The following is a 112,959-nucleotide window of genomic DNA, read 5'->3' as shown; positions in this document are numbered from 1 at the left end:
TACGTTCCCCCGGGCTTCCTTGGTGCCGGTACGCTCCTGGCTTCAGCACGGGAAACTCGCTGGGGCGGTACGGTCGGCGCCGGCGTTGAATTCGGCTTTGCTCCGAATTGGTCGGTTGGCTTCGAGTATGACCATATCTTCCTGGACCACCATGACACTGTTTTCACGACACCGGCTGGCGCTACTTTCGGGACTGCTCGTATTGGACAAGATGTCGACTTGGCCCTGGTTCGGGTAAACTACCGTTTTGGTGGTTTTGGCGCTCCGGTCGCCGCCCGGTACTGAGCAGCTTCACTACGAGAACAAGGGCCGGCTCGTTTGAGCCGGCCTTCTTTTTTTGGGAGGCTCTAATGACGAAGACTTACCCGCCAGTCATGCGCTCGCAGCTCGCCGACGAGCTGAACCAGGCATTCGCTTCAGCCGAGCCTCACCAGATTTGCAGCGCGATCGGACAAGCGCTCAAAGATTTCAACGTTTCAGAAATTGAAACGGATTCCGAAGTTTTCGACCGTCTTGGCCGTGCTGACCGCAATCGACCTAGAGCTCAGGGTTGCTCCACGCGCTGGCGCCGAGACTAGCCGCCTAAGCAGCCAAAACCCGCCTAGTCAGTAAACGAGCGCGCTCCACCCCCGCACACGGGGCTTGGCCTACTCTATGCCCAAGCTGCCAGGTTTGAACGTGATCAAGAACGAGACGCCGCAGTCGGTAGGCCCCAGTTGCTCAAGCGCATTTTCCGGCCGTCCGTCAACGGCACAATTCCTCCGCATGCTTCTAGCCTGGGCGGGATTTATCCTGTGAGGCTCTTTAGGCCCGCCGCCTGGATGCCCGCCACCGCGCAAGCCTCGTCATTGTCGGACGTGTCGCCGGAGACGCCGACCGCGCCGAGCAAGGTCGCGCCGTCCATGATCAGCACGCCGCCGGGGACCGGCACCAATGCGCCCTTGGCAATCGTGTTCACGGCATCGATGAAATAGGCCTGCTCCTGCGCGCGCTGGAACAAAGCGCGCGAGCCCATGCCCATGGCGAGCGCGCCATAGGCCTTGCCATGCGCGATCTCGGCGCGCATCAGGCTGGTCCCGTCCTGCGCGGCCCCGAGCTTGAGCACGCCGCGCGCGTCCAGGATGGTGACGACCAGCGGCTTCAGCTTCAGCTCGCCGGCCTTCGCGAAGGCGGCGTCAAGGATTGTTCGGGCGGTGTCGAGGGTGAGATCAGCCATGGCTGGTTTCCTTTGCAGCTGGAGAAGGGGTGTTGGACTTGGCGCGATCGAGGCTCATGGCCAGCACGCGCGCGACGTGGAGCGCTTCGCGCTTCGTGCCGTCGTGGATCTGGTGCCGGCACGAGGTGCCATCGGCGACGACGAGCGTATTCCGGTCAGCCTTCCGCACAGCGGGCAGCAGCGACAGCTCGGCCATCTCGATCGAGGCATCGTAGGTATCCGCACCATAGCCGAACGCGCCGGCCATGCCGCAGCAGCTCGACTCGATGGTCTCAATCTTGAGACCCGGGACGAGGCGCAGCACCTGCTCGACCGGCTTGAAGGCGCCGAAGGATTTTTGATGGCAATGGCCGTGCACCACGGCCTTGTCCGCGACAATGCCGAGCGGCAATTGCAGCCTTCCGGCCTCGGCCTCGCGCACCAGAAACTCCTCGAAGGTCAGCGCATGAGCGCCGACCGCCTTGGCATCGTTGTCCTTGCGCAGCGAAGCGAGCTCGTCGCGCAGCGTCAACAGGCAGCTCGGCTCGAGGCCGATGATCGGGACGCCACGCGCCGCGTATGGCGCGAAAGTCGAGACCAGCCGGTCGAGCTCGGCTTTGGCTTCGTCGACGAGACCGGCCGAGAGGAACGTGCGGCCGCAGCACAGTGGATGGCTGCCGCTTGCAGGTTTGGGCAGATGCACGCGATAGCCGCCGGCCGCGAGCACGCGCAGCGCGGCGTCCAGGTTCTCGCGCTCATAGATGCGATTGAATGTATCGGCGAACAGCACGACCTCGCGGCCGGTCTCCGGTCCAACGCTTTCGGCCGGCGGCACGAACACATCGCTGCGGAAGGCGGGGAGCGCCCGGCGTGCGCTGATGCCGGCAAAGCGCTCGAACAGTCTTCGCAGCAGCGGGCTGCTGTTGCGCAAATTCGCCAGCGGCGCGAAGCGCGAAGCAAGGCCGGCATAGCGCGGTAGATATCCGACCAGCCGGTCGCGCAGCGTCAAGCCGCGGCTGGCGGCGCGCGCCGCGAGCACCTCGATCTTCATCTTGGCCATGTCGACACCGGTCGGGCATTCATGGCGGCACGCCTTGCAGGAGACGCAGAGTTTCATCGTCTCCATCATCTCGTCCGACGACAAAGCATCGGGCCCGAGCTGGCCTGAGATCGCAAGGCGCAGCGTGTTGGCGCGGCCCCGCGTGACATCCTTCTCGTTGCGCGTTGCGCGGTAGGACGGACACATCACGCCGCCCTCGAGCTTGCGGCAAGCGCCGTTGTTGTTGCACATCTCGACCGCGCCATGGAATCCGCCGCCGGCGCCGGGATAAGCCGACCAGTCGAGTTTTGTCTTGAGCTCCGCGACGCGATAATCAGGCTTGAAGCGGAACAGCGAGCGGTCGTCCATTTTGGGCGCATCGACGATCTTGCCGGGATTGAGCACGCCGGCGGGATCGAAGCGATGCTTCACCTCCCTGAAGTCGGCGACGAGACGCTCGCCGAACATCGTTGCGTGGAACTCGGAGCGCACCAGGCCGTCGCCATGCTCGCCGGAATGCGAGCCCTTGTACTCGCGCACCAGCGCGAAAGCCTCCTCGGCGATGGCGCGCATCGCCTTGACGTCTTTCTCCAGCTTCAGGTTCAGAACGGGGCGCACATGCAGGCAGCCCTCCGAAGCGTGCGCGTACATCGTGCCGCTGGTGCCGTGCCTGGCGAAGACTTCGTTCAGCCGCGCGGTGTAGTCGGCGAGGTGCGGCAGCGGCACGGCACAGTCCTCGACGAAGGAGACCGGCTTGCCCTCCTGCTTCATCGACATCATGACGTTGAGGCCGGCGGCACGGAAGTCGGCAATGCCGCTCTGCAGCGCGGGCTCGGTAATCTCCACCACGCCGCCCCATTTGCGCGTGTCGTTGTTCCAGCCGAAGCCGAGATCGCCCATCAGCTCCGTAAGCTGCTTGAGGCGCACCAGATTGTCGGCTTGGTCCTCTTCGGCGAATTCGACCACCAGCACGGCATCCGGATCGCCCTTGATTGCCGCGGAGATGACGGGTGCGAACATCGCGATGTCGCGGCCGAGCGCGATCATGGTGCGGTCGACCAGCTCGACCGCGATCGGCTTCAGCTTGACCAGATGCTGGGCCGCGTCCATCGCCTCGTAGAAGCTGCCGAAATGGCAGACGCCGAGCGCCTTGTTGCGGATCACGGGCCAGAGCTTCAGCTCGACCTTGGTGGTGAAGGCGAGGGTGCCTTCCGAGCCGACCAGAAGATGCGCCATGTTGTTCGGCGCATTGCGCGGCACCAGCGCATCGAGATTGTAGCCGCCGACGCGGCGCTGCACCTTCGGGAAGCGCGCCGCGATCTCGTCGGCCTCGCGGGTGCCGAGGTCGAGCATATTGCGGAACAGCGCGCGGATGCTGTCGTCGGCCGCGACGTCCGAGAGATCGCCCGAGACCTCGCCAAAACGGCCCAGCGTGCCGTCGGCGAGCGATGCCTCCATCGACAGCGTGTTGTCGCGCATGGTGCCGTAGCGCAGCGAGCGTCCGCCGCAGGAATTGTTGCCGGCCATGCCGCCGATGGTGGCGCGGGAGGCCGTGGAGACGTCGACCGGAAACCACAGACCGTGCTTCCTAAGCTGCCGGTTGAGGTCGTCGAGCACGATGCCGGGCTCGACCACGCAGGTGCGGCCTTCGACATCGAGCGACAGGATCTGGTTGAGGTGCTTGGAGAGATCGACCACCAGGCCGTCATTGACGGTCTGGCCGCATTGCGAGGTGCCGCCGCCGCGCGGGGTGACCTTCAGTCCCTCGTCGCGCGCGATCGCCAGCGCTCGCAAGGCCTCGTCCATGGTCTTGGGCACCACCACGCCTGATGGCATGATCTGGTAGAACGAGGCGTCGGTGGCGTAGCGGCCTCGGCTGAAGCCGTCGAACAGGACGTCGCCGGTCAATTCCGACCGCAGGCGCCGTTCGAGCGAGGAGGCGTTCGTCATCCCTGATCCCGGACTGACCCGGCGAGGCTCAGCCTTGCTGGGATATTCATTATGGTTCCTGACCGATTATATTGTGAATGCAAAATGAGCAAGCCGGGCGCCCTCAAGGCAGTGCCGGCGCGCCCTCTTGAGGCTCGGTCAAGTGCTCGATCGCGGCCGTCCGCTTGTTGCGCAGATGCTGGAACAGGATGTCGCTGAGCTCGCTACCGGCGCGCCGGCGCAGTGCATCGAGGATGGCCTCGTGCTCGCGCATGGCTTCCGCCCAGCGCTGCCGCTTGCGGGCGAAATTGGCGGAGTAGCGGACGCGTCGGATCCGGCCGGCGAAATTGGCGTAGGCAATCTTCAGCGTCTCGTTGCGCGCGGCCGCGACAATGCTCTCGTGGATGCGCTGGTTGGCCTGGAAATAGCCGTGCATGTCGCGATGCAGATAATGGCCATACATCTCGTAGTGCAGCTGCTCGATCGCCGTGATTTCCGCATCCGTGATGGCTTCGCAGGCGAGGCGCCCAGCCAGGCTTTCCAGTCCCGCCATGACGTCGAACAGTTCTTCCAGGTCGCGCTGGCTGAGCTGGCGCACCCGTGCGCCGCGGTTGGGTAGTAGCTCGATCAGGCCCTCGGCGGCGAGCACCTTGAGCGCCTCGCGCAACGGCGTGCGGGAGATGCCGAGCATCTGGCAGAGCTGCCGCTCGGGAACGCGCGCGCCTTCGGGAATATTGCCTTCGACCACGTAGTCGCGCAGCCGCAGCAGGATCTCGCCATGCAGCGAGGCCTCGTGACGGTTTTCCTGGCGCCCGCCATTGCCGGAGGTCGGGGTGATCGGAACCCCGGTGTCGGGAATCGTGGATTTCATCTGCAGCACAGTAGTTTGCCCGATGGGTCGCGTCGACGCTCCGCAATCGAATACCAGATTTCGATTGAATGGACAAAAAATGAATGCAAAATAGTTTGACAGAGCCGGCCATAACCCGCCGAAAGGGAGCTTTTTCATGCCTCAGGGACGCCATTTCCTGCAGATTCCGGGCCCGAGCCCGGTCCCCGAGCGCGTCCTGCGCGCGATGGACATGCCCGTCATCGACCACCGCAGCGCCGAATTCGGCGAGCTCGGCCGGACCGTGCTCGAAGGCAGCCAGAAGATCTTTCAGACCAAGGGGCCGGTGGTGATCTTCCCTTCGTCAGGGACCGGCGCCTGGGAGGCTGCGATCGTCAACACGCTGTCGCCAGGCGACAAGGTGCTGATGGTCGAGACCGGCCACTTCGCCACGATGTGGCGGCAGATGGCCGGCCGCTTCGGCATCGAGGTCGATTTCGTCCCGGGCGACTGGCGCCGCGGCGCCGATCCGGCGGTGATCGAGGCCAAGCTCTCCGAGGACACCGCGCGCACCATCAAGGCCGTCATGGTCGTGCACAACGAGACCTCGACCGGCGCGACCAGCCGCATCGCCGAGATCCGCGCCGCTATCGACCGCGCGTCGCATCCGGCGCTCTTGATGGTCGACACCATCTCCTCGCTCGGCTCGGTCGACTATCGTCATGACGAGTGGAAGGTCGATGTCAGCGTCAGCTGCTCGCAAAAGGGTTTCATGCTGCCGCCCGGCCTCGGCTTCAACGCGATCTCGGAGAAGGCGCTGGCTGCATCCAAGACCAACAAGATGCCGCGCTCCTATTTCGACTGGGAGGAGATGCTCAAGCCCAACGCCAAGGGCTTCTTCCCCTATACACCCGCGACCAATCTGCTCTACGGCCTGCGCGAGGCGATCGCGATGCTGCTCGAGGAGGGGCTCGACAACGTCTTTGCGCGGCATCAGCGCCTCGCCGCCGCGACGCGCGCCGCCGTCAATCATTGGGGCCTCGAAGTGCTCTGCCAGGAGCCATCGGAGTTCTCGCCGGTGCTCACGGCCGTGCTGATGCCGCCGGGCCATGACGCCGATCAGTTCCGGAAAGTCGTGCTCGACAATTACAACATGTCGCTCGGCTCGGGCCTGTCGAAAGTTGCCGGAAAAGTCTTCCGCATCGGCCATCTCGGCGAATGCAATGCGCTGACGCTGCTCGGCGCGCTCACCGGTGTCGAGATGGGCCTGTCGGTGGCCGGCGTGCCGCACCGCTCCGGCGGCGTCGATGTCGCCATGAAGCTGCTGGAGCAGCGCCCGCAGGGCAATGCCGGCCCGCACCTGAAGATCGTCGGCACCTAAAGGTGGTCCGCCATCCCCGAACGGCCCTTTGGAGGAGGGGACAAGCCGGTCAAATGGTGCTATTCGGCGCCCATCAAATCTAGGGCAAGACCGGGAAGGACGCCGATGACTGTGCATACTGGAAGGCATTTCTTACAGATTCCAGGACCGACCAACGTGCCCGATCGGGTGCTGCGGGCGATGGACATGCCGACTTTGGACCATCGCGGTCCGGAGTTCGCCGAGCTCGGCTTTGCCGTGCTTGCCGCGATGCAGCGCGTGTTCCGCACCAAGCAGCCCGTGATCATCTTCCCCTCGTCCGGTACCGGCGCCTGGGAAGCGGCGATGGTCAACGTGTTTGCGCCCGGCGACAAGGTCCTGATGTGCGAGACCGGCCAGTTCGCCGTGCTCTGGCGCGGCATCGCCGACAAGTTCAAGCTCGACGTCGACTTCATCCCGAGCGACTGGCGCCATGGCGCCGACCTCGCCGAGATCGAGAAGCGCCTTGCCGCCGACAAGCAGCACGCGATCAAGGCGGTCTGCGTCGTGCACAACGAGACCTCGACCGGCTGCGTGACTCCTCCCTTGGAGGTGCGCAAGATCCTCGACCGTGTCAAACATCCGGCGCTGTTGATGGTCGACACCATCTCCGGCCTCGGCTCGATGGAATATGAGCACGATGCCTGGGGCATCGACGTTTCGGTCGCGGGCTCGCAGAAGGGCCTGATGCTGCCGCCGGGCCTCGGCTTCAACGCCGTCTCGGAGAAGGCGCTCGCGGTCGCCAGGGCCAATCCGGGCATGCGCTCCTACTGGGACTGGCAGGAGGTCATCAGCTTCAACAAGCTCGGCACCTTCCCCTACACGCCCGCGACGAACCTGCTCTACGGCCTGCGCGAGGCGGTGAAGATGCTGGAGGAGGAGGGGCTGGAGAATGTCTGGTCTCGCCACAAGCGCCACAGCGCCGCGACGCGCGCTGCGGTCAAGGTTTGGGGCCTGGAGACGCAATGTGCCGATCCCGCCGCGCATTCTCCGGCGCTGACCGGCGTTCGCGTGCCTGAGGGCTTTGATGCCGACGCCTTCCGCAAGGTTGTGCTGGAAAACTTCGACATGTCGCTCGGCACCGGCCTGAACAAGGTGAAGGGCAAGGTGTTCCGCATCGGCCATATCGGCCATTTCAACGATCTGATGCTGATGGGCACGCTCGCAGGCGTCGAGATGGGCCTCGACCTTGCAAAGATCCCGCACCGAAGCGGCGGCGTGCTTGCGGCCATGGACGTCCTGAAGCGACGCGACGTGGTGCCGATGACCAAGGCTCAGGTTGCCTAAAGGCAGCCTGACTGAACTAGGGAAGAAAGTGAGCGCGCGATGAACGCACCGACGACGACCAACGAAGACCTGCTCTACTCCGTCACGGACGGCATCGCGCGGATCACCTTCAACCGCCCGCAGGCGCGCAACGCCATGACCTTCGCCATGTATGACCGCATGGCGGAGATCTGCGAGGAGATCAACGCCGACCGTTCGATCAAGGCGCTGATCCTGACCGGCGCGGGCGACAAGGCGTTCGCCTCCGGCACCGACATTTCGCAATTCCGCGCCTTCAAGACCGCGCAGGATGCGCTCGACTACGAGGCGCGCATCGACCGCGTGCTCGGCACGCTGGAGCAGTGCCGCGTGCCGGTGATCGCGGCGATCGCCGGCGCCTGCACCGGCGGCGGCGCGGGCATTGCGGCCTGCTGCGATCTTCGCATCGGCACCGAGACGACGCGGATCGGTTTTCCGATCGCGCGCACGCTCGGCAATTGCCTGTCGATGTCGAACGTCAGCCGCGTGGTCGCGCTGGTCGGTCCTGCCCGCACCAAGGACCTGATCTTCAAGGCGCGCCTGGTCGAGGCGCCGGAGGCTCTGGCGCTCGGCCTGCTCAATGAGGTCGTGCCTGACGTGGAGACGCTGCAGCGCCGTGCCGACGAGACTGCAAAGCTCGTCGCCAGCCACGCGCCGCTGACGCTGGAGGCGACCAAGGAAGCCGTGCGCCGCATCCGCCGCACGCTGTCGCGCGAGGAAGGCGAGGACCTGATCCTGAAAGCCTATATGAGCGAAGATTTCCGCGAGGGCATGGACGCCTTTCTCAAGAAGCGGGCGCCGGTCTGGAAGGGCAAGTAGCCCCGCCTCAGTCCGACCTGCGCCCTGTCAAAGGCATAGTTGCGACGAGCTAACGCGAAATCAAACTTCAGCCTGCGCGAATTCAATTCAGGTTGGAGATGCGCGCACGCGACCGCGTCAGCGTGATCCTGGGCGTCTCCGGCCAGCGGCATGCGGGGAAAAAGACGGCCCGGTCGAGCTCACCTGCTGATCATCGATTGGCTTGGCAACCAATTTGACGCCGATCGAGTTCATGAGCTTTCGGACCGTCTCGAATTCAGGTTTTGCGGTCGCTTTGAACGTCTTGTAGAGACTCTCACGAGAGAGGCCGGCCGCTATCGAGATGTCACCCATCCCCTTGGCGCGCGCTGCGGTGTCGAGTGCGTTACAAATGTAAGCGTGGTCATTCGTCTCGAAGGCTTCAGTCAGATAAGCGGCAATCGCTGTCGGCGTCTTCAGATAGTCCGCAGCATCGAATGTAGTCACCCTTACATTCGCTCTCTGCTCAGAGCCGCGCTGCTGCGATCGCTTTGGCATGTCTGATGTTCCGATCTTGGCTTGACCTATCACAAGCGGTCAATGCGACTCCGTTGGAGACTTGCTCATGGTACACGCGCTGACCTGGTCAGTGATCAAGCGCACTTCGCTAGTCTCTGCCCCTAAGGTTCTCAAATGGCCGGCGTTACACATGCTCCTCGCGCGTCTACGCTTCGCGTGTTTCGTGATAGCCCGTAGCTTCGTCGATGATACGCATCGCACCTGAGCCTTCGAGGTGCTCGGCGATAATTCCGGCGCGGTGAGCAATATTGCGTTGGGTTGTCTTTAAGACTCCGGCTCGTTGGGCGCGCGCAAAGACATCGCAGACCTCCGACAGGAAGTCGGCCGCGTACCCGAACGCCTTGAGGCCCTGTTTGGTACGGAATTCGATCTGGTTAGCGACCCGAATCAACTCTTCGCCGATAAACGGCTTTAGGTTCTGGACTGTCAAAAAAGCAGGGAGATTGGCGCCGCTCCTGTAATACTGACGTCCCTTGGGGGGGCGAATGCGACCTAGGCCCACCATGAAGCCACTCTGGGTCACCAGGCGCCGTCCGTCATCGAGAACGGCAACCTCAATCTCGATGCCGCCAAACCGGATGACGCCTTCATGCGTCGCCCGCGGCAAGTGTCTCGCCCAACGGGCCTTGGCGGCCTTCCGCGCAATTTCGCGTCGCTCGTCACCGGATAGCGCGGCAGCTCTAGCTGTGCCGCCAGCGGCTCGGGCGGGAACTCCCCACTTCACTTTCCACCGCGTTCTCTTCCGCGCGTGGCCGGGGTTCAAACTCAGTTTTCTACTGGTACTCATATTTTCAGGAATAGGGTTGGAAAACAAAATTGCAAGCACAGACGAAGCAAATATGGCCCTGTCAGGAGCCGTGCTTGCAGCTAGCAATGTTACCCTTCGAGCAAAGCCGGGTCATTCAGAACGTCCTTAACGCGTGCGGGTGAAGAGCTGTGCCAGACCGCTGTGCAGAATGCCTTGAGGATCACGTCTCGGCACTGAATTTGTGGAACCGGCCGAAACGTCGCGGCGAGGGCTTGAGCCACACTGAGTGCGCGGTAGACATCCCGCTCCCGATAGAGCTTCAGACCAAGCAGGCTTCCCAACAATCCACCCCAGAAGCTGTGCTTGTGGGAGCGTACCAAGACGCCCCGGCTGCCAACGGAGACCCAACAGGCGTCCCCGCTGTCGAGGATGATCGTTGCGTCGTGGCCAAATTTCTCGTTGATGTAGAGCAGGCGCGGCATCACGTCAGCACTTCAAAATACATTTCGCTAACTCAGAAAACGTCGGAGGCTTGATAAGTCAAGCCTGAGGCCGGGCCACTGATCTTTTTCGCTCGTCCAAAGGACCAACGGGCTCTTTGTAGCTCCTATCCCGCGAGACTTGTCTCATTCCAAAGTCATAAGGGGGATGACTTTGGATAGCTTGAACTCGGCTGGATTCGCCAGCACAATGGGCCTGAATTCATCGCCGAATTTCCAATGCAAACAAGAAGATAGGGAAGACGCACGTGGGACATGGAATGAAGGCCGCAATTGCGCTCGCAATGGCGCTTTGTGGCACGCCGGCTGTTGCGGGCTGGGAGCCGACGAAACCGGTGGAGATCGTGGTGGCGGCGGGCGCGGGTGGCGCCTCCGACCAGATGGCGCGGATGATGCAGGCCGCGATCCAGAAGAACAATCTGATGAAGCAGCCGATCGTGGTCTCGCTCAAGGGCGGCGCCTCGGGTGCGGAAGCGCTGATGTACATGAAGTCCAGCGAGGGCGATCCGAACAAGGTGCTGATCGCCTATTCGCTGATCTACATGCTGCCGCTGTCGGCGAAGATCCCGTTCAACTGGCGCGATCTGACGCCGGTCTCCGTGGTCGCGCTTGACCAGTTCGTACTGTGGGACAACAGCGCGGGCCCCAAGACGGTGAAGGACTTCGTCGCGGCGGCGAAGGCGGCGAGCGCGCCGTTCAAGATGGGCGGCACCGGCTCCAAGCGCGAGGACCACGTGCTCACCGTGTTCCTGGAGCAGAAGACCGGCGCGAAATTCTCCTATCTGCCCTACAAGTCCGGCGGCGAGGCCGCGACCCAGCTGGTCGGCAACCACACCGAGGCCAACGTCAACAACCCGTCCGAAAATCTCGAAGTCTGGCGCGCCGGCCAGGTGCGGCCGCTCTGCGTGTTCGACAGGGAGCGTATTTCCTACACCACCAAGGTGACCGACACGCAGTCCTGGGCCGACATCCCGACCTGCAAGGAGGAGGGCGTCGACGTCCAATATCTGATGCTGCGCGCGATGTTCCTGCCCGGCAAGGTCACGCCGGAGCAGCAGGCGTTCTACGTCGATCTGTTCCACAAGGTGACGCAGACCGCGGAGTACAAGGAGTACATGGAGAAGCAGGCCTTGAAGCCGATCTTCCTCACCGGCAAGGACATGGTGCAGTTCCTCGAGGAGGACGATGCGCTGAACAAGTCGCTGATGACGGAAGCCGGTTTCGTCGCGAAGTAGCCGGTTTCCTTCACCTCGCCCCGCTTGCGGGGAAAGGTCGGATCGTATCGAAGATGCGATCCGGGTGAGGGGACTCTCCTCGAGTCCGACTTTCACCGTCTGCGCGGAGACTCCCCCTCACCCCAACCCTCTCAGCGCGAGCGAAGCTCGTCGCAGCCCCGCAAGCGGGAGAGGGGATTGGCCACAGCGTTGTTGTTTCAGCATGTCCCAAACCGATATCGAAATCGTCGTCGAGGATCCCACCGCGCCCGAAGACGATTCCCCTTCCGTCGTCTCGTCCGGCACGATCGAGATTGTCGTCTGCCTCTTGCTGCTCGCGCTCGCGGTCACGCTCGGCTACGACAATTGGTGCACCGGCGCATCCTGGGATGCGACCGGGCCCGAGCCCGGCTATTTCCCGTTCTATCTGTCCGTCATTCTCGCCGGCGGCAGCCTCTACGGGCTGATCGCGGCGCTGCTGGCGCGGCGCGCCTCGTCGGGGACTTTCGTCACGCGCGCGCAAGGCCGCCGCGTGCTGGCGGTGTTCGTGCCGACGCTGCTGTTCTGCCTGGCGACCCAGTTCCTCGGCCTCTATGTCGCGAGCTTTCTCCTGATCGCAGGCTTCATGCGGCTCGTCGGAAAGATCGCGCTGTGGAAGGCGCTGCTCACCGCGTTCGCGTTCACGGCGCTCATGTTCGTCACCTTCGACGTCGCCTTCGACGTCATCATGCCGAAGGGGCCGCTCGAAGCGGCCCTCGGCCGCTAGGGGCGCCGCGCGATGGAAGCTCTCGGTCTCCTGCTCCACGGCTTTGCAGTCCTGCTGACGTGGAAGACGCTCGTGCTGATGATGGTCGGGCTGGTGCTCGGCATCTTCGTCGGCGTGCTGCCCGGGCTCGGCGGCCCCAACGGCGTTGCGATCCTGTTGCCGCTCACCTTCACGATGGACCCGACCTCGGCCATCGTGATGCTGTCCTGCATCTATTGGGGCGCCTTGTTCGGCGGCGCGATCACCTCGATCCTGTTCAACATCCCGGGCGAAGCCTGGTCGGTCGCGACCACTTTCGACGGCTATCCGATGGCGCAGCAGGGCAGGGCGGCGGAGGCGCTGACAGCGGCGTTCACCTCCTCCTTCGTCGGCTCGCTGGTCGCGGTGCTGCTGATCACCTTCCTCGCGCCGATGATCTCGTCCTTTGCGCTGAAATTCGGCCCGCCCGAGTTCTTCGCGGTCTATCTCCTGACCTTCTGCTCCTTCGTCGGCCTCGGGCGCGAGGCCAAGCACAAGACCGTCATCTCGATGTCGCTGGGGCTGCTGCTCGCCGGCATCGGCATGGATACGGTCTCCGGCAGTCTGCGCATGACCTTCGGCTCGCCGGAACTCTTGCGCGGCATCAACTTCCTGGTCGCCGTCATCGGCCTGTTTGGCATCAGCGAGATCCTGCTGACGATGGAGGAGCGCCTTGCGCTGCGCGGACATGCAGCTAGCATCTCGCTGCGCGTGGTGCTCGGCGTCTGGAAGGACCTGCCGCAATACTGGGTGACGCTGCTGCGCTCCTCCTTCATCGGCTGCTGGCTCGGCATCACCCCGGGCGGTGCGATCGCGGCCTCCTTCATGGGCTACAATCTGGCAAAACGCTTCGCCAAGGAGCCCGAGGGTTTTGGCAAGGGACGCATCGAGGGCGTGTTCGCGCCGGAGACGGCGGCGCATGCCTCCGGCACCTCGGCGCTGCTGCCGATGCTGGCGCTCGGCATTCCCGGCTCGGGCACCGCCGCGATTCTGCTCGGCGGATTGATGGTGTGGGGGCTCAATCCGGGGCCGCTGCTGTTCGTCGAGCACAAGGACTTCGTCTGGGGGCTGATCGCCTCGATGTATCTCGGCAACGTCGTCGGCCTCGTGCTGGTGCTGACGACGGTTCCGATCTTCGCCTCGATCCTGCGCGTGCCGTTCGCGGCGGTGGCGCCGATGATCGTGGTGTCCTGCGCGATCGGCGCCTATGCCATCCAGAACGCGATGTTCGACATCTGGCTGATGCTCGGCTTCGGCGTGGTCGGCTACGTCTTCAAGAAGATCGGCATTCCGCTGGCGCCGTTCACCCTGGCGCTCGTGCTCGGCAACCGTGCCGAGGATGCCTTCCGCCTGTCGATGATCGGCTCGGGTGGAAACCTTGGGGTCTTTTGGTCGAACGGCCTCGTTGGCTCCATCACGACGCTGGCGATTCTGCTGCTGTTCTGGCCGGTGATCGACGGGCTTCTCAAGCGCTCAAGATGAAGGAAACGGCGCTAAGGCCACCAAGTCTTAGGCAATAACATTCGCGATTGTCTCGGGCTGGCGTCGAAGTTGGTTTGCGAAAGGTTGAGCGCGAGATATCGTCGGCCTTCGATGCATGTCCGGGTTATGCTGCCGGATTCAATGGATGCTTCTTGCGAGTACGGCAACGGTTCCGGCGAATGCGAGTTGCGAGCCCACGCCAAATAGTCCTGTCAGCGCGCGCTTAGAGTGTATCCACCAATGAAAGCGTTGGAGGATGTGAAGCAAGCCCCGCGGGTAAAGGGTGTGAACGAATTGCAACGCGTCTGGCAACATCGCGGTTGAGGCGCCGATCGCAATTATCCAAATTGATCCTTCCGCTGCAAACATCCAGAGCGCAAGGCCAAGTCCGGCGCAAGCATCAATTCCGATGATTGCAAAATCCCTCAGTGTCGCACGGCTGAAGGACAGGCGGCGATTGTTGGCGCCTTTGCCCAGACTTATTGAGCGAAGCGGATAGTCCCAATGCGGAATTGCATCAATTGCAAAATGACTTGCGAATCCCGCGATGGCCGCGGCTGCCGGGTGCAATTGAAACAGGCTGGCGATCGCGCCACCGACGATCGCATGCGTACTCAAAATCATCTGATTTCCTATTTACTGCACGGATGGTTGGCATCGCGAACCATAGCATTGACTACCTTAGTCATATCGTTGTCCTCCGGGATTGCTGAGCAATGGGAATTATCTCGGGCTCACCGTTGGGAAAGGAGAATGTCGGGATTGGCGGGCGATCGGCCGTCGGATCAGAACTGGCCTCGTTTTCACGGGCAGCTATTTGAGTCCCGAAGGTGCGCGACCGGAAGCAGCGAAGCGGGATCCTCGCTCCCTTAGTCTGCAGCAGATACTATCAACAAGGACAGCAGCCAATAAGCAGGCGACAACCATCAAGCCAGTAAACAGGGCAAGAAGCCAATTTTGCATCATCTTCTTCACCATGTCCTTCGACGCTGAGTCTCTAAGAGCAGCGACAGCTTGAACCGTCAAGTCGGACGGGCGCTGCGAATGGCGTTCGTTGCATCTGCCGCCGCTCCCGATGCCGCGCGCTCGCGAGATCAAGCTGCTGCATTCCGCTGGCGCGGTTCACCCTTCCGGTCGTGCTCGGCAACCAAGCCGAGGATGCCTTCCGCCTTCTCGATGGATCGGTTCCGGGGGCACTTTGAAGGTTGTTCTGGTCGAACGGCCTGGTCGGCTCGATCACAACCTTGGGGATTCTGCTGCTGTTCTGGCCGGTGATCGACAATCTCTTCGCCCGTGTCGGGTTGACGCATGGGACCAGGACGACATCGCCCCTAGGACGCGGCAGCTATTCGCTTAAAATCAATAGCTTAGACGAAAGCAGCATACGACCGCGATTTCGATTGTTTCCGAATGTTGCCGCTGCGACACAGCCCTTGGGCGAGCATGCGGGTATGTTCGATCACAAGATCGTGCAAGGGGGAATTCTCCATGAAGCGGATAGTGATTGGAATGGCGGCCGCGATGTCGCTGTTTGCGACCGGCGCGCTGGCCGCCGATCTCGCGGCAAAGCCCTATGTCAAGGCGCCGATCGTCGATCCGGTCTGGAGCTGGACGGGCTTCTATGTCGGCGTCAACGGCGGCTACAGCTGGGGACGTTCTCGCACCGACGTCACCTATTTTAACACGCCGACTGGCATACCGATCGCGCCTCCGGCCGGCTCCATCACCAGTGGGGCGTTCGACATGAACGGCGGTATCGCGGGCGGCCAAGCCGGCTACAATTGGCAAAATGCAAACTGGGTCTATGGCATCGAGGGCGACCTCCAGTGGTCGGGCGAGAAGGGCAGCGCCGGCTTCAGCTGCGTCGGTACTGCCGTCGCGCCGGTCGCCGGACCCTGTCTTCCCGGTCTGACGTTCTTGCCGCCCGGCGGTCTGGCTGGCACGACCCTGACGGTCGACCAGAAGCTCCAGTGGTTCGGCACGGTTCGGGGCCGCGTTGGCATCCTGGCGACTCCGAAGGTGCTGTTCTACGGCACCGGCGGTCTGGCCTTCGGCGAAATCAAGACCACAGGCACGATGACCAGCTTCAGCGGCATTGCGCCCTTTGGCGCTCCGATTACGTCGGTCGGCTCCAACTCGACCACGCGCGTGGGCTGGACTGCCGGCGTGGGCGTCGAGGGCAAGATCACCCGGAACTGGAGTGCCAAGCTCGAATATCTCTACATGGATCTCGGGCGCTTCTCGTCCGGCCCGTTCACGCTGTCGCCCGCCTTGCCGATCAGCGCCAATGTCTCGTCGCGCTTCACCGACCACATCCTGCGCGCCGGCATCAACTACCAGTTCGACGGCCCGGTCGTCGCCAAGTACTAAGCGAAGTACTGAGATCAACCAAGGCGTCAACAACAAGCAAAGCCCGGCCTCGCGCCGGGCTTTGTCGTTGCAGACGGGGCGCGTGAGGTCACACCACCTTGGCGTCGCGGAGCCTTGCGATCTCGTCGGCCCCGAAGCCGAATTCCTTCAGCACCTCGTCGGTCTGCTCACCCAATTCCGGCGCCCGCGCCACCATCCTGCTCGGCGTGCAGGAAGGCACAGCTAGAGGGCTATCGGGGAACTCTTCGTTCGAGCAGGTTCGATTGTCCTGTTGCTCCAAGTGGTTGCCGGACAGCCCCTGACTCGCTGATCCTGCACCATTCTGCTAGTTTAGCTTTACCGATTCAGCCGGGTGCTTGTGATGCAGGAAGCTCCAACTCGATCGAGCCGTTCGGTGTTGACCTCCAGTATGAAGATGGTGGGGGCCGCTGCTGCAGTGAGCGCAAGTTTTCTGATTTCTTCCTGTGTCAGCTCTGACGAAACGTCTTCAAGGTCAAGAGCCGTAACAGGTGCTCCTTGGGCGCGAGATTTGAACGAACCGCCGCCCGGCCGGCCGCCAGCACGTAAGCCTGATTTCTAGCTTAACGTCGCGATTTTTACGGCCAATCTGTTCACGTTCGTCGGTGTCTAGGCCACCCGTAAGACGGTCATCGCTGGGGCGCTGCTCGCCGGCATTGGCATGGACACCGTTCGGGCAATCTGCGCACGATCTACGGCTCGCCGGGCTGCGAGAGCTTCGGCAAGGGCCGTATCGAGGCGTGTTCGTGCCGGAGACGGCGGCGCATGCCTCTTCTGCCGATGCCGCCCGTGCTCGGCAACCGTGCCTCGGATGCCTTCCGCCTGCGAGATCGGCTCCGGAGGCACTTTGAAGGGTTCTGGTCGAGCGGCCTGGCCGGCTCGATCACAACAGTGGCCATCGTGCTGCTGTCCAACGCGAGCCGCCTTCGATGCCCGGGGTCCCGCCGGGCATTGTCGTTTCCAACCGGGGTCACACCACCTTGGCGTCCCTGAGCCTCGCAATCTCCTCAGAGCCGAAACCGAATTCTTTCAAGACCTCGTCGGTCTGCTCGCCGAATTCCGGCGGCCGTGCCACCATACTGCTCGGCGTGCGCGACAGCGTCACGGGCTGGCCGACCAGACGGATAGGCCGGCCTTCGTCGTTCGGCACGTCCTGCGCAATGCCGAGATGCTTGACCTGCGCGTCCTCGAACATCTGGTCGATGGCGTAGATCGGCCCGCAGGGCACGCCGGCCTCGTTGAGCTCGCGGACCCAGGTCTCGGTCGACTTCGTCACCGTGCGCTTCTCGATCTCGGCGTTGAGCGCGTCGCGGTTCTTGGAGCGGGCAGGGGCGGTCGCATAGTCGGGATGGGCATAGAGCTCCGGTGCACCGATCGCCTGCGCGCAGCGCTCCCAGATCCGCCCGCCCGTGGTGGCGATGTTGATGTAGCCGTCGGAGGTCTTGAACACGCCGGTCGGAATGCTGGTCGGATGGTTGTTGCCGGCCTGCTTGGCGACCTCCTTCTCCATCAGCCAGCGCGCGGCCTGGAAGTCGAGCATGAAGATCTGAGCCTGCAGCAGCGAGGTCTGCACCCACTGTCCTTTGCCCGAAACCTCGCGCTCGAGCAGCGCGGTGAGGATGCCCATGGCGCAGAACAGGCCGGCCGTCAGGTCGGCGACGGGAATGCCGACCCGCATCGGCCCCTCGCCCGGCGCGCCGGTGATCGACATCAGCCCGCCCATGCCTTGCGCGATCTGATCGAAACCCGGCCGCTTGTGGTAGGGGCCGTCCTGGCCGAAGCCGGAGATGCTGCCATAGACGATGCGCGGGTTGATCGCGGCGAGGCTGTCGTAGTCGATGCCGAGCTTCTTCTTCACGTCGGGCCGGAAGTTCTCGACCACGACGTCGGCCCTGGCGGCGAGGCGCTTGAACAAGGCGAGCCCGCGCTCGTCCTTCAGGTTTAGCGTCATCGCCCGCTTGTTGCGGTGCAAATTCTGGAAGTCGGAACCGCGTCGCGGCCCGCCCGGCTGCTCGCCGCCGGCATCCTCGGTCAGTGCATCGATCTTGACGACGTTGGCGCCCCAATCGGCGAGCTGGCGTACGCAGGTCGGCCCGGAGCGGACGCGGGTCAGATCGAGCACGGTGAAGCGCGACAAGGCTTCCGAGGCATGCGGGAAGGGCATCGTGAAAGGCTCCAGGACAGTTGCGGGCCTACCATAGTGCCCAGAGATCACGCGACAAGCCGGGCCGGCGCCGATGCCGCCTGCCGAAATGCCTTGCCTGAGGGCTGCGAGATCAGCGCGACAGGCGCTTCAATTCGGCGCGCGCCTGCGCGGCGAGGGGATCATCGCCGTGGCGCGCAATGAAGAGCTCAAGGGCCTCCCGCGTTCCCTTCCGGCGGGCAGCTTCATATTCCTCTGCCACCGCAGCGGCAGGATCGCGCGCCATCGGCATGGAGGGCGCGCGCCTTGCCTTGCTGCTGTCCTCTGCTTTGGCCTTCTCCACCATCACAGGCAGTCCTCCGAGACGTTGATGGGACAGTCCGGCTAGCGCAATCAAGGCGCCAAACAGGCCGGCCGGGAGTGTGCGTCGTTTCATGAAACCCTGCAAATTACGGGCGTTCCGGGAACAAACTCTATGCTCGCGTTCCGTATCTCTACGGTATTTAATGGCTAACACAGCCTTATGGGAGCAGCGCAAACGCCGCTGCCCCATTTAAACCAAACGTTTAACTCTCTAGCTAGAATCATGTGCCCCCGCGGCGAATCACACGACGCGTTGCTTTGGAGATTCAATTGGCTACCGCTGTAAATGTTAGTGCCACCAACAACGCCGAGATTGACGGCCTGTTGTCGGGCGTCAAATGGTCGGGCACGATCACCTACAGCTTTCCTGACGCGCCGAGCGACTATTCCAATCCCTATTACGGCGGCGGCAGCGAGCCGACTACGTCGGGTTTTGCCTCGGCACCCACGCAGATCCAGACCGCGATCAACTACGCGATCGGATTGATCCTCGGCTATACCAACGCCGACATCCAATATGCGGGCACGAACGGCGCCGACATCATGGTTGCGCAGTCGCCGGCCGCCAATCCGACCGCCTACGCCTACTACCCGGGCAATTATTCGTCCGGCGGCGACGTCTGGTTCGGCACGCAATACAATTTCTCGCTGGCCAAGCTCGGTAATTACTACTTCACCACCGCGCTGCACGAGCTCGGCCACGCCTTCGGCCTCAAGCACAGCCAGGAGGCCGGCGGCCCCGCCAACGTCGCGGTGCCGAGCGCGCACGACGACAGCGAATACACCGTCATGAGCTATCGCAGCTATGTCGGCGCCTCGACGACAGGCGGCTACACCAACGAAGCGTACGGATATTCGCAGACCTACATGGCCAACGATATCCTCGCGCTCCAGACCATGTACGGTGCGGACTACACGACCCAGAGCAGCAACACCGTCTACACCTGGAATCCGACCACGGGGCAGGAGTTCATCAACGGCGTCGGCCAGCTCGCACCCGGCGGCGGCGCCGGCGGCTCGGCCAACCGCATCTACGAGACGGTTTGGGACGGCGGCGGCATCGATACCTACGACCTGTCGAACTACACGACGAACCTGAGCATCAATCTCAATCCCGGCGCCTCCTCGGTGTTCTCCTCCGTGCAGCTGGCCTATCTCGGCAACGGCCACTACGCCTCGGGCAACGTCTACAACGCCTACCTCTACAACAACGACGCGCGCTCCTACATCGACAACGCCACCGGCGGATCCGGCAACGACACAATCGTCGGCAACGCCATCGCCAACACGTTGAACGGCGCCGGCGGCAACGACAAGATCATCGGCGGTGCGGACAACGACACCATCATCGGGGGGGCGGGCACCGATACCGCGGTGTATTCGGGTAACCGGGCCAACTATGCCGTTACGTACAATTCGGCGACGCAAACCTTCACCATCGCCGATCTGCGATCCGGTTCACCTGACGCCACCGACACCGTCACGAACGTCGAGTATTTCCAGTTTGCCGATGGTGCCGTCTCGAGCAGCTCTCTCGCCAACCCACCCGTCTCGATCGAGGCGATCGGCGCCACAAGGCTTTTTCAGAGTGGCAGCAACTTCTACATGGCCCCGGTTGGCGGCGGTGCGCACGTAGACCTGAAATTCAGCGGTTCACTGGTGACAGCCGGTCAGTTCAATGTCTGGACGCCGATTGGCGCGGAGCAGAGCGCAAGCGGATATGACATTGCGTGGCAAGTGCCCGGTACCAGTCAGTTCATCATCTGGCACACCGACAGCAATGGTAATTATCTGAGCTGCACCGATGTGCTTTCGGGCGGCAGCACCGCGCTCAAGCAAGCGGAGAGCACCTTCCATCAGGATCTGAACGGAGATGGAACGATCGGCGTCCCGGTCGCGCCGACGACGATCGAGTCGGCTAGCAGCACGAGCCTGATCCAGACGGGTGGCAATTTTTTCATGAACCCCGTTGGCGGCGGCTCTGGTGTGGAGCTGAAATACGCCGGATCGCCCGTGGTGGTGGGGCAGTTCGGAGCCTGGACGCCTATCGGCGCCGAACATATCGCGTCCGGCTACGAGGTTGCCTGGCAGATCCCCGGCACGGACCAATTCACCGTCTGGACGACCGACAGCAACGGCAACTTTACAAGTAATACCGGAGCCGTCGCCGGCTCCAGCACGACACTGCAGCAAGCCGAGACCGTTCTTCAACAGGATCTGAACGGCGACGAAAGGATAGGCATCCCGGTCCAGACGATTGAGGTCGCCGGTTCGACCAGCCTGGTTCAGAACAGCAACAACTTTTACATGAACCCCATTGGCGGCGGCTCTGGTGTGGAGCTGAAATACGCCGGATCGCCAGTGGTGGCGGGACAGTTCGGGGCCTGGACGCCGATCGCCGCGGAGCAGACTTCATCCGGCTTCGAGGTTGCCTGGCAAATCCCCGGCACGAACCAATTCACCGTCTGGACCACCGATAGCAACGGAAACTTTACGAGCAATACCGGAGCCATCGCTGGTTCGAGCACGACGCTTGAGCAGGCCGAGATCATTCTTCATCAGGATCTCAATGGCGACGGGACGACGGGCATTCCGTCGTTAACGATTGAGGCGGTCGGTTCGACCAGCCTGGTCGAGAGCAACAGCTCCAACTTTTACCTGAACCCGGTTGCGGGTGGAACGGGGCCCGAGTTGAAATACGCTGGATCGCCGGCGGTGGCAGGGCAGTTCGGCGCCTGGGCTCCGATCGCCGCCGAGCAGGTATCATCCGGCTATGAGGTGGCCTGGCGGATTCCGGGCACCGACCAATTCACTATCTGGACCACCGACAACAACGGCAACTTTGCCAGCAACACGGGAGCGATTGCCGGCACCAGTGCAACGTTGCAGCAGGCTGAGACTGTCTTTCATCAGGATCTGAATGGCGACGGGACGATAGGCGTTCATGCTGCGTCCACGCTGGACCATTTCATCATAAGTTGAGCGTCGAGGCTTCTCTCGCGGGTTGGACTGCGAATTTTTGCTCGCGTCCGAACGTGAATTTTCGATGTGCATACTGGTTCAGCGGCTTTTCCAAGAAGCTGTAGCTGATTGCGCAGAGCGTGAAGGTTGTCACGAACGCCAGTCCGGTCGCTGCGATTCCTGACAGAGTCGTCACGGTTCTCGTCACGCCAAGTTGTGAGAAAACCAGATACGCGACCCAGTGATGAATCATGTACGACGTGTAGGACCAGCGTGCAAAGCGCGCGCCGGTCTCGCTACGAAGTGGGGCCAGGTAGGATGCCCCCTGATTTTCGAGGACCATGAAGACGACCGCGCCGAAGAAGATCGCGGCCAGCGTATGCTGCCAGGCCGCCGCATGGAACGTCGCGCTCCCCGAGATCATGATCACGGGGACGAAACAGGACGCTCCCAGCAGAACGCGCTTGACCTGCCGTGTCACAGCGACGCTTCGTGCTCGGCTCAGCCGATAGCAGGCGATGAGTGCCCCGATCGCGATGACGTCTGCCCTGAATTGCGGCAATACGTAATAGCCATAGGTGTCGGGTGTAAAGCTGTCGATCAGTCGACCGATCGGGCAGACGAGGATGACGGCGATGAGCACCCGGGGAAGGATGTCGGGCGGGACCAACCGCACCACGAGAGGAAATACCAGATAGAATTGCTCTTCGATTGCGAGCGACCAGGTGCCCCCGAGCCAATAGACGCCGGTGGTCTGAAGTTTGGCCATCCAGAAATTCTGGATGCCGAAGAGGTATGTCCATCCCGGGACATCACCGTTGAAGAGCACAGGATTTGTACCACTGAGCCATCCGAAGAAGCAGATAGCGACCATCAGATAGTAAATCGGCCAAATGCGAAAGGCGCGTCTCCCGTAGAACGATGAAAAGAAAGACGGCGCATCGCGGTTTTCAAGCAAGATCGTCGTGATGAGAAATCCGGAGAGCACAAAGAAAAGGTCGACGCCGAAATGACCTATATAGAGGACGTTCCAGAGCCAAAAGTTTGGCCCATCGGCGGCTCCTATGTAGTGCCACGCGATAACAAGCAGAGCAGCAATGGCCCTCAGCCCGTCGAGTTCCCGGATTTTTTCCATCACGACATATATTCCCAGGAGCAGGGCCCCGACAACTGCCGTCACGAACGGCTGGTTCAGGGCGCAGGGCGCCCGTTGATGGTCGTGATGTTCAGCACCTTGCAATCCCGGTTTGTAGATTCGCGCTCGTCGACGTGAACGAGGATGCACCCTCGTGCGGCCAGCGCTGTCCGCATCTCGGGCGGCAGCGGGGTCCCGCCGAGCTTGATCGACGTCTTGCTGTAATATGGCGCATTCGAGGATGGCTCGTTCGGGTCGAAGTACACGACCATGTCCGGCATTTTTCGCTTCAAGAACAGGATGAGAGAAAGCTTCGGCTCCCATTCAATGGCAGGACCCGTCGCAATCAGCACCGGATCCTTGTTCTCCTTGCGCGCTTCATAAATCAGCCTCGCCGCTTCGCTCACGGTCGTGTTCGCATCCGTGTTAAACTGGAGCCACCAGTCCCGCGTCTTGAACGTGTAAGGCGAGAAGAAGCCTCGGTTGAGAACAAGCACCGCAAAAAAACAGGCGATCGCTGCGGCTCCCGAGAGTGAGGCGACGATGCGATCGTCGTCCTTCGCAAGCCGGCCGAACACCAACGCTGCGACCATGGCTTGCATCAAAGCCAGTGGATACCCGTATCGCATGCCGATGGCGTCGTTCACCCCGCCATATGTCATCGAGAAGCTGATGTAGTAGAGCGTCAATCTGAGGATTTCGACCGAAGCCGCCGCGAGCATGAGCGCGGCAAGTTCGCCCCAGCTCATCTTGAGCCAGCCATAGCGACGAGCGATCGCAGCGGCCGCCAGAATGGGGATCGGGAGAAGGGCGAGCCAGGCGAGCTCATCCCTGCTGTGATGATGCCGGTAGGACCACAATGGACCCCACGGCGCCACCAGTCCGGTCCCTGCCGTCGCAGTGATACGCAACATAATCGCGAACACGATCGCGCCTGTGACGATCAGGACGACGCCGGCGGATATCATTCGCCTGGTGCCGCTCAGGTAGCCGCAAACCAGCAGCAAGCCACCGACCGCAATCAACAAGGGTGAATCGGCTTCTTTCGTTGCCCCGAACAGCAGGGCCGTCGGTATCGCGAGCCAAAGCGCGGAGGCCCTTCCGGTTTCGATCCACCACCAGAGCAGCCAGATCAGAACCGTTCCGACCAGGATGCATTCAATTTCCACCGGACCAAGCCGGGGAAAGATATCGGCCCACGATTTGTGGCCCAGATAGAGTACGGCGAAGACCAGTGCGCTTGGAATGCCGAAAGTCCGAAGAACGAGAGAAAAGAGCAGTGTCGTGGTGCCGAGGTACAGCAGAAAATTGGCAATGTACCACAGCCGAATGTTGCTTCCCCACAGATAGGTCTGGATCGACTTCAGAGGGTAGAAGGCAGGGCGAAATCTCGTCGCCTTTCCGGTGTTCGCCAGTTCCTGGTATTCGTCGGTGTTTTTCAGGTCGGTCCAGACCTCGTGCAGCGTGGCGGTCGGGTTCTCACCCAGCGGACGGAGGATATCGTGATCGTCGATCAGCGCTGGGCTGGCGCGGTCGATGAAGGTTCCGAATTGCAAGATGAACAGACCGGCAAGGACGGTCGCAAAAAGGATGGTGAGCGCGCGAGTGGGCTGCTTTTGCATGAACTGGGTCTGTAGCTGGCGATCAAGGTTGGTCGTCGAGTCGGACCATAGCGGTGTTGGCCGCCAGATGTCGACATCGCCGCCACGGACGTGCGTTCGCTGGGAGGCAGCCGGTGGGGCCTGGCGCTCGCTCGCGCCCCAATTGACGGCCTAAAATGCCTGAAGTAACCAGTGCTCAATTGGACGTAATTTCCCGATCTCGGCAGGGTTTCCATGAAAGTCGTCATTCTCGCGGGAGGCCTCGGCACTCGCATCGCCGAGGAGACCAGCACGCGGCCGAAGCCGATGGTCGAGATCGGCGGACGGCCCATCCTCTGGCACATCATGAAGACCTACAGCCATTACGGCTTCAACGACTTCGTGATCTGCCTTGGCTACAAGGGCTACATGATAAAGGAGTACTTCGCGAACTACTTCCTGCACATGTCCGACGTGACCTTCCATCTCGCCGAGAACCGGATGGAAGTGCATCGCGAGACCGCCGAGCCCTGGCGGGTCACGCTGGTCGACACCGGTGAGGAGACGCAGACCGGCGGTCGATTGAAGCGGGTGCTGCCTTATGTCGCCGACGAACCGTTCTTTGCGCTGACCTATGGCGACGGCGTCGCCGACATCGATCTCGCTGCCGAGATCGCGTTCCACAAGGCGCATGGGCGCCGGGCAACCGTCTCGGTGGTGCGGCCGGCCAAGCGCTTCGGCGCGGTCGCAATCGAGGGCGACCGAGTGGTCAATTTCGAGGAGAAGCCGAACGACGACGGCGGCTGGATCAACGGCGGCTTTTTCCTGTTGTCACCGTCGGTCGGCGATCTCATCGCAGGCGATAAGACGATCTGGGAGCGCGAGCCGATGGAGCAGCTCGCCCGCGGCGACGATCTGCGCGCCTTTGTGCATCCGGGCTTCTGGCATCCGATGGATTCGCTGCGCGATCGCAACTTCCTCGAGAACGAGTGGGCGAGCAAGCGCGCCAAATGGAGGGTCTGGTGACGGATCCGGCGTTCTGGCGCGGCAAGAAGGTCTTTCTGACCGGCCACACCGGATTCAAGGGTGCATGGGCCTCGCTGCTGCTGCGCCGCCTCGGCGCCGAGGTCTACGGCTATGCGCTGGCGCCGACGCACGCATCCTCGCTGTTCGTCACCGCCCGCGTCGCTGACGACATCAGGCACCGCATCGCCGACATCCGCGATCTCGCCACCTTGCGCGCCGCGATGGCGGAGGCTGCGCCCGACATCGTCATCCACATGGCCGCGCAGGCCCTGGTGCGGCCCTCTTATGAAGAGCCGGTCGAGACCTTTGCGACCAACGTGATGGGCACGGTTCACGTGCTGGAGGCGGCACGGCAACTCCGCACAGTGCGGGTGATCCTGAATGTCACTAGCGACAAGTGTTACGAGAACAACGGCGCCGGCACGGCCTTCCGCGAGGGCGATCGTCTCGGCGGCGATGATCCCTACAGCAACAGCAAGGCCTGCGCCGAGCTCGTGACGCAGTCCTATCGCCACAGCTTCTACAATGCCGAGGGAGCGGCGCGCGTCGCGACCGCACGCGCCGGCAACGTGTTCGGCGGTGGCGACTGGGCGCGCGACCGCCTAGTGCCCGACGCGATGCAGGCGTTCCTCGACGGGCAGGCGCTGCGCCTCCGCAATCCCAATTCGGTGCGGCCCTGGCAGCATGCGCTCGATCCCGTGCTCGGCTATCTCACGCTGGTCGAGCGGCTCGCCGGTGACGCACGCTTCATCGGCGGCTGGAATTTCGGGCCCGAGGCGGCGAGCGAGGTGCCGGTCGGAACGGTGGTCGAGCGTCTGATCGCGCTATGGGGTGAGGGCGCGCGCTGGACGGCCGATGCCGGTCCGCATCCGCACGAAGCGGCCTATCTCAAGCTGGATTGCACCAAGGCGCGCAGCGAGCTCGGCTGGACCCCGCGGCTGGATTTGGCACAGGGCCTGCGGCTGACCGTCGACTGGTACAAGGCGCTGCGCGAGGGCAGGGACCTGCGCACATTCTCGCTCGACCAGCTCGAACAGGTCGTCGGCGCCGCGCAACCGGTCTGATCAGCGTAGCTCCAAAATCTCGGCGATGCGCGCGTGCGGCGCGACCGCGTGCTTCAGATATGCCCCCGAGCAGACCGCAAGATATGATTTGAGCAGAACGACGAGCGCGAGGATCGCGCGCTCGATCTCGCGCGAAAGCCCGGTCCGACCGAACGCGGCCGTTTGCAGGAACGGCCGGTTCTCCATGAAGGTCAGCCAGTAGAGATAGTCGTAGCCGGCGATGCCGAGGAAGGCGTCTTCCCAGTCGATGAGGCGCGGCTCAGTGCCATCGAGCATGATGTTTTTCGGCCCGAAATCGCCGTGACAGAGCGCCTCGGGCAGGACGCCGAGACGATCTGCCAGCAGCGCGACGAGCCGGCGCGTCTCGGCCGCGGTCGCCGGCGCGAGCAGGTCACGATCCGTAAGCATGTCCAGCGCGCGAGCGGCCGACGCCAGATATTGCGCAAACGAAGGGAGATTGTCCGGTCGCCAATCGCCGAGGTGTCGGCTGCACGCATCAGCCATCGCAGCCGCCTGCGCGGGCTGCATCGGGCCGGCGGGCGGGACGAGCGCGGGCATCAGGACGCACAGACGCGTGGTTCCATCCGCCGGCAAGGCCTCGAAGCGATCAAGCAAGATCCGTCCGTCGTAGAGCCGGGCGAGGATGTCGGCTTCCCTGGCAAGGCTGGCGCGAGCTTCTGTGCCCGGAAGATGGGTCTTCAGAAATCGCTTCTCGCCGGAAATCTCCGCATCGAAGCAGAGGCCGAGCGTGCCGCCGAGCGCCGGCGTCACGCTGATGTCGCGGCTGGATGATTGCAGATGCCGCTGCAGCGCGGGCAGGATGCGCGCCCGATCGGCGATGATGTCGGGGCGGTCGTCGCTTTCGAAGTACGCGATCTTACCCAGCACGATAGAGCGGGCTCAGATAGTCGATCTGGTCGTAGCCGAAATGACGGGCCAGCGCCGCGCTGCCCTGTGCGATCTGCTTGCGCTCGTCATCCGAGAGCTCGTCGATGACGGCCTTGTTGTAGTCCTTGGTGCTCTTGAGCACGGTGCCCCAGGGCGCGATCGAATCCTTGATCTCGACGCCGTTCCAGCTCGGATAGAGCATGCTGTCGGCAAAGGGCACGCCGATGAAGCCGGCCGCCTCGGTCATGAACTTGCGCTTGTCCTCGACGAGGTCCTCGTAGCGGAAGATCCGCACGTTCCGCGGATACATCTTGGCGAACATCTCGACCGTCGAGTGATAGATGTTCCAGGTGATCAGGTACTTGGTCAGCGGCTGCGGGAACGGGCGGCGCTTGGTGTCGCGATAGGCCGAGAACGGATTGCGCACAATGTGTAGGATACGGATGTTCGGGAAGTCGCGCACCATGCGGTCGGCGTCAATGCCGATGGCCGGCGAGTAGCCGACATGGACCATGCCCTCGCGCGGCTTGGTGTAATAGTTCTCCCAGGCCGTGAAGGTCGAACGGAAGAAGGCCTCGATGACCTTGCGGCGGGGGATCGGGGCCTCGCCGCACAGCCGGACGAATTCGGCGACGCGGTTCTTCTCGTCCAGCACGCAGTCGGCGTCGCGGAACTTGGAGCCGTTGCGCTTGCGCAGGAACGTCTTCAGCTCCTCGTCGATCATCTGCTCATAGAGCTCGATCGCGGTCAGGCCTTCTGGGAATTCGGGATAGCGGTACTGAACGCGCTCGACCGAGGCGAGGAAGTCGTTGAAGTTGCGGTTCCCGAGCTGCGACTCGAAGGGGTAGACGAGCAGGTCGGGGTGGCCGTCGAAGTGACGGTGGGTGACGTTGCCGCCGTGCTCGAAGCCCGCGGAGACCATGGCCAGCCTGAAGTCGCTCATTCACCTACCCTGTATCGTCGAAGTCAATTCTGGCCCCCGTTTAGCTGCATGGGCCGGATAATCAAGCTCAGATGGTGCCCTGGAAGCCCGTCCCCAGCCCCAACCCGGCACCCCCGGCACTTCCGATACGGACATTGACGGGCCTCTGCGGCTGATCTACCCGGGGCGCCATGCGTATTTTCGTGACCGGCGCGAGCGGGTTCCTGGGCTCCTATCTCGTTGCGGACCTGCTGGAGCGGGGGCACGAGGTGGCGGTCCTGCTGCGCCCCGACAGGGCTCCCTGGCGCCTTCAAGAGGCCATTGGCCGCCTGAATGTGATTCCGGGCGCCCTAGAGCATCTGGACGGGCTGCGCCGGCCTCTTGAGGCGTTCGCGCCCGAGGCGGTAGTTCATATGGCCTGGCGCGGCGTCGCCGGCAGCGACCGCAACGGCCCTGACCAGGCCGTCAATGTCGCTGATACGGTCCGGTTGGCCGAGCTCGCTGCCAGCCTCGGCGCCAAAATCTTCGTGGGGGCCGGATCGCAGGCCGAGTACGGCCCCTATGATCGCGCGATTCGCGAGGACGATATCGCCCGGCCGACGACGCTGTACGGCATGGCCAAGCTCGGGGCGGGATCAATGGTGCTACGCCTTTGCGAGGAGCGTGAGCTGCGCGCGGCGTGGCTGCGGATCTTCTCGACCTACGGTCCGAAGGATGCCGATTATTGGTTGATCCCCAGCATGATCCGGAACCTGCGCTCCGGACAGCACATGGCGCTGACGGTTTGCGAGCAGCGCTGGGGCTTTTTGCACGCACGCGACGCGGCCGCGGCCTTCCGGATTGCGGCCACGCACGACGCTGCGCGGGGAATCTTCAACGTTGGTAGTCCGGATGCGCCGCCACTGCGCGAGACGGTGACGAAGCTGCGCGATCTCGTCGATCCCCGCGCAAGCCTCGGCTTCGGCGAGTTGGCCTACCGGCCCGATCAGGTTATGGTCCTGGCGGCGGACGTTTCGCGCATGCTCGCATTGGGCTGGAAGCCCGAAGTGCCGTTGGATGAGGGATTACGCGAAACGGTTGACTGGCATGACGCGACCAAATCTTCCTGAGCCGACAGAGTTTGCCCGGCGCATTCGCGCGCATGCGCTGCGGATGGTGCATGCCGCCAAGGCCTCGCATATCGGCGGATGCCTCTCGATGGCGGATATCCTGGCCGTGCTCTACACGCGGATCCTGCGCATTGATCCTGCCGAGCCGCAATTCGCAAACCGCGATCGCTTCGTGCTCAGCAAGGGCCACGCCACGGCGATCATGTACGCCACGCTCGCCGAATCTGGCTTCTTCCCGCTGGCCGAGCTCGACACCTATTGCCGCGACGGATCGATCTTCACCGGTCATGTCAGCCATGCCGTGCCCGGCGTCGAGGTCTCGACCGGTTCGCTCGGCCACGGCTTGCCGATCGCGATCGGCATGGCGCTCGCCGCGCGTTCAGCCAGCCACGGCAGCCGCGTGTTCTGTTTGCTCAGCGATGGCGAATGCGACGAGGGTTCCAATTGGGAAGGCATCCTGTTTGCACCCCATCACAAGCTCGACAATCTCTGCGTCATCGTCGACTTCAACAAGATCCAGAGCTTTGGCTCGGTCGATGAGGTGCTGAACCTCAATCCATTCGCCGAGAAGTGGAAGGCGTTCGGCTGGCATGTCGAGGAGATCGACGGTCATGATGTCATCGCGCTCGAGCGGGTGCTCGGCGGCGTGCCGTCGCCATCGGGCCGGCCGACCGTCGTGATCGCCCACACCGTGAAGGGCAAAGGCGTGAGCTTCATGGAGAACAAGCTCGAATGGCACTACCGTTCGCCCTCGGATGAACTGCTGGCGCAGGCGCTCGCGGAGGTCGGCGCATGAGGATGACGTTCATCGAAAGCCTCTCGCAGGCGGCGAGCGAAAACCCTAATATCTGGCTGCTCTGCGGCGATCTCGGCTATTCCGTGCTGGAGCCGTTCGCGGCGAAATTCCCCGAGCGCTATCTCAACGTCGGCGTCGCCGAGCAGAACATGGCGGGCATCGCCGCCGGCATCGCGCTGTCGGGCAAGACCGTCTTCATCTATTCGATCGGCAACTTCCCGACCTTGCGCTGTCTCGAGCAGCTCCGCAACGACGTCTGCTATCACGGCGCGGACGTCAAGGTCGTGGCAGTGGGCGCCGGCTATGCCTATGGCAGCCAGGGCTACACGCACCATGCGTTGGAAGACGCGGGCATTATGTCGATGCTGCCTGGCATCGAGATGTTCGTGCCCTGCGATCCCATGGAGGTCCGTGCTGCGACGCGCCTGATCGCGGGCAGCGGCAAGCCGTCTTACTTGCGGCTCAGCCGGCAAGGGGAGCCGAATCTCGGCGCAGCCGTGACTGACCTGCGCAAGCCGCGGATCCTGCGTGAGGGACGGGATGTCGTCATCCTTGCGTCGGGACCGATCGCTTCGCGTGCGGTAGAGGCCGCCGGCGAGCTTGCCGGGCGTGGCCGGGATGTCGGCGTGGTCAGCGTGTCCTGCCTGAAGCCGCTTGACGAGGCCGCGATCCGTGATGCGGTGCACGGCGCATCGCTCGTCGTGACGCTCGAAGAGCATATCCTGCGCGGCGGCCTGTTCAGCCTGGTGGCCTGCGCGTTTGCCGGTGATGCCAAGCGGCCACAGGTCACCGGCATCGGCATTCCCGAGCAGGGCGGCAAGACCTCCAGTGCAGGTTCGCGCGAGGCACTGCTCGATGGCGCCGGCCTATCGGTTCAGGCGATCGTCGCGCGGATCGAGCAATCGCTGCCGACGCGCTGAGGCGTCACGTTCCTGACGGCGGCGGGCCGAAATTGACGCGCTCGCGCTCGAACACCACGGGCTTTTCGCGCACCTGACCGTAGATCGCGAGCACGTATTCGCCAATCATGCCCATGAAGAACAGCTGCACGCCGCCGAAGAAGAACATGGCGACGATCAGCGTGAGGATGCCCGGCTCGGCGAGCTTCTGATAGAGCACGAGGCCGATGATGAAGTTGACGATCGCGTAAGCGATGCTCATGGCCGAGATCAGGAAGCCTGCGAACAAGCCGAAGCGCACCGGTGCCGTGGTGAAGGACACCAGCCCGTTGAGCCCCTGATCGATCAGCGCGCTGGCGCGGTTCTTCGAAAAGCCCTTCTTGCGCTCGCGCCAGGTGTAGGGCACGCCGACCATGCGACCGCCGCACTCGAACGTCATCATGCGCATGAACGGATAGGCGTCGCGGACGTGCCGCATCGCCTCGACGACGCGCCTGTCGACGAGCTGGAAGTCACCGACCCCCGGTGGCACCTTGAGCTCGGAGAATCGGGTCAGCACGCGGTAATAGGCGTCACGGAGGGAGCGCATCAGGCGGCCTTCCTCCCGGACGGCGCGGATGCCGTAGACGATCTCGTTGCCGGCTTCCCACAGCTTGACGAATTGCGGGAGCAGCTCGGGCGGGTCCTGGAGATCCGCCGGCATGAACAGCAGCACGGCATCGCCCGTGCTCGCCATCACCCCATTATAGGTATTGCGCAGCGGTCCGAAGTTGCGCGCGTTGACGATGACCTTGACCGCCGGGTCCTGCGCGGCGATCTCGCGCAGGATTTCGACGGTGCGATCATCGGAGGCGTTGTCGCAGAAGATGTGTTCGCGCTGATAGCCTTTGAGGTCGTTGTCGAAGATCCGCCGGATTGCCTCGTAGCAATCCCGCACGTTCAGCTCTTCGTTGTAGCAGGGCGTGATAACGCTGATTGTTTTCACAATCGTCTTCCTCGACGAATGGCGGGCGATGGCCAGGCCTGCCGGACGGCAGACGGGGAGCTTCTAGCGGATGTGTATGACGCGTGCCAGTTTTGCTACCGCAATGCGAAGTCCGAAGCAAACGGGCAGAGGACTGCCGCCACGTTGAAGGGATGTCCGGAAGCCATCGAACAATCCGAATTGTCAGGATTTTGTCGACATCGCAGGGGCTGCCTGATAGCTCACGATCTGCACCAAGGCCCCCAAGCTGCTACCGCCAGAAATGTCAGCCTCAGTTCGCCAATTCGTAATCTCCACGCTGCGGCACGCCCTGGGCCGCGAGGATCTGCGGTCTTATCTCCGGCTGCGCCGGCTTGCGCTCGATAAGCGCTTCTTCAAGGATCCGATTTCGGTTCCCGAGTTGCGCTTGGCATTCGAGAGGCTGGGCATCAAGACCGGCAGGACCGTATGGGTCCAGTCGTCCTGGAATGAATTCTACAATTTCCCGGGCAAGCCGTCATCGGTGATCGATTTGCTTCTCGACCTGATCGGTTCCGAGGGCACGCTGGTCATGTCCGCGATTCCCCTCGTGGTCGACGATCGGAAGATTCTGGAAATCCATCGGGAGCCGGTGTCTACAGGCCTGATCGCCGAGACATTCAGGCGCTATCGAGGCGTCAAACGCAGCATTCACAATTCGTCCTCGGTGATCGCGTTGGGGCCGCAGGCCGAGTTTCTCGTCAAGGACCACCAGACCACGGAAACGCCCTGGGATCCCGATTCTCCTTATCAAAGGCTGATGGAGCTCGATGCTCTCTGCGTCGGCCTGGGGGTCGGGAGGTTTCTGGCAACCCTGACGCCACTGCACGCCGTGGAAAGCATCCTTCGGCACGAGAATCCAGATTTTGCAGCCATTTTTCACGGCTCGACCACATATCGCTGGCGGACCCGCGATGGGGATGAGGGGACGCACACCTACCTCAACCGAAACGGCGCTTTCGACGCGGCCTGGCTCGGCCGGCATTATCCCCGCGACCAATACGTCGAGTTTCGCCTGTCGAACCTGTGGATGTGGTCAATTCCGGCGCGCGACGCGATCATGACGGGTGTTTCCCTCGGTCGGCGTGGTATCAGCATGTATCGGATGCCGTGGCACAGGCGCTTTCTGGCCTGATGCTATTGCCTTGAAATCAAAAGGGAAAACTCCGGTTGAAGCGATGCAGGCCGGAGTATATGAAGGCGTTTCTCAACCACGAAGGGCTCGATCAGTGGATAAGCAGGCAGACGTCATTGGCCGATTGCAGGCAATTTTCCGGGAGGAACTCGATCTCCCGAATTTGCAGATTTCGCCGCAGTCAACCCCTGACGATGTGGATGGATGGGATAGCCTCGCGACGATCCGCATCGTCGCTGCGGTCGAAAGAGAGTTCGATCGCGAGTTCGAAGCTGCGCAGATCGAGAGCATTCGCTCAGTGAGCGATTTGATCTCGATGATCGCCGCGTGACGTTGGCCAGTTCTTCTCGGTACGAGCGAGCCTGTTGTGATCAAGCCGATGATGAGGTGGTTGCCACAGCCGACGGCAAGTGACGTCGAGCGAACCCGCAGCCTCGGCGGAAGCAATGTCGCGGACCTGGTTCGCCTGGCGCAGTATGAATGGGATGCAGGCGGCCTGCGCCGCCTCGCGGCGGGCCTCGTCGAGATTCAAGACTCGACGGGACAGGCCGGCCTGCAGGCGGTTCGCGTGCTGCTGCTCTCGAACTCGACGGCGCGACATCTGAAGGAGACGCTGATCGGTACCGGGCTCCGGCATGGCCTGCGGGTCGACGTCATGATCTCGGAATACGAAGATCCCGAGGTCTTGCTGGAGCGCGATCGCGATGGCATTGCCGCTTTCGGTCCCGATATTGTCGTTCTCGCGATGGACGTGCATGCCTTCGGCTTGCGGCCGGCCCCCGGGAATCCCGAGGTTGCGGCGGCAATCGCGGAGCGGGCGATCGATCGCCTGCGTGTCATCCGCGAGAGCATCGCTTCATCGCTCAAGAAGCCCGTCGTTTTCCAGACCTTGACGCCGGATCCCGCGCACGTCCGCTTGCACGTCGACCGGTTGATACCGGGCTCGCACGCCGACCTCGTCGGCCGGTTCAACGCGGGACTGTCCGAATTTGTGAAGTCCAGCGGCGACCTGGTGCTGGACGTGGCGATGCTGTCCGAAAGGATCGGCCAGGAGGTCTGGTACTCCGCGCGGCACTGGGCCTTGGCCAAGTATCCGTTCGCGCCGGAGAATGCGCCGCTCTATGCGGAGCACCTCGTCAGACTGGTCGCGCTGAAGTTCGGCAAGTCGCGCCGGGTTCTGGTGCTCGACCTCGACAACACCATGTGGGGTGGGATCGTCGGCGACGACGGCAAGGAGAATCTGCTGCTCGGCCCCGGAAGTCCGGTTGGGGAGGCTCACTGCGCGCTCCAGGCCATGGCGAAGGAATTGCGCGACCGCGGCATCGTGCTCTGCGTCTCCTCCAAGAATGAGGAGAGCGTTGCCCTGGACGCGTTTCGCACGCACCCCGAGATGGTTCTGGTCGAGGAGGACATCGCCGCCTTCCAGATCAACTGGACCGACAAGGCGGCCAACCTGCAGGCGCTGTCTGAGATTCTCAGCCTTGGTCTCGATAGCTTCGTCTTTCTGGACGACAACCCTGCGGAACGCGCGCAGATCCGCTTTGCGCTGCCCCAGGTTGCCGTGCCCGAGCTTCCCAAGGATGTGACGGAGTGGATCCCGGTCTTCCAATCCGCCTGCTACTTCGAGGCCACCGGATTCACGGCAGAGGATCGCGACCGGGCGTCCTACTATCGGGCCGATGCCCGGCGGACGGCCCAGCTGAAGTCGTTCGCGCGGCAGGAGGACTATCTCCAGTCGCTCGATATGGAATTGCAGGTTAATCCGTTCGATGCGGTCGGGCGCAAGCGGATCGCGCAATTGATCTCGAAATCCAACCAGTTCAATTTGACGACCAGACGCTATTCCGAAGCTGATGTGGCGTCGGCCGAGGCCGATCCGCGCCGCATCACCATGCAGATGCGCCTCACCGACACCTTTGGCGACAACGGCATGATTGGCGTCGTCATTGCTGACATCGGCACGGATGCACTCGAGATCGACACGTGGCTGATGTCGTGCCGCGTCCTTGGACGCGGCGTTCCCGAGGCGACACTGGATTTGCTCGTTGCTCGCGCGCGGGAGCTGGGCAAGGGGTTCGTGCGCGGCGTCTACATCCCGACCAAGAAGAACATGATGGTCGCAGATCACTATCGTAATCTCGGGTTCGAATTGACCGGCAAGCGTCCCGGCGGCGAGACCGCCTGGGAGCTCTCCGTGCACGGCTATCAGGACAAGAAGCCGCCCATCCGCATTCGCGATGCCGTTGGCGCGCATTGAGGGAGACAGACTTTGAGCACGGCATCAAGCCTGATCGATGAACAGCGTTTTCCGCAGCTCGCTGCGCTGATGCGCACCCAGTATGAACGGACGCCGGCACATCGTGGCTATCTCGAGACCCGGTTCTCTCACGCATCCGCCGAAGATTTCGCAACGCTCGAGGAGCTGGCCAGCCAGATTCGCCAGATCGCCGGTCCACGCCTCGACGAAATTTGCGACGGCTACGATTTCATCTGCAAGATCGTGCGCGAGGAAGAGATCTTCTTCCGACGGAAAGGGCGATACAGGCTCCAGACTTTCGAGGAGGCCAATCGTCTCGTCTACAGCAATCCCGAATATATGGGCCACTACATGGATGGCCTGCTTCTGACCCAGATCTACTGGTCGAACCACACGGCCTGCTATCAGTTCTACCGCAACGTGTTCCTGAAGCAGGCGCCGGCTGGTTATGACTATCTGGAAATCGGTCCGGGACACGGACTGCTGATCTATCAGGCTCTCAAGGACGAGAGATCGGGCAGCGTGAAGGGCTGGGACGTCAGCAAGGCGAGCATCGGCCAAACATGGGACGCATTAACGGTCATGGGCATGTCGGGCAAGAAGCCCGAGCTCGTCCTGCAGGATCTGTACGCTGTCCCGGATGACAGCGCGAAGTTCGATTGCCTCACTTTCTCGGAGGTCCTCGAGCATCTGGAAGATCCGAAGGGGGCCCTCGTCAAGTTGCGCTCGCTGCTCAAGCCGACTGGCCGGCTGTTCGTGAACGTCCCGATCAACAGCCCTGCGCCGGATCATCTCTATCTATTGCGCTCGCCGGAAGAGGCGGTTGAGGCGGTCCGTGCGGCCGGCTTCGAGATCGAACGGGCGGAGTTCTTCCCCATGACCAACCACACGATGGAGCAGGCGCGGAAGCACAAGCTCACGATTTCCGCCTGCATCGTCGCAAGACTGAACTGATGTCGACCCCCGCGCGCCCCGAGTTGATCTTCGACCATGTCGGCCTAGTCGTGCGGGACCTGAAGTCCGGCCTCACCAATGTCTGCTCTCTGCTGCCGATCGTTTCGGCCACACGGGTCTATGACGATCAGGTGCTTGGCGTCTCGGTCCAGTTTCTGCGCGATGCGGGCGGCGTGATGTTTGAACTCATCGCGCCGCTCGGGGACAATTCTCCGGTTGCAAAGATCGCGGTGTCCGGGAAGGGCGTGATTAATCAGGTCGCCTATCGGGTCGAGAATTTGGCAGAGGCCGCGAAATATTTCCGCGCGCGCGGCGCCACTCCGACGGGAGCGGCGAAGTCGGCGGTCGCCTTCGATGGCGCGCCGGTGCAGTTCTTTCTCACCAGGGAATTCGTCGTCATCGAGCTGATCGAGAGCGAAGGCGCCTCGCGCGAATTTGTGCCGGTCTAAGGGCGCATCCGTCAGTTGGAGCGCTGAAGGCTTGCACGAGCTGCTTCGAATGCGCGCTGCACGCAGGACAATACCGCGGGGCCGATCTGGCCGGCATCGAACTGGCCGGCAAATCCAAACAGGGATTGAAAGCCCTCGACCTCATATCCGCCTTCGGGAACCTGTGCTTTCGTGGGCAGGTATCCGCAAAGCGATCCTAGATATCCGGCGTGAAGTCGGATGCATCCCAGCGGCTTGGGCACGGCTTGCCCGATCTCGCTTTCCCATTCGACTGACGGTTCTGCCGAGATGGCGACGATCTCGAGCGCATCATCGAAGCCGAGAACCTGCACGCACAGGGGCTTTTGGGGCGCTGTGCCGTGAAAGAAACTGCTCAGCGGGACGCTGGCCGAACCGATCCGCAGTTCCTGCGGGCTGAAGTTTTTCGCCGCGGGCCGCTGTGTGGTCGCGTCCAGTTCGCTCGCGAGGCTATCGCTCCAGCGCTGCCAGTCCTCCGCAGACAGCGATGGAAAGAGATTGCCGAAGAACACAATTCGCACCAGCCGTTGGAACCGCTCGCGAAGCGGGACGGGCCGCCGTGCCGGCACGATATGCGGCCTGATGTTGCCGCAGAAGCCGTTCAGGAACACACACGGAATCGGACCGAACCGCTGGCGAAGCCGTTCGCGGATCTTGCCCGGATAGTCGGCGCTAATCGCATCGGTCGGAATGGCGGCGGTCGGGTGGCAGGTGTAGTGCCACAGCACCGCAACGGGCCGATCGTTGCGGACATCGCGCAGGAGCAGAACGGTCGCCAACTCGTTCTTCGGACCCTTCGGGTTCGGCGAGAAGGCGACGCTTGTCAAGTTGAAACCGTGCATCCTGCCGATCGTCGGAAACGCCCAGTAGCGCCGGCGATTGATCGCGTGCCGGAGTTGCCCTTCGAATATCTGGAAGACGACTTCCGCTGGTTCCTGCTCCTGGACGTGTCCAACAAGCTCGTCGACGGCATCGCCAAGCTCGGCCACATAGCGCTCGTCCGGAATGCCGAGCGGTGCGCAGGCCTTGTCGGTCGCCGGAGCCCCGTGCGTGTGGGTGGCCTGCAAAAAGATTTCGTTGCGACGGAAGCCCCGTTTCTCCAGCTTGCCGACGACCAGATCCTGCAGTTCCGAACCGACCTGCAGCAGGTCAAAAGAAAGAAGAAGGACTCGACCGCCAAGGCCCTCGAACAAAATTGCTCCGACTTCGATGGGATCGAGGATATTGCGGCAGGGGGCGGTCCTCGATGGGTAGCCAGCGAGCCGGACGGGGCGGTCGCGCGGCGTGATATCCCGGTGGCCCACTCGCGCAACGACCTTCGACACGTTCAGCCCTCTTACCCGTTTAGAGCGGATGTCACTACCCAATTACACTTGGTCGTCCAAGCTGGAATCAGCACCTCGCCGCTTGTGTGGGGACAATCGTAATACTAAGGCTTAAGCGGCGATGGAACAACAGCACATTCGGAGCGGGACAATGATTGGCCAAATTTATCGCTTCCAGCGGATCGCATTATCCCACTCGTGCGCGACGTGACGGTAATAGGTCTAAACCGCGTTCGCCGCATCCTTGGTGGGTGGTCGGCGAATTCGATGATCGTTCTGCTTGCGCTCACGCAGCAGGTCGTTCTCATTCCGTTCTTCTTGAGATATTTGGGACATGAAACGCTCTCGGCGTGGCTCACCATCTTCGCAGCCGGGAGTCTGGTGCAGGCTGCCGATCCCGGCCTCCATGCATGGAGCCTAAACCGATTTCTCTCGTTCAAGTCCCGAGCAGACTCGGATCGTCGTACGCGTCGGTACTTCGCCGGCAGTCTCCTACTTTTCATCGCTGTCGTTGCTGGTCTGATCGCCATCATCGGGATCCTGCTGATGCTGGTGGATCCGGCCAGTGTCCTCGGTTTTCGCGAAGAGCCTGGGTTCGACCTGACGTTCGCGATTGTGACGCTCGGCCTTGCGACCACCCTGCCGGTGAACCTCGCTAGCTCCCTCTTTCGCGCACGCGGCCTGTACGGTCGCATCGTCGCTGTGCAAGCATGGGGGACGGGTCTTGGCCAGCTTGCACAGGTGATTGCGGTTTTCCTCACCAGTAACTTGCTGGTCGTGGCATTGGCGTACGTTGCCGGGCAGGTTGGAGTCTCCGCGTACATCCTGTTTTCCGACTTGAAACGGCAATTCCCGTTTATCAGCGGCCTCCCGCGCCGCGTTTCCTGGCGGTGGGCCAGGGCTCAACTCGCGGGCGCATTTCCGTTCGGCGTGATGAATTTCGCCGAAGTCGGAATGTCGTATCTTTCGGTTCTGCTGGTCGGAGCCCTCGTGTCTGATCGGGCCGCGATCGCCCAATGGGTGCTCACCAGAACCGTCGCCAATTTTCTGCGCGGCCTCTGCTATCAATTCTCGTTGCCGATCGCAGCGGAGCTCGGCCATGATCACGCCGTGGGTGCGCGGGACAGCCTGCGGACCCTATATGCGAGGGGACTGTTCATCGTGACCTTTACGGTCAGCTTGATCACGGGCGGCCTACTGTCGTTCTGGCGGGAATTCTTTGAGCTCTGGACTGCAGGAGCTATTCCATATGACGCGACGCTTGCAATCGTGCTGATCGGCGGAACTTGTCTCGTGACGCCGGCAACGTTTGCTATGAGTTACGCAAGCTACAGCGATAGGGGCACGCTGCTGCTTTGGACCAAGTCGCTGCAAATTGCGATCTTCTTTGGCCTCGCGATGTTCCTGATCCCGGCTCTCGGTCCGCTAGGCGCCGCGATCAGCCTAACGTCCGGTGATACGGTGGGGCAACTCGGGGTCCTTTTCTCGCTGCTGCTGATCCAGACGCTGCAGCAGCCGCTTCGACATGCGATGCTTCTGTTCGGAATGATGCTAGCAGTTGTCACTACCGGGTTGGGGATGGGGATGCTCGCGCGCTATGCGGTGCCTATAACTGGCTTTGTCGGTCTCGTCCTGCAATGCAGCGTCTGGCTCGCCAGCATGACGCTAATCTGCTCTCCGTTGGCAAGCAGCGGCATACGGAACAAGCTCATTGCGAGCATTCCGCATTGACGTCTACCAACGCGGCATCAGGGCAGCGCGATGCTTCATTTGCCCCCGATCTGCTGCTCGAGACGCGTCGTCCGACCTCGGTTTCTCTGGCGAGCTGCCGCATTGCTGGACGTTTGCCCCGCTTATTCCAGGAGTTGCCTATATAGCCATGGTCGCAGCCGTCATGATAGTATTATCCAAATGGGGAATCTGCCTCCGCTTGGTGCTGGTGAACCGCGCTATCAAGTGGCACTCAAGTGCTTACTGTGGACTGCCGTTGCGGTGGCAAGTTTGCTGCTCCACCGAGAGAACGGACTTGCGCGCACCATGAGACTGGACTGATCATCGTGAGAATCTTCCAAAATAACCGCTACTACCCAGCGTTGCGCCGGCGCTTGCGTGACTTCACCTCTCACCGTTCAGGCTTCGAAGGAATGATGGATGCTTTTCTTTCTTTTCGGGAATCAGCAGCTCACGTTCTCTTGCCGGTTGATCAAAGGCTAGAATGTGCATTTTTCGCCAACGGTACTGATGCTGAGGCTCAGCGGGTCTGGGCGGTTGAACATGGCTTGAGTTCACGAACGCCTCTAAGCGAGATTTTGAGATCGCAGATTGAAGAACACTGTACAGAGGTATTCTACAATCTCGACGTAACAAGTTGGGAGGCAGATTTCGCTAAGCGACTGCCCGGATGCGTAAAGAAGCGTGTCGCTTGGCACGCTGCCCCATTCAAGGGTATTTCGTTCTTAGGCTATGATCTTGTGGTGTGCAATTTTCCGTCAATTCTCGCACAGCTAAGTAACCAAGGATATCGGACAGAATATTTCACGCCAGCGCACGATCCGAAACTTGCCTCGTTCGCCGCGCGCCAGGATCGGCCCATCGACGTGCTGTTCGTGGGCGGGTATTCGCGCCATCATGCGCGCCGCGCCAAGATGCTCGAAGCCGTTGCGGCCTTGTCTGGTGAATACAATATCGTTTATCACCTCGATCGCTCTCGCCTATGTCGATTGGCGGAATCCCCACTAGGCTATCTTCTACCCCTCGGAAAGCACCGAAGGCCGACTAAGGTGGCGGCAATCGCTCGCCCACCTGCATTCGGCCTCGATCTCTATGATCTGATGTCTAAAGCCAAGATTGTGCTAAACGGTGCCATCGATATGGCGGGGCCTGACCGTGGGAACATGCGGTGCTTTGAGGCCTTGGGGAGCTCGGCGTTGCTCCTTTCGGACGACGGAGTATATCCTGAAGGAATGCGTGATGGAGAGACAATTGTCACTTACAAGTCACCAGGCGAAGCCGTAGAACGAATCAGAGATGCGTTGGAAGGGGCGCCGCAGACTAGGCTGACGATCGCTGCTGCCGGCTACCACATGGTGTCGACCCGTTATTCAAAAAGCGAGCAGTGGCAACGCTTCGAGGCGCTTGTTGCCGCGATTTAGAGGACAACATGATAGAAAACTTCATTCCAATTTCGAGGCCATCTATCGGGCAGCGCGAAGAGGAGCTCATCATGGATGCTGTTCGCTCCGGATGGGTCTCTTCAATGGGCCGGTACATCGATGAGTTCGAGGCGGTCTTCGCTCGCTATTGTGGAACAGAATTTGCAATCGCGGTCAGCAATGGGACGACAGGACTTCACCTTGCCCTTGCGACGCTGGACCTCGGTCCGGGAGACGAGGTGATCATTCCCGACCTGACGTTCGTTGCGACTGCCAACGCAGTTGCCTACACGGGCGCAAAGCCGGTGCTCGCTGACATCGATCCAGTTACGTTGTGCATCGATCCATCCTCCGTCAATTCATTGATCACGAAACGCACGAAGGCGGTCATTGCGGTCCACCTCTATGGGCATCCTGCGGACATGGATTCGCTCGCTGCAATTGCCGACGCAAACGGAATCTCGTTGATTGAGGATGCCGCTGAAGCACATGGTGCCGAGTACAAGGGCCGACGAGTAGGAAGTCTTAGCCGATGTGGCGTCTTCAGCTTCTATGGCAACAAGATCGTCACTACCGGCGAGGGCGGCATGCTGACGACTAACGATCGCGCCTTCTATAAGCGGGCAAAACGCCTTCGCGATCACGCGATGAGTTCGGAACGTAGATACTTTCACGAGGAACTCGGATACAACTATCGCATGACTAATCTTCAAGCTGCACTTGGCGTCGCGCAGATGGAGCGAATTGACGAGTTCCTTGAGCAGCGTGCCAAGATCATGGCTTGGTATCACTCAGTCATTCCGACGGGTGAAGCGGTGCGACTAAATAAAGTGCGAAATTGGGCGAAGAGTGCGTTCTGGATGGTCTGCTTGGAGGTCGACTCGTTCAACGAGCAGAGCCGTAATGCATTTATGAGCGAACTCAAAAATATGGGAATCGATTCGCGTCCATATTTCTACACTATCTCATCACTGCCGATGTACAGGCAACAGCCACTCCCGATCTCGCTGCGAAAGTCGAGGACCGGGCTGAATCTTCCTAGTTTTTGTGAGCTTACTCAGAAGGACGTCGAGCGGGTTGGTCGGGCGGTGGCCGACTTGCTCAAGCAGGTGAAATGATGCTCGACGAGGCTGTACAGACGCTACGTGCCGCCAGATTCGTGAGGAAGTTGCGTATTCCGTTCATGTACCGGCGACTTAGTGCATACCTAGCGTCCATGTCTGCGGATAGTCCGCTAAAGGGGGTACCTGTTAGGGTCGTCGGAGACGCGTGGGGCGATCCAACGGAACTATTTTCCCATTACGACGCCTTCGGTTATTGGGTCGCAGCCCGACTTGCTCGGACCAACAAACGGCGCCGAGTACTCGATATTGGAAGCCCCAAGAAGCAAAATGCAATTTTATCGGCATTTCACGACGTTTCAGCTCTCGTTCTAGCGGACTGTGGTGACCAGTTCAGTGCGGTGCATTATCTTATCCATGACGTTACGCTGCCACTGCCGTTTTCGGCAGGATCTTTTGATTGTTTTACCTCGGCTGTCACTTTGAACTTGGTTGGGCTGGGACGATACGGCGATCGCATAGACGCAAATGGGATCCCTAATCTCATTTCGGAACTGGATCGCGTGATGTCAGACGACGGGGAACTCCTCATCAGCGTGCCTAGTGGTCCGAGCCAACTTGCGTTCAATAATCACTGGTGTTTCGATATTCATTTGATTCAGCGGCTGTTCAAAGGTTGGCGGCTTGAGAGCGTCGTAGTTGATGGCTGGTCTTCGCCGAGCATATCGCAAAGCGGAAGAGATCCGGCTCGTCGATTTGTGGGTTTGGATGAGCTGCCTGCCATGCGTCAAGGTGACTATCGGGTCGTCTTTTGTGCCTTCGTTCGAGAGGCTTCCCGTGAGCAGGGGAGGAACTCATGATTGGAAAGGTTAGAACCCCCTCCTATACTTGGGAAGAAGCTATCGAGATCCTTAGAAGTGAACCCCAGTACGATCAGCTTATCTACGACGCCTATTTGACGTCGGACCTGCGGGAAAACTGTCGACGCTTTGCCGAGAGCGCGGAGTTCGCGGAGACTTTGAGCCTGATCGAGAAGTATAGATCGGGCGCACGTGATATTTTGGATATGCCAGCCGGCAACGGGATTGCTACATATGCCCTAACCCGCGCGGGGTTTAATGTCGTTGCGGTCGAGCCGGATTCGTCGGCGTCGGTCGGCCGGGGCGCCATTGAGACTTGTTTGTCGAAGGCAGGACTTAATGCCCGCATTGTTGATGCTTTCGGCGAAGAATTGCCTTTTGAAGCTGAGAGCTTCGACGTCGTCTATGTGAGACAGGGACTTCATCACGCTCAGGATCTGAATGCCATGGTGGCCCAATGCGCCCGCGTGCTGCGTCCTGGTGGCTTACTGTTGGCGTGTCGAGAGCACGTCGTGGATGATTATGGATCCAGCTTGCGGGATTTTCTGAACGCCCAAGTTGACCACCAACTGTACGGCGGCGAAAATGCATTCACGTTAGCCGACTACCGGGCGTCCTTGGTTAGAGCCGGATTTGAAGTTGCGCTGGAGATGGGTCCCTACGACTCACCAATCAATTTGCATCCCAATACACCGGAAATTCTGGCGGCCAAAATCTGCGGTTCAACACCGGGCAAGATTCTCAGTTGTATGCTGCCGAAATCTATCGTTGTGAAGCTGGGCATCTGGCAGTTGAAGCGATCTAATCGCCCCGGACGGCTGTACTCGTTTGTCGCGATCGCCAAATAGCGAATAGTCATGCTTGGGTATCTTCTTCCTCTTCTCGTGAAAGTTCGCGGACGATTTCCTTCGATCTATCATTTCCTCGTCCGCATCGCGAAACGTTTCATGGGCGTAACCTTCGGTGTCTACCCTCGCCCCCTCGCCAACGAGGTGGCCGCCGTTACTGAAATCCTGCGTAGCTCACAATGGAACATGGCCTACGGACGGGGGCTCGCTCACGAACGCCTCGAGGCCGACTTTAGTGAAGCCGTCGGCACTCGGCACGCAGTAGCTGTCGGGAGCGGAGGGGTAGCGATACAAATGTCGCTCCGCGCGCTCGGACTCAAGCCGGGCGACGAGGCGATCCACCAGATCGACACATGCTCGGCCACAGCGATGGCGGTCATGAATGCTGGTGTAACGCCGGTCTTTGCGGACATTTCTGAGGAGACATTTATGCTCGATTGCGGTGATCTCCGAAACCGCATAGGTCCGCAAACGAAAGCTTTGATTGCTACCCATATGTGGGGAAATCCAGAGAACATTGCAATGCTGCGCTCGCTGGCGCGCGAGCGAGGGCTTGTACTCTTAGAAGATGCCTGTCTCGGGCTGGGCGCGGTCGCGGATGGAGCTCCCGCTGGCTCGCAAGGAGATGTTGGAGTCTTTTCGTTCGGTTGCATTAAGCCGATTCAGACAGGAGAGGGGGGGATGATCGTGACAAACGACGAAGCGCTCGCGAGGGAGCTACGGTCGTTGCGTCACTGGGGCGACCGCACAATCGAATTCGGTGTTCGCGATACCACTCAATTGGCTTGGAACGGCCGCATGTCCGAAATTCTTGCCGGCGTCGCCCGCGAACAGTTGCGAGGGTTTCCAAAGCACTTGGCGGACCTCCGGGAAACGGTTGAGGAATTCAAGCATGTGCTGGCGAATCTTCCTGGGCTAACGCTAGTCCTCGGAGCGGAAAAAGAAATTTCTCACTGTGCGTTCACCCAGGTTGTGCTCCGCCTCGACGAGGCGGCATTTGGAGCCGAAAAGAAGACACTCATGGACGAGTTAACCAAGAACGGAGTTCCAAATTGGCATGCGAATTTCGAGCCAATCAACACTCTTTCCTTCTTTAGGTTCGGCGGGTGGCGGGACTGGATATTGCGAGGTGATGTTGACCGTATTGAGAAGAATAATTCTGGCCCGTTTCCGGCAGCAGAACGCGTTTATGCCAAATCAGGCATCGGCTTGGCGAAATCCAACTTTCTATCAGTAGGTAACAAGAAGCATTTGGCGTCCGTACTTCGAACCCTACGCAACAAGAGGAAGCATTGATCAAGCTTGGCGTAGTCGCTCTTTCAAAGCCCGAATTGGGGGGGACGTACCAATATACACTTTCCACGCTCGAGGCGCTTCGATACCTCCGCGAGTTCGAGATAACAATCTACGGTGACCCTTCCAATGGTGACTACGCTCGTTTGGGTTATCCCGTAAGGCGATTCACAGAGAAGCGCCTGGACCAGCTGGCGCGTCTATCTGCATTCATGCTCGGCGTCAGACTTGCTGATCCTTTTCCCGATGAGGACGTTATTCTTTCGCCGATCTATTCCTTGGCTCTGTTACAGACTAGGAAACCGTTCGTCTACACCTTGCACGACGTGCAAGAATACCATTTTCCAGGGTACTTCTCGTGGGGGCAGCGAGTTTGGCGTCACTATGTCCACGCCGCCCTCTCCAGCCGCGCAACCCGAATAATCTGCGAAGCGAGTCACGTGAGGGACGATATTGTCCGATTTTTCGACGTCCCTCGTGACCGTATTGAAGTGGTAGTAGCCCCACCACTTGCGCGGCTGAGGGCCGCAATGGCGCGCTCTGAGTTGGAGGAGGCACGCGTCCGGCTCCATTTGCCTGATCGCTTTGTCTTCTACCCAGCCCAATTTTGGCGCCACAAGAATCATGCTCGCCTAATTGATGCTTTCAAGCTGGTGACTTCAGTCGCCCCAGAGTTGAAACTTGTACTGACGGGCAACAAGGGAGAAGAGTACGTTTCGGTTTTACGCCAAATCGAGGCGACGGGACTAAAGCAGGCAATCTTACATCTCGGCTATATTGGCCAAAACGATTTACAGGCGGTTTATCAACTTGCGACCGCTCTTATCATGCCTTCGCTGTATGAGAGCGTTAGTATCCCAATCTTTGAAGCCTTTCAGTTGGGGACGCCGGTAGCTGCTGCGAACATCCTCTCTTTGCCTGACCAAGTGGGAGATGCCGGTCTCTTGTTCGATCCGCTATCAATTAATGCAATAGCAAACAGCATCTCAGCAATCGCAACAAACACTCATCTTGCGGACTCACTGAGAGTTCGAGGTCAGAATCGGATTCGTGCGATGTCACCCGATCGGTATGGCAAGCAATTGGAGGCAGTACTTCAACGAGTGTACGACGAGCGCTAATCGGCTGGTGAATCACCTTGCGCGCCATTTTCGCGCGGGCTGGTTGTGTTCCGTCCATTCCTCTCAGAACACAACTAAGTGTCAACACCTCAATCAATTGCCTTGAATGGAGGTCGTGGCATGACATACCAAAGTAAGAATAAAACGACGGCGCCGTTCGTTATCATTAGAACGGAGAGCGGCACATTGAGGAAGGTCTGCGTTACGATCCCGCTGGACAAGATTACAAATCGGGGAGGAAGGCCCTCGGAGACTCGATTTCCGATCGACAGAATAAGTCCGCCTAAGAACACGCTTGCCGGCGCCAGAGCGCTGCCGACGGAGGCGATTCCTTCAGTGGCGAGCAGGGATGCGTTCATGTTGCCGACCGGATAATTCCTCGCGATCACGAGCGAAAGTTGTTCATTGTAGGGACAACCCACCATACGCTTCATCCAGGACATCTGGCAGAACTGCGTAAGCTCATGTCGGGAAAAGAAGTCATTATAGACGTCGATTGCGATCGATGGAAACGCAATCATCCGGAAGTTGATCGTGCCGAAGTAGTTCAGGTAGAGCGACCGAGGCACCAGTCCGTGCTCGGACAGCATCGTCATGCCAATACCCAGCGCGACCGGCCCGAGCAGCGATACGATGACTGCAAACCGCGGCTCAAGACGGGTAGCGATTAACCAGAGGAAGCACAGCCAGGCCGGCGCAAACAGAGCCGTCTTCGTGAGGGTGACTGGGTAGAAGGCGACGAGGAGAAGCAGTATTGCCATAGCAGCAAGGCGAGCTCGCATCTCGATGCAGCAGGCAAAGGCGAACGGCAGCAACGCACCTAACGCCATTCCTATCGCATATTGAAGCGCGATTGGAAATCTCAATTCATCGCGGAATTCATAGATGTCTGCGAGTCCCACCAGTTTGAAGTTGAAGAAAGCGCCTATTGCGACGATCGCGAGGCTTGTAGCGGCAATCGCTACGATCAGCCGTCGAAGGCCTTTCACCGAGATCGTCTGTATTGGATTGATCGGAAGTTTGAGAAAAAGGGTGGGAACCAGAAAGGCCGCAGCAGAGGCTATCGCTGAAATAGCCGGGAGCGTATGATCGTATGGCAATTCCGAAAAAGGTATGAGGAAAACGTAACCCAGTGTAATGGTGAAAAGATAGAATGAAAGTAAATAGCCAAAACTGAATCGTGCGAAGGCCATCATGCATGCCAGTGCGGCAACGGGAAGCGCGAGGAGCACTGCTTCGCCAATGTGCGAGGCGCTCCAGGTGAAAAGACGTAGATACCCGTATAGCTGCAGGACCATAGCGAGCGAGATGCCGCAGACGAGCGTGTGAGCTGCAAGAAATGCAAGTATCAATCTTGATCCTGGGTTCTTGAAAATATCAGAGAATTGCATCGTTCCGGCTCTCGGAGGACATGGCTTCGGCATCTTGCAGTGCGGCGCGCGGAGTAACGCACCACAGGAGAAACAGGATGGCGGCGCCATTGGTTACCAGCGCGACTGTGAACGGCACATTCAGGAAAATATGAAGCTGCAATCCGCCCGACACCAGCACGAAGCGTTCAGGGAGTTCGGCGGAAGCGCGGTTAGCTAGGCTGATCACAAGCCCGCATAAGAGGGCCGTGACAGGCGCGAACAGTGGGCCGACTGATGCGATGCCTTCGGTCGCAAACAGCGACGCATTGAAAAATCCCAGGTGATAGCTGTCCTGCATGTAGACGGAAAGCTGTTCCGTATACGGGCACGATGCGATCAGCTTGATCAGGCCGATCTGGCAAAAGCGCGTGGGCTCGTGAGTCGAGAAAAAATCGTTGTAGAAGTCGAGGGCACTCGCGGGCATTCCGATCATTCGAAAATTGACCGTGCCAAAATAGACAAGGAACGGATACTCCGCCAGCAGACCAAGATTGTAAGCAAGCACCAGCAGAAGTCCGACCGACACTGGCAACAGCAACGAGAGAATGATCGCCTTTCGAGACTCGAAATAGATCGACAGCAGCGTGAGAAACAGCAGCCACCCTGGCGCAAGCAGCGCTAGCTTCGTCAGCGTGATCGGATAAAACAGGCCAAGGAGCAGCAGGCTGAGCGCGGCATAGCCGTACCTTTTGAGCTGATAGAAGCTGGCATACGCAAACGGCAACAGAGCTCCACAGACGATGCCTATGGCGTACAGGAGAGGTCTTGGAAGCACGATCTGCTCGCGAAATTCATAAATGTGGAGCGGACTGACGAATTGCCTGTTAAAGGCGGCTCCAATCGCCAGGACGACTATCGATATGGCCAAAATGACCCATAGGAGCTTGTGGAATCGCTCAGTCGTCAATTTCAGTCGGGAAGGAAAGGCCGGAACGTTCAGGAACAATGCCGGGATGAGAAACGCGGCGCCGGAAACAAAGGCCGAAATTGCCGATATGCGATGATCGTAATGAAACGTCGAGAATTCGACAAGCCAAAGATAGTTCAGGATGAGCGTGAAGAGATAGAAGCCGAGTGCATACCCGAAGCTGAAGCGCTGCCTTACGAATACGACTGATAGCAAGGCAAACGGAGCGGCGGTGGCGGCTGCGGCCAGGACGTGGGGAAGACTATTCTCAGCCAGCGGCAAAAGACGCCGATAGTACTCACCCACGAAAATCAGCGATACCCAGGAAGCCAGGACATGACACACCATGAGGATGACCAGCGGGGATCGGAGGCCCGACAGCGACGGCACTGAAACAACGGCTGTTTTCATTTGTGAGGTTCGGTCCCGCGGAGTGTCGCGCGCTCAGTATCATGTAAGGCGGGGTGTGGCCACAGAGGCCATGCCAGTCTGTGGCCGGTTGCTGGCCTGGAGTTCCTGCTCCGCTTGTCGAAGCGCATTATTGGCTTGATTGATAACGGAATTTTCGAATATAGGCTTTGGCTGCACAGCGCTGTCGGGATTGAGTGTTTCGTGTGGCAGTGCCGATCGTGAGGATGATTTGAATGATCAGATTTGGCCTGCTCGGTTGCGGACGCATCTCAAAGCGTCACTCGGAGCTGTTGGGTAATGGTCAAATTGAGGGGGCGCGCCTCGTGGCGGTCTGCGACAAGGTCAAGGCCCGCGCCGATACTGTCGCCACAAAGTTTGCAGTTCCCTCCTATGACGACCTGAATGAGTTTCTCGCACGCTCCGACATGGACGCCGTCGCGGTCCTGACGCCTAGCGGCATGCACCCCGAACACGCCATTGCCTGCGCGCGCGCGGGCAAGCATGTCGTGGTCGAGAAACCGATGGCGCTGCGGCTCCAGGATGCCGACGACATGATCCGCGCCTGCGACGAAGCCGGCGTAAAGCTTTTTGTCGTGAAACAGAACCGCTTCAACGTTCCAGTGGTGAAGGCGCGCGAGGCGCTGGAGGCCGGTAGATTTGGCCGGCTGATCCTCGGTACCGTACGCGTGCGCTGGTGCCGCGACCAGGCCTACTACGATCAGGATGCATGGCGTGGCACCTGGGCCTATGACGGCGGCGTGCTGACGAATCAGGCCAGTCACCACATCGACATGCTGGAGTGGTTCTTCGGCGACGTGGTGAGTGTCCATGCGCGGGCAACCACGGCTCTCGTGAAGGTGGAGACCGAAGATACCGCGGTGGCGACGCTGAAATTCCGCAACGGTGCCCTCGGCATCATCGAGGCGACCACGGCGGTCCGGCCAAAGGATCTCGAAGGCTCGCTGTCGATCCTCGGCGAAAAGGGCACGGTCGAGATCGCGGGCTTTGCGGTCAATCAGATCAGGCACTGGAATTTCGTCGACGCGCTGCCAAGCGATCAGGTCGTCGTCGAGAAATTCTCGGTCAACCCGCCCAACGTCTACGGCTTCGGCCACCAGGCGTACTACCAGCACGTGGTCGATTGCCTCCTGAATCAGCGCGCTGCGTTGGTCGACGGCCTGCAAGGCCGCAAGAGCCTGGAGCTGATTTCCGCTCTCTACGAATCGATCGAGACCGGGCAGGAAGTTGCGCTTCGCTTCGAGCCGCGGCGGAGCAAACTCGGAGTGCTCTCGTGAGCGGCAAGCCGCAAGTTCACCAGGTTGGCGTGCGCGACGTCAAATTCGGTGACCGCGTCAAAATGGTCGAGCCCTGCAATCTCTATGGCTGCGAGATCGCGGACGACTGTTTCATCGGGCCTTTCACCGAGATACAGGCTGGCGTTGTCGTCGGGGCGCGCACCCGCGTGCAATCGCACGTGTTCATCTGCGAGCTTGTGTCGATCGGAGAAGATTGCTTCGTCGGGCACGGGGTGATGTTCATCAACGACACATTTGCAACCGGTGGGCCTGCGCGCGGGCGTCGGGAATTGTGGCGCTCGACGAAGATCGGCAATCGGGTTTCGATCGGTTCGAACGCCACGATCATGCCGGTCTCCATCGCCGACGACGTCGTGATTGGAGCCGGGTCAGTGGTCACGAAAGACATCGCCGAGTCCGGCAGCTATGCCGGAAATCCCGCCCGCCGCCTCAAGAGCAAGAGCTAGGGAATAGCAATCATGCCAGTGCCTTACGCGGACCTCGGACTCCAGTATCAGTCGATCAAGGACGAGATCGATGGTGCCATCGCCGCGGTCATCCGCGACAGCGCGTTCATTCGCGGGCCTTATGTCGACGCCTTTGAGCGCGAGTTTGCTGCTGCGGCGAGCGTCAAACATTGCGTATCCTGTGCAAACGGCACCGACGCGCTCTACCTTGCGATGGCGGCACTGAAGGTCAAGCCGGGCGACGAGGTCATTACGACCGCGCATTCCTGGATATCGACGTCCGCGATGATCACGCATGCAGGCGCGCAGGTCGTGTTCTGCGACACCGACAGTGAGACCTTCACGATCGACCCCGCGGCGATCGAAGCGGCGATCACGCCGCGGACCGTCGGCATTATCCCGGTGCACCTGTTCGGCCAGCCGGCCGACATGGACGCGATCATGGCCATCGCGGGCAAGCACGGCCTCTGGGTCATCGAGGACTGCGCCCAGGCCCATCTGGCGCGGTGCAAGGATCAGCCGGTCGGGACGTTCGGGGCGGCCGCGACCTATTCATTCTATCCGGGCAAGAATCTGGGCGCGTTCGGCGACGCCGGCGCTGTTGTGACCGGTGATGCCGCGCTCGCCGAGCACATGACCATGTTGGCTCGCCACGGCGGTCTGGTGAAGCACAGGCACCTGATCGAAGGCATCAACAGCCGGCTCGACGGAATGCAGGCGGCGATCCTGTCCGCCAAGCTGAAGCATCTGCAAGCCTGGACCAAGGCGCGTCAGGATGCTGCGGCAATCTATGATGCCGGTCTCAATCAGCTCGACGGCGTGGAGGTGCCCCGCGTCGCGCCTGGTCGAACACATGTCTACCATCTCTACACGATCAAGCATCGCAAGCGCGATGCGCTCGCGGCGCATCTGAACGAGAACGGGGTGCAGACGGGGATCAACTATCCGACGGCCTTGCCGTTGCTTCCCGCTTATGCGCGACTTGGACACAAGCCCGAACAGTTTCCGAGGGCTTTTGACAATCAGAACAAGATCCTCTCGCTGCCGATGTTTGCGGAAATCACGCGCGAGCAGCAGGACGAAGTCATCAGGCTGATCAAGAACTTCTAGACTCTATCCTCCAGCAGGCGCTTCATGATTTCCCGGTAGCGCAACGTCGAGGCTTGCTCACTGTAGTTCAGCGCGGCGACAGCCGCCTTGCGGCCTCGCTCAAGCGTCGCCGCGCGGTCAGATGCTGCCTCGGAGATTGCCTGCGCCAACTTGATGGGGTCCTCGGGGGGCACGACCCACCCAATGTCCTCCTCCGTCACAGCAAGTCCGGCCTCCGAATTCGGCTCCGTTCCGACGATGACGGCTCGCCCGACCGCGAGAAGGTTGTAGAGGCGGCTTGGGATTGAGACGCCGGCGACGTTGCGCCGGTAGGGAATGATCCAGGCGTCGGCCGCCGCCAGAAATTCGGCAAGCTGCTCCTCGGGTACGGGATCGAGCAGGGTCACGTTAGCCAGATTGTCCGAGGCCTGAAGGGCCTTCAGCTCGTTCCAGCCGACGCCCCAACCGGAGAGGACAAAGTGGACGTGCTTCTTATGTTGCAGATGCCGTGCGGCGTCGAATACGGTGCGAGGCGCATGCGTAAAGCCGAGATTACCGCAAAGACCGACGATGAATGGCGCGGAATAGGGTTTCCTGAAATCGCTGCCATGATCGGGATGGCGGAAGCCGATCGGTAGCAATGTCCAGTTGGGCACGAAATGGATGTTGTCTGCGCGCACTCGCGGATAGCGCAGCAGCAGCGGCGGCACGTCGCGGCCGATCACGAAGATCGCGTTCAGGGAGCTGAACAGCCAGCCGTTAGCAATGCGCAAGGCGCGCGTGATGAAGGACGTTTGACGGGCCATGCCGGCGGCCAGCAGAGCCTCCGGATAGAGATCGTAGATAAGGAGCGCGGTCTTGGCCCCGCGCAACCTTGCGGCAAGTGTGATCGCGTAGGGCAGGGTGAAGGGGCTCGTGACCGACATAACGACGTCACCTGCCGTTGCGCGTCTGTAGACGGCCCAGAACAAGCGTATCGCCAGCACGCAGCTTGCGATGAAGCGCCTCACGAGCGCCTGCTTAGGCGGCCTCCAGTTTGCGATCTCGATGACCTCGGGCGTGTCCTTGCCGGATTTCGGCTTGGTGGAGCCCGGCGTCCCAGAGAGGACGACCGTCCGCATGTCGAGCGCGATCGCATCGGCGATCGCGCCGAGATAGATCGCCGTCGTGCTTGGGTCCGGCGGATAGAATTCCGTCGCGAGAATGAAGCTGGGACCTTTCGCCACGTTGTTATCCGATCGCCAAAAGCGGCAAGAAGAAGCCCCGGAGGTTTCCGCCCAGAAAGGTGTCGCCCGGGAGCCCCGCGGCGTCCGCGGCTTCGACGTCCGACGGCCTGTCACAGACCAGGAAGCTCCAACTCGTCTCGACGGGCAACCTGCTCAGAAGGTCGATGATCATGCCGCGCTGCGGCTTGCGGCGTTCGCTGACGCACCGGTAACATTTAATAGGGCCGTCGAAATGAAACGGCCAATACTCGAAAGCATTGATATGCACACCCCGGGCCGCCGGTTCACGTGGCATCCAATCGTGTAGCCGATGGATGTCAGTCTCCTCCGGGCGCAGCGCCTGGTCGATTGCTGCGCTCTTTCTGTCTGGGGGCATTCTGCTCGAGTTTGTGTCTCTTAAGACGGCTGCGAAACCGCCGCCCGGCCCAATCGCTCTGTGTGCTCAGTATCACGATTATGTTCCAGGTCCAATCCGTCTCCGCGCCGCCGTTAACCCCGGTTTCCACCCGTGTCCCGGGTTGACCCGCCCGAGGCGATATGGCCAAGAAGAGGCAAGGGCATGCGCTTCGCCCGGCGTTCTGTGTGCATCCATTTCTTTCAAATACTGCGGGAACAAAGTCGGCCATGACTCAACGTGTTGCTCTGATCACCGGCGTGACCGGCCAGGACGGCGCCTATCTGGCCGAATACCTGCTGTCGCTCGGCTACATCGTGCACGGCATCAAACGGCGCTCGTCCTCATTCAATACCGCGCGGGTCGATCACCTCTATCAGGACCCTCATGTCGGCAGCGTGCCGTTCCTGATGCACTATGGTGATATGACGGACTCGACCAATCTGATCCGTCTGGTGCAGAACATCAGGCCGACCGAGATCTACAATCTCGCCGCGCAGAGCCATGTTGCGGTCAGCTTCGAGAGTCCTGAATATACCGCGAACGCGGATGCGATTGGCGTGCTGCGGCTTCTGGAGGCGATTCGCATCCTCGGCATGGAGAAGGAGACGCGGTTCTACCAAGCCTCGACCTCCGAGCTTTATGGCCTTGTGCAGGAGATTCCACAGAAGGAGACAACGCCGTTCTACCCGCGCTCGCCTTATGGCGTGGCCAAGCTCTATGGTTACTGGATCACGGTGAACTACCGCGAAGCCTACGGCATGTTCGCGTCCAACGGCATCCTGTTCAACCACGAGAGCCCGATCCGCGGCGAGACGTTCGTGACCCGCAAGATCACCCGCGGCGTCGCCCGCATCGAGGTCGGTCTCGAGGATACGCTCTATCTCGGCAATCTCTCGGCCAAGCGCGACTGGGGGCACGCGCGCGACTATGTCGAGGGCATGCACATGATCCTTCAAGCCGACAAGCCTGACGATTTCGTGCTCTCCACCGGCGAGACGCGCTCGGTGCGGGAGATGGTCGAACTGGCGTTCGCGCAGGTCGGCCGCCGTATCGAATGGCGGGGCGAGGGAATCGAGGAGACAGGCGTCGATGCAGCGAGCGGCAAGACCGTCGTCAGGATCGATCCGACCTACTTCCGACCGACCGAGGTCGATCTTCTCATCGGCGACGCCAGTAAGGCGCATCAGGTGCTCGGCTGGAAGCCGAAGCGGAGCTTCGCTCAGCTCGTCGAGGAGATGGTGGCGAGCGACCTTGCCGAGGCGAAACGGGATACAGCCCATGGCAAGCGCGCCATTTGAGCTGAAGGGCAAAAATGTTTACGTCGCCGGCCATCGCGGCATGGTCGGTAGCGCGCTCGTGCGTCGGCTCCAACGGGAGGACGTGAGGCTCGTCACGGTGGACCGGCACGAGGTCGACCTCCGCAACCAGACGGCCGTGTTCGGCTGGTTCGCGCAGATGCGGCCGCAGGTGATCTTCCTCGCCGCCGCCAAGGTCGGCGGCATCGTCGCAAACGATACGCTGAGGGCCGAGTTCATCTACGACAACATTACGATCGCCGCAAACGTGATTCACGCCGCGCATCACAATGGTGCGGAGAAGCTGATGTTTCTCGGCTCGTCCTGCATCTATCCGAAGCTGGCGCCTCAGCCGCTCCGGGAAGACTACGTGCTCTCGGGGCCGCTGGAGCCGACCAACGAACCCTATGCGATCGCCAAGATCGCCGGCATCAAGATGGTGGAGGCCTATCGCAGCCAATACGGTTGTGATTTCATCAGCGTGATGCCGACCAATCTCTACGGTCCCGGCGACAATTATCACCCTGAAATGAGTCACGTGGTCGCCGCGTTGATCCGGCGCTTCCACGACGCGAAGCTCTCGGGCGCGACGAACGTCGTGGTGTGGGGCACCGGCACGCCCCGGCGCGAGTTCCTCTATGTCGACGACATGGCCGATGCCTGCGTGCACCTGATGAAGACGTATTCCGGCGCCGAACTGGTCAACATCGGCACCGGAGAGGACATCACGATCGCCGACTTCGCGCGCCTCGTGGCCGAAACCGTCGGATACAGCGGCGGGATCAGTTTCGACACCTCGCGTCCCGACGGTACGCCGCGCAAGCTGCTCGACGTCACCCGGCTGGCTGAACTCGGCTGGCATGCCGCGGTCTCGCTAGAACAAGGCTTAGGGCTAGCTTATGAGGACTATAAGTCGTTGGGGGCTTCCGCCGGCTTATGACTTCGACAAGAGTTCTGGGCATATGGAACTTAGCCACGAATAGACGGTTTGAACAAAGATCGCGACCCCACCGATCTCCATTGAGCTGAATTCACTAGCTTATCTAAGAATGCTAAAGGTCGTACCAACGCGAATGTAGTCTATCTGCAAAGGCCTAGGCGCACATTGCACGTGAAGAGGCAACTTAAAGAGTTCCGGCGAATGCGGATGATTTGCTTGGAGCAAGCGCAGGCCGCCTCGACGGAGCTTGAAAGAAATGCTTTTCTGGAAATCGCGGAACAATATAGAATGGCTGTTGAGACCAGCGCGTTCCTTGCAGCCGCTAGGCGTCCAAGTGGTGCGATGAACGGGGTGGGGGGCATGGAATCAGATCTTCAAGCGCGCTCCCGACGGTTCTCTGAGGAATTACGCGCCAGGGCCGGTAGCATATTGTTATCCCTCAAGAGCCTCCTCTGGTTAGCCGTTCTAGTTGGCGCCGCATTGTTCATCGCTTTCTACCTTCCTTGGTGAGCTGCTGGCACGATCTTTCTCTCAAGAAGCGTCACCGCGTCACGGTCATTGTGCCCCCAAACGCGTTGAGCTCTCTCACTAGAGACAACCGCCGCGCCTTGGGTCCATTGAGCAGTGCTTTAGCGAGCGGACCTCTCGGGTCTGCTGACGGCGTGTTGGTCGAAGCCATGGGCTTGAAGAGGCGCGTCAATCTGGGCTGCAGTTTTTCCATACTTTCGCTAATCCACTGCATTCTGAACAATGTAGAACAATAGTTGGAAGTGGCGACGAGTTGCCTGTTCAATCAACGCGGTGAAGCGTCATCTCGACCGCCTTTGTGCGGTAGGTGTTCAGAAGCCTATGCCGCAGTATCCGGTAGCGCTGCGTCTCCGAGGAGAGCTCGGCCATGTTGATAGCCAGCAGGCATTCAGAGGCGGATTGCGGATCAGCGTAGCGGAAGATTGCAGACTGAAGTGCGCGATAGTGATCAACGTCTCGCCTGGCAATAGTTAAGGTGGAGGGCACAGCGCCGCGAATTGTGACGGCGATGCGCTCGACAGCTGCGATTTGAGGTGGGCTGATAGCACCATTCATTGATCTTGCGCCTCAGATAGCGGGCGCAAAGATCGGCAACGGCGAAATTTGCGGGGGTCCACCACCCTCTTTCGTTTCCATGCCTATGCAGAGATTGACGATGCGATCGGCGCAACGGACGGGGAACTCGTCGCTGACTTTGCGTCCTAAAGGCCCCGTTTGAGAAAATTTGAGGTGACGCGCATTAGCGGGGCCCTTCTGGCAACTAGGCAATCTTGGCTGGGACTGAAGGCAAGGCGATCCTTGCTTCGTCGACGGGGTGGCTCCTTTGGGAACGCGAGGCCGACCTACGGGGGAGGGGCTGTTGGCACGAAAATGTCGCCGGATGCCCCCGAGGGAGATTTCGATCGAGAGCACCGCATTGCGATGAGCCACATGTTGCACTGCAGCTGAGCTCGAGCGCTGATATCACTTCCGGTTCAAAACCCTCAGTGACCGCCCCGAGCTGAACGATCAAATTGTCTGAGGATCCTCAGGCTCTGCTTCGCACCGCTTTTCACGCCAAAGTCGGATGAGGCTCTCCTGGTCATCCCCACGATGATGCGGGGTCGCCGATGAAATGGCGGCGGTCGTTCGCGTGTAAACTAACGACATGATTCGGCGCGTCTGCGCCATTCGTTTGAACCGGTGTCCCCGGTATCTGCTACGCAAGAACAAGCGGCTGAACATGCCGCACTGCCCCCCGCGTCCGACCCGCGTCCGCGAGGCGAGATACTGGCGCGATAATCAGAGTTGGCGCCCGGCCGACTCAGTAACGGTCTAATTGCAGGAGAATGCCAGTGATTTCTACAGCAACATTGTTGCTCGTGCGACGGGCATGGTTCTTGTTCTCACGCGCTTAAAGCAAGGACGAGGGAGGCTGACCAGTAACAAAGCGACAAAACGAAGCCAATTTTGCGCATTGAGGGCAAATAGGATGCAGAAGGCGCGGGGCAGACAAGGATGTTTTCCAACCGCGGGATCTGTTGAAATGAAGGAGGGATTGTCGGAAGATCGGGAGGATCCTTTCCCTCGTGGCCAGTGAGCTTTGAAGCGTCCGGCAGTCTTTTTTGATCGCGATGGCGTCCTCAACGAGGACGACCGCTATGCTTTTGATCCGGACAAGCTCCGGTGGGTGGAAGGAGCCAAACAAGCCGTAAAGGCAGTCAACGACGCCGGGTATTTTGCTTTTGTCGTAACGAACCAATCAGGAATTGCGCGGGGCTATTATGAGGAGCGGCATGTTCGCAATTTGCACGAATGGATGTCGCGTGAACTTGCTATCGTCGGTGCACATATCGATGCGTTCGAGTTCTGCCCGCACCACCCCGATGGGCTGATTGAGCGATACCGTATCCTCTGCAACTGTCGCAAGCCGCAGCCCGGGATGATTAGAGCTCTGCTCGGGCGCTACCCAGTGGATATCGATGATAGCTTCATGGTCGGGGACAAGCAGACTGATCTTGCTGCGGCGCAGGCAGCTGGCATCGCAGCCTATTTCTTCAATGGGTCTAACCTCCATACTTTTATCGCTCCGCTGTTAACAGCTTGGTCCCATGATTCTCCGCATCAACCACTGTCGCATCGTGGTGGCGCGGGAACGGAGGATTGATGCTGTCGATTTGCGATCAGAAGTTCGGTCGATTGCGAGCTAGCAAAACCGAGGAGGGAAGCTGGCTTCCAATCAACAGAAACCCCATCGCGCAAACACAGCGAAGAGTAGCGGCCCGCAAACAAGTGCTGAAAAAGCAATACCGAGCCGCAACGCTCATCGGCTTGGTTTATCTGGTTGGGACGATTCCGATGGTTCTGGTTTCGCCGGCTTCGATGCAGTTGCGGAGGAGTTCTGATCGCTTCAAGATCTTATGAGAAGGCCCCTCTCTCGCGGCAGCGGGAAGGATTCAAACGCATCTAGCGGAACAATGGATGAGACCTCAAGCTGGGCTGGTATTGAAGCAGGAATTCAACAGTCGGGCTCAAGCCGGAGAACATCATCGCGTTTGGACGGGTAGATGCATCGCTGCTATCATTTAGTTCGAAGACTTGGAGGCGGCATGAACGACATCTTTCCTCTGCTGGCGGTGGCCATCACCATCGGCCTTTTCCTGCTGTACGCGATAGTGCGGCCGAACCTGCCTCGATCCCGGTCCGCCGATGAGCTTCCTCGCTGGCCCGATTCAAGTTTGAGATAAGCGACTGAGCTACTTGGGTCAGCATTTTTGGTTGGCGGCTTGCTCGATACCAGGCGTCTGGCGGTCGACGACCTGCAGCGTGCCGAAAACCCGAAATGGAACTTGCATCGTCGGGCAAAACAGTGGTTCATAGGGTGCTGGTCCAGTCGTAAATGGAGTCCAGCCAATGGCCGGGCAACGCAAGGTTTGCTCCGATCTGCCGGAAGTAGCTAAGCTTAACGGAGAATTCCGAAGGAATTACGGAAAGATCCTCGGAGCTTTCCTGTATCTGCGCTCAATCAGCGCCGCCCGTGGGCGTTCCTGGTTTTGGACCGCCTTGCTTTCGGCCGCTTGCTCGACGGCACTGGCGTGGCTCGGAAAGCGGGGAATGCTGCTGTAAGCTGCCGGCTATCGCTTCCCAAACAAGGCTAGGCCCGGAGGAACCGAAGGGCTCTCTCTGCTCGCGCCATGGAGCGGAGTGGACGCTGCAACTTACCCCCAAGGCGTTCAATTTCTTCGCGGGTTTTGCGAGATCTCGCTGCAACAGCAGAGGCTTAAGCTCTCAAGGAGCGCCTAAACCATGCCGCCAAAGTCGATGCCTTCCTTGGCAAGCTCCTCGGCTTCCTCGGCGGAGGACGCGGGCTTCGTGTCAAGGTAGGGATGCTCAGAGGCCGGCAGGATGGTGCGGATGTTTTGACCGTCCGTCCGCGTGATGCGGGCAACCCAGCGTTTATGGCCATGCTCAAATCGCTGGATGTGATACTGTTTGTACGTAATCATGGATCTCAAACGCAACTGACGCTGACACAGGCCCTGTCTATATGACCCTGCGCCACCATACAACAGGTCTTAAAGCCAAGTTAATATCGAGAGTCTAAATTGGCGCCTCGCGTTGATCTTCATAGAAAAACCCTTCGGCCTCGAGAGCCAGCGGGGAATTAACTGAGATTGTGACTAGTTTCGTAGTCGCCCCTCAGCATAGCGCAGCGGCTCGCCCGCGTTCACGGGAATGCTGCCCGTTTTTTGCACAGTCTGCGGCTCGAGACGGACGTTGGCGTTAGAGCAGGCTATAGTTGAGATACCCACCCGCAGCCAGCCCCTGCAACGCCGTTCTTTTCGACACTGGCGTGATCTCTGTTTCGCATTTGCCAACGGAGGTCGGGCATGGCTCAAGTCGCCTCAATCCTTGCCAGGTTGCTGGTCGAAACGACACCTCGAGAAAGCACGACAAAGCTAGTTGCGATCACGGCTCATGGAGGCGAAGTCACGCGCGGCAAGCTCCAGCTCAAGCTCAGTGATCCGCTCGAAAATGCGCGCAGCGATCCTCTCCGACTCCTGGACGGTCAGTGACCGGATGCCCACGGACGTAAGTTCGTCTCTTAGGATTTTCGCGACAATCGACCTAACGCTCATAATAGCACATCCTAAACGCGTGCATCAAAGCTTACGCCGGGCGTGGGCACAAGGTCCCAAAATGCGGTTGGTCGGACCTCAGCGTCGTCGGTGGATCTTTCTGGACTTGGATGGCATCGCTTTCGCCCGCCCACGCTGCCGCGTCGGGGGCGTCTGGGTAGTAGGATCCGCTTTTGTCAATCGCCTCGTGATGGCTTGGACGAGGCCCTTGGCGGTCTTGAAGCGCGCAATTCCTCGCCGCGCTCGCGCCGCCTCGGAAAAGCGGATCGTGCGTTTCACTTTGCCATCGGTCGGCAACAACACGTAGTCGAGCACTGTCTTGTTGTGCTCGGCTAGGCGGATGGCGGCAATCCAGCCGCCAGGGAGGCATGCCTCGCGCTCGATGCTCCAGTGCGGTGCATGGGTTGGCTTTTGCGGCGGTGTCCAACGGGCAGCCCTCACGGAAAGGCAGGCCGACCCGTTCACGCGCAGGCAATGGCTCCAGCCGCCTGAACTGATGCGTCCGCCTGCCGCCTTGATCGCAGCAGCGACCTGTTCGACGAGCTTTGCCCTGAGCTCGGACCAGACAGGGCGGGCGTCGAGAAATTCGTAGTTTCGCTTCGGGCTATAGCCGAGCAATCGATAGAGATTTCGAAAATTGCCAAAATGAGTCTGGCAGGTCGCGGAGCAGGGCAGTCCCGGAGTTCGATCGATAATGGTCGGCGTCAAGCGGCCCTCTTTAAGAAGAGTTTTGCGCAGCCGAACCAGCATCTCATCCTCAGAAAGATCAACGCGCCGGTTCTCTATAATGTTTCTAGCGGTGAAGAAGATCTCGCGATCAATGATGGGCTCGATGCAGTCCTTGCATCTGATCCATTGGTCAGGCGGATTCCTCACCGCGGCCTGTCGGAGCTTTTGGGACTTCCGGTTGAAGATGAGGTTTCCGATGTAGCTCTCGTTTCTGAGAACAGTGCCAACCGCGGCGCGGGTCCATGGCACGCCGGTACTCGTGACGAGCCCTTTTTGGTTGAGCTCCCAAGCGATCACTGTCTCCGACTTAACCTCCAAGAACCTTTCGAAAATCCACTTTACGACCGCGATCTCCATGGGGGCACCCGGTCGAATGCGGATGTGGTCGGTCAGAAGGTACTTCCGTTCCCCCTGTTTCATCACTCGTCTCGTCTGCATCTTTTCGTCGACGAGCTCCCGCACGAGTGCGTAGCCGGCACGTCCACAAGGTTTGTAGCCGAGCCGCGCGAAGCGGCACTGACCGGCGTAGACCTTCGCTGACAGCTCGCGGCTGTACTCGGCGGCCATCACGCGCTTGATGTTCTTGACGATGCTCGCGAGCATGCTCCCATCGTTCTCGAATTGCTCAGCGCAATAAGCGACCTTGATGCCAGCGCGCCGGCAAACGAACTCGTAATGCGCGCTTTCATCGACGTCCTGGAAACGGCCCCATCGGCTTACGTCGTAGACCAGGAGATGACCAAAGTCGGCCTGGCTGCTCTCGACATCCTCCAGCAATTGGAGGAGCCCAGTCCTGTTCTTGATGAGCAACCCGCTCTCGCCTTCGTCCTTGTAGGTTCGCACCAGCGTCAAATGATGCGCGTGGGCGTAGGCGGCGATGACGGCCGCCTGATTTTGAATGGAGTACTGCTGCCGGTCGGTTGACATGCGGACATATTGCGCTGCCAGCCCGCTGAGGAGCGATTTTGGCAGATGAGCTTTGTGAACGATGAGCGCATTACTCATTTTCACCTCATCAGCACGCGAGCTACCAGCACACATAGAACAACTTGAGCTGTCGCTCATCAAGGATGAAACTCTTGCCGTGTGAGCTGGATTGCTGCGCTTGCGAATGGCATTCATGGCTCTGATCGAGCGATCAGCCGTTGAAGACGCAGGCGGTCCGCGTCGCAACGCGAACGTGCGATGCGCGGCGCTTTCCGAACTGCTTACTTCTACCCCGGCCTCAGTGGCGTTGACGATCTAGCTCGATCTGCTTCAGGGCGGAACGCCACCGCATCCGGCGCACAGGCCGCCAGTCCGAGGAAAGTCACACGCCGGAAAGAATGCACCAGCAACGTGGTGAGTTGGATCGTGCCGGTGGACGGTTCGAGCCGCGTGGTCTGGATGATGGCGATCTCTTGCTGGCGCAGAGACTTGCGCGCAGTATCGATGCCCGAGGCCTCCGAGGCGTGGCGTCTTCGACTAGGTTTCTGCGCGAGCTCGGCGGCGTCCATCGCCAACAAGCACAACCGGCAGCTCTAAAGCGCGTGCAGGTGCGGTTATAACGGGTGCGTCGTCAGCCAAAGCCTGCGGGCCACTTCTAACGGCTCGATGGCTAACCGCAACCACCACTCGACTTCGTTGCTTGCCCGATGCAGCTCCCGGTGATGGGCGCGGCAGAGCGGCACGGTGAATTCGTCGCTCACCTTCAGGCCAAGGCCCCTGGGCTGCGCGAACTGCAGGTGGTGCGGATCGGACGGGCTCCGGCCACAAGCGAGGCAGGGCTGCTTGGCGACGAAGCGCAGGTGTTCGCGATCGCGGCGCCGCTGCAATTTTCCGACGCGAGCCCAGCTGGCAGCGCCATCCGTGTCTGCCGCTTCCGGGCTTGGCGTGGACTGTTCGGCGGCTTGCAGCCGGGTGAGCCGGTCCTCGAGAGCTTCGCCAAGCCGCTGGGCGCCCCGTACTGTGAGTGTGTTCGCGTGCCGCCACACCCGCTGTGCCCAGCGGTCGATGTCCTCCACATTGGCAAGCGACTGAAGCTCGGCGAGCAGACGCGCGGCAAGCGCTTCAGAAGTTTTGGGTTCGGTCGCGGGGGCCGCGGCCTGACCGGCGGCGGCACGTTTCGTTTCTGCGCGCCAGGGCGCGTTGGCCGTGGGCAGAGGCGAGCCAGGCGGGACCACTCCAGGAGGAGATCCTAGTTCATCAGCCGGTGGGTTGGATCCGGGCCTGATGGCAAGATCCGGTGCGTCGAACTCATCTTCGCCGGCAATCCCGATCAACGTGAACAGCGCGTACCGCCGCGCGTAGGTCAGCGCAGCGCCCATCCGATGCGGCGTGGCGATGTCGGCGATGGTGCAGACCGGCCAGTCTGACGCAATCCATTCGCCTGAGCTGTGGAGCAGGGCGGTGGTGAGCCGGATCAGCCCGCTCTCCGGCTCAAGCGCCGTGGCCTGCACTGTGGCGATCTCCTGTTTGCTCAAGCTCTTGCGCACAATCTCAAGCCCGCGCGCCAAGGAGGCATAGCGGAAGCTGTGGCATTCGCTGTTGGGGAAGGGTCCAGGCAGCGTCGCCGTGAGCGCCTTTTCCGGGTTTTCCAGCTCGGCCTGTGCGCGGGCGAGCGCGGCGGCGACCTGATTGATGCTCTGGCTTGATTGATACATGGTTCTGCGTCGGTTAGCTCAAGGCGGTGCGGTGAAGCGGTTTTGCGCGCTCGGCCGCAGCTCTCACCGTTCGGACAAACAACCGAGGTGGCGCTGTGGCGTCCTCACGCGCCAGCTATGGACGCCCAGTCAGCTCAAAGCTGATCGCGCCGGATTTCGAGCGCTTGGCACGTACCCCATGGCCGGTTGCTTCTCGGGCATCTTCCGGCACGAGGGCCTTCAGTTCGCTTTTCGCCCGCTCATGGTCGATCGCCGCGTCGCGCGTGCGGCGAAACACCTCCGCCAAAGCAGCCCAGGCGTTGGAGGCGCTCATGTCCACCGCGCGCACCGCTTGCAAGCGCGCTCTCGGCGGCTCGATGCCGAACAGTCGGGGCGGCTCTCCGTTCGCCACACAGCGCCAGAATTTTTTCTCTGCGGTCAGCAGCAGGTGCTGGTAGAGAGGATCGGCTCCGACCGTTATCTCCACCCACTTGCCGCCGCCGGTAATGACCGACAACACCGCCGTCCGCGATGCCGTCACCCACATGTTGTGCTGCAGCTGCGGCATGTGCTTTTCCGCCGCGAGCTCTTCCGAAAAATTCCACGGCAGCATAAATTTAGCCTCGAACACCGCGCCCGTGGCATCGATTCGGCCGTCGAGCGTGGCGGCCATCCAGCGGTGAAGTGGATGGAAGAACTGCCGCTGCACCTCGCTCACCTTGTGCCCGGTGTGGGTCTCATACCAGTGCCGGTTGAGGGGCTCGGTGACCGAGCCGAGCTGCACCACCAGATCATTGGCCAGGTCTTGGGGTTCGCGTTCGCCGCGCTTCTCCTGCCACAGCCGCAGCAAGGCGGCCTCATCGACGCCCATGATGATCTTTGCATCCGAACCGCCGATGAAAGCGCGGCGGCTTGGCGGAAATGCTCGGCTATCCATCAACATCCTCCAGAAGTATCTTTTTTAAACAGAAACGATCTTATCAGACAGTAACGATAAATCAATCTTTTTTCGACAGAAACAGCGAAAACAACGCCATGGTGACCTGCCGATGATCACGCCGGAGCAATGCCGGGCCGCGCGAGGCTTGCTGGACTGGAGCCAGCAACGCTTGGCCGACGAGGCGCAGGTCGGGATTGTCACCGTCCGCCAGCTCGAGGCCGGTTTCACTCAGCCGCGGCGCGCGACCCTGATCGTGGTGCGGCGAACCCTCGAGGCGGCCGGCGTCGACTTCATCGACGAGAATGGCCGCGGAGTCGGTGTGAAGCTGCGCAGTGGCCGCCGCGATCCTGGGTGAGGAGCCCTGAACCCGCTCAATTGGTCAGGAGCGCCGCCGGCCAGCCGTGCTCGCGAGGCTGGGATCGAGCGCCAGTTCGGCGCGCAAGCGGCCAAACGTCAATCGATGTCGCTCGAGAGATTCCGCAGATTGAACCGAGTTCTCAAAAGAGTCCGCCTGATCGTGTGGGGCGCTTGGTCCAAAATAATCCGGGGCGGCGCTGGCCGGAATGGGCTTCAGCTTAGGATGGAAATACGGCGCGATCTTTGCGGCGATTTTTTCGCGCGTCATTCGCGGGAGACGCTCATCATTCATGAGCTCGAGCAGGCGTGCGAGCGGATCGAGAGCCGCGACGTCTTTTCCCATCATCGTTGGCGTGATGGATGGGCGGAAGCTGACAGCTTTGGTGAATGATTGGCCCGATGGCATCGGTAAGGACGCCTTCGGCAGGGCTGCTTTCGGCAATGCCGGCTTCGGCAAGGAAGGGTTCGGCTTCGTTGACGACCGTTTCGGCAATGTTCGCTTCGGCAATAATCGCTTCGGCACCAGGTCCTCCCGACAGCGCGTCTCGTGCTGTTGCTGCCCTCTGTTAGTTGGGTTGAATTTCCGAGGATGCCAATTTTTTTTAACGAAATCCCTTGCGCGCCGGGTTTTTTCAGCTACGTGAGGATTCCTGTCCCTGCTATTTTTTCCTGTTTGACCTCGGACTTGCGCCGCAGCGCGCAGAGAAAATCGAGCCCGCCTGCTACCGCTTACGCGGCGGCCGGAACGACAGGCCACGCCGGCGAGCAAGTCCCGCGAAGGAGTTATGGAGCATGGGAATAAGACTACAGCGACGAACCGACTGGGCTGACCAGTTCATCGGGAATGTTTCCAAGGCGTTGCGCGCTCAAAGGTGCTGGCCGGCTAAAGGTGCATCTCAACCGAGTGTCGCCATGCGTTCAACCAAGCGGAGGATGAGCCGATGAGCCGATCGAATGAGGGTGCCCAGCTCGCACGCATCTATGAGCCGCGCTTGCTGCCGTCTGAATCCCAGGCCGACTTTCGGATGATGCGTGATGCGATTGTTGCAGAGCTCAAACCGAGATGCGCCATTGAGCAGATGTGGACCGGCGAGATCATCCATGGCGAATGGGAAATGCAGCGACTTCGGAGATACAAGGATCTGATCGTTACTTCGGCCCGCGGTCTGGCACTGAAAAACCTGTTGAACATCGCGCTAAATGCCGGCGACGCTGCCGACATCGATGATTTGGCCGAGCGGTCAGTTACCAACAAAGCGGTGCGCAACAAAGTCGCAAACATCTTACGCAAACACGGGATGTCGGAGGCCAGTATTGATGCGGAGGCCTTTCGCCATTGCTTGCTTGAGCTGGGTGAGATCAATCGCCGGTTGGCTGAACTGAGTTCGCGCCGCGACAAAAACCTGCAGCAGCTTGAGGACTACTGGGCTGGCTTGGCGAGGCCAACGTATCCGACCGAAGGCACTAATGTCATGATCAGTGGCGACAATGGCGACTGAACGTCAGATCGCGGCCAACAGGCGGAACGCGCAGAAGAGCACGGGGCCGCGAACGGCGGCGGGTAAGCGGCGGGCGGCAGGCAACGCCCGCCGCCATGGCCTCAGCATTGTCATCGGCAGCGCTGCGGATGATGAAGCCGTGAAATCCCTGGCTCTAGCCATCCTTGCGGGCAGCAGCGCTCCAGAGCTTCTGGAAGCGGCCTACAGCGCGGCGCGCGCCTACCTCGAGCTCGCCCATATCCGTCAGATCAAGGCCGAGCTCATCCAGCGCGTGCTGGAGTTCGGCGCCGTGGGGCCGGAGCTCGTGCGTGCGCGCTTGGCCGAGTCGCGCCACCTGCAAGCGCTATTATGGCGGCAATGGCAGAAACCAGAGCGGCTCAAGCCGGTATCCGTGCCCTCGGAGGCTGAGCGCCAGGCCGAGGTCGTGCGTCGGCTGCTGCCAGAGCTGCGCAAGCTCAACCGCTACGAGGCGCGGACCTACGCGAGGTGGGATCGGGCGTTGTCCGAGGTCGTGGGGCTGAACAGGGTAAGGGAGCAACCATGAAGGCACATGCCTGCGCAGAACGAACCCAATCAAGTCGACAAATCAGGCCTTTGACGTGGGGGGCGCCGCGCCATGAACCCGCTGAGGCGCACTTGCACCCCGCGTGATGCGCGCACCAGAAGCGTGACCAGAAATCAACGCTTGCTTTCATGCGATCGGCCGCTCCCCGCGCTGGGTGATCTCTCCCGCAGAAATCCCTGTTCGCAGGAAACTGAGATTTGGAGGTAGGGCCTCAGCGCTCGTCCGCGATCACCTTGCCGTCGTTCGGCAGCATGCCGGGGCCGACCAGCTCGACCGTGCCGCCGAGCTTGGTCACCGCACGCAAAGTGCCGGCGATCTCTTCGCGTAGCGCCTCGCTCGCGGCCGCGGTTTCGGCTCTCAACGTCATGGCGTCGGTCTCGCCTTGCCGGGTCACGACGAGGCGCAGTCTTCCGAGGCCAGCGTGGCGCTTGCCGATCTCGGCGATCTGCTCGGGCCGGACGAACATGCCCTTGATCTTGGTGGTCTGGTCGGCACGGCCCATCCAGCCCTTGATGCGCATATTGGTACGCCCGCACGGGCTCGTGCCGGCCAAGGCCGCGGTGAGGTCGCCGAGCGCGAGCCGGATCCAGGGATGGTGAGGGTCGAGCGAGGTCACGACGATCTCGCCGACGTCGCCTGGTGTCACGGGATCGCCGGTGCCGGGCTTGACGATCTCCAGGATCAGATCCTCGTTCACGACCATGCCTTCGCGTGCCTCGGTCTCGAAGGCGATGAGACCGAGATCGGCGGTGCCGAAGGCCTGGTAGGCGTCGATGCCGCGCCCCCTAATCTCGGCCTGGAGCGAGGGCGGGAACGCAGCGCCCGAGACCACCGCACGCTTGATCGAGGAAACTTCACGCCCCGAACTTGCCGCGGCATCGAGCAGGATCTTCAGGAAATCCGGCGTGCCGCTGTAGCCGACCGGCCGGTAGGCCTCGATCAGTTCGAATTGCTGTTCTGTGTTGCCCGGGCCGGCCGGGATCACTGCGCAGCCGAGCGCGCGCGCCGACGCATCGAAGATGAACCCCCCGGGGGTGAGATGGTAGCTGAAGGTATTGAGGACGATATCGTCGGGACGGAACCCGGCTGCGAACAGCGCCCTTGCGCCGCGCCAGGGATCGGCCTGCCGCCCTTCCGGCTCGAAGATCGGGCCGGGGGAGGTGAAGAGGCGGGCGAACGAGCCCGGGGCCTCCGCCACGAAGCCTCCGAAGGGCGCAGAGGCCCTGTGCAAGGCGGGCAGTTCCGACTTGCGCAACACCGGTAGGTCCGCCAGAGCCGCCCTGGAGGTCACGGCGGCGGGATCGCAGCCTTTGAGCCGCGCGGCATAGGCCGGGGCGGCCATCGCGGCTCGCAGCACCTCCGGGAGGCGGGCGAACAGGTCGGCCTCGCGCGCGGCTTGCTCACGCGTCTCGCGGGCGTCGTAATGGGCGGTCATGGCTGTTCTTTCCGTGTTGGCATCCGTTGCGCACCGCCACCGGCATGGCTATCAGACCGCCATTGGCGAGGCTTGAAAGGGACCCGATGGCGGACGAAGGACTCATTGCGGCAGACGAGGCGTCGAACGTCGTCGCACGCCTGAAGCGCCGCATGATCGACGAGGCACTGCCGCTGTGGTCGACGGTCGGCTGGGATCACGCCGCGGGCGGCTTCATCGACCGGTTGCACCGTGACGGCGCGGCCGATGCGGCCGCGCCCCGGCGCGTGTTCGTCCAGGCACGCCAGATCTGGTGCTACGCCAAGGCGGCACAGATGGGTTGGTATCCCGACGGGCGCGCCATTGCGCTGAAGGGGCTGGAGCACCTGCTGGCCAAAGCGAAGGCGCCCGACGGCCGGCCCGGCTATGTGCACCGGCTGACGCCGGACGGATCGGTGCTGGATGCCCGGCGCGATGCCTATGACCACGCCTTCATCCTGTTTGCGCTCGCCAGCGTCTATGCGCTCGACCAGGACGCGCAGGTCCGCGCCGAGATCGATGCGCTGCTCGCCTTCCTCGACAGCCATCTGCGCTCGCCGCATGGTGGCGTTCACGAGGGCCTTCCGGTCTCGCTGCCGCGCCGGCAGAACCCGCATATGCATCTGTTCGAGGCGATGATCGCGTGCTTCGAGGCGACCCACGATCTGTCGTTCCAGAACCGTGCCGGGGAATTCTTTGCGCTGTTCCTGGCCAACCTCTACGACAAGCAGAAGCACGTATTGTCGGAGTATTTCGAGGAGGACTGGTCGAAGATCGAGCCGGTCAGCGTCGAGCCGGGCCACCAGGCGGAATGGGTCTGGCTGCTGAAGGGTTTTGAACGCATTACAGGCTGCCCGACCCGCCAGCGGCGTGCGGAATTGCTGGAGACCTCGCTGCGCTATCGTGACGAGGCGACGGGCTGCCTCGTCGACGAGGGCGATGCGAGCGGCAACATCCGCCGCAGCACGCGCCGGCTGTGGCCGCAGACGGAGATCGCGAAGGCCTGGATCGCGCAGGCCGAGTCCGGCGAGGCGGGTGCGGCGGACGAGGCGCGCGCGGCGCTGGTGCGGCTCGAACGGCATTATCTCAGCCATCCCGTGAAGGGCGGCTGGTACGACCAGTTCGACCGCGACGGCAAATCGCTGATCGACACCATTCCTGCGTCGTCGTTCTACCATGTTCTCTGCGCGGTCACGGAAGCGGAGCAGGTGCTGGAGGGTTAAAGCCAGCGCTTGCGCCGCTTGAAGCTCTTGAGGTTCTTGAAGCTCTTGCGCTGGTCGCCGGCGCCGCCGAGGTAGAATTCCTTGACGTCCTCGTTGTCGCGCAGTTCGTCGGCGCTGCCGTCGAGCACGACCTTGCCCTGCTCCATGATGTAACCGTGGCTCGCCACGGAAAGCGCAGCGCGCGCATTCTGCTCGACCAGGAGGATGGTGACGCCGAGATCGCGGTTGATCTTCTGAATGATCGAGAACACCTCTTTCACCAGCAGCGGCGACAAGCCCATCGAGGGCTCGTCCATCAGGATCATCTTGGGGCGGGCCATCAGCGCGCGGCCGATCGCGAGCATCTGCTGCTCACCGCCGGAGAGATAACCGGCAAGGCCGGTGCGCTCCTTCAGGCGCGGGAAGTAGCTGAAGACCATGTCGAGGTCGGCATCGACCTCGCGGTCTCTGCGGGTGAAGGCGCCGAGCTTGAGGTTCTCGAGCGACGTCATGTCGGCGACGATGCGTCGGCCCTCCATCACCTGGAAGATGCCGCGGCGGACGATCTTGTCGGGATCGATGCCGTTGATCCGCTCGCCTTCGAACAGGATCTCGCCGCGCGTGACTTCGCCGTCCTCGGTCTTGAGCAGCCCCGAGATCGCCTTGAGCGTCGTCGACTTGCCGGCGCCGTTGGCCCCGAGCAGGGCCACGATCGCGCCCTTGGGCACGTCGAGGCTGAGGCCGCGCAGCACCAGGATGACGTCGTCGTAGACGACCTCGATGTTGCGCACGGCGAGGAGGGCGGCGGGGGCCACAGCGGTGGGAGTTGAGCGGGTTCCTTCAATGATTTGGGACATGCGTCTTCATTCTCCGCCGTCGTCACCCGCGAAGGCGGGTGACCCAGTATTCCAGAGGCGCCGGAGATTCATCGCGAAGCCGCGGCGTACTGGATCCCCCGCCTTCGCGGGGGATGACAGTTGTGTTTGGCGAACGGCGTGGCTCACCACCCCAGCAGTTCCGGCTTGCGCGGCAGCTCCACGGTCTTGACCTTCTCGAGCTTGATCGTGCCCTTGGCCATGAGATCGTTGAGGTCGCCATCGGTCGCACCCGAGATCTTGGTGCGATAGAGATCCACCTTCAGCGTGCCGCGGTGGTCCTTCTCGGTCCAGGTCGAGGGATTGCAGACGCCCTCCATGCCTGATGGCACCCAGTCCTTCTTCTGGTGGAAGCCCTTGGCGACGTTCTCGCCGGTGGCGCCGCCGTTCTTGGCGGCCCAGTCGAGCGCTTCCTTCATGTACAGCGCCGAGCAGACGGCCGCGACGTAGTGCACGGGACGATAGACCTTGCCGCTGGCGTCGGACATCTTCGAGATCTCCATCAGCGTCTTCATGCCGGGCGCATCGCCGCCCCAGCTCACCGCTGTACGCAGCGGGAAGATCACGCCGTTGGCCGCATCGCCCGCGGTCTTGGCGGCGTTCTCGTCCATGCCCCAGACGTTGCCGAGGAACTGGATCTCCACGCCGGCGGTCTTGCAGGCCTTCATCACCGAGATGTTGGAGGCCGCGGTGTTGCCGAGATAGGCGTAGTTGGCGCCCGAGGATTTCAGGCTGAGGCACTGTGCGCTGTAGTCACCGGGCGTCAGAGCGAATATCAGCGGCGGCAGCACCTCGAAGCCGAGCTCCTGCGCCATGGCTTCGCCGGCAGCCTTCGGCGCATTCGGATAGGGATGATTGGCACCCATGTGCACGAATTTGGGCTTGCCGGACTTGCCCTTGGCCTTCCAGTCCTCAGCCGCCCACATCAGCATCGCGCGCAAGGCGTCCGAATAACTCGGGCCGTAGAAGAAATTGTAAGGGGCGGGCTTGGCCTTGCCGCTGACGCCCTCGGGATCGGTCAGCGCCGCGGCGTAGGAGCCGGACATGTCGGGGATCTTGTCCTGGGCGAGGAAGCCGGTCAGCGCTTCGGTGTCGGCGGTGCCCCAGCCCATGATCGCGGCGACCTTGCCGTCCGGCGCCGACCATTTCTTGTAGAGCGCGATCGCGCGGGGCACCTGGTAGCCATAATCGTTGGTGTCGAGGTTGACCTGCTTGCCGCCGATGCCGCCGTTCTTGTTGACCCAGGCGAAGGTGTCGGCGACGGCCTGTCCAAACGGCGTGCCGACGTCGGAGGTGCCGCCGGAATAATCGGCGAGATGCCCGATCGCGATCTGCGCCTGCGCGCCTGCCGAGTATGCGGCAATCGCGAGCGCGAGCGAGGCGGTGCTCAAAAGGGACTTCATCTTCATGGGTCGGTTCCTCCTGTTTATTGTTTAAGTGAAGTTACCCGTGCTCAATGCGAGAACGGGTAGAGTTTCCAGTACGCCTTGATCTGCCGCCAGCGATGCGCGAGCCCGTCAGGCTCGAACATCAGGAATGCGATGATGATCACCCCGATCGCGATCTCGCGCAGGAAGGTGATGTTATTGTTGAGCGACAGCGCCTTGTCGATCGCACCGCCCTTGAGATAGTGGCTGACGAACTCCATCGCCTCGGGCAGCAGCACCACGAAGGCGGTGCCCATCAGCGTGCCCATGATCGAGCCGGTGCCGCCGATGATGATCATGGCGAGGAACAGGATCGAGCGCTCGATGCCGAAACCTTCCTGCGAGACCACGAGCTGGTAATGCGCATAGAGCGCGCCTGCGATGCCGGCGAAGAAGGCGGCAAGGCCGAACGACAGCGTGCGGTACTTGGTGAGGTTGATGCCCATGATCTCCGCGGACAGATAATGGTCGCGGATCGCCACCAGCGCGCGGCCATCCCGCGTGCGCATCAGGTTGGTGACGAGGATGTAGCTCAACAGCACATAGGCGAGCACGACGTAGAAATACTGCCGGTCGCCCCGCAGCGTATAACCGAAGATCGAGAACGGCTCGGCGCTCGCCGGCACCGAGCCGCCCGAGAACCATTCGGCGCGGGAGAAGAAGTCGAGCAGGATATATTGCGCGGCCAGCGTCGCGATGACGAGGTAGAGCCCCTTCAGCCGCGCGGCGGGGATGCCGAAGATCAGTCCGACCAGCGCCGTCACGAGCCCCGCGAGCGGGATCGCGAAGAACACCGGGATCGGCGCGTTGTTGGAGATGTAGGCCGAGGTGAAGGCGCCGAGCAGGAAGAAGGCGGCGTGTCCGATCGAGATCTGGCCGGTGAAGCCGACCAGGATATTGAGGCCGAGCGCCGCGATCGAGAAGATGCCGATCTGGATCAAAATGCTGAGCCAGTAGCCGCTGAAGAATTGCGGCGCGAGGCAGAGCAGCGCGACGCCTGCTATCGCGAAGTTGCGGCTGGTGGTGGTCGGGAAGATCGTGGTGTCCGCGGCGTAAGTGGTGCGGAAATCACCAGCGGGGATGAGGGCAGGGCCGGCCATGGATCAGATCCGCTCGATGTCGTGGGTGCCGAACAGGCCGTAGGGCTTGATCATCAGCACGATGATGAGGACGTAGAACGGCGCGATCTCATAGAGATTGCCCCAGTGCAGATACTCGCTGTCGACATATTGGGCGACGTTCTCCAGCAGCCCGATGATGATGCCGCCGAGCACGGCGCCGCCGACGGAATCGAGCCCGCCGAGGATCGCCGCCGGGAACACCTTGATGCCATAGGCGGCGAGACCCGAGGACACGCCATTGACCACGGCGACGACGACGCCGGCGACGGCCGACACCGTCGCCGAGATCGCCCAGGCCATCGCGAACACGCTCTTGACGGAAATGCCGAGCGACTGCGCGACCTGCTGGTTGAACGCGGTGGCGCGCATCGCAAGGCCGTACTTCGAAGCGCGGAAGAACCAGGCCATGCCGATCATCATGGCGACCGACACGACGAGGCTCATGACATAGACGGTCTGGATCTGCAGCCCGAGCAGGCTGACCGACTGGCTCTCGAACACGCGCGGGAACGGCTGCGGATTGACGCCGAACATCCATTTCAGCGTCGCCTGCAGCACGGTGGAGAGGCCGATCGTCACCATGATCACCGAAATGATGGGCTCGCCGATCATCGGCCGCAGGATCAGGACCTGCACCGCGATGCCGAACACGAACATGAACACCAGCGTGATCGGCATGCCGATCCAGAACGGCACCTGGTATTTCGCGAGCAAGGCCCAGCACACCCAGGCGCCGACCAGCAGCAGCTCGCCTTGCGCGAAGTTGACGACCTGCGTCGCCTTGTAGATCAGCACGAACGACATCGCGACCACGCCATAGAGCGTGCCGACCACGAGGCCGTTGACCAGGAGCTGGATGAGGAAGGCGGTGTTCATTTATGGTCTCCTGCTGCACCCGCATCGTCATTGCGAGCGCAGCGAAGCAATCCAGTATCTTTCCGCGGAGACAGTCTGGATTGCTTCGCTGCGCTCGCAATGACGGAGTGCATACGGGATAGCCGTGCCGCAAGCGGGGAGAGGCGAAGGGCGGCGCCCCGCGTGACGATCACCTGTGTCACTCCGCAGCCTCCGCCATGTGCCCGTGCCCGCCGAGGTCCACCACGCGGAGCGTCGTTCGCACGCGCTGCGTGGTGCCGTCCTGGAAGCGGATCACGGTGTCGACGGGGATGTTGGCATCGCCGCGGTAGATGGCATCGATGATGCCGGCGTATTTCTCGTTGATGACGCCGCGTCGCACCTTTCGCGTCCGGGTGAGCTCGCCGTCGTCGGCATCTAACTCCTTATAGAGCAGCAGGAAGCGCGAGATGCGCTGCGCCGGCGGCAGCGTGGCGTTGACGGTCTCGACCTCTTTCTGCAGCAGCGCATAGACCTCCGGCCGTGAGGCGAGATCGCTGTAGGTCGTGAAGGAGAGGCGGTTCTTCTCCGCCCATTTCGAAATGATGGAGTAGCGGATGCAGATCATGGCCGCGAGCGCCTCGCGGCCGGCACCAAGCACCACGGCTTCGGCGATATAGGGCGAGAATTTCAGCTTGTTCTCGATGAATTGCGGCGAGAAGCGCTCGCCGCGGGAAGTCTCGGCGAGATCCTTGATGCGGTCGATCACGACGAGCTGGTTGTTGGCGTTGAAATAGCCGGCATCGCCCGAGCACATCCAGCCGTCCTTGATGTCGGCGACGCTGGCCTCGGGATTCTTGTAGTAGCCGAGGAACATGTTGGGGTGCCGGACGACGATCTCGCCGACGCCGTGGACGTCGGCATTGTCGATGCGGATCTCGACGCTGTCGGCCATCGGCACGCCGGTGGTATCAGGGTCGACCTTGCCCTCGGGGTGCAGCGTATAGGCCCCGAGCAGCTCGGTCTGGCCGTAGAGCGTGCGCAACGGCACGCCCATGGCCTGGAAGAACTTGAAGGTGTCGGGGCCGAGCGCCGCGCCGCCGGTCGCGGCCGAGCGCAGCCGGGTGAAGCCGAGCCGGTCGCGCAGCGCGCGAAACAGGATCGCGTCGGCAAAGCCGGAGCGCTTGCCCTGTTCGAGCGCGGCAAGGCCGCTCTTCATGCCGACATCGAAAAGGCGCTGCTTGAAGGGCGTTGCGTCCATCACCTTGGCGCGGACATCGGCGGCGATGGATTCCCAGACGCGGGGAGCGAACAGCACGAAGGTCGGTGCGATCTCGCGCAGATCGTTCATCATCGTGTCGGGCTCTTCGACGAAGTTGATCTTCATCCGGCAGAGCAGACCTTTGCCGAGCACGTAGACCTGTTCCATGATCCAGGGCAGCGGCAGCACCGAGACATATTCGTCGTCGGGGCCCTTGGGGTCGAAGGCGAGATAGGTCGCGCAATGGCCGAGCACGCGGCCGGCGGCGAGCATCGCGAGCTTCGGATGCGAGGTGGTGCCTGAGGTGGTGCAGAGGATCGCGACGTCCTCGCCCTTGGTGGCGTCGACCAGTCTGTCGTAAAGCTCCGGCTCGCGTGCGGCGCGGGCGCGGCCGAGCTCGGCGAACTTCGCCGCCGACATCAGGCGCGGGTCGTCGTATTTCCGCATTCCGCGCGGATCGGAATAGATGATGTGCTTCAGCTTCGGCACGCGTTCGGCGAGGGTAAGCAGCTTGTCGACCTGCTCCTCGTCCTCGGCGAAGACCAGCTGCGCCTCGCCATAGGTGAGGAGATAGGAAGCCTCCTCGTCCAGCACGTCGCGATAGAGCCCCAGGCTGAGGCCGCCAATGGCATGCGTTGCGACTTCTGCCGCGACCCAGTCCGGCCGGTTGTCGCCGATGATGCCGATGACATCGCCGCGACCAAGGCCGAGCTCGACGAGACCGAGCGCGAAATCGCGCACGCGGGCCTGATAGTCGCTCCAGGTGAAGATACGCCAGAGCCCGAGATCCTTCTCGCGCATTGCGATCTCGTTGCGGTGCTCCCTGGCATTGAGCCGGAGCAACTTCGGATAGGTGTCGGCCTGCGCGACGCGGCCCGCATAATCCATCATGCCGCGCTCTCCTGCGCCGGAGAGGCATCATCGGGATCGACCAGCACCTCGTCCTCTTCGCCGAGATAGGCGCGCCTGACGTGGGGATCGGCGAGCACGGTCGCCGGATCGCCCTCGGCGATCTTCTTGCCGAAATCCAGCACCATGACGCGGTGGGAGATGTCCATCACCACGCCCATGTCGTGCTCGATCATCACCACCGTCATCCCGAACTCCTCGTTGAGATCGACGATGTAGCGGGCCATGTCCTCCTTCTCCTCGAAATTCATGCCGGCCATCGGCTCGTCGAGGAGGATCAGGCGCGGCTCCAGCGCCATGGCGCGGGCGAGCTCCACGCGCTTACGCAGGCCGTAGGAGAGGGTGCCGGCCGTGGCCTTGCGCACCGACTGCAGATCGAGGAAGTCGATGATCTCTTCCACCTTGCGGCGGTGCTCGAGCTCCTCCTTGCGCGCGCCGGTGAGCCAGTACAGCGAGCCCGTGAGGAAATTGTTCTTCAGGAGGTGATGGCGGCCGACCATGATGTTGTCGAGCACGCTCATGTGGTGGAACAGCGCGAGATTCTGAAAGGTGCGGCCGATGCCGAGCGAGGCGCGGGCATTCGGCGTCAGGCCGGTGATGTCGCGGTCCTGATAGAACAGCTGGCCTTCGGTCGGCTTGTAGCGGCCGGAAATACAGTTCACGATCGAGGTCTTGCCGGCGCCGTTGGGGCCGATGATCGAGAACAGCTCGCCTTCCCTGATGGCGAAGCTGACATCGGTCAGCGCACGGACGCCGCCGAATCGCAAGGACACGCCGCGCACTTCGAGACTGGTAGCCACCAAACGAATCCCTCCCGGTGATGGCGCTTTATTGGCGCTCTTGTCCGTTCCTGTCAGGCGATCCTAGTACGGTCGTGCCGGCCAGACCATGCAGCTATTGGTCTCGACCGGACCGGCGCACCTTCGTTCCCGTGAGGGATCAAAAGCCGCATCGCCCGAGGTGGTCCTCAATAGGGGAAAGCGCTATTTTGAAATGTCTCCGACCTGACAATTCTGCGACAAAGTTTGTCGGGCCGAGCGGCTCTTCATCTTTCGTCGGATGGGTGGCCGAAGCGACTCTGTTGCAGTGCAACAGAAGCATGGAGTGACAGAACGGTGCGGCTGGCTTCGAGATCATGATTTCAGAGGATCATCTGAAGCGCGTTGCCGCCTGGTCGCGCGAGCTCACACAAGCCGAGATCGAGGTCGCGCGTGCCGGAATCACCGAGCGGTCCTACGGCACCGGCGAGAGCGTGTTCATGCGCGGTGATATTTTTGCCTATTGGGCCGGCATGGTGAGCGGCCTTGCCCGGATGGGCGGGGTCTCGCGCGACGGCAAGGAGACCAGCCTTGCCGGGCTGACGGCAGGGGCCTGGTTCGGCGAGGGCAGCGTGCTCAAGAACGAGCCGCGCCGCTACGACGTGGTCGCGCTGCGCGACAGCCGCGTCGCCCTGATGGAACGCAGCGCCTTCATGTGGCTGTTCGAGAACAGCGTCGGCTTCAACCGCTTCCTGGTGCGCCAGCTCAACGAGCGGCTCGGCCAGTTCATCGGCATGCTCGAGGTTAACCGCACACTCGATGCCACCGCGCGCCTCGCCCGCAGCATCGCATCCCTGTTCAACCCGATTCTCTATCCCGAATCGACCGCGCATCTGGAGATCACCCAGGAGGAGATTGGCGCGCTGTCCGGCATGTCCCGCCAGAACGCCAATCGCGCGCTGAACCGGCTGGAGAAAGAGGGGCTGCTGCGGCTGGAATATGGCGGGGTCACCATCCTCGATATCGGGCGGCTCGGGAGCTACGGCGAGGAACGATGATCTGGGCATTTGCGGTGCTTCCGTGCTCATAGAGTTCGACCATCGCGCGTCGGACTCGCCTTACGTCGAGCGGGTATGGCGCAGCCGGAGCCGGCGTGGCGGCTCGTTCCTGTCGATGGCCGAGGGAAATATCGAGCTTGTGGTCACCAGGCTCCCGGAGCTTCTGGCGGTGACGCTCCGAGGGCCGGTCACCCGCGGGACACTCGTCGAATGTCCCGCGAATGGCGAATGGCTCGCGATACGGTTTCGGCTGGGAACCTACCTGCCGCAGATACCGACCAGCGCACTGATCGACCATCAAAACATGCAGCTGCCGGTGCTGCCCAGCGGCCGTTTTCTGTTTTCTGGTCTGAGCTGGGACATTCCAGGCTACGACGATGCGGAAAGTCTCGTCGCTCGCATGGCCCGCGCGGGTGTCATCGCACGCAGCCACGCGACCGATGCGGCGATCGAGGGCGACGTCGACTGGATGAGCCGGCGTTCGGTTCAGCGCCACTTTCGCCGCGTTACGGGCATGACGTTCAGCAGCCATCAACAGATCCAGCGAGCGCGTCACGCCGCGGCCTTGCTGGTGAGCGGCAGCTCCGTTCTCGACGCGACATCGGGCGCCGGCTATTTCGATCAAGCCCATCTCACCCGCGCGGTCAGGCAACTGATCGGCATGACGCCTGCGCGCCTCTCGCGCGAACGGCCGCAATTGTCGTTTTCGTACAAGACGACTACTTCCTGACCGCAATATCTCTGGATCGCTCCGGCCTCGCTGGTGGAGCGAACATCGGAGGAGCGCTGCGGTGAGTTTTAAGGCCTATCTCGACAATATTCAGGCCAAGACCGGCAAGAGCCCGGACCAATTTCGCAAATGGGGCAAGGACCGGGGTTTTTCGACCGGGACGGGACTGGCGGCCGGCGTGAAAGCGGGTGCCATCGTGGCCGCGCTCAAGGACGAGTTCGGCCTTGGCCACGGCCATGCGATGGCCATCGTCGCGCTTCTCAAGGGGAAGGCGTCGTAGGTGATGACAATGTACAAGTCGAGACATGTGGCCGGCTGCGTCATGAGCGGGCTCGTGATTGCCTTCATGCTGTTTGATGCCGGGATGAAGCTCGTCCCGTTGGACGTCGTGATCAAGGCGACCGCCGAGCTCGGCTATCTCCCGTCGGCCGATCTGGCGCGCGCGCTGGGCGTGGTGGCGCTGGCCTGCACCGCGCTCTACGCCTTGCCGCGAACGGCCGTGCTCGGTGCGATCCTGCTGACCGCCTATATGGGCGGCACCGTGGCGGTTCACTTGCGGGTCGGCAACCCGCTCTTCAGCCATATGCTGTTCGGCGTCTATCTTGCCGTTTTTGCCTGGGGCGGTCTCTATTTGCGCGATTCGCGTGTGGCGGCCTTGCTTCCGCTGAGATCGCCGCCGGCGAAGATCTGACGTCGTTGCGCAGACGCCGTCATCGCGCATTGGCCGGCGCGTGCACCGGCCAGAGGTCGGCACGCCAGCGGATCGCGATCGCCAGCATCGCGACGAATCCTGCGACGGCATAGAGCGAGCCCGTCGCGGAATAGCCGATGACGTCGATCAGGCTGCCGGCCGCGAGCAGTCCGATCGGCAAGCCATAGATCACCATCATGCGCACGCCCATGACGCGGCCGCGCAGATGTGCGCTCGCGGTGCGCATCAGGATGACGGCTGCCGAGATCATCGACATGCTCTGGGCGATGCCGGCGAGGACGAGGCAGGCCATCGCCACCGGCATCGTCCTGACCTCGACGAACACCAGCAGCATGACGTACCAGGCCAGCGTTGCGCCGATCAGAAGCCGGGCAATGCGCACGCCACCGACCAGGCTGAGCGTGATGGACCCGATCAACGAGCCGACGGCGAAGCTCGCCGAGAGATAACCGAGGCCGGTCTGGTCGGTATGAAAGATCTCCCGCGCGATGTAGGGCAACAATCCGCCCGTGAAGGGAAATGCGGTGAGGTTGGCCAGGAAGGCGACGCACAGCGCCGCGCGCATCCCCGGGCCGTTCCAGGCATAGACGATCCCCTCTTTGAGGTCGCCAAACAGCCGCGAAACGGCGTGGCTGTTTGCGGGAAGATCGCTCGTGGTGACCGTCCTTTTCGGCCGGGTCAGGCAGAGCATGAGCAGCGCTGCGGTGAAGTAAAGGCAGGCGACCGCCACATAGACAAGGCCGATACCGAGCACGGCGAACAGTCCGGCGCCCGTCAACGCTCCGGCAATGCGCGCGCTGTCCTGGGTCGTGCGCGCAACGCTGATGGCGCCCACCAGCTGCTCGGCCGGCATGATATCGGCGAGCAGCGCGCCGCGCACGCCGAGATCGGAGGGGCGAATCAAGCCCATGACCGTGACGATGATCATGACGCTCAGCGGCGACAGATGACCGCTCAGCGCCAGGACCATGATGGTCGACGAGAGCGCCGTATAGGCAAGACGCATCGCGACCAGGAGATCGCGATGGCCGATGCGGTCGCCGATCATGCCGAACACGGGCGCGACCAATGTTCCGACGAACTGGAGTGAAGCGAGCACGGTGAGCAGCAGCACCGAGCCGGTCTGGACGATGATGTACCAGCCGAGCACCAGCGTCTCGACCTCGAAGGCCCAGGAGGTGAGCAGGTCGGACGGCCACTGGAAGCGGTAGTTGCGGATGCGGAATGGCGCGAGCGCCGAAGGTCGTGCGGTGGCGCTCACGACGCGATGACGCGTGTCACGGCGATTCCCTTAACGTTTGTTGTTTCTTCTTGCGGTCGCGCAACCTAACGCTGGCGATGCCGGTGTCAATCGCGGCCGCCGCAGGCCGCCTCCGCGTTCGGCTCTTACCTCGCTGCGCTTGCCGCCTTCCTGTCAGCCAACGCACTTGCCATGGCCGAGATCAGGGGACGCATGAAATAGGCTTCGTCAGCCGGCGAGACGTCGGTGCGCAAGCCATGCGCTGCGAGCTCGCCGGAAACCGCCGGGCCGACCGATGCGATCAATGTGCGTTCGAGACCTGCGCGCAGCTTCGTCTCGCTGCCGTGCGCCTTGGCAGCCTCGATCAGCCGACGGACCTGGCCGAGATTGGTGAGGGCCATCGAGTCGATGCGTCCCTCTGCCATGTCGTCAATGGCGGCGACGATGCTGGCATCGGCGGCCTTGGAATCGTAGACGTAGGGCAGCACGGTATCGACGGTGGCACCTTGCGCGGCCAGCGCGCCGGTCAGCGCGCTGTGGTCCTTGTCGGGATAAAGCTGGAGACCGAGGCGCCGCCCCTTCAGGTCGAGCTTGGCCAGCATCTCGATCACGCCTTCGGAGGTCGGCTTCTCAGTGGTCTGCTGCGCCTCGAGGCCGATCTCGCGCAATGCCTTGCCCGGCTTCGGGCCGCGGCTAAATTTTCGCGCTTGGGCGAGCACAGCGATAAGGGCGGCGTCGAGCCCACGGGCGCGGGCGAGCTTCATGATGCGGCGCAGGCCTTCGCCAGTCATCAGCACGAGATCGTCGAACGGCTTGTCGATGGCACGGCGGATCCAGGCCTCGACTGGCGCCGGATCCGGTGCATCGCGGATGGTGAACATCGGGCACTGCACGACCTCGGCGCCTTGCTCGGCCAGAAGCTTGGAGAACTGCGCCTCCTCGCGCGTTTCCAGGATCAGGATGCGGTAGCCGTTCAAGCGGTCGGCCATGGGGATGCTCCGGTGAGAATTCGCAATTGTCCGTTCATCCTGACTCCGCGCTTGGGATTGGCGCAAGGGCGGGGTCGGTGCTAGAGCAGGGCGCAAATCGCTGGATCGTTCCGCTGCACAAACCTTCATCAAGAGCCGAGCCTTGCCCGACCATCAATATGTTCTGACCCTGTCCTGCCCGGATCGCCCCGGCATCGTCTCGGCGGTGTCGACGTTTCTTGCTCATAACGGACAGAACATCCTCGACGCCCAGCAGTTCGACGACGTCGAGACCAAGAAATTCTTCATGCGGGTGGTGTTCACCGCAGCCGACCTTGCCGTGGAGCTGTCGGCGCTCCAGACCGGCTTTGCCGCGATCGCCGAGCGTTTCGGCATGGAATGGCAGATGCGCGACCGCGCCGCGCATCGCAAGGTGATGCTGCTGGTGTCAAAGTCCGACCACTGCCTGGTCGACATCCTCTATCGCTGGCGCACCGGCGAATTGCCGATGGTTCCGACCGCGATCGTCTCCAACCATCCACGCGAGGTCTATGCCGGGCTCGATTTCGGCGGCATCCCGTTCCACCACCTGCCCGTCACCAAGGAGACCAAGCGCGAGCAGGAGGCGCAGATCATGGACCTCGTCGGCAAGACGAAGACTGATCTGGTGGTGCTCGCCCGCTACATGCAGATCCTGTCCGACGATCTCTCGGCAAAGCTGTCGGGGCGCTGCATCAACATCCACCACTCGTTCCTGCCGGGCTTCAAGGGCGCCAAACCCTATCACCAGGCGCATGAGCGCGGCGTCAAGCTGATCGGCGCCACCGCGCACTACGTCACGCGCGATCTCGACGAGGGCCCGATCATCGACCAGGACGTCGAGCGCATCAGCCATCGCGACACGCCGGAAGATCTGGTCCGCAAAGGGCGCGACATCGAGCGCCGCGTGTTGGCGCGGGCCATTCGCTACCATCTCGACGACCGCGTCATCCTCAACGGCCGCAAGACCGTGGTGTTCGTGGATTAGCGCACCGCGCCAGCCGACGTCGTCCCCGTCGCGCCCTTCTGGGCCTGCTCTTCCTTCTCGCGATCGGCCGCCGGCATCAGCCGCTTGCGTTCGCGTTCTTTCATGTAGGCGTCGTATTGCGGCGTGCCGGGTCGCGGCGGCGCATCGGCGGGCAGGCCGCCGGCCCATTGCGGGACGTAGTCGCCCATGCCGGCGGAGAGCTTTTCATTGACCGTCCCGCAGCCTGCAAGAATGGGAGCTAGCAGGGCAACTGCAGCGGCGATCGAAAGCGAACGGGAACTCATAGACATCTCTGGTCGTGCCCGATCGGGCACGGATGGAGGAGCGCTGGATAGGCGTCAGCGGCGAACCATAGCTCTCAATATGTAAAATTGGCCTATTCGAGGGTGGGCGAAGCTGTATACAGATAAGGTATTATAGTAGGCGATTTTAGCGCTTGATGGGGTGGCTGCAGTTGGTACGGTATACATCGCGTATTTGTCGTTCGATGCCCGCGCAGGGGCTTTTTCGTTGACAGGACCAGTTTATTTGTACAATCGTACAAATATCATCCCGCCGTCGTTGAGGCAGATCGTGCGGCTTGCGCCGAATGGTCGCCCAACGTCCGATTGACAACGGGGTTGCAGAGGACGCCATGTGGCCGCACGGCATGGCTTGTCCGTCAGTGAAGCGCGGCAAGGACCGGGCACTCGGTCCGGCGCACAAGAGGTGAGGAATGAAGGGGAGGGACATCTGATGTTCGAACGCAGGATTTTTTCACGCACCGCAGGGGTCGTTGCCATCGCGGGACTTGCGGCCGTCGCGCCCGCCAAGGCGGAAGACGCGGTCAAGATCGGGCTGATCCTGCCGATGACCGGCGGTCAGGCCTCGACCGGCAAGCAGATCGAGAACGCGATCAAGCTCTACATGCAGCAGAAGGGCGACACCGTCGCCGGCAAGAAGGTCGAGATCATCCTGAAGGACGACGCTGCGATCCCGGACAAGACCAAGACCGCCGCGCAGGAGCTGATCGTCAACGACAAGGTCAATTTCATCGCCGGCTTCGGCGTGACTCCGGCCGCGCTCGCCGCAGCGCCGCTCGCAACGCAGGCCAAGATCCCGGAAGTCGTGATGGCGGCGGGCACCTCCATCATCACCGAGCGTTCGCCCTATATCGTGCGCACCAGCTTCACGCTGGCGCAGTCCTCGACCATCATCGGCGACTGGGCGGTGAAGAACGGCATCAAGAAGGTCGCGACGCTGACTTCGGACTACGCGCCGGGCAATGACGCGCTGAACTTCTTCAAGCAGAACTTCACCGCGGGCGGCGGCGAGGTGGTCGAAGAGGTCAAGGTCCCCCTGCAGAACCCCGACTTCGCCCCGTTCCTGCAGCGCATGAAGGATGCCAAGCCCGACGCCATCTTCGTGTTCGTGCCGGCGGGCCAGGGCGGCAACTTCATGAAGCAATATGCCGAGCGCGGCCTCGACAAGGCCGGCATCAAGGTGATTGGGCCCGGCGACGTCACCGACGACGATTTGCTCAACAATATGGGCGACGCCGTGCTCGGCACGGTCACCGCGCATCTCTACTCTGCGGCGCATCCGTCCGCGATGAATAAGGACTTCGTCGCGGCCTACAAGAAGGCCTTCGGCAACCGTCCCGGCTTCATGGCGGTGAGCGGCTACGACGGCATCCACCTGATCTACGAGGCGCTGAAGAAGACCGGTGGCGACACCAACGGCGACAAGCTGATCGAGGCGATGAAGGGCCAGAAGTGGGAGAGCCCGCGCGGTCCGATCTCGATCGACCCCGAGACCCGCGACATCGTTCAGAACATCTACATCCGCAAGGTCGAGAAGGTGGATGGCGAACTCTACAACGTCGAGTTCGCGACCTTCGAGGCCGTCAAGGATCTCGGCAAGACCAAGAAGTGACGCGCGAAAGCGCGTCATCCCGGGGCTCTCTCGGCATGCTCGCCTTACCTCTCCCGCTTGCGGGAGAGGTCGGCGCAAAGCGCCGGGTGAGGGCTCTCTCCTCTGGGGGAGTCTTCGTGTTGAAGCACCCTCTCCCCAACCCTCTCCCGCAAGCGGGAGAGGGAGTGCAGCACGGCCCTTGGCCAATTTGAGATGACCCTCGACTGCTGATGACCGCAATCCTCACCAACCTGTTCGATGGCGTCGCCTACGGCATGCTGCTGTTCGTGCTCGCCTGCGGGCTCGCGGTCACGCTCGGCCTGATGAACTTCGTCAATCTCGCCCACGGCGCCTTCGCGATGGCGGGGGGCTATATCTGCATGGTGCTGGTCAACCGGATGGGCTGGCCGTTCTTTGCCGCCCTGCCGCTCGCTTTCGTCTCCTCGGCTGCAATCGGCATCGCGCTCGAACGGACGCTGTACCGTCATCTCTACACCCGCAGCCATCTCGACCAGGTGCTGTTCACGATCGGCCTGACCTTCATGTCGGTGGCGGCCGTCGATTACATCCAGGGGTCCTCGCGGGTCTTCATCAATTTGCCTGCCGCACTACAAGGCCAGTTCGACCTGTTCGGCGTCGGCATCGGTCGCTACCGGCTCATGATCATCGTGATCTGCGGCCTGCTGACCATCGCGCTTCAAATGGTGCTGGCGAAGACGCGCTTCGGCAGCCGCCTGCGCGCTGCGGTCGATGATCCCCGCGCCGCGAGCGGTCTCGGCATCAATGTGCCGCAGGTGTTCGCCTTCACCTTTGCCTTCGGTTGCGGGCTCGCCGGCCTCGGCGGCGCGCTCAGCGCCGAGATCCTCGGCCTCGATCCGTATTTCCCGCTGAAGTTCATGATCTACTTCCTGATCGTGGTCACCGTCGGCGGCTCGTCCTCGATAACAGGCCCGTTCCTCGCCTCGCTGCTGCTCGGTATCGGGGACGTCGCCGGCAAATATTACGTGCCGAAGATGGGCCCCTTCGTGATCTACACCATGATGATCGTGATCCTGATCTGGCGACCGAACGGCCTGTTCGGCCGCACGGCCGCGCGTTGAGTTCACCGATGAGCGCTGCTTCCGACGTCGGCTACCATGCCCAGCGCAAGGCGCGCTGGCACTATGGCGAGATCGCCTTCTGGCTGATCGTGCTGGCCTGCGGTTTCGCATTTCCGTCGCGCTATCTGATCATGACCGACATCCTGCGCCTCGCGCTGTTCGCGATGTCGCTCGATCTCATCCTCGGCTATGCCGGCATCGTCTCGCTGGGCCATGCGGCGTTCTTCGGAGTCGGCGCCTATGCCGCGGGGCTGCTGGCGCTTCACGGCATCGTCAAGGAGCCCGTGCTGGCGCTGATCGTCGCCGGCCTTGCCGCCATGGTGCTCGGCTTCGCCACCAGCTTTCTGGTGATCCGCGGCGTCGACCTGACGCGCCTGATGGTGACGCTCGGCATCGCGCTGCTGCTGGAAGCGCTCGCCGAACGCTTCTCCAACATCACCGGCGGGACCGACGGCCTGCAGGGCATCGAGATGCAGCCGATCTTCGGCGAGATCCCGTTCGACATGTTCGGCAAGGCCGGCTTCTTCTATTCGCTAGCCGTGTTGTTCGTGCTGTTCCTGTTCGCCCGCCGCGTCGTGCATTCCCCGTTCGGCCTGTCGCTGCGCGCCATCAAGAACAATCCCCTGCGGGCCGCCGCCATTGGCGTTCCCGTCAACCGTCGCCTGATCGCGATCTATACGCTCGCCGCGTTCTATGCCGGCATTGCGGGGGCGCTGTTCACCCAGACGACCGCGATCGCCTCGCTCGACGTGTTCGCCTTCGAACGCTCGGCGGACCTGATGCTGGTGCTGGTCATCGGCGGCACCGGCTATCTCTATGGCGGGTTGATCGGCGCGGTGATCTTCCGCATGCTCCAGGAATTGTTCTCGACCATCACGCCGCAATACTGGCAGTTCTGGATCGGCCTCGTGCTGGTCGTGATCGTGCTGGTCGGCCGCCAGCGCCTGCATCGCTGGGTGCTGTATGTGCCGAACCTGATCATCAGGCAGAATGCGGGCCGCAAGGCGATCGTCGCCGTGCCGGAGAGCGATTCATGACCATCGCGCTGGAAACCCAGAATCTCGAAAAGCAGTTCGGCGGCCTGCGCGTCACCCGCGATCTGTCGCTGAAGGTCGAGCAGGGCGCCCGCCACGCGTTGATCGGCCCCAACGGTGCCGGCAAGACCACGGTCATCAACCAGCTCACCGGCGTGCTGAAGCCGAACTCGGGCCGCATCCTGCTCGAAGGCCAGGACATCACCGATCTGCCCGTGCACAAGCGCGTGCTGCGCGGTCTGTCACGCACCTTCCAGATCAACCAGCTCTACCCGGACCTGACCCCGCTCGAGACCATCGGGCTCGCGGTGTCTGAGCGTCTCGGCCATGGCGGCGACTGGTGGCGGCGCATGGGCACGCGCAGCGACGTCAATGGCGAGATCGCCGATCTGCTCTCCCGCTTCCACCTGCTCGACGTCATGAACGAAGAGACCGTGACGCTGCCCTACGGCAAGCAGCGGCTGCTCGAGATCGCGGTCGCCATTGCGGCCAAGCCGCGCGTGCTGCTGCTCGACGAGCCCGCCGCCGGCGTGCCCGAGAGCGAGCGCCACGATATTCTCGCCGTCGTCGGCAGCCTGCCGCGGGACGTCACTGTGCTCCTGATCGAGCACGACATGGACCTCGTGTTCTCGTTTGCCGATCGCATCTCGGTGCTGGTCTCGGGCGCGGTGCTGACCGAAGGTCCGCCCGAGCAAGTCGCGCGCGATCCGCAGGTGAAGGCCGTCTATCTCGGCGAGGAGGCGGTCAATGTCTGACCTGCTCGCGATCGATTCACTGCGGGCCGGCTACGGCGAGGCCGTGGTGTTGCCGAAGATGACGCTCCGCCTCGCCGAAGGACACGTGCTGGCGCTGCTCGGGCGCAACGGCACCGGGAAGACCACGCTGATCAATTCCATCGTCGGCGTGACGCGCCGCTTCGCCGGCTCCATTGCGCTTGCCGGCACCGACGTCACGGCGATGCGGCCCGACCAGCGGGCGCGCGCCGGCATCGGCTGGGTGCCGCAGGAGCGCAACATCTTCCGCTCGCTGACGGTGGAAGAGAACATGACCGCGGTGGCGCAGCCCGGCCCCTGGACGGTCGAGAAAGTCTACGAGATGTTTCCGCGGCTGAAGGAGCGGCGGAGCAATTTCGGCAACCAGCTCTCCGGCGGCGAGCAGCAGATGTTGGCGATCGGCCGCGCACTCACCCTCAATCCGAAAGTCCTGCTGCTGGACGAGCCGACCGAGGGCCTTGCGCCGATCATCGTCGAGGAACTCTTGAAGGCGATCGGGACCATCACCCGGTCCGGAGGTATTTGCTCGATCATCGTCGAGCAGAACGCCCAAAAGATTCTGGGGCTCGCCGACCGCGTTGTGATATTGGAGCGCGGAACGATCGTCCACGACGCTCCGAGCGCCGCGCTGAAGACCGACCCCTCTGTCTTGGAACGCCATCTCGGCGTCGCCGGGGCGAGGGCCCACTAAGATGTCCAGGGAGTGACACATGCAGCGAACCAAAGCCCCCTTCCGCGCCGACGAGGTCGGCAGCCTCCTGCGTCCCGCCAAGATCAAGGAAGCCCGTAGCCGGCTGGAGAAGGGCGAGATCTCGGCCGACGATCTGCGCAAGGTCGAGGACATGGAGATCGAGAAGGTCGTGCACAAGCAGGCCTCGATTGGGCTGAAGCTCGCGACCGACGGCGAATTCCGCCGCTCCTGGTGGCATTTCGATTTTCTGGCCAAGCTCACCGGCTGCGAGTTGTTTCATCCCGACACCGGCATCCAGTTCACGGGTGTGCAGACCCGTCACGATGCGGTCCGCGTTATCGGCAAGCTCGACTTTCCCGATAGTCACCCGATGCTGGACCACTTCCGCTTCCTGAAGAAGGTCGCCGACCAGGCCCACGTCACCGCCAAGATGACGATCCCTTCGCCGGCGGTGCTCCACTTCCGCGGCGGGCGCAAGTCGATCTCCAAGGACGTCTATCCCGATCTCGACGCTTTCTACGAAGATCTCGGCAAGACCTACCGCAAGGCCGTCAAGGCGTTCTACGACGCCGGCTGCCGCTATCTCCAGTTCGACGATACCGTCTGGGCCTATCTCTGCTCGCAGGACGAATTGCAGAAGGCGCGCGAGCGCGGTGATAACCCGGATGGCCTGCAGCAGATCTATGCCCGCATCATCAACTATGCGCTGGCGGAGAAGCCGGCCGACATGGTTGTGACCACGCATGTTTGCCGCGGCAATTTCCGCTCGACCTGGATTTCTTCGGGCGGCTACGAGCCTGTTGCCGAGACCATGCTCGCCGGCACCAATTACGACGGCTACTTCCTGGAATACGACAGCGATCGCGCCGGCGGCTTCGAGCCGCTGCGCTTCCTGCCCAAGGGCAACAAGGTCGTCGTGGTCGGCGTCATCACCTCGAAGTTCGGCGAGCTCGAGAAGAAGGACGACATCAAGCGCCGTCTGGAAGAAGCCGCCAAGTTTGCCCCGCTGGAGCAGCTCGCGCTGTCGCCGCAATGCGGCTTTGCCTCGACGGAAGAGGGCAACATCCTCTCCGAGGAGGAGCAGTGGGCCAAGCTCAGCCTTGCGGTCGAGATCGCGAAGGAAGTGTGGGGACAGTAAGTCTCCGCTTGCTCACTGTCATTCCCCGCGAAAGCGGGGAACCCAGTACGCCGCGGCCCATCGATCTAACCCACACTTGTCTCGGAGTACTGGATCGCCCGGTCAAGCCGGGCGATGACACCTGAGTGTTGGGCGAACAGCGCGGCGTTCAAAACCAGTCGCATTCTCGCCCTCACTTCTCCGCCAGATAGACCTCACCCAGCAGCGACGAATTCGACCACGGCACCTGCTTGTTCTTCGTGGTCGAGACCACCTCGGCCCGCACCCGCGTGAGCATCTGCTGCACCTCCAGCCCGGGCGTGCCGATATGGCGCGACAGGGCGGCGGAGAACGGGGAGTTGGCGCCTTCGCCGTCGAGCGCCACCTGGCCCGGCGCGGTGGCGAATGCGATCAGCGTGCCGGCCCCCAATGTTGCGCCGGTGCCGAGACTCGTCGGCGCGGCGAGGCCCGAGGCGCCCTCGATGCCGCGATTGTTTCCGGCAGATGCGACCTGCTGCGCCATCGGGTTGTTGCGGCAGGCATCGAAGATCAGGATGTTGGTGCGGACTTGGTCGTCGAGGCCGGCCATGATCGTGTCCATGTCGATCATCGCCTCCGTCAGGCTCGCGCCCGGCTTGAGCGCGACGTCGACCGGAATGAGATAGTTGCGGCCGTCGACCTGCACGCCATGGCCGGCATAATAGACCAATGCCACCTGCGCCCGGGCAGCCGCGCGAAGAAAGTCGCGCGTCATCTTCTGCATCGCGGCGCGATCGAGATCGACGCCCTCCGACACGCTGAAGCCGATGTCACGCAGGCTCTTGGCGACCGCCCGCGCATCGTTGGGTGGATTGGGCAGCGCCTTGACATGGGTATAGGCGCCGTTGCCGATCACCAGCGCCATGCGCGTGCCGCGGCCGGCCGGGGCCGGCGATGGTGTCGGTGCCGCGCCGGTCTGCTGCGGAGCAGGGGATGGCGACGGCTGCGTCGTCGGGGACGGCGCATCGCGCGGGATCGGCGCGGCCGGCTCCGTCAGCAGCGACAGGCGCACCTTTGCGGTGGCCTGGTTGGCCTTGCTGCCGGCGTCGGATGCCACGATCGCCAGCGTCGCCTTGTAGTCCTCGCCGGCACGGGCGTAGTCGCCCTTGGCTTCATAGGCCAGCGCGCGATGGATGTAGCCGGAGATCAGCACGCTGTTGGGCGGCGTCATGATGTTGACCGGAGGCTTCTCCTTGGCGAGCCGGATCGCCTCGCTGCCGTCGGCGATGGCGCGATCGAGATCGCCCTTGGCGCGCCAGATCGCGGTGCGGTTGATCAGTGGCTGCGGCAGCGAGGGATCGAGCCGGATCGCCTGGTTGATGTCGGCGAGCGCGCCGTCGAGATCTCCGAGCGCTTCCTTGGAGATGCCGCGGTTCTGGAACGAGAACGCCGATTTCGGATCGGCCTTGATCGCCATGTCGTAGTCGGCGATCGCCTTGGCATAATCGTGCTTGCCGCGCCAGGCGTTGCCCCGATTGTGGAAGATGGTGCCGCTGGGCGAGCCGAGCTTCAGCGCATCGTCGAAATCGCTGATCGCGATCTCGTACTCGCCTTTGTCGTAATAGGCCGATCCCCGCAGATTGTGGGCCGCCTGGCTCGGCTTCAGTCGGATCGCTTCCGTCGCATCGGCGATGACCTTGGCGTAATCGCCCTTCTTGTTCCAGCCCACCGCGCGCCAGAAATGGACGGTGGCGAGTTGCTCGCCCTTGAAGACCTTCAGCGCGATGATCTTGGTGCAGGCGTCGACCATCTTGTCCGCCGGCGTGGTCTCGGTGGTGCAGAGCGGGCCGAGCTGGTTGCGCGGCTGGGCCACCGCCGGCACGGACCAGTGCGCGAGGATGAGCAGGCTGAGCGTGACGAGGAGGCGGCGCATGGTGGTGGTCTCATGCGAGAGGAGAAGCGCTTGTTTGTTGCCCGGCGAGGTGCAGGGGTTCACCGCACCAGGTGAGCATCGGGCTCTCGCCTCCGCTATTCCCTGAGTGGGCAGAATTTGCTAAGACGCTGGTCCCAACCTTCCTGCCCACTGACATCCCACTCATGAAGAACGACGAAATCCTGAGCCAGATCACCGACTTCTGCCGCAAGGCGGACATGGCGGAATCGACGTTCGGCCGGCGCGCGGTGAACGATGGGAAGCTGGTGCATCGCCTGCGCGAGGGAAAGCGCATTACCATCGACACGCTGGAGCGGATCCAGGCCTATATGGCCGCATCGATGGCCGGCGGCGTGCCGCCGCCGCGGGGACTTCAGGTGCCCCCCGAGAAGCGCGATCCGCGCGGCAATTTCCGCTTCTTCGAGAACCGCCAGAAATACCTGCTGTTCGTCCACACCTGCAGCGAAAAGCGGGTGATCGCTGACCGCGTCGCGCTGGAGCTTGCCTCGATCCATCCGCGCCCGCCGGCGCTGCGCCTGTTCGACGCCGGCGTCGGCGACGGCACGGTGCTGGCGCGGGTGCTGCGCGCCACGCACCAGCGCTTTCCGCACATGCCGTTCTACGTCGCGGGCAAGGAGCTCAGCCTGGAGGATTTGCGGCTGACGCTGGAGAAGGTGCCGGACCGCATTTTCGAGCATCCGGCGTCGGTGTTCGTGTTCACCAACATGTTCTATGCGGAGGCGCCTTGGCTGACGCCGGCTTCGCCTGCTGCGGCGGCGGCCACTGTCTGGCACGAGGTGCCGCTCCGCGGCGCTTCGTCGGGCGAGTTCGAGCAGCAGATCGCGGAGCTGAGGCCTTTTCTGGAGCAGAACTGGCGCGCTGCAATCAGCCCACGCACGGCCATGCCGCTCTACGAGCGGCCGGTCGTCCTCGTGCTCTATCGCGAGGACCACAGGTTCCTGCTCGATTCGACCATTCCGCGGCCGGGCCAGACTGAGGCGAATTTCGACCTCGTCATCGCATCCCAGCCCTACCGGGCCCTGTCATCGGTCAATTTCCGGGCCAAGCGGATCATTGCACCGCTGGCACGGGCGCTTCGGCCGGGCGGCAGGCTGATCGGAATCCACTCCCATGGGCAGGATCCGGGCATGGAAATGATCCAGGCGATCTGGCCTGGAGAAAATCCTTTCTCGGTCAGCCGTCATGAGCTACTGCGTGCAGTTAAGTATGAACTTGGATCGGTGGGCCGCGACTTAAATTTTAATGCATACGCGGATAACCGTTCGATCTTCAGGTATGATATGGAAGCGCTGCCCAACGAGGTCACCGGCACCATCGGGACCTCGACGGCCTTTGCAGCGTGGAATGCGGCGGTGTATGTCGCTCAGATTGAGGACGACCGATTGACAGAAATGACTCAAAACGGCCGCACTCTGGATGCCGCCAGGGACGTGCTGCGAAAGTACAATGGGCTCTGGTTTCTCGACGAATCCTACGTCATCTCGCGTCGGCGTGATTGACATCACCAAAAGTAAACATCGCAAACGCCCGCCTAGCGGCGGAACAAGGGGTTACTGATGCGCGCGTCCTATCTCTTCACCAGCGAGTCCGTGTCCGAGGGCCATCCGGACAAGGTCTGTGACCGGATCTCCGATGAGATCGTCGACCTGTTCTACCGTGAAGGGCCGAAGGCGGGCATCGACCCCTGGCAGATCCGCGCCGCCTGCGAGACGCTCGCGACCACCAACAAGGTGGTGATCGCCGGTGAGACCCGCGGCCCGAAGTCGGTGACCAACGAGCAGATCGAGAGCGTCGTGCGCGGCGCGATCAAGGACATCGGCTACGAGCAGGAAGGCTTCCACTGGAAGACCTGCGACATCGAGATCCTCCTGCATCCGCAGTCGGCCGACATTGCCCAGGGCGTCGACGCGCTGCAGCCGGGCGAGGTCAAGGAAGAAGGCGCGGGCGACCAGGGCATCATGTTCGGCTACGCCACCAACGAGACGCCCGATCTGATGCCGGCGCCGATCTTCTACGCCCACAAGATCCTGCGCCTGATCTCCGAAGCCCGTCACTCCGGCAAGGAGAAGGTGCTGGGTCCGGACTCCAAGAGCCAGGTCACCGTGCAGTACGAGAACGGCAAGCCGGTCGGCGTGCGCGAGATCGTGGTCTCGCACCAGCATCTGGTCCCGGACCTCACCTCGAACCAGGTCCGCGAGATCGTCGAGCCCTATGTGCGCGAGGCGCTGCCGAAGGACTGGATCACCCCGAAGACGATCTGGCACATCAACCCGACCGGCAAGTTCTACATCGGCGGTCCCGACGGCGATTCCGGCCTGACCGGCCGCAAGATCATCGTCGACACCTATGGCGGCGCGGCCCCGCATGGCGGCGGCGCGTTCTCCGGCAAGGATCCGACCAAGGTCGACCGCTCGGCGGCCTATGCCGCGCGCTACGTCGCCAAGAACATCGTTGCCGCCGGTCTTGCCGACCGCTGCACCCTGCAGCTTGCCTACGCCATCGGCGTGGCGCGTCCGCTGTCGATCTACATCGACACCCACGGCACCGGTAAGGTTTCGGAAGACCAACTCGAGAAGGCCGCTGCCAAGGCGATGGACCTCACCCCGCGCGGCATCCGGACCCATCTCGATCTCAACCGGCCGATCTACGCGCGCACCTCGGCCTACGGCCATTTCGGCCGCACGCCCGATAACGAGGGCGGCTTCTCCTGGGAGAAGACCGACCTCGTCGAGCAGCTCAAGCGCGCGCTCTAGCGCCCTTACCTCGCCCCGCTTGCGGGGAGAGGTCGCCGCGAAGCGGCGGGTGAGGGGACTCTCCGCAAGCTCGGTGCTTGGATAGAGCCCCTCACCCCAGCCCTCTCCCCGTAAGAACGGGGAGAGGGAGAATGGTGCCACATAGCGTTCAGCTTGCTTTGGTACTGACACGCCAGCCCTCACTGATTAGGAAACAGACATGAACGCGAAGCCCGGCTTCACCGATTACATCGTCAAGGACATTTCGCTCGCCGAGTTCGGCCGCAAGGAGCTCTCGCTGGCCGAGACCGAGATGCCCGGCCTGATGGCCACCCGCGAGGAGTACGGTCCGAAGCAGCCGCTGAAGGGCGCGCGCATCGCCGGCTCGCTGCACATGACGATCCAGACCGGCGTGCTGATCGAGACGCTCGCCGCGCTCGGCGCCGACATCCGCTGGGTCTCCTGCAACATCTATTCGACGCAGGATCATGCTGCCGCTGCGATCGCCGCCGCCGGCATTCCCGTCTTCGCCGTCAAGGGTGAGACGCTGAAGGATTACTGGGACTACACCGCAAAGCTGTTCGACTGGCACGGCGGCGGTCATCCGAACATGATCCTCGACGACGGCGGCGACGCCACCATGTATGTCCATCTCGGTCTGCGCGCCGAGAACGGCGACACCGCCTTCCTCGACAAGCCCGGCTCCGAGGAAGAGGAAGTCTTCTTCGCGCTTCTGAAGAAGCAGCTCAAGGAAAAGCCGAAGGGCTACTTCGCCGGGATCGCCAACAGCATCAAGGGCGTGTCCGAGGAGACCACGACGGGCGTGCATCGCCTCTACGACATGCAGAAGGCGGGCACGCTGCTGTGGCCGGCCATCAACGTCAACGACAGCGTCACCAAGTCGAAGTTCGACAACCTCTATGGCTGCCGTGAATCGCTGGTCGACGGCATCCGCCGCGGCACCGACGTGATGCTGTCGGGCAAGGTCGCGATGGTCGCCGGCTTCGGCGACGTCGGCAAGGGCTCGGCCGCCTCGCTGCGCCAGGCCGGCTGCCGCGTCATGGTGTCGGAAGTCGATCCGATCTGCGCGCTGCAGGCCGCGATGGAAGGCTACGAGGTGGTGACCATGGAAGACGCCGCGCCGCGCGCCGACATCTTCGTCACCGCCACCGGCAACAAGGACATCATCACCATCGAGCACATGCGCGCGATGAAGGATCGCGCCATCGTCTGCAACATCGGCCACTTCGACAACGAGATCCAGATCGCGTCTCTGCGCAATCTGAAGTGGACCAACATCAAGCCGCAGGTCGACGAGATCGAATTCCCCGACAAGCACCGCATCATCCTGCTGTCGGAAGGCCGCCTCGTGAACCTTGGCAACGCGATGGGCCATCCGTCCTTCGTGATGTCGGCGTCCTTCACCAACCAGACGCTGGCGCAGATCGAGCTGTTCGCCAACAACAAGGACGGCAAGTACGAGAAGAAGGTCTACGTGCTGCCCAAGACCCTCGACGAGAAGGTCGCCCGCCTGCACCTCTCCAAGATCGGCGTCAAGCTCACCGAGCTGCGCAAGGACCAGGCCGACTATATCGGCGTGAAGCAGGAAGGTCCGTACAAGTCGGACCATTACCGGTACTGAGATCGCACGCATTTGCGATAAAAGGCCCCGGAGCAATCCGGGGCCTTTTTTATTATCCGGCTGTCTGATACCCTTCAGGTAGAGCCAAAACAAGCCTGCCACTTTTGCAGCGGGCGGCCATTTCCGTACGCGTATTGTCAGATACCGAAAGCATTATGGAGGAATGCGATGTCCAATGAAGCCGCGAATGTCCACATCCTGAAAGAGGCGTATCGGCTCTGGCATGAAAGTCGTGGGGGCAGCGTCGATCACTGGTTTGACGCCGTCGTCGCCCCGAACGTCAATTTTGCATCGGTGCCGCGGGGTGTCGCGCCGCTCGATTTCGCCAAGCAGTATCGCGACAGCAAGGAATTGCGCGAATACTTCGACCGGCTGCTTTCCGAATGGACCATGCAGCACTACACGATCGACGAGTATATCGCGCAAGGAGACGCAGTCGTCGCACGCGGCTCGACGGCCTGGACCAACAAGAAGACGGGCAAGACCGCCGAGACGCCGAAGATCGATTACTGGCGGTTCAAGGACGGTAAAGCCGTTGAGTTCTACGAGTATTTCGATACGGCGTGTGTGGTCGCTGCAGCGACCTGACGGTTGCAATTTGGCGCGGCGCTGCCATCCTGTGACAGGAGAAACGCCATGGCCGAAACCAAAGAACATTTCGACGTGCTGATCGTCGGTGCCGGCCTGTCCGGTATCGGTGCCGGCTATCATCTGCAGACCAAGTGTCCAGGCAAGAGCTACGTCATCCTCGAGGGACGCGACTGCATCGGCGGCACCTGGGACCTGTTTCGCTATCCCGGTATCCGCTCCGACAGCGACATGTTCACGCTCGGCTATTCGTTCAAGCCGTGGACCGATCCGAAGGCGATCGCCGACGGGCCCCAGATCCTGAACTATGTGCGCGAGACTGCCAGCGAGAACGGCATCGACAAGCCCATCCACTTCCACCACCGTGTCAAGCGTGCGGCGTGGTCGACGCCGGATGCGCGGTGGACCGTCGAGGCCGAGCGCATCACGGGCGAGGGCGCGGCCGAGCTGGTGTGCTTCACCTGCAATTTCCTGTTTCTGTGCTCGGGCTATTACAAATACGAGGCGGGCTACACGCCGGAGTTCAAGGGTGCCGCTGATTTCGCCGGCCGCATCGTGCATCCGCAGAAATGGACCGAGGACATCGACTACGCGGGCAAGTGTGTCGTCGTGATCGGCTCGGGTGCGACAGCGGTGACGCTGGTGCCGGAGCTCGCCAAGAAGGCGGCGCAGGTCACCATGTTGCAGCGTTCGCCGACCTATGTGGTGTCGCGGCCGGCGCAGGATCCCGTGGCCAACAAGCTGCGCCGCAACCTGCCGGCGCAGCTTGCCTATCACCTGATCCGCTGGCGCAACGTGATGTGGGGGATGTTCTTCTTCCAGCTCAGCCGGCGCCGGCCGGCGAAGGTGAAGGACCTCATCCTCAAAGGCGTGCAGATGGCGCTCGGCCCGGACTACGACGTCGCGACCCATTTCACGCCGCGCTACAATCCCTGGGATCAGCGGCTGTGCCTGGTGCCCGACGGCGACCTCTTCAAGGCGATCCGCGAGCAGCGCGCCAGCGTCGTCACCAGCGAGATCGACACCTTCACGCATGAGGGCATCCGCCTGAAGGACGGCCGCGAACTCGCCGCCGACATCATCGTGACGGCGACCGGGCTTGTGCTCCAGGTCGTCGGCGGCCTCGAGGTCAGCGTCGACGGCCGCTCCGTCGATTTCGCCAACACGCTGACCTACAAGGGCATGATGTATGCCGATGTGCCGAACATGGCCTCCGCCTTCGGCTACACCAACGCGTCCTGGACGCTGAAATGCGACCTCACCTGCGAATATGTCTGCCGCCTCATCAACTACATGGACCGGCACAATTTCCGCCAGTGCATGCCGCACAATGACGATTCCACCATCACCGCGCAGCCTTCGCTCGATTTCACCTCAGGCTACGTGCAGCGCTCGATCGCCAAAATGCCGAAGCAGGGCTCGAAGCGGCCGTGGCGCCTCCACCAGAACTACGCGCTCGACATCGTCTCCTTGCGCTTCGGCCGGATCGACGACGGCGTGATGCAGTATTCCTGAACTTGCTAAGTAGGATGCCGGGATTGCCTCGCGTTCGCTTGAGACGAATCGCGACTTGCGGTAGTATTTTTGCGCTGCAAGAAAATTTCCGACAACGTCTGAGTTCCGCGTCGTTGCCGTCTTAAGGGGAGCGCGGGACATGCACGTCCTTGCCCTGGTCACGCAAAAAGGCGGAAGCGGCAAGAGTACGCTGTCCGTTGGACTGGCGGTGGCAGCAACGCAGTGCGCTGAGCGCGTCGCTCTCATTGAGGCGGACGCGCAAGGTACGATCTCGAAATGGAAAGAGCGCCGCGATCATCCCTATCCCCGCGTCGAGCGCGTTACCGATCCTGCCGAGATCGATCCGTTGATCACGCGCCTGAAGGCCGAAGGCGTCTGGCTTGCCATCATCGACACAGCTGCCACGACCAACAGCCTGGCGTTGCGCGTCATCGCCTGCGCGGATCTCTGTCTCATCCCGGCGCGCCCAAGCCCGGCCGACATCGAAGCCGCAATCCCTACACTGATCGCCATTCGCAGGCTCAACCGCCGATTTGCCTTCATCCTCAATCAGACGCCGACGCGGGGGTGCCGGCTGAGCGAAGCTGCCACATCGCTAAGCTCGCTCGGCATGCTTGCGCTCCCGTTTATTGCGCAGCGTAACGATCACCAGGATGCGCTCGGAGCAGGGTTGGGCGTGACGGAGTTCGCGCCTGCGGGCAAAGCTTCGGGCGAAATTGTATGTTTGTGGGGTTGGATCGCGGCGCACTTGGCCGAGGAGTCGGACGATTATGGGAAAGGCGCGCTCAAAGCTGCCTGCTGACGTTGGACGCACCGGGCGTCGCTCGCTGCTGGAACTGGCGGCGGAAGTGAGCCGTGCGGTCGACGAGGGCTTGGCCATGCCGCCGGGCCCAGTCGCCGTCTTCCCCCAGGAAGCGCCGCGGATCGCGCAAGAAGCGCCTGCTCCGATGATTGTTCCGGCACAAGAAGCGGCCAGCGCCATCGTTGCAAGACCTGAACCTCCGAGCAGGACCACCACTGATCTCATCGTGGACATGGCCAAGGAGTATCAAGCCCGCGCCTTGGACGGCATGAGCGCTACGCTCGACTACGCCAACGACCTCGCAAAGTCACGGCTGGCCAGTGTGAGTTCAGAGGCCAATGGAACCGTTGTCGCGGAAAGCGATCTCATCGACGCGATTGGAACGGCAGCCGAGTGTCGCACCGTCGTGCTCGAACTGATGAAGATCAACGCGGGCGCGACCTTGGAGTATGCGCGGGAGCTAGGCCGTGCAAAAACGCTGGCGGAGTTGGTTGAGCTGTCGGGCACGCATGCGCGAAAGCAATGTGAGTTGGTCCTGAGGCAAACCGAGTTGCTGAGGTCGCTTGCTCAAAGCATGACAAAGCCCAGTGCCAGGTGATGCCGCGGGCCTCGACGTGTCGCTTCGTATCTGCACTGGTCATGTCATCCTCTTGCGCGGACGGCGCCCGGATCATCCTGTCTGGCTGGCGCGGCGGCGCCGGAATTCCTGAACGGGCAGGCCGCCCCAGCCCCAATTGTCGGTGTCAACTTCCTCGATCACGACAAAGGTGGCCTCGAGCGGCTTGCCGAGAACGTCGCGCAGCAGCTCGCTCGATCCCTTGATCAGCGCCGCCTTCTCCTCCACGGTAACCGACGCCGCTCCCGGCGTCGTTCCCTCGCGGGTCACTTGAATGGTGACGATGGGCATTGTCGTTCTCCTCCTCTCAGTGGCCGGCGCTCTGGCCGCCGTCGACATGCAGGATCTCGCCGGTGACGAAGGAAGCGCCCTCGAGATAGAGCACGGCATCGACGATGTCGGACATCTCGCCCATGTGGCCCACGGGATGCATCGCGCCGTACTGCGCATGCGTCGCGACGGCGTGCATCGGCGACTTGATGATCCCGGGCGACACCGCGTTCACGCGAATGCCACGCCTGGCGTATTCGATCGCGAGCGACTTGGTCGCGGCGTTCAGCCCGCCCTTGCTCAGCGAGGCCAGCACCGAGGGCACGTTCGAATTGGCCTGATCGACCAGTGTGGTCGTGATCTGGACGACATGGCCGGACCCTTGCTTCTCCATCTCGGCGATGGCGAGCTGGGTGATGTGGAAGAAGCCGGCGACGTTGGTGCCCATCACGGCCGCATAGTCTTCGGCCGTGTACTGCGTGAACGGCTTGGCGACGAAGATGCCGGCATTATTGACCAGCGTGTCGACGCGGCCGAAGCGGGCGACGGCCTGCGAGACCACACGCTCGGCGGTGGCTCGGTCGGCGATGTCGCCGGCAATGGCGAGGACGTCTTCGTCGCTCGACGGTTTGACGGAGCGCGCCGTTGCGACGACGCGGTAGTTGCGATCGCGAAAGCCCTGAACCAGGGCGGCGCCGATACCCTGCGATGCACCGGTGATGATGGCGACCTTCTGCTCGATACCCATGACGGACTCCTGTTTTTGGCTTGAAAACCTGCGCCAGCGGCGGGCTGGCTTGGGCGTTGAGGTACGCTGCGGCGGCTTACTTGCGAATATCCGCTGCCCGGCAGACACTCTTTCGCAGCGCGAACGAATGCCGGACCGATCCTTGCGGAGGTTGTCGCAGCCGACGCAAACGCCTAGCTTTCAGCCGAAATCTCAGGGGGCTGCGGCGAGCGCATGGATCGTCTGGACGCGATGAAGGTGTTCGTCCTTGCGGTGGACGAGGGGAGCCTCGCTGCCGCGGGCCGTAAGCTCGGCCGCTCGCCGGCAGCCGTCAGCCGTGCCATCGCCTTTCTGGAAGAGCGGGTCGGCGCCGAGCTGCTGCACCGAACGACACGCTCGATCAAGCTGAGCGAGGAGGGCGAGCGCTATGTCGCGGTCTGCCGCCGCGTGCTCACCGAGCTGGAGGAAGCCGAGGACATCGCGGCCGGACCGCGCACGGCACCGCGTGGTCTGCTCACGATCACCGCTCCGGTGGTCTCGGGAGAGATGGTGCTGCGGCCGATCCTCGACGCGTTTCTCGACGCCTATCCGACCGTGTCGGCAAAACTCCTGCTGTTCGACCGTGCGGTCAATCTGATCGAGGAAGGCGTCGATATCGCGCTTCGCATCGGTCCGCTGGCGGACTCGGCGATGGTGGCGATGCGGGTCGGCGGGATCAGTCGCGTTGTGGTGGCCGCTCCCCGTTACCTGAAACAGCATCCGCGCATCACTGAGCTGGGTGATCTCGCCAAGCACCAGATCGTCGCGATGGCGCACCTGCCGAATTCCTGGACCTTTGCGCCGCAGGCGGGCTCGTCGGCGCCGCGCACCGTGCAGTTCACCCCGCGGCTCGTCGTCAACAGCACCTATGCGGCAGTGGCCTCCACTGTGGCCGGGCGCGGCGTGGCGCGGATGTATTCGTACCAGGTGGCCGAGCAGGTCGCGCGCGGCGAGCTCGAGATCCTGCTTGCCGGCGACAAGGATCCGGAGATGCCTGCGCATCTGATCTGTCCGCAGGGCCGGCTTTCGGTGCCCAAGGTGCGCGCCTTCACCGACTTCGCCGTGCCCCGGCTGAAGAAGCAGTTCGCGCTGCTGAAGCAGAGCATCAAGGCGCGCTGAGCCGCTTCACGCCTGCGCAATGCGTTGTTTTGCGTATACGGCGGGGCGGCTGAATCGGCGACGCTTCCACAACGGTTAACGCCGATTTAACGGATGAGTCCTAGCCTGTCTCGGCCGGGGTTACTCGCAAGGTCGAGGTGAGCCCAATGGAAGCCCAGAGAACAGCGGTCGACGCCGTCGTCGCGCTGACCGATTGCGACCGCGACGCCGTCATCGCCTTCATCCGCCGGCTCTACCTCGCCGGCGTCACCGACCCCAAGCGCCTGACCTTCAAGGGCCTGCAGGCGCTGTCGCGGGCCTGATTCGGCTCGTTTCGGCCAGTTTGACCCTAATTCCGTCCCCTTGCTCTCTCCGGCGTGATTGCAACCCACCGGCGAATATCTTGCCGCTCAGGCGGGGTCGGGCTACACGACACCCCGGCTGGATCACTTGGGATTGGGGAAATGCTGAAACAGCTTTTTGCGCCGCAGCTCGTCATTTTGTATGTGCTTGCCGCCTCGACGATTTACGTTCACTTCCGCGGCAAGCAGCGGCTGCGCTTCGCGCGCCAGCTCGGCGACCACTCGACCTATCTCGCGCCGTACAACGTGCTGATGTACGCCGGCTCGGCAGTGCCGAACAGGCCGGTGATCTCGGTCGATCAGTTTCCGGAGCTCAAACCCCTCAGCGATAACTGGGAGACCATCCGCGACGAGGCCGTGCGCCTGTTCGACGAAGGCTTCATCCGCGCGGCGGCGAAGAACAACGATTGGGGCTTCTACTCGTTCTTCAAGAGCGGCTGGAAGCGATTTTACCTGAAATGGTACGACGACTTCCTGCCGTCGGCCAACACGCTGTGCCCGAAGACGGTGGAGCTGCTCAAATCGATCCCGAGCGTGCATGGCGCCATGTTCGCGATGCTGCCGCCAGGCGGCAAGTTAGGGGCGCATCGTGATCCCTTCGCGGGCTCGCTGCGCTATCACCTCGGCCTGGTCACGCCGAACTCGAACAAGTGCCGGATCCTCGTCGACGGTGTCGAATGCGTCTGGCGCGACGGCGAAGCCTTCATGTTCGACGAGACCTTCATCCACAGCGCCGAGAATGCGACCGACGTCAACCGCATCATCCTGTTCTGCGACGTCGAGCGCCCGATGAAGTACGGCTTCATGACCGCGATCAACCGCTGGGTCAGCCATCACATCGTCAAGGCGTCGGCGACCCAGAACGTCGACGGTGAGAATGTCGGCGTGCTCAACAAGGTGTTCGGCAAGCTCTACGAGATCCACCTCGCCAGCCGCAAGGTGAAGGAGTGGAACCGCAACGTCTACTACACGCTGAAATACTCGCTGACGGCGCTGATCCTCGGCCTCATCGTGATGTCGGCGATCAGGTGATCGGCGCGTCGCGATGAGTTGCTTGCCGACCGCGAACGCAGAGATCACGCAGGTCTTCTGCGAGTGGCTGGAGACCTTCGCGGGCTATGTCCGCGAGGTCGACTACGCCTCGGCGCGGCCGCTCTTCCATCCCGACGTGCTCGCCTTCGGTACCCATAACGACGTCATCCCCGGCCTCGATCAATGGGTCAAGACGCAATGGGACAACGTCTGGCCGAAGACGACCGACTTCCGCTTCGTCCTCGATCAGACGTCCGTTCTGGTATCACCGGACGGCATGATGGCAACCGTGATCGCGCCGTGGACGAGCACGGGCTATCATCCCGATGGCAGCACGTTTGCGCGCCCCGGCCGCGCGACGATGGTGTTTTCGAAAAATGGCGATGGCTGGCTGTGCGTGCATTCGCACATGTCGCTCAATCGCGGTGTACCGCAGGTAAGCCATGCCAATCGGCCGGTGAAGGCCTGGTAGCTCCCGTAGGGTGGATTAGCGAAGCGTAATCCACCAATAGGCGCGAGCAACAATTGACGTTCTTTGTTGTCGTGCGTCTGTAGTGGTGGATTACGCTTTCGCTAATCCACCCTACAATATCGAGGCCCTACTCCGGCTGGCCGATGCTCACCTTCAGCGTGCCGACGCCGTCGACACCGCATTCGAGCTTGTCGCCGGGCTGCAGCTGCGACACGCCGGCGGGCGTGCCGGTCATGATGATGTCGCCGGCGGCGAGCTTCACCTGCTGGGAGAGCTGCCAGATGATCTCGGGCACGTTCCAGATCAGCTCGGTGAGGTCGCCCTTCTGCGCTTCTTTGCCGTTGACCGTCAGCCAGATCTTGCCCTTGGCGGGATGGCCGATCTTCGAGGCCGGCTGCAGCGCGGAGCAGGGCGCCGAATGGTCGAACGACTTGCCGATCTCCCACGGGCGCTCCTTCTTGCGCGAGGCGATCTGGAGGTCGCGGCGAGTGAGGTCGATGCCGACGGCGTAGCCGTAGACGTGGTCCAGCGCCTTGTCGGCGGCAATGTTCAGCCCACCGCTCTTCATCGCGACGATGAGCTCGACCTCGTGATGCAGATCCTTGGTCAGCGGCGGATAGGGAATGGTGGCGCCGTCGGGCACCAGCATGTCGGCGTGCTTGGCGAAGAAGAACGGCGGGGCGCGCTCGTCATTGCCCATCTCGCGGATGTGCTCGAGATAGTTGCGGCCGACGCACCAGATGCGGCGAACCGGATAACGGCCGCTTTCGCCGACGACGGGAAGCGAAGCCTGGGGCGGAAGCGGGATGACGTAGGAGGCGGCGTTCATAGGTGCGGTCTCGCTGGTCTTGAGGTGGAACGAACTCTATGCGGTTGCGCTGATCGGCGCCAGAGCGCCGGCGTCGTGATGTTGCAGGCGGAAGAACGAGGCGTAACGGCCGCCGCGGCGGAGCAGCTCATCATGCCGGCCCTGCTCGACGATCTCGCCGCCTTCGACGACCAGAATGCTGTCCGCGTGCATGATGGTGTGCAGGCGGTGCGCGATCACGATGGTGGTGCGGTTCTGGCACAGATGCTCGATCGCCTCCTGTACCTGCCGCTCGGATTCGGAATCGAGCGCGGCGGTGGCTTCGTCCAAGAGGATGATCGGCGCGTTCTTGAGCAGCGCGCGCGCGACCGCAATGCGCTGGCGCTGTCCGCCCGAGAGCTGGGTGCCGTGCTCGCCGACCGGCGTGTCGTAGCCGAGCGGGAAGCCCATGATGAAGTCATGCGCGCAGGCCGCCTTCGCCGCCTCGACGATCTCGTTCTCGCTGGCGCCCGGCTTGCCGAAGGCGATGTTGTTGCGGATCGTGTCGCGGAACAGATAGACGTCCTGGCCGACATAGGCGGTCTGGGCGCGCAGCGATTTGCGTGAGACCGACGAGATCGACTGGCCGTCGATCACGATGTCGCCTTGCGTCACCTCGTAGAAGCGCAGGAGCAGCCCCAGCACGGTCGACTTGCCGCCGCCGGAAGGGCCGACCAGCGCAGTCACCTTGCCGGGCTCGGCGACGAAGCTCATGCGGTTGAGCACGGTCTCGCCCGAGCGATAGGAGAAGCTGACGTCGCGCAGCTCGATGCGGGCATCTGTCAGCTTCAGCGCCGGCTTGTCATCGTCGGACTGCTCGCTCGCGGGGCTGTCGACGACCTCGAGCAGCATGCGGGCGCCGACCAACTGGCTGTTGAGATCGATGTTGAGGCGGGCGAGCCGCTTGGCCGGCTCGGTCGCCATCAGGAACGCGGTCATGAACGAGAAGAACGCGCCGGGCGTGGCGTTGAGCGCGACCACGGCGTAGCCGCCATACATCAGGCAGCCGGCGACCGCGAAGCCGCCCAGCATCTCCATCAGCGGGTTGGAGCGGTTGGCGACGCGGGCCATCTTGTTGGCGTTGCGCTCGACGACCGCGATGTTCTCGTCGATGCGCTTCTGCATGGTCTCTTCGAGCGTGAACGCCTTGACGGTGCGGATGCCCTGCAGCGATTCCTGCATGGTCTCCATGATGTCGGCAGTGCCGGTGAACTGGTTGAAGGCGAGGCCCTTGATGCGCTTGACCAGCTTGCGCAGCACCAGCATCGCCGGTGGCACCGCGACGAGGCCGATGAACGACATCAGCGGGTCCTGCCACACCATCACGCCGATCATGGCGAGCAGCATCAAGAGGTCGCGCCCGATGGCGTTGACCAGCATGTTCAGCACGTCCGTGATCGACTTGGCGCCGGCGGTCAGCCGCGCCAGGAACTCGGACGAGTGCCGCTCGGAGAAAAAGCCGACGTTTTCGCGCATCAGCTTGGCGAACAGTTGGCGCTGGTTGGTGGCGAGGATCGCGTTGCTGATCTTGGTCAGGATCACCATGTGGCCGTAGGTCGCCACGCCCTTGATGAACAGCAGGGCGACCGTGATTCCTGAGAACATCGCGATGCCCGGGATGTTCTTGTCGACATAGGCCTGGTTGATGACCTGGCCGAGGACGTAGGTCGCAGCAGCGGTCGCACCGGCGGCGAGGGCCATCAGAGCGAAGGCGACGAGGTAGCGCCGCCAGTAGACGATGCCCTGTTCCGTGATCAGCCGGCGCACGAGGGCCATGGCCGCATAGGGATCGTCGGTGATTTTCTTTGGAAACTGCGCCATCCGGTGTCCATTGACGGCGCAGGACAAAGCCTGCCCGCGCGTCAGGGATCGATGGGCCTCTGTGCCCGCTCAAGCCGGGTTTTTCAAGCCCAATTAAGGGCTTGCGCTTGGGATGATTCTAGGCCGAGGCGGCGTGGCGGAGCTCGCCGTGGCGCTCGCGGAACAGCTTGTCCTCCCAGGCCAGCGCATGGGCTGCGATGGTCTCGAGGTCGTCGTATTGCGGCCGCCAGTCGAGCAGGCTGCGGATGCGGCTGGTGTCGGCGACCATGGTCATGATGTCGCCGGGCCGGCGCGGGGCGTATTGCACGGCGAAGCTGCGGCCTGAAACCCGGCGCACCGCATCGATGGTCTCTAGCACCGAATAGCCGCGGCCATAGCCGCAATTCAGCGTGGTCGAGGCGCCGCCATTGCGCAGATAGGCCAGCGCGGAGCGATGCGCCTGCGACAGGTCCGTGACGTGGATGAAGTCGCGGATGCAACTGCCGTCGGGGGTCGGATAGTCGGTGCCGAACACGTCGATCTTGGCGCGCTGGCCGGTGGCGGCTTCCACCGCGATCTTGAGCAGATGCGTGGCGCCGACGGTGGCAAGGCCAATGCGCGCCTGCGGATCGGCGCCGGCGACGTTGAAATAGCGCAGGGTTACGTATTGCATGCCGTAGGCGGCGGCGACGTCGTGCAGCATGATCTCGGTCATCAGCTTCGATGAGCCGTAGGGCGACAGCGGCCGCGTCGGCGCGTGCTCGGACACGGGCACCTGGTCCGGATTGCCGTAGACGGCAGCGGTCGAGGAGAAGATGAAGCGGCCGATGCCGCGCTTGACCGCGACGTTGAGCAGGTTGCGCGCGGTCGTGAAGTTGTTGCGGTAATAGCCGAGCGGATCGCGCATCGAATCCGGCACGACCACGGAGCCGGCGAAATGGATGATGCTCTCGATGTCGTGCTGGGCGATCACGCCTTCGAGCAGGTTCTCGTCGCCGGCATCGCCGATGAACAGCGGCACGCCTTCTGGCAGATAGGCCGAGAAGCCAGTGGAGAGATCGTCGATCACGACGACGTCCTCGCCGGCCTCCGCCAGCGCCAGGACCGTGTGACTTCCGATATAGCCGGCGCCGCCGGTGACTAGCACAGTCATGATCTCACCCGTCTTCGATCAACGCGCCAAGCTAGCGCTTGCGTGGTGAAGAGGGGGTATCGGCGCGCCTGAACTGGTCACTATGCTTAATGTTGCGTATAGGGACTTTGCGAAACGGAGCATGACGTGGCGAATTCCCAGGGCGATCTCGAAGTGATCGTGCCAAATCTACACAGGCGCTATTCCGGCGTCACCGCGACCAACCGGATGGTGGCGCCGCGGCTGGCAAAGCTGTACCGCGCCGCCTGGTTCGGCTCCGACGCGCCGGAAGGGATCGCGCGCCTGAGCATTGGAGATTTCCTCCAGCTCTGGCGCCGCAAGGCACCGCTGATCTGGCACGCACGCCGCAACAACGAGATGATCGCCGGCGTTGGCTTGCGCGCGCTCGGCTGGCCGCTCAAGCTCGTGTTCACCTCGGCAGCGCAGCGGCATCACAGCTGGATCACGCGCTGGCTGATCCGGCGCATGGACGCGATCATCGCAACATCGGATCTCTCGGCCTCGTTCCTGAAGGTGAAGGCGACGGTGATTCCGCACGGCGTCGACACCGATGTCTATGCGCCGCCGGCCGATCGCACCGCCGCCTTTGCCGAAGCCGCGCTGCCGGGCCGCTACGCCATCGGCTGCTTCGGCCGCGTGCGCGCGCAGAAGGGCACCGATTTGTTCGTCGATGCGATGTGCCGCCTGCTGCCGCGCTATCCCGATTTCATCGCTGTCATCGTCGGCCAGGTCACGGCCGAGCAGACGCCCTTCGCCAACGACCTGAAGAAGCGCATCGAGGCAGCCGGCCTGCAATCGCGCATCGTCATCACCGGCGAGCTGCCGATCGAAGCGGTGCAGCGCTGGTACCAGCGGCTGACGATCTACGCCTTCACCTCACGCAACGAAGGCTTTGGGCTGACGCTGATCGAGGCGATGGCGGCGGGCAGCGCGTTGGTCGCCGCACGCGCCGGCGCGGCCGAGCTTGTGGTAGAGGACGGCGTCAGCGGCGTGCTGATCCCGACTGGTGATGCCGACGCGCTTGCTGCGGCGCTCGAGCCGCTGATGCGCGATGTGGCCGCGGCGACCGCGATGGGCGAGCGTGGGCGGGCGCGGGTGCTCGAACTCTTCAGCCTCGATGCCGAGGCGGCGCGCATCGGCGAGATCTATCGGCCGCTGCTCTGAGCACAGCTCCTGATGCTGCGACACAAAAACTGCGAAAACAACCCCATGCACAGTAGGCGGGGTCAGCAAAATCAATGGCTTGGCGAGAGGGCTCAATCTATTGCGGATTTTTCGAATCGCATTTTGACTCGTCGGGCAAAACAGTGGCAGGATGTCATCATTGCCGCGAGCCCTGATCGGCTCAGCTGGTCACCCTTGCCCCCACCTCCTTCAGCACCCGCTGCGCAATTCCCACCACCTCGCTAGCTGCAATATTCCGCATGCAGCGGTGGTCGTTCACCTTGCAGACCGTGCTCTGGCAGGGCTGGCAGGACAGCGCTTCCTTGTCCTGCACCAGTGTCGCGGCGAGGCCGTTCAGAGGGGCCCAGAGGTAGGGGCTGGTGGGACCGAAGATGCCCATGGTCGGCGTGCCGAGGGCGGCTGCGATGTGCATCAGGCCGGAATCGTTGGAGATCGCAACGCCGGCGGCGGCCATGGCGAGGACGCCGTTGCGCAGATCGGTCCCGGTGAGATCGCGCACCCCCGGGCCGCGAGCGGTCCCAGGGCCGCCAGCAGTCCCCGGGCCGCCGGCGGCGACGATCTCCTGGGCAAGCCCCTTTTCGGCGGGGCCGCCGACCACCCAGACCTCGAGGCCGCGCTCGACCAGCAGGCGGGCAGCTTCGGGATAATAGGTCCAGCGCTTTGAAACGCCGACCGAGCCTGGGGCAAGCGCCACCGCGGCGCCGGCGCCAAGGCCATTGGCTTCGCGCCAGCGGGCGATGTCCTCGGCCGGAACGCGCAGTTGCGGCACCGGCCATTCCGCCGGCAGGGGCGCGCCGTCGGGCTGGGCGAGGGCGGCGTTCTTGTCGATGAAGCGAGGCAGCTTCTTCTCGCCCCAGCGCCAGCGGTTCAGCAGGCCGAACCGGAACTCGCCGACGAAACCGACCCGTTCGGGAATACCGGCCAGCGCCGGCGCGATCGCCGCCTTCCAGGTCCGGGGCAGCACCAGGGCGGTGCCGTAGTTCCGTTCCCGAAGCAGCTTGGCCAGGCCGAACTGGCGCGCGACGGCGAGCCGGCTGCGGGGCATGTCCCAGACCACGCCGGCGCGTACCCCGGGCATGTAATCGACCAGCGGGGCGCACAGGGACGTGGTGAGCAGATCGACCGGCCGGTTCGGCCAGCGCTCCTTCAGGACCCGCACGACGGTGTGATTCCGCACGAAATCGCCGATCCACATGTAGGGAACGATCAGGATCGGGCGCGTGTCGCTCCGGTCTGCATCACCACCAAGTTGCGAATCAGTGTTCATTGGTTATTAGGACCGAAGACGTGCCGATATGGCGGCTCGGTTAGCCGCTCCGGGCCGGGAGGTAAAGCCGGCAGAAGAGCAATCCCAAAACCGCTTACACTTTGGCGGATCATGCGCTACGGCAGGATCGGGCACTTAAATCGGGCAGGTAGGTGGAATGTTGCTGGTGACCGGCGGGGCCGGTTTTATCGGATCGAATGTCGTGGCCGCGCTGAACGAGGCCGGCCGCAGCGACGTCGTGGTCTGCGATTTCCTCGGAACCGAAGGCAAATGGCGCAACCTCGCCAAGCGGCAGATTGTGGATATCGTTCCCCCCGCCGAGCTGATGGACTGGCTGAAGGGCCGCAAGCTCGAGGCCGTGATCCATCTCGGGGCGATTTCCGCAACCACAGCGACCGACGGCGACCTCGTCATCGAGACCAATTTCCGCCTGTCGATGCGCCTTCTGGACTGGTGCACGATGAATGCGGTGCCGTTCATCTACGCGTCCTCGGCGGCGACCTATGGCGACGGCACGGACGGCTTCGACGACGATTCCTCGCTGCCGGCGCTGAAGAAATTGCGGCCGATGAATCTCTACGGCTGGAGCAAGCACCTGTTCGATCTCGCAATTGCCGAACGAGCGGCGCGCTGCGACCGGCTCCCGCCGCAATGGGCCGGCCTGAAATTCTTCAACGTGTTCGGCCCGAACGAATATCACAAGGGCTCGATGATGAGCGTGCTGGCGCGACGCTTCGACGACGTGAGGGCTGGTCGGGTCGTGCAGCTGTTCAAGTCGCATCGCGAGGGCATCGAGCACGGCGATCAGCGTCGCGATTTCATCTATGTTGACGACGTCGTGCGCGTCGTCCTGTGGCTGCTGGCGACGCCGTCGGTGTCCGGTCTGTTCAACGTCGGCACCGGCAAAGCGCGCAGCTTCAAGGACCTCATGCTGGCTGCCTATGCCGCGCTCGGCGCCAGGCCCAACATCGAATACATCGACATGCCCGAGCAGATCCGCGATAGCTACCAGTATTTCACCCAGAGCGAGGTCGATCGTCTGCTCCGCGCCGGCTATAACGGCGGCTTCACGACGCTCGAGGACGCGGTGAAGGCCTATGTCGGGGATTATCTCGACCGGCCCGACCGCTTTCGCTGAGGCCCTGTAGACCATGCCGACGCCCATTCTCGATTTCGATGCCCTCGCGCAAGCCATCTCAGGCCGCACGGTGCTGTGCATCGGCGACATCATGCTGGACGAGTTCGTCTACGGCGAGGTGTCGCGGATCTCGCCGGAGGCGCCGGCGCCCGTCATCGCCGCCCAGCGCAGCGAGATCCACGTCGGCGGCGCCGGCAACGTCGCGCGCAACGTCGCTTCGCTCGGCGCGCGCTGCATCTTCGTCGGCCTCATCGGCGAGGACGATGCCGGTGCGCGGCTCGCGGCCGCGCTCGATGATCAAGCCGGCATCGAAAGCGTGCTGGTGCGCGACGCCTCGCGGCCGACCACGCGAAAAGTCCGTTTCGTCTCCGAGCATTTTTCCACGCACATGCTGCGCGCGGATTGGGAGCAGGCGCTGGCTGCGTCCGACGACGTCGAAACCAAATTGATCGACGCGATCCTGCCGCAGATCGCGCGCGCCGACATCGTGCTGCTGTCCGACTACGCCAAGGGCGTGCTGACGGCGCGCGTGATCCGCCACACCATCGATGCCGCCCGCAAGCTCGGCAAGCCCGTGATCGTCGATCCCAAGAGCCTGAACTGGGCGATCTATCGCGGCGCCACGCTGCTCACGCCGAACCGCAAGGAATTTTCGGAAGCGACCCGCAGCCGCGCCGAAACGGTGCAGACCATCGTCGAGGCCAGCGAGGACGTGATGCGGCTCGCCGATTGCGAGGCGATCCTGGTGACGCAGGGCGAGCGCGGCATGACGCTGGTGCCGCGGAATGGCGGGGCGGTTCACGTGCCGGCCGTCCCGGTGAAGGTGCGCGACGTCTCCGGCGCCGGCGACACCGTCGCCGCAGCGCTTGCGGTCTCGCTCGCGGCCGGCGCGGACTGGGACACGGCGCTGCGCATGGCCAATGCCGCCGCCGCCGTCGCCGTCGGCAAGCAGGGCACCGCCAGCGTCAGCGCGGCCGAGCTGCGACGCAAGATCCTGCCGCATGCGACGCTCGCGGCCGAGGAGAAGATCGTGCTCGATCCGGCCGCGCTCGACGCGCAGCTCGCCGAATGGAAAAGGCAGGGCCTTCGCGTCGGCTTCACCAATGGCTGTTTCGACATCCTCCATCCCGGTCACGTCAAGGTGCTGACCGCCGCGCGCGCCGCCTGCGACCGCCTGATCGTCGGACTCAACAGCGACGCCTCGGTGCGGCGGCTGAAGGGGGCCGATCGTCCGGTCCAGGACGAGCGCGCGCGTGCCGAGGTGCTCGCAGCGCTTGAGGCCGTCGATCTCGTCGTCATCTTCGCGGAAGACACGCCGATCGACCTCATCACCAGGATCAAGCCCGGCGTGCTGGTGAAGGGCGGTGACTACACCCGCGAGCAGGTCGTCGGCCACGAGGTGGTCGAGGCCGCGGGCGGGGTGGTCGTGCTGGTCGACATCCTCCAAGGCTTCAGCACGACGGCGCTGGTGCATCGCGCCCGGGGAGGGAGCAATTGACGGCGCTCGCACGGGAATCGACCAGCGAAATGTTGCATCGTCGTCTTCGCAGCCCCGCTGCCTGGCGCGAGACCGTCGATCTGTTTGCGATCCTGACCGCGGCCTCGCTGCCCTGGTCGACGTCGCTTGCCGGCATCTTCAACGCGCTGATGCTGCTCTGCATGGTGCCGTTTCTCGACGTTCTCGCGTTCCTGCAATCGCTGAAGCGCCCGATCTGCATCGCGCCGATCGCACTCTTCGCTCTCGCGCTGCTGGGGACGCTGTGGTCGGACGCAGCCTGGGGCGTCCGCCTCCACGCGGTCAGTCCGACCGTCAAGCTGCTCGTGCTGCCGGTCCTGCTCTACCATTTCGAGCGTTCGCCGCGGGGCAAGTGGGTGTTCGTCGCCTTCCTGGTATCCTGTGCGCTGTTGTCGGTGATGTCCTGGCTGGTCGCCTTCTATCCGAACCTCACGCTCAAGACCGACCCCTTGGAGCGCGGTATTTTCGTCAAGAACTACATCGACCAGAGCCAGGAATTCGCGCTCTGCGCCGTCGCGCTTGCCTATCCGATCGTGATGCTGTTGCGCGAGAAGCGCTATTGGCTCGCCGGGCTGCTGACGGCGCTGGCGCTAAGCTTCTTCATCAATATGACGTTTGTGGTGGTGTCACGCACCGCGCTCGTCACCGTTCCGATCATGTTCGGGGTGTTTGCACTGCTTCATCTCAAATGGCGCAGTATCGCGCTCATTTCTGTC

Annotated in this window: 111 protein-coding genes and 2 pseudogenes (2 of these 113 cut by a window edge); 69 read left to right on the top strand and 44 right to left on the bottom strand. The window is 62.3% G+C overall.

The annotated features are described in order from the left end of the window. Both DCG74_RS31000 and DCG74_RS30995 read left to right on the top strand, forming a co-directional pair. On the top strand, window positions 1-285 hold the 3' end of the coding sequence (locus DCG74_RS31000; RefSeq protein WP_172785403.1) for an outer membrane protein. The gene continues 492 nt to the left of window position 1, outside the view; 285 of the gene's 777 nt are visible here — the last part of the coding sequence; its start codon lies beyond the left edge, outside the window; the stop codon is at window positions 283-285. A 65-nt stretch (window positions 286-350) separates the two neighbouring features. Continuing rightward, entirely contained in the window at window positions 351-578 is a 228-nt protein-coding gene (locus DCG74_RS30995) for a hypothetical protein (protein WP_246708806.1), read from the top strand. A gap of 209 nt (window positions 579-787) precedes the next feature. On the opposite strand, the gene DCG74_RS30990 is transcribed toward DCG74_RS30995, so the two are convergent. The 3 genes from DCG74_RS30990 to DCG74_RS30980 form a co-directional block, all read right to left on the bottom strand. Next, window positions 788-1,216: a heme-binding protein gene (locus DCG74_RS30990; RefSeq protein ID WP_172785402.1), complete on the bottom strand. Its 429-nt coding sequence runs from the start codon at window positions 1,214-1,216 to the stop codon at window positions 788-790. Next, window positions 1,209-4,184, bottom strand: coding sequence for an FAD-binding and (Fe-S)-binding domain-containing protein (locus DCG74_RS30985; RefSeq protein ID WP_172785401.1), 2,976 nt, complete (start codon window positions 4,182-4,184; stop codon window positions 1,209-1,211). Before DCG74_RS30985 ends, DCG74_RS30990 begins: the two co-directional genes overlap by 8 nt. Before the next feature lie 103 nt (window positions 4,185-4,287). Further along, on the bottom strand, window positions 4,288-5,034 hold the full coding sequence (locus DCG74_RS30980; protein ID WP_172785400.1) for a GntR family transcriptional regulator: 747 nt from the start codon (window positions 5,032-5,034) through the stop codon (window positions 4,288-4,290). 136 nt (window positions 5,035-5,170) lie between these two features. Between DCG74_RS30980 and DCG74_RS30975 the strand changes: the two genes are divergently transcribed. From DCG74_RS30975 to DCG74_RS30965, 3 genes are all read left to right on the top strand, one after another. Continuing rightward, window positions 5,171-6,373 carry an alanine--glyoxylate aminotransferase family protein gene (locus DCG74_RS30975; protein WP_172785399.1) on the top strand — a complete coding sequence of 401 codons (1,203 nt, stop codon included), beginning with the start codon at window positions 5,171-5,173 and terminating at the stop codon, window positions 6,371-6,373. A gap of 105 nt (window positions 6,374-6,478) precedes the next feature. After that, window positions 6,479-7,678 carry an alanine--glyoxylate aminotransferase family protein gene (locus DCG74_RS30970; protein ID WP_172785398.1) on the top strand — a complete coding sequence of 400 codons (1,200 nt, stop codon included), beginning with the start codon at window positions 6,479-6,481 and terminating at the stop codon, window positions 7,676-7,678. Between the two features lie 39 nt (window positions 7,679-7,717). Further along, window positions 7,718-8,515 carry an enoyl-CoA hydratase/isomerase family protein gene (locus DCG74_RS30965; protein WP_172785397.1) on the top strand — a complete coding sequence of 266 codons (798 nt, stop codon included), beginning with the start codon at window positions 7,718-7,720 and terminating at the stop codon, window positions 8,513-8,515. A gap of 117 nt (window positions 8,516-8,632) precedes the next feature. Here the strand turns inward: DCG74_RS30965 and DCG74_RS30960 are convergent, their stop codons facing one another. The 3 genes from DCG74_RS30960 to DCG74_RS30950 form a co-directional block, all read right to left on the bottom strand. Beyond that, window positions 8,633-8,980, bottom strand: a complete 348-nt coding sequence (locus tag DCG74_RS30960; protein WP_257187446.1) for an addiction module antidote protein — start codon at window positions 8,978-8,980, stop codon at window positions 8,633-8,635. A gap of 217 nt (window positions 8,981-9,197) precedes the next feature. Next, window positions 9,198-9,659: a hypothetical protein gene (locus tag DCG74_RS30955; protein WP_172785395.1), complete on the bottom strand. Its 462-nt coding sequence runs from the start codon at window positions 9,657-9,659 to the stop codon at window positions 9,198-9,200. Between the two features lie 269 nt (window positions 9,660-9,928). Then, window positions 9,929-10,285, bottom strand: a complete 357-nt coding sequence (locus DCG74_RS30950) for a hypothetical protein (protein ID WP_172785394.1) — start codon at window positions 10,283-10,285, stop codon at window positions 9,929-9,931. A 275-nt stretch (window positions 10,286-10,560) separates the two neighbouring features. Between DCG74_RS30950 and DCG74_RS30945 the strand changes: the two genes are divergently transcribed. The 3 genes from DCG74_RS30945 (at window position 10,561) to DCG74_RS30935 (ending at window position 13,780) form a co-directional block, all read left to right on the top strand. Next, a complete protein-coding gene (locus DCG74_RS30945) occupies window positions 10,561-11,535 on the top strand; it encodes a tripartite tricarboxylate transporter substrate binding protein (RefSeq protein WP_172785393.1) in 975 nt (324 codons plus the stop codon). A 202-nt stretch (window positions 11,536-11,737) separates the two neighbouring features. After that, on the top strand, window positions 11,738-12,280 hold the full coding sequence (locus DCG74_RS30940; protein ID WP_172785392.1) for a tripartite tricarboxylate transporter TctB family protein: 543 nt from the start codon (window positions 11,738-11,740) through the stop codon (window positions 12,278-12,280). 12 nt (window positions 12,281-12,292) lie between these two features. Next, window positions 12,293-13,780, top strand: a complete 1,488-nt coding sequence (locus DCG74_RS30935; protein WP_172785391.1) for a tripartite tricarboxylate transporter permease — start codon at window positions 12,293-12,295, stop codon at window positions 13,778-13,780. Between the two features lie 138 nt (window positions 13,781-13,918). Here DCG74_RS30935 and DCG74_RS30930 read toward each other — a convergent pair whose 3' ends face one another. Continuing rightward, a complete protein-coding gene (locus DCG74_RS30930) occupies window positions 13,919-14,404 on the bottom strand; it encodes a hypothetical protein (protein WP_172785390.1) in 486 nt (161 codons plus the stop codon). Window positions 14,405-14,886: 482 nt separating this feature from the next. Between DCG74_RS30930 and DCG74_RS30925 the strand changes: the two are divergent. After that, window positions 14,887-15,081 (top strand): annotated as a pseudogene (locus DCG74_RS30925) (tripartite tricarboxylate transporter permease); the annotation flags it as partial. Window positions 15,082-15,268: 187 nt separating this feature from the next. Then, window positions 15,269-16,150, top strand: coding sequence for an outer membrane protein (locus tag DCG74_RS30920; protein WP_172785389.1), 882 nt, complete (start codon window positions 15,269-15,271; stop codon window positions 16,148-16,150). Window positions 16,151-16,238: 88 nt separating this feature from the next. On the opposite strand, the gene DCG74_RS30915 is transcribed toward DCG74_RS30920, so the two are convergent. Further along, on the bottom strand, window positions 16,239-16,430 hold the full coding sequence (locus tag DCG74_RS30915; RefSeq protein WP_172785238.1) for a hypothetical protein: 192 nt from the start codon (window positions 16,428-16,430) through the stop codon (window positions 16,239-16,241). Window positions 16,431-16,954: 524 nt separating this feature from the next. On the opposite strand from DCG74_RS30915, the pseudogene DCG74_RS39060 reads away from it, so the two are divergent. Further along, window positions 16,955-17,161 (top strand): annotated as a pseudogene (locus DCG74_RS39060) (hypothetical protein); the annotation flags it as partial. Here the strand turns inward: DCG74_RS39060 and DCG74_RS30910 are convergent. Together DCG74_RS30910 and DCG74_RS30905 are read right to left on the bottom strand one after the other, a co-directional pair. After that, a complete protein-coding gene (locus DCG74_RS30910) occupies window positions 17,139-18,332 on the bottom strand; it encodes a CaiB/BaiF CoA-transferase family protein (RefSeq protein WP_172785388.1) in 1,194 nt (397 codons plus the stop codon). The pseudogene DCG74_RS39060 and the gene DCG74_RS30910 sit on opposite strands and share 23 nt — an antisense overlap. A 112-nt stretch (window positions 18,333-18,444) precedes the next feature. Continuing rightward, complete coding sequence (locus DCG74_RS30905; protein WP_172785387.1) at window positions 18,445-18,747, bottom strand: hypothetical protein; 303 nt, start codon at window positions 18,745-18,747, stop codon at window positions 18,445-18,447. A 197-nt stretch (window positions 18,748-18,944) separates the two neighbouring features. Here DCG74_RS30905 and DCG74_RS30900 point away from each other — a divergent pair, with 197 nt between their 5' ends. Next, window positions 18,945-21,656: a M10 family metallopeptidase C-terminal domain-containing protein gene (locus tag DCG74_RS30900; protein ID WP_172785386.1), complete on the top strand. Its 2,712-nt coding sequence runs from the start codon at window positions 18,945-18,947 to the stop codon at window positions 21,654-21,656. Here the strand turns inward: DCG74_RS30900 and DCG74_RS30895 are convergent. Continuing rightward, complete coding sequence (locus tag DCG74_RS30895) at window positions 21,646-22,770, bottom strand: acyltransferase (protein WP_246708825.1); 1,125 nt, start codon at window positions 22,768-22,770, stop codon at window positions 21,646-21,648. The genes DCG74_RS30900 and DCG74_RS30895 overlap by 11 nt on opposite strands. Before the next feature lie 56 nt (window positions 22,771-22,826). Continuing rightward, window positions 22,827-24,392 (bottom strand): hypothetical protein, encoded by a 1,566-nt coding sequence (locus tag DCG74_RS30890; protein WP_172785384.1) that lies wholly within the window; start codon window positions 24,390-24,392, stop codon window positions 22,827-22,829. A 213-nt stretch (window positions 24,393-24,605) separates the two neighbouring features. Between DCG74_RS30890 and rfbF the strand changes: the two genes are divergently transcribed. After that, window positions 24,606-25,376: a glucose-1-phosphate cytidylyltransferase gene (gene rfbF / locus DCG74_RS30885; protein ID WP_172785383.1), complete on the top strand. Its 771-nt coding sequence runs from the start codon at window positions 24,606-24,608 to the stop codon at window positions 25,374-25,376. Next, a complete protein-coding gene (gene rfbG / locus DCG74_RS30880; RefSeq protein WP_172785382.1) occupies window positions 25,373-26,440 on the top strand; it encodes a CDP-glucose 4,6-dehydratase in 1,068 nt (355 codons plus the stop codon). The genes rfbF and rfbG overlap by 4 nt, the downstream gene beginning before the upstream one ends. Here rfbG and DCG74_RS30875 read toward each other — a convergent pair whose 3' ends face one another. Both DCG74_RS30875 and DCG74_RS30870 read right to left on the bottom strand, forming a co-directional pair. Continuing rightward, window positions 26,441-27,328 (bottom strand): phosphotransferase family protein, encoded by an 888-nt coding sequence (locus tag DCG74_RS30875; protein ID WP_172785381.1) that lies wholly within the window; start codon window positions 27,326-27,328, stop codon window positions 26,441-26,443. Then, window positions 27,318-28,271: a sulfotransferase gene (locus DCG74_RS30870; protein ID WP_172785380.1), complete on the bottom strand. Its 954-nt coding sequence runs from the start codon at window positions 28,269-28,271 to the stop codon at window positions 27,318-27,320. Before DCG74_RS30870 ends, DCG74_RS30875 begins: the two co-directional genes overlap by 11 nt. A gap of 170 nt (window positions 28,272-28,441) precedes the next feature. Here DCG74_RS30870 and DCG74_RS30865 point away from each other — a divergent pair, with 170 nt between their 5' ends. From DCG74_RS30865 to DCG74_RS30855, 3 genes are read left to right on the top strand one after another with little or no spacing between them, the layout of a single operon-like run. Then, window positions 28,442-29,359, top strand: coding sequence for an NAD(P)-dependent oxidoreductase (locus DCG74_RS30865; protein WP_172785379.1), 918 nt, complete (start codon window positions 28,442-28,444; stop codon window positions 29,357-29,359). Further along, window positions 29,337-30,155, top strand: a complete 819-nt coding sequence (locus DCG74_RS30860; protein WP_172785378.1) for a transketolase — start codon at window positions 29,337-29,339, stop codon at window positions 30,153-30,155. The genes DCG74_RS30865 and DCG74_RS30860 overlap by 23 nt, the downstream gene beginning before the upstream one ends. Further along, window positions 30,152-31,075, top strand: coding sequence for a transketolase family protein (locus DCG74_RS30855; protein WP_172785377.1), 924 nt, complete (start codon window positions 30,152-30,154; stop codon window positions 31,073-31,075). The genes DCG74_RS30860 and DCG74_RS30855 overlap by 4 nt, the downstream gene beginning before the upstream one ends. 4 nt (window positions 31,076-31,079) lie before the next feature. Here the strand turns inward: DCG74_RS30855 and DCG74_RS30850 are convergent, their stop codons facing one another. Next, window positions 31,080-32,039 carry a glycosyltransferase family 2 protein gene (locus DCG74_RS30850; RefSeq protein WP_172785376.1) on the bottom strand — a complete coding sequence of 320 codons (960 nt, stop codon included), beginning with the start codon at window positions 32,037-32,039 and terminating at the stop codon, window positions 31,080-31,082. A gap of 400 nt (window positions 32,040-32,439) precedes the next feature. On the opposite strand from DCG74_RS30850, the gene DCG74_RS30845 reads away from it, so the two are divergent. The 5 genes from DCG74_RS30845 (at window position 32,440) to DCG74_RS30825 (ending at window position 36,852) form a co-directional block, all read left to right on the top strand. Continuing rightward, window positions 32,440-33,192 (top strand): AAC(3) family N-acetyltransferase, encoded by a 753-nt coding sequence (locus DCG74_RS30845; RefSeq protein WP_175421774.1) that lies wholly within the window; start codon window positions 32,440-32,442, stop codon window positions 33,190-33,192. 94 nt (window positions 33,193-33,286) lie between these two features. Then, window positions 33,287-33,523, top strand: a complete 237-nt coding sequence (locus DCG74_RS30840; protein WP_172785374.1) for an acyl carrier protein — start codon at window positions 33,287-33,289, stop codon at window positions 33,521-33,523. Between the two features lie 48 nt (window positions 33,524-33,571). After that, window positions 33,572-35,449, top strand: coding sequence for an HAD family hydrolase (locus DCG74_RS30835; RefSeq protein ID WP_172785373.1), 1,878 nt, complete (start codon window positions 33,572-33,574; stop codon window positions 35,447-35,449). Window positions 35,450-35,461: 12 nt separating this feature from the next. Beyond that, window positions 35,462-36,403 carry a bifunctional 2-polyprenyl-6-hydroxyphenol methylase/3-demethylubiquinol 3-O-methyltransferase UbiG gene (locus tag DCG74_RS30830; RefSeq protein ID WP_172785372.1) on the top strand — a complete coding sequence of 314 codons (942 nt, stop codon included), beginning with the start codon at window positions 35,462-35,464 and terminating at the stop codon, window positions 36,401-36,403. Then, complete coding sequence (locus DCG74_RS30825; protein WP_172785371.1) at window positions 36,403-36,852, top strand: VOC family protein; 450 nt, start codon at window positions 36,403-36,405, stop codon at window positions 36,850-36,852. Before DCG74_RS30830 ends, DCG74_RS30825 begins: the two co-directional genes overlap by 1 nt. An 11-nt stretch (window positions 36,853-36,863) precedes the next feature. Here DCG74_RS30825 and DCG74_RS30820 read toward each other — a convergent pair whose 3' ends face one another. After that, a complete protein-coding gene (locus tag DCG74_RS30820; RefSeq protein WP_172785370.1) occupies window positions 36,864-38,195 on the bottom strand; it encodes a hypothetical protein in 1,332 nt (443 codons plus the stop codon). 267 nt (window positions 38,196-38,462) lie between these two features. Here DCG74_RS30820 and DCG74_RS30815 point away from each other — a divergent pair, with 267 nt between their 5' ends. The 7 genes from DCG74_RS30815 (at window position 38,463) to DCG74_RS30785 (ending at window position 46,530) form a co-directional block, all read left to right on the top strand. Then, entirely contained in the window at window positions 38,463-39,926 is a 1,464-nt protein-coding gene (locus DCG74_RS30815; protein WP_172785369.1) for a hypothetical protein, read from the top strand. A 326-nt stretch (window positions 39,927-40,252) separates the two neighbouring features. After that, window positions 40,253-41,347 (top strand): glycosyltransferase, encoded by a 1,095-nt coding sequence (locus tag DCG74_RS30810; RefSeq protein ID WP_172785368.1) that lies wholly within the window; start codon window positions 40,253-40,255, stop codon window positions 41,345-41,347. An 8-nt stretch (window positions 41,348-41,355) separates the two neighbouring features. After that, window positions 41,356-42,465 carry a DegT/DnrJ/EryC1/StrS aminotransferase family protein gene (locus DCG74_RS30805; protein WP_210268260.1) on the top strand — a complete coding sequence of 370 codons (1,110 nt, stop codon included), beginning with the start codon at window positions 41,356-41,358 and terminating at the stop codon, window positions 42,463-42,465. Beyond that, complete coding sequence (locus tag DCG74_RS30800; protein WP_172785367.1) at window positions 42,462-43,268, top strand: DUF268 domain-containing protein; 807 nt, start codon at window positions 42,462-42,464, stop codon at window positions 43,266-43,268. Before DCG74_RS30805 ends, DCG74_RS30800 begins: the two co-directional genes overlap by 4 nt. Beyond that, window positions 43,265-44,116, top strand: a complete 852-nt coding sequence (locus tag DCG74_RS30795) for a class I SAM-dependent methyltransferase (RefSeq protein ID WP_172785366.1) — start codon at window positions 43,265-43,267, stop codon at window positions 44,114-44,116. Before DCG74_RS30800 ends, DCG74_RS30795 begins: the two co-directional genes overlap by 4 nt. 9 nt (window positions 44,117-44,125) lie before the next feature. Then, entirely contained in the window at window positions 44,126-45,412 is a 1,287-nt protein-coding gene (locus DCG74_RS30790) for a DegT/DnrJ/EryC1/StrS aminotransferase family protein (RefSeq protein ID WP_172785365.1), read from the top strand. Beyond that, a complete protein-coding gene (locus tag DCG74_RS30785; protein WP_172785364.1) occupies window positions 45,409-46,530 on the top strand; it encodes a glycosyltransferase family 1 protein in 1,122 nt (373 codons plus the stop codon). The genes DCG74_RS30790 and DCG74_RS30785 overlap by 4 nt, the downstream gene beginning before the upstream one ends. An 89-nt stretch (window positions 46,531-46,619) precedes the next feature. On the opposite strand, the gene DCG74_RS30780 is transcribed toward DCG74_RS30785, so the two are convergent. Together DCG74_RS30780 and DCG74_RS30775 are read right to left on the bottom strand one after the other, a co-directional pair. Continuing rightward, window positions 46,620-47,921 (bottom strand): hypothetical protein, encoded by a 1,302-nt coding sequence (locus DCG74_RS30780; protein WP_172785363.1) that lies wholly within the window; start codon window positions 47,919-47,921, stop codon window positions 46,620-46,622. Next, window positions 47,908-49,260, bottom strand: coding sequence for a hypothetical protein (locus DCG74_RS30775; protein WP_172785362.1), 1,353 nt, complete (start codon window positions 49,258-49,260; stop codon window positions 47,908-47,910). The genes DCG74_RS30780 and DCG74_RS30775 overlap by 14 nt, the downstream gene beginning before the upstream one ends. Before the next feature lie 233 nt (window positions 49,261-49,493). Between DCG74_RS30775 and DCG74_RS30770 the strand changes: the two genes are divergently transcribed. From DCG74_RS30770 to DCG74_RS30760, 3 genes are read left to right on the top strand one after another with little or no spacing between them, the layout of a single operon-like run. Next, the gene (locus DCG74_RS30770; RefSeq protein ID WP_172785361.1) at window positions 49,494-50,555 is read left to right on the top strand and encodes a Gfo/Idh/MocA family protein; all 1,062 of its coding nucleotides are present in this window, start codon (window positions 49,494-49,496) and stop codon (window positions 50,553-50,555) included. Continuing rightward, the gene (locus tag DCG74_RS30765) at window positions 50,552-51,022 is read left to right on the top strand and encodes an acyltransferase (protein ID WP_172785360.1); all 471 of its coding nucleotides are present in this window, start codon (window positions 50,552-50,554) and stop codon (window positions 51,020-51,022) included. The genes DCG74_RS30770 and DCG74_RS30765 overlap by 4 nt, the downstream gene beginning before the upstream one ends. A gap of 12 nt (window positions 51,023-51,034) precedes the next feature. Further along, window positions 51,035-52,132 carry a DegT/DnrJ/EryC1/StrS aminotransferase family protein gene (locus DCG74_RS30760; protein WP_172785359.1) on the top strand — a complete coding sequence of 366 codons (1,098 nt, stop codon included), beginning with the start codon at window positions 51,035-51,037 and terminating at the stop codon, window positions 52,130-52,132. Here the strand turns inward: DCG74_RS30760 and DCG74_RS30755 are convergent. After that, window positions 52,129-53,337 carry a glycosyltransferase family 4 protein gene (locus DCG74_RS30755; RefSeq protein WP_172785358.1) on the bottom strand — a complete coding sequence of 403 codons (1,209 nt, stop codon included), beginning with the start codon at window positions 53,335-53,337 and terminating at the stop codon, window positions 52,129-52,131. The genes DCG74_RS30760 and DCG74_RS30755 overlap by 4 nt on opposite strands. Before the next feature lie 4 nt (window positions 53,338-53,341). After that, on the bottom strand, window positions 53,342-53,632 hold the full coding sequence (locus tag DCG74_RS39055) for an HAD hydrolase-like protein (protein WP_337993339.1): 291 nt from the start codon (window positions 53,630-53,632) through the stop codon (window positions 53,342-53,344). A gap of 329 nt (window positions 53,633-53,961) precedes the next feature. Between DCG74_RS39055 and gmd the strand changes: the two genes are divergently transcribed. Further along, the gene (gene gmd / locus DCG74_RS30745) at window positions 53,962-55,032 is read left to right on the top strand and encodes a GDP-mannose 4,6-dehydratase (RefSeq protein WP_172785356.1); all 1,071 of its coding nucleotides are present in this window, start codon (window positions 53,962-53,964) and stop codon (window positions 55,030-55,032) included. Further along, window positions 55,013-55,969 carry a GDP-L-fucose synthase gene (locus DCG74_RS30740; RefSeq protein ID WP_274069397.1) on the top strand — a complete coding sequence of 319 codons (957 nt, stop codon included), beginning with the start codon at window positions 55,013-55,015 and terminating at the stop codon, window positions 55,967-55,969. The genes gmd and DCG74_RS30740 overlap by 20 nt, the downstream gene beginning before the upstream one ends. A 789-nt stretch (window positions 55,970-56,758) precedes the next feature. Here DCG74_RS30740 and DCG74_RS30735 read toward each other — a convergent pair. Continuing rightward, entirely contained in the window at window positions 56,759-57,052 is a 294-nt protein-coding gene (locus DCG74_RS30735; protein ID WP_172785355.1) for a hypothetical protein, read from the bottom strand. 1,027 nt (window positions 57,053-58,079) lie between these two features. On the opposite strand from DCG74_RS30735, the gene DCG74_RS30730 reads away from it, so the two are divergent. The 4 genes from DCG74_RS30730 to DCG74_RS30715 all read left to right on the top strand — a co-directional run bounded on the left by DCG74_RS30730 (window position 58,080) and on the right by DCG74_RS30715 (window position 59,602). Then, window positions 58,080-58,643 (top strand): HAD-IIIA family hydrolase, encoded by a 564-nt coding sequence (locus tag DCG74_RS30730; protein ID WP_172785354.1) that lies wholly within the window; start codon window positions 58,080-58,082, stop codon window positions 58,641-58,643. Continuing rightward, window positions 58,640-58,900: a hypothetical protein gene (locus DCG74_RS30725; RefSeq protein ID WP_172785353.1), complete on the top strand. Its 261-nt coding sequence runs from the start codon at window positions 58,640-58,642 to the stop codon at window positions 58,898-58,900. Before DCG74_RS30730 ends, DCG74_RS30725 begins: the two co-directional genes overlap by 4 nt. 185 nt (window positions 58,901-59,085) lie before the next feature. Continuing rightward, window positions 59,086-59,223, top strand: a complete 138-nt coding sequence (locus DCG74_RS30720) for a hypothetical protein (RefSeq protein ID WP_172785352.1) — start codon at window positions 59,086-59,088, stop codon at window positions 59,221-59,223. A gap of 166 nt (window positions 59,224-59,389) precedes the next feature. Next, window positions 59,390-59,602, top strand: coding sequence for a hypothetical protein (locus DCG74_RS30715; protein WP_172785351.1), 213 nt, complete (start codon window positions 59,390-59,392; stop codon window positions 59,600-59,602). Window positions 59,603-59,775: 173 nt separating this feature from the next. Here DCG74_RS30715 and DCG74_RS30710 read toward each other — a convergent pair whose 3' ends face one another. Further along, window positions 59,776-59,982 (bottom strand): hypothetical protein, encoded by a 207-nt coding sequence (locus tag DCG74_RS30710; RefSeq protein WP_172785350.1) that lies wholly within the window; start codon window positions 59,980-59,982, stop codon window positions 59,776-59,778. Between the two features lie 384 nt (window positions 59,983-60,366). Here DCG74_RS30710 and DCG74_RS30705 point away from each other — a divergent pair, with 384 nt between their 5' ends. Continuing rightward, a complete protein-coding gene (locus DCG74_RS30705) occupies window positions 60,367-60,552 on the top strand; it encodes a hypothetical protein (RefSeq protein ID WP_172785349.1) in 186 nt (61 codons plus the stop codon). A gap of 141 nt (window positions 60,553-60,693) precedes the next feature. Here the strand turns inward: DCG74_RS30705 and DCG74_RS30700 are convergent, their stop codons facing one another. From DCG74_RS30700 to DCG74_RS30685, 4 genes are all read right to left on the bottom strand, one after another. Continuing rightward, the gene (locus tag DCG74_RS30700; RefSeq protein WP_172785348.1) at window positions 60,694-62,349 is read right to left on the bottom strand and encodes a recombinase family protein; all 1,656 of its coding nucleotides are present in this window, start codon (window positions 62,347-62,349) and stop codon (window positions 60,694-60,696) included. Window positions 62,350-62,558: 209 nt separating this feature from the next. Further along, complete coding sequence (locus tag DCG74_RS30695; RefSeq protein ID WP_172785347.1) at window positions 62,559-62,846, bottom strand: hypothetical protein; 288 nt, start codon at window positions 62,844-62,846, stop codon at window positions 62,559-62,561. 39 nt (window positions 62,847-62,885) lie between these two features. Then, window positions 62,886-63,986 (bottom strand): ERF family protein, encoded by a 1,101-nt coding sequence (locus DCG74_RS30690; RefSeq protein WP_172785346.1) that lies wholly within the window; start codon window positions 63,984-63,986, stop codon window positions 62,886-62,888. Between the two features lie 115 nt (window positions 63,987-64,101). After that, window positions 64,102-64,902, bottom strand: coding sequence for a YqaJ viral recombinase family protein (locus tag DCG74_RS30685; protein ID WP_246708805.1), 801 nt, complete (start codon window positions 64,900-64,902; stop codon window positions 64,102-64,104). Between the two features lie 112 nt (window positions 64,903-65,014). Here DCG74_RS30685 and DCG74_RS30680 point away from each other — a divergent pair, with 112 nt between their 5' ends. Beyond that, window positions 65,015-65,260, top strand: a complete 246-nt coding sequence (locus DCG74_RS30680; RefSeq protein ID WP_172785344.1) for a helix-turn-helix domain-containing protein — start codon at window positions 65,015-65,017, stop codon at window positions 65,258-65,260. A gap of 24 nt (window positions 65,261-65,284) precedes the next feature. Here the strand turns inward: DCG74_RS30680 and DCG74_RS30675 are convergent, their stop codons facing one another. After that, complete coding sequence (locus DCG74_RS30675; protein WP_172785343.1) at window positions 65,285-65,785, bottom strand: hypothetical protein; 501 nt, start codon at window positions 65,783-65,785, stop codon at window positions 65,285-65,287. Between the two features lie 418 nt (window positions 65,786-66,203). On the opposite strand from DCG74_RS30675, the gene DCG74_RS30670 reads away from it, so the two are divergent. Further along, window positions 66,204-66,761 (top strand): hypothetical protein, encoded by a 558-nt coding sequence (locus tag DCG74_RS30670; protein WP_172785342.1) that lies wholly within the window; start codon window positions 66,204-66,206, stop codon window positions 66,759-66,761. Then, window positions 66,751-67,305 (top strand): hypothetical protein, encoded by a 555-nt coding sequence (locus DCG74_RS30665; RefSeq protein ID WP_172785341.1) that lies wholly within the window; start codon window positions 66,751-66,753, stop codon window positions 67,303-67,305. Before DCG74_RS30670 ends, DCG74_RS30665 begins: the two co-directional genes overlap by 11 nt. Before the next feature lie 232 nt (window positions 67,306-67,537). Here the strand turns inward: DCG74_RS30665 and DCG74_RS30660 are convergent, their stop codons facing one another. Beyond that, on the bottom strand, window positions 67,538-68,761 hold the full coding sequence (locus DCG74_RS30660) for a phenylacetate--CoA ligase family protein (RefSeq protein ID WP_172785340.1): 1,224 nt from the start codon (window positions 68,759-68,761) through the stop codon (window positions 67,538-67,540). A gap of 86 nt (window positions 68,762-68,847) precedes the next feature. On the opposite strand from DCG74_RS30660, the gene DCG74_RS30655 reads away from it, so the two are divergent. Next, window positions 68,848-70,002, top strand: coding sequence for an AGE family epimerase/isomerase (locus DCG74_RS30655; RefSeq protein WP_172785339.1), 1,155 nt, complete (start codon window positions 68,848-68,850; stop codon window positions 70,000-70,002). Here the strand turns inward: DCG74_RS30655 and DCG74_RS30650 are convergent. From DCG74_RS30650 to DCG74_RS30625, 6 genes are all read right to left on the bottom strand, one after another. Continuing rightward, complete coding sequence (locus DCG74_RS30650; protein WP_172785338.1) at window positions 69,999-70,838, bottom strand: ABC transporter ATP-binding protein; 840 nt, start codon at window positions 70,836-70,838, stop codon at window positions 69,999-70,001. The two genes, DCG74_RS30655 and DCG74_RS30650, sit on opposite strands and share 4 nt — an antisense overlap. Before the next feature lie 143 nt (window positions 70,839-70,981). Further along, window positions 70,982-72,265: an ABC transporter substrate-binding protein gene (locus tag DCG74_RS30645; RefSeq protein WP_172785337.1), complete on the bottom strand. Its 1,284-nt coding sequence runs from the start codon at window positions 72,263-72,265 to the stop codon at window positions 70,982-70,984. Between the two features lie 44 nt (window positions 72,266-72,309). Next, the gene (locus DCG74_RS30640) at window positions 72,310-73,383 is read right to left on the bottom strand and encodes a branched-chain amino acid ABC transporter permease (protein WP_172785336.1); all 1,074 of its coding nucleotides are present in this window, start codon (window positions 73,381-73,383) and stop codon (window positions 72,310-72,312) included. Window positions 73,384-73,386: 3 nt separating this feature from the next. After that, window positions 73,387-74,280, bottom strand: a complete 894-nt coding sequence (locus DCG74_RS30635; protein WP_157326827.1) for a branched-chain amino acid ABC transporter permease — start codon at window positions 74,278-74,280, stop codon at window positions 73,387-73,389. A gap of 178 nt (window positions 74,281-74,458) precedes the next feature. Then, window positions 74,459-76,390: a long-chain fatty acid--CoA ligase gene (locus DCG74_RS30630; RefSeq protein ID WP_172785335.1), complete on the bottom strand. Its 1,932-nt coding sequence runs from the start codon at window positions 76,388-76,390 to the stop codon at window positions 74,459-74,461. Continuing rightward, window positions 76,387-77,208 (bottom strand): ABC transporter ATP-binding protein, encoded by an 822-nt coding sequence (locus DCG74_RS30625; protein WP_172785334.1) that lies wholly within the window; start codon window positions 77,206-77,208, stop codon window positions 76,387-76,389. The genes DCG74_RS30630 and DCG74_RS30625 overlap by 4 nt, the downstream gene beginning before the upstream one ends. A 335-nt stretch (window positions 77,209-77,543) precedes the next feature. On the opposite strand from DCG74_RS30625, the gene DCG74_RS30620 reads away from it, so the two are divergent. The 4 genes from DCG74_RS30620 (at window position 77,544) to DCG74_RS30605 (ending at window position 79,645) form a co-directional block, all read left to right on the top strand. Next, a complete protein-coding gene (locus DCG74_RS30620; RefSeq protein ID WP_172785333.1) occupies window positions 77,544-78,224 on the top strand; it encodes a Crp/Fnr family transcriptional regulator in 681 nt (226 codons plus the stop codon). Between the two features lie 115 nt (window positions 78,225-78,339). After that, window positions 78,340-78,954 (top strand): helix-turn-helix transcriptional regulator, encoded by a 615-nt coding sequence (locus DCG74_RS30615; protein ID WP_172785332.1) that lies wholly within the window; start codon window positions 78,340-78,342, stop codon window positions 78,952-78,954. A 61-nt stretch (window positions 78,955-79,015) separates the two neighbouring features. Next, entirely contained in the window at window positions 79,016-79,234 is a 219-nt protein-coding gene (locus tag DCG74_RS30610) for a DUF4287 domain-containing protein (protein ID WP_172785331.1), read from the top strand. 9 nt (window positions 79,235-79,243) lie between these two features. Beyond that, window positions 79,244-79,645: a DoxX family protein gene (locus DCG74_RS30605; RefSeq protein WP_373569499.1), complete on the top strand. Its 402-nt coding sequence runs from the start codon at window positions 79,244-79,246 to the stop codon at window positions 79,643-79,645. 19 nt (window positions 79,646-79,664) lie between these two features. Here the strand turns inward: DCG74_RS30605 and DCG74_RS30600 are convergent, their stop codons facing one another. Further along, window positions 79,665-80,927 carry an MFS transporter gene (locus DCG74_RS30600; protein ID WP_172785329.1) on the bottom strand — a complete coding sequence of 421 codons (1,263 nt, stop codon included), beginning with the start codon at window positions 80,925-80,927 and terminating at the stop codon, window positions 79,665-79,667. A 125-nt stretch (window positions 80,928-81,052) separates the two neighbouring features. Continuing rightward, a complete protein-coding gene (locus DCG74_RS30595) occupies window positions 81,053-81,895 on the bottom strand; it encodes a uroporphyrinogen-III synthase (RefSeq protein ID WP_172785328.1) in 843 nt (280 codons plus the stop codon). Between the two features lie 142 nt (window positions 81,896-82,037). On the opposite strand from DCG74_RS30595, the gene purU reads away from it, so the two are divergent. Next, a complete protein-coding gene (gene purU / locus DCG74_RS30590; protein ID WP_172785327.1) occupies window positions 82,038-82,901 on the top strand; it encodes a formyltetrahydrofolate deformylase in 864 nt (287 codons plus the stop codon). On the opposite strand, the gene DCG74_RS30585 is transcribed toward purU, so the two are convergent. Then, window positions 82,898-83,191, bottom strand: coding sequence for a hypothetical protein (locus tag DCG74_RS30585; protein ID WP_172785326.1), 294 nt, complete (start codon window positions 83,189-83,191; stop codon window positions 82,898-82,900). The genes purU and DCG74_RS30585 overlap by 4 nt on opposite strands. 445 nt (window positions 83,192-83,636) lie before the next feature. Between DCG74_RS30585 and DCG74_RS30580 the strand changes: the two genes are divergently transcribed. From DCG74_RS30580 to DCG74_RS30555, 6 genes are all read left to right on the top strand, one after another. Continuing rightward, window positions 83,637-84,815 carry an ABC transporter substrate-binding protein gene (locus tag DCG74_RS30580; RefSeq protein WP_172785325.1) on the top strand — a complete coding sequence of 393 codons (1,179 nt, stop codon included), beginning with the start codon at window positions 83,637-83,639 and terminating at the stop codon, window positions 84,813-84,815. A 209-nt stretch (window positions 84,816-85,024) separates the two neighbouring features. Continuing rightward, window positions 85,025-85,894 (top strand): branched-chain amino acid ABC transporter permease, encoded by an 870-nt coding sequence (locus DCG74_RS30575; protein WP_028137574.1) that lies wholly within the window; start codon window positions 85,025-85,027, stop codon window positions 85,892-85,894. An 8-nt stretch (window positions 85,895-85,902) separates the two neighbouring features. Next, entirely contained in the window at window positions 85,903-86,931 is a 1,029-nt protein-coding gene (locus tag DCG74_RS30570; RefSeq protein ID WP_172785324.1) for a branched-chain amino acid ABC transporter permease, read from the top strand. After that, on the top strand, window positions 86,928-87,683 hold the full coding sequence (locus DCG74_RS30565) for an ABC transporter ATP-binding protein (protein WP_172785323.1): 756 nt from the start codon (window positions 86,928-86,930) through the stop codon (window positions 87,681-87,683). Before DCG74_RS30570 ends, DCG74_RS30565 begins: the two co-directional genes overlap by 4 nt. Next, window positions 87,676-88,392 carry an ABC transporter ATP-binding protein gene (locus tag DCG74_RS30560; protein WP_172785322.1) on the top strand — a complete coding sequence of 239 codons (717 nt, stop codon included), beginning with the start codon at window positions 87,676-87,678 and terminating at the stop codon, window positions 88,390-88,392. Before DCG74_RS30565 ends, DCG74_RS30560 begins: the two co-directional genes overlap by 8 nt. A gap of 19 nt (window positions 88,393-88,411) precedes the next feature. Further along, the gene (locus DCG74_RS30555) at window positions 88,412-89,530 is read left to right on the top strand and encodes a cobalamin-independent methionine synthase II family protein (protein ID WP_172785321.1); all 1,119 of its coding nucleotides are present in this window, start codon (window positions 88,412-88,414) and stop codon (window positions 89,528-89,530) included. 172 nt (window positions 89,531-89,702) lie between these two features. On the opposite strand, the gene DCG74_RS30550 is transcribed toward DCG74_RS30555, so the two are convergent. Further along, entirely contained in the window at window positions 89,703-91,421 is a 1,719-nt protein-coding gene (locus DCG74_RS30550; protein WP_172785320.1) for a caspase family protein, read from the bottom strand. Window positions 91,422-91,585: 164 nt separating this feature from the next. Between DCG74_RS30550 and DCG74_RS30545 the strand changes: the two genes are divergently transcribed. The 7 genes from DCG74_RS30545 (at window position 91,586) to DCG74_RS30515 (ending at window position 99,319) form a co-directional block, all read left to right on the top strand. Next, window positions 91,586-92,941 (top strand): hypothetical protein, encoded by a 1,356-nt coding sequence (locus tag DCG74_RS30545; RefSeq protein WP_057028724.1) that lies wholly within the window; start codon window positions 91,586-91,588, stop codon window positions 92,939-92,941. Window positions 92,942-92,998: 57 nt separating this feature from the next. Beyond that, the gene (gene metK, locus DCG74_RS30540) at window positions 92,999-94,195 is read left to right on the top strand and encodes a methionine adenosyltransferase (RefSeq protein WP_172785319.1); all 1,197 of its coding nucleotides are present in this window, start codon (window positions 92,999-93,001) and stop codon (window positions 94,193-94,195) included. A 199-nt stretch (window positions 94,196-94,394) separates the two neighbouring features. Further along, on the top strand, window positions 94,395-95,816 hold the full coding sequence (ahcY, locus tag DCG74_RS30535; RefSeq protein WP_172785318.1) for an adenosylhomocysteinase: 1,422 nt from the start codon (window positions 94,395-94,397) through the stop codon (window positions 95,814-95,816). Window positions 95,817-95,984: 168 nt separating this feature from the next. Further along, window positions 95,985-96,404 (top strand): nuclear transport factor 2 family protein, encoded by a 420-nt coding sequence (locus DCG74_RS30530; protein WP_172785317.1) that lies wholly within the window; start codon window positions 95,985-95,987, stop codon window positions 96,402-96,404. A gap of 48 nt (window positions 96,405-96,452) precedes the next feature. Further along, on the top strand, window positions 96,453-97,919 hold the full coding sequence (locus tag DCG74_RS30525; protein ID WP_172785316.1) for an NAD(P)/FAD-dependent oxidoreductase: 1,467 nt from the start codon (window positions 96,453-96,455) through the stop codon (window positions 97,917-97,919). A 139-nt stretch (window positions 97,920-98,058) separates the two neighbouring features. Further along, window positions 98,059-98,721: a ParA family protein gene (locus tag DCG74_RS30520; RefSeq protein ID WP_172785315.1), complete on the top strand. Its 663-nt coding sequence runs from the start codon at window positions 98,059-98,061 to the stop codon at window positions 98,719-98,721. Next, the gene (locus DCG74_RS30515; protein WP_172785314.1) at window positions 98,690-99,319 is read left to right on the top strand and encodes a phasin family protein; all 630 of its coding nucleotides are present in this window, start codon (window positions 98,690-98,692) and stop codon (window positions 99,317-99,319) included. Before DCG74_RS30520 ends, DCG74_RS30515 begins: the two co-directional genes overlap by 32 nt. Before the next feature lie 72 nt (window positions 99,320-99,391). On the opposite strand, the gene DCG74_RS30510 is transcribed toward DCG74_RS30515, so the two are convergent. After that, a complete protein-coding gene (locus DCG74_RS30510; protein ID WP_172785313.1) occupies window positions 99,392-99,628 on the bottom strand; it encodes a 4-oxalocrotonate tautomerase family protein in 237 nt (78 codons plus the stop codon). 16 nt (window positions 99,629-99,644) lie between these two features. Further along, window positions 99,645-100,355, bottom strand: a complete 711-nt coding sequence (locus DCG74_RS30505) for an SDR family NAD(P)-dependent oxidoreductase (protein ID WP_172785312.1) — start codon at window positions 100,353-100,355, stop codon at window positions 99,645-99,647. A gap of 213 nt (window positions 100,356-100,568) precedes the next feature. On the opposite strand from DCG74_RS30505, the gene DCG74_RS30500 reads away from it, so the two are divergent. The 4 genes from DCG74_RS30500 (at window position 100,569) to DCG74_RS30485 (ending at window position 103,337) form a co-directional block, all read left to right on the top strand. After that, the gene (locus DCG74_RS30500) at window positions 100,569-101,492 is read left to right on the top strand and encodes a LysR family transcriptional regulator (protein ID WP_172785311.1); all 924 of its coding nucleotides are present in this window, start codon (window positions 100,569-100,571) and stop codon (window positions 101,490-101,492) included. Window positions 101,493-101,638: 146 nt separating this feature from the next. Then, complete coding sequence (locus tag DCG74_RS30495; RefSeq protein ID WP_172785310.1) at window positions 101,639-101,794, top strand: hypothetical protein; 156 nt, start codon at window positions 101,639-101,641, stop codon at window positions 101,792-101,794. 141 nt (window positions 101,795-101,935) lie between these two features. After that, window positions 101,936-102,865 carry an aspartyl/asparaginyl beta-hydroxylase domain-containing protein gene (locus DCG74_RS30490; protein WP_172785309.1) on the top strand — a complete coding sequence of 310 codons (930 nt, stop codon included), beginning with the start codon at window positions 101,936-101,938 and terminating at the stop codon, window positions 102,863-102,865. Window positions 102,866-102,878: 13 nt separating this feature from the next. Continuing rightward, window positions 102,879-103,337, top strand: a complete 459-nt coding sequence (locus DCG74_RS30485) for a nuclear transport factor 2 family protein (protein ID WP_172785308.1) — start codon at window positions 102,879-102,881, stop codon at window positions 103,335-103,337. A gap of 127 nt (window positions 103,338-103,464) precedes the next feature. On the opposite strand, the gene DCG74_RS30480 is transcribed toward DCG74_RS30485, so the two are convergent. The 3 genes from DCG74_RS30480 to galE form a co-directional block, all read right to left on the bottom strand. Next, entirely contained in the window at window positions 103,465-104,166 is a 702-nt protein-coding gene (locus tag DCG74_RS30480) for a fumarylacetoacetate hydrolase family protein (protein ID WP_172785307.1), read from the bottom strand. A gap of 36 nt (window positions 104,167-104,202) precedes the next feature. Next, window positions 104,203-106,005 carry an ABC transporter ATP-binding protein gene (locus DCG74_RS30475; RefSeq protein ID WP_172785306.1) on the bottom strand — a complete coding sequence of 601 codons (1,803 nt, stop codon included), beginning with the start codon at window positions 106,003-106,005 and terminating at the stop codon, window positions 104,203-104,205. A gap of 118 nt (window positions 106,006-106,123) precedes the next feature. Further along, complete coding sequence (gene galE, locus DCG74_RS30470; protein ID WP_172785305.1) at window positions 106,124-107,137, bottom strand: UDP-glucose 4-epimerase GalE; 1,014 nt, start codon at window positions 107,135-107,137, stop codon at window positions 106,124-106,126. Window positions 107,138-107,263: 126 nt separating this feature from the next. Here galE and DCG74_RS30465 point away from each other — a divergent pair, with 126 nt between their 5' ends. Next, window positions 107,264-108,301: a glycosyltransferase family 4 protein gene (locus tag DCG74_RS30465; RefSeq protein WP_172785304.1), complete on the top strand. Its 1,038-nt coding sequence runs from the start codon at window positions 107,264-107,266 to the stop codon at window positions 108,299-108,301. Between the two features lie 181 nt (window positions 108,302-108,482). Here DCG74_RS30465 and waaF read toward each other — a convergent pair whose 3' ends face one another. After that, on the bottom strand, window positions 108,483-109,589 hold the full coding sequence (gene waaF, locus DCG74_RS30460) for a lipopolysaccharide heptosyltransferase II (RefSeq protein WP_172785303.1): 1,107 nt from the start codon (window positions 109,587-109,589) through the stop codon (window positions 108,483-108,485). Between the two features lie 157 nt (window positions 109,590-109,746). Between waaF and rfaD the strand changes: the two genes are divergently transcribed. The 3 genes in view from rfaD to DCG74_RS30445 are tightly spaced (at most 13 nt apart) and all read left to right on the top strand, a layout consistent with a single transcriptional unit that may run on beyond the window. Continuing rightward, entirely contained in the window at window positions 109,747-110,727 is a 981-nt protein-coding gene (rfaD, locus tag DCG74_RS30455) for an ADP-glyceromanno-heptose 6-epimerase (protein ID WP_172785302.1), read from the top strand. A gap of 13 nt (window positions 110,728-110,740) precedes the next feature. Beyond that, the gene (gene rfaE1, locus DCG74_RS30450; RefSeq protein WP_172785301.1) at window positions 110,741-112,225 is read left to right on the top strand and encodes a D-glycero-beta-D-manno-heptose-7-phosphate kinase; all 1,485 of its coding nucleotides are present in this window, start codon (window positions 110,741-110,743) and stop codon (window positions 112,223-112,225) included. Then, a protein-coding gene (locus DCG74_RS30445) for an O-antigen ligase (protein ID WP_172785300.1) crosses the window boundary here: on the top strand, window positions 112,222-112,959 show its 5' portion. The gene runs 549 nt beyond the window's last position; 738 of the gene's 1,287 nt are visible here — the first part of the coding sequence; the start codon lies at window positions 112,222-112,224; its stop codon lies beyond the right edge, outside the window. The genes rfaE1 and DCG74_RS30445 overlap by 4 nt, the downstream gene beginning before the upstream one ends.

The sequence above is a fragment of the Bradyrhizobium sp. WBAH42 genome (genome assembly GCF_024585265.1).
Lineage (GTDB): Bacteria > Pseudomonadota > Alphaproteobacteria > Rhizobiales > Xanthobacteraceae > Bradyrhizobium.
The sequence above is the reverse complement of the archived record's forward strand: the minus strand, read 5'-3'. Positions and strand labels throughout refer to the sequence as shown.

Coding starts and splice junctions, on each gene's coding strand:
- DCG74_RS30995 (WP_246708806.1), top strand. CDS start 351: ATGACGAAGACTTACCCGCCAGTCATGCGCTCGCAGCTCGCCGACGAG.
- DCG74_RS30990 (WP_172785402.1), bottom strand. CDS start 1,216: ATGGCTGATCTCACCCTCGACACCGCCCGAACAATCCTTGACGCCGCC.
- DCG74_RS30985 (WP_172785401.1), bottom strand. CDS start 4,184: ATGACGAACGCCTCCTCGCTCGAACGGCGCCTGCGGTCGGAATTGACC.
- DCG74_RS30980 (WP_172785400.1), bottom strand. CDS start 5,034: ATGAAATCCACGATTCCCGACACCGGGGTTCCGATCACCCCGACCTCC.
- DCG74_RS30975 (WP_172785399.1), top strand. CDS start 5,171: ATGCCTCAGGGACGCCATTTCCTGCAGATTCCGGGCCCGAGCCCGGTC.
- DCG74_RS30970 (WP_172785398.1), top strand. CDS start 6,479: ATGACTGTGCATACTGGAAGGCATTTCTTACAGATTCCAGGACCGACC.
- DCG74_RS30965 (WP_172785397.1), top strand. CDS start 7,718: ATGAACGCACCGACGACGACCAACGAAGACCTGCTCTACTCCGTCACG.
- DCG74_RS30945 (WP_172785393.1), top strand. CDS start 10,561: ATGAAGGCCGCAATTGCGCTCGCAATGGCGCTTTGTGGCACGCCGGCT.
- DCG74_RS30940 (WP_172785392.1), top strand. CDS start 11,738: ATGTCCCAAACCGATATCGAAATCGTCGTCGAGGATCCCACCGCGCCC.
- DCG74_RS30935 (WP_172785391.1), top strand. CDS start 12,293: ATGGAAGCTCTCGGTCTCCTGCTCCACGGCTTTGCAGTCCTGCTGACG.
- DCG74_RS30930 (WP_172785390.1), bottom strand. CDS start 14,404: ATGATTTTGAGTACGCATGCGATCGTCGGTGGCGCGATCGCCAGCCTG.
- DCG74_RS30920 (WP_172785389.1), top strand. CDS start 15,269: ATGAAGCGGATAGTGATTGGAATGGCGGCCGCGATGTCGCTGTTTGCG.
- DCG74_RS30910 (WP_172785388.1), bottom strand. CDS start 18,332: ATGCCCTTCCCGCATGCCTCGGAAGCCTTGTCGCGCTTCACCGTGCTC.
- DCG74_RS30905 (WP_172785387.1), bottom strand. CDS start 18,747: ATGAAACGACGCACACTCCCGGCCGGCCTGTTTGGCGCCTTGATTGCG.
- DCG74_RS30895 (WP_246708825.1), bottom strand. CDS start 22,770: ATGGAAAAAATCCGGGAACTCGACGGGCTGAGGGCCATTGCTGCTCTG.
- DCG74_RS30890 (WP_172785384.1), bottom strand. CDS start 24,392: ATGCAAAAGCAGCCCACTCGCGCGCTCACCATCCTTTTTGCGACCGTC.
- rfbF (WP_172785383.1), top strand. CDS start 24,606: ATGAAAGTCGTCATTCTCGCGGGAGGCCTCGGCACTCGCATCGCCGAG.
- DCG74_RS30870 (WP_172785380.1), bottom strand. CDS start 28,271: ATGAGCGACTTCAGGCTGGCCATGGTCTCCGCGGGCTTCGAGCACGGC.
- DCG74_RS30865 (WP_172785379.1), top strand. CDS start 28,442: ATGCGTATTTTCGTGACCGGCGCGAGCGGGTTCCTGGGCTCCTATCTC.
- DCG74_RS30860 (WP_172785378.1), top strand. CDS start 29,337: ATGACGCGACCAAATCTTCCTGAGCCGACAGAGTTTGCCCGGCGCATT.
- DCG74_RS30855 (WP_172785377.1), top strand. CDS start 30,152: ATGAGGATGACGTTCATCGAAAGCCTCTCGCAGGCGGCGAGCGAAAAC.
- DCG74_RS30835 (WP_172785373.1), top strand. CDS start 33,572: ATGATGAGGTGGTTGCCACAGCCGACGGCAAGTGACGTCGAGCGAACC.
- DCG74_RS30825 (WP_172785371.1), top strand. CDS start 36,403: ATGTCGACCCCCGCGCGCCCCGAGTTGATCTTCGACCATGTCGGCCTA.
- DCG74_RS30815 (WP_172785369.1), top strand. CDS start 38,463: ATGATCGTTCTGCTTGCGCTCACGCAGCAGGTCGTTCTCATTCCGTTC.
- DCG74_RS30805 (WP_210268260.1), top strand. CDS start 41,356: ATGATAGAAAACTTCATTCCAATTTCGAGGCCATCTATCGGGCAGCGC.
- DCG74_RS30800 (WP_172785367.1), top strand. CDS start 42,462: ATGATGCTCGACGAGGCTGTACAGACGCTACGTGCCGCCAGATTCGTG.
- DCG74_RS30795 (WP_172785366.1), top strand. CDS start 43,265: ATGATTGGAAAGGTTAGAACCCCCTCCTATACTTGGGAAGAAGCTATC.
- DCG74_RS30790 (WP_172785365.1), top strand. CDS start 44,126: ATGCTTGGGTATCTTCTTCCTCTTCTCGTGAAAGTTCGCGGACGATTT.
- DCG74_RS30780 (WP_172785363.1), bottom strand. CDS start 47,921: ATGCAATTCTCTGATATTTTCAAGAACCCAGGATCAAGATTGATACTT.
- DCG74_RS30775 (WP_172785362.1), bottom strand. CDS start 49,260: ATGAAAACAGCCGTTGTTTCAGTGCCGTCGCTGTCGGGCCTCCGATCC.
- DCG74_RS30770 (WP_172785361.1), top strand. CDS start 49,494: ATGATCAGATTTGGCCTGCTCGGTTGCGGACGCATCTCAAAGCGTCAC.
- DCG74_RS30760 (WP_172785359.1), top strand. CDS start 51,035: ATGCCAGTGCCTTACGCGGACCTCGGACTCCAGTATCAGTCGATCAAG.
- DCG74_RS39055 (WP_337993339.1), bottom strand. CDS start 53,632: ATGCCACGTGAACCGGCGGCCCGGGGTGTGCATATCAATGCTTTCGAG.
- gmd (WP_172785356.1), top strand. CDS start 53,962: ATGACTCAACGTGTTGCTCTGATCACCGGCGTGACCGGCCAGGACGGC.
- DCG74_RS30740 (WP_274069397.1), top strand. CDS start 55,013: ATGGCAAGCGCGCCATTTGAGCTGAAGGGCAAAAATGTTTACGTCGCC.
- DCG74_RS30735 (WP_172785355.1), bottom strand. CDS start 57,052: ATGAATGGTGCTATCAGCCCACCTCAAATCGCAGCTGTCGAGCGCATC.
- DCG74_RS30720 (WP_172785352.1), top strand. CDS start 59,086: ATGAACGACATCTTTCCTCTGCTGGCGGTGGCCATCACCATCGGCCTT.
- DCG74_RS30715 (WP_172785351.1), top strand. CDS start 59,390: ATGGCCGGGCAACGCAAGGTTTGCTCCGATCTGCCGGAAGTAGCTAAG.
- DCG74_RS30710 (WP_172785350.1), bottom strand. CDS start 59,982: ATGATTACGTACAAACAGTATCACATCCAGCGATTTGAGCATGGCCAT.
- DCG74_RS30705 (WP_172785349.1), top strand. CDS start 60,367: ATGGCTCAAGTCGCCTCAATCCTTGCCAGGTTGCTGGTCGAAACGACA.
- DCG74_RS30700 (WP_172785348.1), bottom strand. CDS start 62,349: ATGAGTAATGCGCTCATCGTTCACAAAGCTCATCTGCCAAAATCGCTC.
- DCG74_RS30690 (WP_172785346.1), bottom strand. CDS start 63,986: ATGTATCAATCAAGCCAGAGCATCAATCAGGTCGCCGCCGCGCTCGCC.
- DCG74_RS30685 (WP_246708805.1), bottom strand. CDS start 64,902: ATGGATAGCCGAGCATTTCCGCCAAGCCGCCGCGCTTTCATCGGCGGT.
- DCG74_RS30680 (WP_172785344.1), top strand. CDS start 65,015: ATGATCACGCCGGAGCAATGCCGGGCCGCGCGAGGCTTGCTGGACTGG.
- DCG74_RS30670 (WP_172785342.1), top strand. CDS start 66,204: ATGAGCCGATCGAATGAGGGTGCCCAGCTCGCACGCATCTATGAGCCG.
- DCG74_RS30665 (WP_172785341.1), top strand. CDS start 66,751: ATGGCGACTGAACGTCAGATCGCGGCCAACAGGCGGAACGCGCAGAAG.
- DCG74_RS30660 (WP_172785340.1), bottom strand. CDS start 68,761: ATGACCGCCCATTACGACGCCCGCGAGACGCGTGAGCAAGCCGCGCGC.
- DCG74_RS30655 (WP_172785339.1), top strand. CDS start 68,848: ATGGCGGACGAAGGACTCATTGCGGCAGACGAGGCGTCGAACGTCGTC.
- DCG74_RS30650 (WP_172785338.1), bottom strand. CDS start 70,838: ATGTCCCAAATCATTGAAGGAACCCGCTCAACTCCCACCGCTGTGGCC.
- DCG74_RS30645 (WP_172785337.1), bottom strand. CDS start 72,265: ATGAAGATGAAGTCCCTTTTGAGCACCGCCTCGCTCGCGCTCGCGATT.
- DCG74_RS30640 (WP_172785336.1), bottom strand. CDS start 73,383: ATGGCCGGCCCTGCCCTCATCCCCGCTGGTGATTTCCGCACCACTTAC.
- DCG74_RS30635 (WP_157326827.1), bottom strand. CDS start 74,280: ATGAACACCGCCTTCCTCATCCAGCTCCTGGTCAACGGCCTCGTGGTC.
- DCG74_RS30630 (WP_172785335.1), bottom strand. CDS start 76,390: ATGATGGATTATGCGGGCCGCGTCGCGCAGGCCGACACCTATCCGAAG.
- DCG74_RS30620 (WP_172785333.1), top strand. CDS start 77,544: ATGATTTCAGAGGATCATCTGAAGCGCGTTGCCGCCTGGTCGCGCGAG.
- DCG74_RS30615 (WP_172785332.1), top strand. CDS start 78,340: ATGGCCGAGGGAAATATCGAGCTTGTGGTCACCAGGCTCCCGGAGCTT.
- DCG74_RS30605 (WP_373569499.1), top strand. CDS start 79,244: ATGTACAAGTCGAGACATGTGGCCGGCTGCGTCATGAGCGGGCTCGTG.
- DCG74_RS30595 (WP_172785328.1), bottom strand. CDS start 81,895: ATGGCCGACCGCTTGAACGGCTACCGCATCCTGATCCTGGAAACGCGC.
- DCG74_RS30585 (WP_172785326.1), bottom strand. CDS start 83,191: ATGTCTATGAGTTCCCGTTCGCTTTCGATCGCCGCTGCAGTTGCCCTG.
- DCG74_RS30580 (WP_172785325.1), top strand. CDS start 83,637: ATGTTCGAACGCAGGATTTTTTCACGCACCGCAGGGGTCGTTGCCATC.
- DCG74_RS30575 (WP_028137574.1), top strand. CDS start 85,025: ATGACCGCAATCCTCACCAACCTGTTCGATGGCGTCGCCTACGGCATG.
- DCG74_RS30570 (WP_172785324.1), top strand. CDS start 85,903: ATGAGCGCTGCTTCCGACGTCGGCTACCATGCCCAGCGCAAGGCGCGC.
- DCG74_RS30565 (WP_172785323.1), top strand. CDS start 86,928: ATGACCATCGCGCTGGAAACCCAGAATCTCGAAAAGCAGTTCGGCGGC.
- DCG74_RS30560 (WP_172785322.1), top strand. CDS start 87,676: ATGTCTGACCTGCTCGCGATCGATTCACTGCGGGCCGGCTACGGCGAG.
- DCG74_RS30555 (WP_172785321.1), top strand. CDS start 88,412: ATGCAGCGAACCAAAGCCCCCTTCCGCGCCGACGAGGTCGGCAGCCTC.
- DCG74_RS30550 (WP_172785320.1), bottom strand. CDS start 91,421: ATGCGCCGCCTCCTCGTCACGCTCAGCCTGCTCATCCTCGCGCACTGG.
- DCG74_RS30545 (WP_057028724.1), top strand. CDS start 91,586: ATGAAGAACGACGAAATCCTGAGCCAGATCACCGACTTCTGCCGCAAG.
- metK (WP_172785319.1), top strand. CDS start 92,999: ATGCGCGCGTCCTATCTCTTCACCAGCGAGTCCGTGTCCGAGGGCCAT.
- ahcY (WP_172785318.1), top strand. CDS start 94,395: ATGAACGCGAAGCCCGGCTTCACCGATTACATCGTCAAGGACATTTCG.
- DCG74_RS30530 (WP_172785317.1), top strand. CDS start 95,985: ATGTCCAATGAAGCCGCGAATGTCCACATCCTGAAAGAGGCGTATCGG.
- DCG74_RS30525 (WP_172785316.1), top strand. CDS start 96,453: ATGGCCGAAACCAAAGAACATTTCGACGTGCTGATCGTCGGTGCCGGC.
- DCG74_RS30520 (WP_172785315.1), top strand. CDS start 98,059: ATGCACGTCCTTGCCCTGGTCACGCAAAAAGGCGGAAGCGGCAAGAGT.
- DCG74_RS30515 (WP_172785314.1), top strand. CDS start 98,690: ATGGGAAAGGCGCGCTCAAAGCTGCCTGCTGACGTTGGACGCACCGGG.
- DCG74_RS30510 (WP_172785313.1), bottom strand. CDS start 99,628: ATGCCCATCGTCACCATTCAAGTGACCCGCGAGGGAACGACGCCGGGA.
- DCG74_RS30505 (WP_172785312.1), bottom strand. CDS start 100,355: ATGGGTATCGAGCAGAAGGTCGCCATCATCACCGGTGCATCGCAGGGT.
- DCG74_RS30500 (WP_172785311.1), top strand. CDS start 100,569: ATGGATCGTCTGGACGCGATGAAGGTGTTCGTCCTTGCGGTGGACGAG.
- DCG74_RS30495 (WP_172785310.1), top strand. CDS start 101,639: ATGGAAGCCCAGAGAACAGCGGTCGACGCCGTCGTCGCGCTGACCGAT.
- DCG74_RS30490 (WP_172785309.1), top strand. CDS start 101,936: ATGCTGAAACAGCTTTTTGCGCCGCAGCTCGTCATTTTGTATGTGCTT.
- DCG74_RS30485 (WP_172785308.1), top strand. CDS start 102,879: ATGAGTTGCTTGCCGACCGCGAACGCAGAGATCACGCAGGTCTTCTGC.
- DCG74_RS30480 (WP_172785307.1), bottom strand. CDS start 104,166: ATGAACGCCGCCTCCTACGTCATCCCGCTTCCGCCCCAGGCTTCGCTT.
- DCG74_RS30475 (WP_172785306.1), bottom strand. CDS start 106,005: ATGGCGCAGTTTCCAAAGAAAATCACCGACGATCCCTATGCGGCCATG.
- galE (WP_172785305.1), bottom strand. CDS start 107,137: ATGACTGTGCTAGTCACCGGCGGCGCCGGCTATATCGGAAGTCACACG.
- waaF (WP_172785303.1), bottom strand. CDS start 109,589: ATGAACACTGATTCGCAACTTGGTGGTGATGCAGACCGGAGCGACACG.
- rfaD (WP_172785302.1), top strand. CDS start 109,747: ATGTTGCTGGTGACCGGCGGGGCCGGTTTTATCGGATCGAATGTCGTG.
- rfaE1 (WP_172785301.1), top strand. CDS start 110,741: ATGCCGACGCCCATTCTCGATTTCGATGCCCTCGCGCAAGCCATCTCA.